Source organism: Bacillus sp. Xin1 (assembly GCF_013314535.1).
In the GTDB taxonomy this organism is placed as follows: domain Bacteria; phylum Bacillota; class Bacilli; order Bacillales; family Bacillaceae_G; genus Bacillus_A.
On sequence record NZ_JABUAE010000003.1, the window covers coordinates 173,015 to 272,730 of the forward strand.

Annotated in this window: 97 protein-coding genes, 9 pseudogenes, 1 riboswitch and 1 other annotated feature (1 of these 108 cut by a window edge); of the genes and pseudogenes, 21 read left to right on the forward strand and 85 right to left on the reverse strand. The window is 34.4% G+C overall.

Annotated features, from left to right (window positions below):
- The 15 genes and pseudogenes from HRG09_RS06135 to HRG09_RS06205 all read right to left on the reverse strand — a co-directional run.
- On the reverse strand, nucleotides 1-392 hold the 5' end (the start) of the coding sequence (locus HRG09_RS06135) for a DUF1835 domain-containing protein (RefSeq protein ID WP_174099882.1). Its footprint begins 616 nt before the window's first position; only the first 392 of its 1,008 coding nucleotides appear in the window; its start codon is at nucleotides 390-392; the stop codon falls past the left edge of the window.
- A gap of 73 nt (nucleotides 393-465) precedes the next feature.
- Nucleotides 466-882 carry a DUF3995 domain-containing protein gene (locus tag HRG09_RS06140; protein ID WP_174099883.1) on the reverse strand — a complete coding sequence of 139 codons (417 nt, stop codon included), beginning with the start codon at nucleotides 880-882 and terminating at the stop codon, nucleotides 466-468.
- Between the two features lie 406 nt (nucleotides 883-1,288).
- Nucleotides 1,289-2,479, reverse strand: a complete 1,191-nt coding sequence (gene trpB, locus HRG09_RS06145; RefSeq protein ID WP_174099884.1) for a tryptophan synthase subunit beta — start codon at nucleotides 2,477-2,479, stop codon at nucleotides 1,289-1,291.
- Between the two features lie 83 nt (nucleotides 2,480-2,562).
- Nucleotides 2,563-2,827, reverse strand: a binding site (T-box leader).
- A gap of 207 nt (nucleotides 2,828-3,034) precedes the next feature.
- Nucleotides 3,035-3,802 carry a DUF3959 family protein gene (locus HRG09_RS06150; protein ID WP_174099885.1) on the reverse strand — a complete coding sequence of 256 codons (768 nt, stop codon included), beginning with the start codon at nucleotides 3,800-3,802 and terminating at the stop codon, nucleotides 3,035-3,037.
- Between the two features lie 374 nt (nucleotides 3,803-4,176).
- Nucleotides 4,177-5,097: a macrolide 2'-phosphotransferase gene (locus HRG09_RS06155; protein ID WP_174099886.1), complete on the reverse strand. Its 921-nt coding sequence runs from the start codon at nucleotides 5,095-5,097 to the stop codon at nucleotides 4,177-4,179.
- A 102-nt stretch (nucleotides 5,098-5,199) separates the two neighbouring features.
- Complete coding sequence (locus tag HRG09_RS06160; protein WP_174099887.1) at nucleotides 5,200-6,738, reverse strand: alpha/beta hydrolase; 1,539 nt, start codon at nucleotides 6,736-6,738, stop codon at nucleotides 5,200-5,202.
- Nucleotides 6,739-7,044: 306 nt separating this feature from the next.
- Complete coding sequence (gene tenA, locus HRG09_RS06165; RefSeq protein WP_174099888.1) at nucleotides 7,045-7,734, reverse strand: thiaminase II; 690 nt, start codon at nucleotides 7,732-7,734, stop codon at nucleotides 7,045-7,047.
- A 178-nt stretch (nucleotides 7,735-7,912) separates the two neighbouring features.
- Nucleotides 7,913-8,019, reverse strand: a riboswitch (TPP riboswitch).
- Between the two features lie 62 nt (nucleotides 8,020-8,081).
- Nucleotides 8,082-9,107 (reverse strand): homoserine dehydrogenase, encoded by a 1,026-nt coding sequence (locus HRG09_RS06170; protein WP_174099889.1) that lies wholly within the window; start codon nucleotides 9,105-9,107, stop codon nucleotides 8,082-8,084.
- A gap of 135 nt (nucleotides 9,108-9,242) precedes the next feature.
- On the reverse strand, nucleotides 9,243-10,484 hold the full coding sequence (locus HRG09_RS06175) for an esterase/lipase family protein (protein ID WP_174099890.1): 1,242 nt from the start codon (nucleotides 10,482-10,484) through the stop codon (nucleotides 9,243-9,245).
- Between the two features lie 249 nt (nucleotides 10,485-10,733).
- The gene (locus HRG09_RS06180) at nucleotides 10,734-11,414 is read right to left on the reverse strand and encodes a lipoprotein BA_5634 family protein (protein WP_174099891.1); all 681 of its coding nucleotides are present in this window, start codon (nucleotides 11,412-11,414) and stop codon (nucleotides 10,734-10,736) included.
- Nucleotides 11,415-11,510: 96 nt separating this feature from the next.
- On the reverse strand, nucleotides 11,511-13,448 hold the full coding sequence (locus tag HRG09_RS06185; protein ID WP_174099892.1) for an ABC transporter permease: 1,938 nt from the start codon (nucleotides 13,446-13,448) through the stop codon (nucleotides 11,511-11,513).
- A complete protein-coding gene (locus HRG09_RS06190; protein ID WP_174099893.1) occupies nucleotides 13,423-14,193 on the reverse strand; it encodes an ABC transporter ATP-binding protein in 771 nt (256 codons plus the stop codon). The genes HRG09_RS06185 and HRG09_RS06190 overlap by 26 nt, the downstream gene beginning before the upstream one ends.
- A gap of 145 nt (nucleotides 14,194-14,338) precedes the next feature.
- Nucleotides 14,339-15,322: a sensor histidine kinase gene (locus tag HRG09_RS06195; protein WP_174099894.1), complete on the reverse strand. Its 984-nt coding sequence runs from the start codon at nucleotides 15,320-15,322 to the stop codon at nucleotides 14,339-14,341.
- Nucleotides 15,319-16,026, reverse strand: a complete 708-nt coding sequence (locus tag HRG09_RS06200) for a response regulator transcription factor (RefSeq protein WP_174099895.1) — start codon at nucleotides 16,024-16,026, stop codon at nucleotides 15,319-15,321. Before HRG09_RS06200 ends, HRG09_RS06195 begins: the two co-directional genes overlap by 4 nt.
- A 97-nt stretch (nucleotides 16,027-16,123) precedes the next feature.
- Nucleotides 16,124-16,366: pseudogene (locus tag HRG09_RS06205) on the reverse strand (lysine--tRNA ligase); the annotation flags it as partial.
- 277 nt (nucleotides 16,367-16,643) lie between these two features.
- Here HRG09_RS06205 and HRG09_RS28760 point away from each other — a divergent pair.
- Nucleotides 16,644-16,826, forward strand: a pseudogene (locus HRG09_RS28760) (SMP-30/gluconolactonase/LRE family protein); the annotation flags it as partial.
- Entirely contained in the window at nucleotides 16,823-17,527 is a 705-nt protein-coding gene (locus HRG09_RS06210; RefSeq protein WP_174099896.1) for a class I SAM-dependent methyltransferase, read from the forward strand. The pseudogene HRG09_RS28760 and the gene HRG09_RS06210, both read left to right, overlap by 4 nt.
- Nucleotides 17,528-17,602: 75 nt before the next feature.
- Here HRG09_RS06210 and HRG09_RS06215 read toward each other — a convergent pair whose 3' ends face one another.
- The gene (locus tag HRG09_RS06215; protein ID WP_174099897.1) at nucleotides 17,603-17,950 is read right to left on the reverse strand and encodes a hypothetical protein; all 348 of its coding nucleotides are present in this window, start codon (nucleotides 17,948-17,950) and stop codon (nucleotides 17,603-17,605) included.
- An 11-nt stretch (nucleotides 17,951-17,961) separates the two neighbouring features.
- Nucleotides 17,962-19,131, reverse strand: a complete 1,170-nt coding sequence (locus tag HRG09_RS06220; protein ID WP_174099898.1) for a ParM/StbA family protein — start codon at nucleotides 19,129-19,131, stop codon at nucleotides 17,962-17,964.
- 243 nt (nucleotides 19,132-19,374) lie between these two features.
- Between HRG09_RS06220 and HRG09_RS06225 the strand changes: the two genes are divergently transcribed.
- Nucleotides 19,375-19,794: a hypothetical protein gene (locus tag HRG09_RS06225; protein WP_174099899.1), complete on the forward strand. Its 420-nt coding sequence runs from the start codon at nucleotides 19,375-19,377 to the stop codon at nucleotides 19,792-19,794.
- Between the two features lie 14 nt (nucleotides 19,795-19,808).
- Here HRG09_RS06225 and HRG09_RS06230 read toward each other — a convergent pair.
- From HRG09_RS06230 to sleB, 5 genes and pseudogenes are all read right to left on the reverse strand, one after another.
- Nucleotides 19,809-20,864, reverse strand: a pseudogene (locus HRG09_RS06230) (aromatic acid exporter family protein).
- A gap of 126 nt (nucleotides 20,865-20,990) precedes the next feature.
- Nucleotides 20,991-21,500 (reverse strand): GNAT family N-acetyltransferase, encoded by a 510-nt coding sequence (locus tag HRG09_RS06235; RefSeq protein WP_174099900.1) that lies wholly within the window; start codon nucleotides 21,498-21,500, stop codon nucleotides 20,991-20,993.
- Between the two features lie 154 nt (nucleotides 21,501-21,654).
- Complete coding sequence (locus tag HRG09_RS06240; RefSeq protein WP_174099901.1) at nucleotides 21,655-22,251, reverse strand: YhcN/YlaJ family sporulation lipoprotein; 597 nt, start codon at nucleotides 22,249-22,251, stop codon at nucleotides 21,655-21,657.
- Between the two features lie 26 nt (nucleotides 22,252-22,277).
- The gene (gene ypeB, locus HRG09_RS06245; protein WP_174099902.1) at nucleotides 22,278-23,618 is read right to left on the reverse strand and encodes a germination protein YpeB; all 1,341 of its coding nucleotides are present in this window, start codon (nucleotides 23,616-23,618) and stop codon (nucleotides 22,278-22,280) included.
- A gap of 15 nt (nucleotides 23,619-23,633) precedes the next feature.
- Nucleotides 23,634-24,389 (reverse strand): spore cortex-lytic enzyme, encoded by a 756-nt coding sequence (gene sleB / locus HRG09_RS06250; RefSeq protein ID WP_174099903.1) that lies wholly within the window; start codon nucleotides 24,387-24,389, stop codon nucleotides 23,634-23,636.
- 144 nt (nucleotides 24,390-24,533) lie between these two features.
- Between sleB and HRG09_RS06255 the strand changes: the two genes are divergently transcribed.
- Entirely contained in the window at nucleotides 24,534-24,866 is a 333-nt protein-coding gene (locus tag HRG09_RS06255; protein ID WP_174099904.1) for a YqzG/YhdC family protein, read from the forward strand.
- A gap of 90 nt (nucleotides 24,867-24,956) precedes the next feature.
- Here HRG09_RS06255 and HRG09_RS06260 read toward each other — a convergent pair.
- The 7 genes and pseudogenes from HRG09_RS06260 to kynU all read right to left on the reverse strand — a co-directional run bounded on the left by HRG09_RS06260 (nucleotide 24,957) and on the right by kynU (nucleotide 33,789).
- A pseudogene (locus HRG09_RS06260) lies at nucleotides 24,957-25,580 on the reverse strand (Pr6Pr family membrane protein).
- A gap of 51 nt (nucleotides 25,581-25,631) precedes the next feature.
- The gene (locus HRG09_RS06265; protein WP_174099905.1) at nucleotides 25,632-26,276 is read right to left on the reverse strand and encodes a hypothetical protein; all 645 of its coding nucleotides are present in this window, start codon (nucleotides 26,274-26,276) and stop codon (nucleotides 25,632-25,634) included.
- 58 nt (nucleotides 26,277-26,334) lie between these two features.
- Nucleotides 26,335-27,243 carry a serine hydrolase domain-containing protein gene (locus tag HRG09_RS06270; RefSeq protein WP_375335751.1) on the reverse strand — a complete coding sequence of 303 codons (909 nt, stop codon included), beginning with the start codon at nucleotides 27,241-27,243 and terminating at the stop codon, nucleotides 26,335-26,337.
- 453 nt (nucleotides 27,244-27,696) lie between these two features.
- Entirely contained in the window at nucleotides 27,697-30,318 is a 2,622-nt protein-coding gene (gene ppsA / locus HRG09_RS06275; protein ID WP_174099906.1) for a phosphoenolpyruvate synthase, read from the reverse strand.
- A 677-nt stretch (nucleotides 30,319-30,995) separates the two neighbouring features.
- Nucleotides 30,996-31,835: a tryptophan 2,3-dioxygenase gene (kynA, locus tag HRG09_RS06280; protein ID WP_174099907.1), complete on the reverse strand. Its 840-nt coding sequence runs from the start codon at nucleotides 31,833-31,835 to the stop codon at nucleotides 30,996-30,998.
- Between the two features lie 34 nt (nucleotides 31,836-31,869).
- The gene (kynB, locus tag HRG09_RS06285) at nucleotides 31,870-32,499 is read right to left on the reverse strand and encodes an arylformamidase (protein WP_174099908.1); all 630 of its coding nucleotides are present in this window, start codon (nucleotides 32,497-32,499) and stop codon (nucleotides 31,870-31,872) included.
- 3 nt (nucleotides 32,500-32,502) lie between these two features.
- Nucleotides 32,503-33,789 carry a kynureninase gene (kynU, locus tag HRG09_RS06290; RefSeq protein ID WP_174099909.1) on the reverse strand — a complete coding sequence of 429 codons (1,287 nt, stop codon included), beginning with the start codon at nucleotides 33,787-33,789 and terminating at the stop codon, nucleotides 32,503-32,505.
- Nucleotides 33,790-33,949: 160 nt separating this feature from the next.
- Between kynU and HRG09_RS06295 the strand changes: the two genes are divergently transcribed.
- Nucleotides 33,950-34,567 (forward strand): TetR/AcrR family transcriptional regulator, encoded by a 618-nt coding sequence (locus HRG09_RS06295; RefSeq protein WP_174099910.1) that lies wholly within the window; start codon nucleotides 33,950-33,952, stop codon nucleotides 34,565-34,567.
- A gap of 43 nt (nucleotides 34,568-34,610) precedes the next feature.
- Here the strand turns inward: HRG09_RS06295 and HRG09_RS06300 are convergent, their stop codons facing one another.
- Both HRG09_RS06300 and HRG09_RS06305 read right to left on the reverse strand, forming a co-directional pair.
- Nucleotides 34,611-35,039: an NUDIX domain-containing protein gene (locus HRG09_RS06300; protein ID WP_174099911.1), complete on the reverse strand. Its 429-nt coding sequence runs from the start codon at nucleotides 35,037-35,039 to the stop codon at nucleotides 34,611-34,613.
- A 36-nt stretch (nucleotides 35,040-35,075) separates the two neighbouring features.
- Nucleotides 35,076-35,318 carry a DUF3977 family protein gene (locus HRG09_RS06305; RefSeq protein ID WP_174099912.1) on the reverse strand — a complete coding sequence of 81 codons (243 nt, stop codon included), beginning with the start codon at nucleotides 35,316-35,318 and terminating at the stop codon, nucleotides 35,076-35,078.
- Nucleotides 35,319-35,507: 189 nt separating this feature from the next.
- On the opposite strand from HRG09_RS06305, the gene HRG09_RS06310 reads away from it, so the two are divergent.
- Nucleotides 35,508-36,068: a hypothetical protein gene (locus HRG09_RS06310; RefSeq protein ID WP_174099913.1), complete on the forward strand. Its 561-nt coding sequence runs from the start codon at nucleotides 35,508-35,510 to the stop codon at nucleotides 36,066-36,068.
- Nucleotides 36,069-36,239: 171 nt separating this feature from the next.
- Here the strand turns inward: HRG09_RS06310 and HRG09_RS06315 are convergent, their stop codons facing one another.
- The 11 genes and pseudogenes from HRG09_RS06315 to HRG09_RS06365 form a co-directional block, all read right to left on the reverse strand.
- The gene (locus HRG09_RS06315; protein ID WP_174099914.1) at nucleotides 36,240-37,184 is read right to left on the reverse strand and encodes a nucleoside hydrolase; all 945 of its coding nucleotides are present in this window, start codon (nucleotides 37,182-37,184) and stop codon (nucleotides 36,240-36,242) included.
- A gap of 647 nt (nucleotides 37,185-37,831) precedes the next feature.
- Nucleotides 37,832-39,677 (reverse strand): annotated as a pseudogene (locus HRG09_RS06320) (sigma-54-dependent Fis family transcriptional regulator).
- Between the two features lie 347 nt (nucleotides 39,678-40,024).
- Complete coding sequence (locus HRG09_RS06325) at nucleotides 40,025-40,573, reverse strand: GNAT family N-acetyltransferase (protein WP_174099915.1); 549 nt, start codon at nucleotides 40,571-40,573, stop codon at nucleotides 40,025-40,027.
- A 244-nt stretch (nucleotides 40,574-40,817) separates the two neighbouring features.
- Complete coding sequence (locus HRG09_RS06330; protein ID WP_174099916.1) at nucleotides 40,818-41,654, reverse strand: alpha/beta fold hydrolase; 837 nt, start codon at nucleotides 41,652-41,654, stop codon at nucleotides 40,818-40,820.
- Nucleotides 41,655-41,995: 341 nt separating this feature from the next.
- Nucleotides 41,996-43,375 (reverse strand): dihydrolipoyl dehydrogenase, encoded by a 1,380-nt coding sequence (gene lpdA / locus HRG09_RS06335; RefSeq protein ID WP_174099917.1) that lies wholly within the window; start codon nucleotides 43,373-43,375, stop codon nucleotides 41,996-41,998.
- A gap of 15 nt (nucleotides 43,376-43,390) precedes the next feature.
- Nucleotides 43,391-44,596 carry a dihydrolipoamide acetyltransferase family protein gene (locus HRG09_RS06340; protein ID WP_174099918.1) on the reverse strand — a complete coding sequence of 402 codons (1,206 nt, stop codon included), beginning with the start codon at nucleotides 44,594-44,596 and terminating at the stop codon, nucleotides 43,391-43,393.
- Nucleotides 44,597-44,623: 27 nt separating this feature from the next.
- The gene (acoB, locus tag HRG09_RS06345) at nucleotides 44,624-45,658 is read right to left on the reverse strand and encodes an acetoin:2,6-dichlorophenolindophenol oxidoreductase subunit beta (protein WP_174099919.1); all 1,035 of its coding nucleotides are present in this window, start codon (nucleotides 45,656-45,658) and stop codon (nucleotides 44,624-44,626) included.
- Between the two features lie 17 nt (nucleotides 45,659-45,675).
- The gene (locus HRG09_RS06350) at nucleotides 45,676-46,674 is read right to left on the reverse strand and encodes a thiamine pyrophosphate-dependent dehydrogenase E1 component subunit alpha (protein WP_174099920.1); all 999 of its coding nucleotides are present in this window, start codon (nucleotides 46,672-46,674) and stop codon (nucleotides 45,676-45,678) included.
- Between the two features lie 408 nt (nucleotides 46,675-47,082).
- On the reverse strand, nucleotides 47,083-47,568 hold the full coding sequence (locus HRG09_RS06355) for a DinB family protein (protein WP_174099921.1): 486 nt from the start codon (nucleotides 47,566-47,568) through the stop codon (nucleotides 47,083-47,085).
- Nucleotides 47,569-47,795: 227 nt separating this feature from the next.
- A pseudogene (locus HRG09_RS06360) lies at nucleotides 47,796-47,963 on the reverse strand (MFS transporter); the annotation flags it as partial.
- Between the two features lie 147 nt (nucleotides 47,964-48,110).
- A pseudogene (locus tag HRG09_RS06365) lies at nucleotides 48,111-48,236 on the reverse strand (MFS transporter); the annotation flags it as partial.
- A gap of 67 nt (nucleotides 48,237-48,303) precedes the next feature.
- Here HRG09_RS06365 and HRG09_RS06370 point away from each other — a divergent pair.
- The gene (locus HRG09_RS06370; protein WP_174099922.1) at nucleotides 48,304-49,149 is read left to right on the forward strand and encodes an oxidoreductase; all 846 of its coding nucleotides are present in this window, start codon (nucleotides 48,304-48,306) and stop codon (nucleotides 49,147-49,149) included.
- A 73-nt stretch (nucleotides 49,150-49,222) separates the two neighbouring features.
- Here HRG09_RS06370 and HRG09_RS06375 read toward each other — a convergent pair whose 3' ends face one another.
- From HRG09_RS06375 to HRG09_RS06405, 7 genes are all read right to left on the reverse strand, one after another.
- Nucleotides 49,223-49,579, reverse strand: coding sequence for a DUF4181 domain-containing protein (locus tag HRG09_RS06375; protein WP_174099923.1), 357 nt, complete (start codon nucleotides 49,577-49,579; stop codon nucleotides 49,223-49,225).
- Between the two features lie 45 nt (nucleotides 49,580-49,624).
- Nucleotides 49,625-49,990: a DUF4181 domain-containing protein gene (locus HRG09_RS06380; protein WP_174099924.1), complete on the reverse strand. Its 366-nt coding sequence runs from the start codon at nucleotides 49,988-49,990 to the stop codon at nucleotides 49,625-49,627.
- Between the two features lie 21 nt (nucleotides 49,991-50,011).
- Nucleotides 50,012-50,458 carry an NUDIX domain-containing protein gene (locus tag HRG09_RS06385; RefSeq protein WP_174099925.1) on the reverse strand — a complete coding sequence of 149 codons (447 nt, stop codon included), beginning with the start codon at nucleotides 50,456-50,458 and terminating at the stop codon, nucleotides 50,012-50,014.
- Between the two features lie 2 nt (nucleotides 50,459-50,460).
- Nucleotides 50,461-51,297 (reverse strand): PP2C family serine/threonine-protein phosphatase, encoded by an 837-nt coding sequence (locus tag HRG09_RS06390; protein ID WP_174099926.1) that lies wholly within the window; start codon nucleotides 51,295-51,297, stop codon nucleotides 50,461-50,463.
- Nucleotides 51,298-51,337: 40 nt separating this feature from the next.
- Nucleotides 51,338-51,760, reverse strand: coding sequence for an HIT family protein (locus tag HRG09_RS06395; RefSeq protein WP_174099927.1), 423 nt, complete (start codon nucleotides 51,758-51,760; stop codon nucleotides 51,338-51,340).
- Between the two features lie 244 nt (nucleotides 51,761-52,004).
- The gene (locus tag HRG09_RS06400; RefSeq protein WP_174099928.1) at nucleotides 52,005-52,844 is read right to left on the reverse strand and encodes an ABC transporter permease; all 840 of its coding nucleotides are present in this window, start codon (nucleotides 52,842-52,844) and stop codon (nucleotides 52,005-52,007) included.
- Nucleotides 52,837-54,042 (reverse strand): quaternary amine ABC transporter ATP-binding protein, encoded by a 1,206-nt coding sequence (locus tag HRG09_RS06405; protein ID WP_174099929.1) that lies wholly within the window; start codon nucleotides 54,040-54,042, stop codon nucleotides 52,837-52,839. The genes HRG09_RS06400 and HRG09_RS06405 overlap by 8 nt, the downstream gene beginning before the upstream one ends.
- A 350-nt stretch (nucleotides 54,043-54,392) precedes the next feature.
- Between HRG09_RS06405 and HRG09_RS06410 the strand changes: the two genes are divergently transcribed.
- The gene (locus HRG09_RS06410; protein WP_174099930.1) at nucleotides 54,393-55,250 is read left to right on the forward strand and encodes a glycine betaine ABC transporter substrate-binding protein; all 858 of its coding nucleotides are present in this window, start codon (nucleotides 54,393-54,395) and stop codon (nucleotides 55,248-55,250) included.
- A 52-nt stretch (nucleotides 55,251-55,302) separates the two neighbouring features.
- On the opposite strand, the gene clpP is transcribed toward HRG09_RS06410, so the two are convergent.
- Nucleotides 55,303-55,884 carry an ATP-dependent Clp endopeptidase proteolytic subunit ClpP gene (gene clpP, locus HRG09_RS06415; RefSeq protein WP_097836015.1) on the reverse strand — a complete coding sequence of 194 codons (582 nt, stop codon included), beginning with the start codon at nucleotides 55,882-55,884 and terminating at the stop codon, nucleotides 55,303-55,305.
- A gap of 21 nt (nucleotides 55,885-55,905) precedes the next feature.
- Nucleotides 55,906-56,604 (reverse strand): RNA polymerase subunit sigma-70, encoded by a 699-nt coding sequence (locus tag HRG09_RS06420; protein WP_174099931.1) that lies wholly within the window; start codon nucleotides 56,602-56,604, stop codon nucleotides 55,906-55,908.
- 147 nt (nucleotides 56,605-56,751) lie between these two features.
- Between HRG09_RS06420 and HRG09_RS06425 the strand changes: the two genes are divergently transcribed.
- Nucleotides 56,752-57,072 (forward strand): 2Fe-2S iron-sulfur cluster-binding protein, encoded by a 321-nt coding sequence (locus HRG09_RS06425; protein WP_174099932.1) that lies wholly within the window; start codon nucleotides 56,752-56,754, stop codon nucleotides 57,070-57,072.
- 16 nt (nucleotides 57,073-57,088) lie between these two features.
- Nucleotides 57,089-57,751 carry a ribose 5-phosphate isomerase A gene (rpiA, locus tag HRG09_RS06430; RefSeq protein WP_174099933.1) on the forward strand — a complete coding sequence of 221 codons (663 nt, stop codon included), beginning with the start codon at nucleotides 57,089-57,091 and terminating at the stop codon, nucleotides 57,749-57,751.
- Nucleotides 57,752-57,985: 234 nt separating this feature from the next.
- On the opposite strand, the gene HRG09_RS06435 is transcribed toward rpiA, so the two are convergent.
- Nucleotides 57,986-58,210, reverse strand: coding sequence for a hemolysin XhlA family protein (locus HRG09_RS06435; RefSeq protein ID WP_174099983.1), 225 nt, complete (start codon nucleotides 58,208-58,210; stop codon nucleotides 57,986-57,988).
- A 233-nt stretch (nucleotides 58,211-58,443) separates the two neighbouring features.
- Between HRG09_RS06435 and HRG09_RS06440 the strand changes: the two genes are divergently transcribed.
- The gene (locus HRG09_RS06440) at nucleotides 58,444-58,896 is read left to right on the forward strand and encodes a GNAT family N-acetyltransferase (RefSeq protein ID WP_174099934.1); all 453 of its coding nucleotides are present in this window, start codon (nucleotides 58,444-58,446) and stop codon (nucleotides 58,894-58,896) included.
- A gap of 69 nt (nucleotides 58,897-58,965) precedes the next feature.
- Here HRG09_RS06440 and HRG09_RS06445 read toward each other — a convergent pair whose 3' ends face one another.
- The 12 genes and pseudogenes from HRG09_RS06445 to HRG09_RS06500 form a co-directional block, all read right to left on the reverse strand.
- Nucleotides 58,966-59,355: a ribosomal maturation YjgA family protein gene (locus tag HRG09_RS06445; RefSeq protein ID WP_174099935.1), complete on the reverse strand. Its 390-nt coding sequence runs from the start codon at nucleotides 59,353-59,355 to the stop codon at nucleotides 58,966-58,968.
- 238 nt (nucleotides 59,356-59,593) lie between these two features.
- Nucleotides 59,594-60,073 (reverse strand): PRK06770 family protein, encoded by a 480-nt coding sequence (locus tag HRG09_RS06450; protein ID WP_174099936.1) that lies wholly within the window; start codon nucleotides 60,071-60,073, stop codon nucleotides 59,594-59,596.
- 151 nt (nucleotides 60,074-60,224) lie between these two features.
- Complete coding sequence (locus HRG09_RS06455) at nucleotides 60,225-60,836, reverse strand: DUF4241 domain-containing protein (RefSeq protein WP_174099937.1); 612 nt, start codon at nucleotides 60,834-60,836, stop codon at nucleotides 60,225-60,227.
- Between the two features lie 80 nt (nucleotides 60,837-60,916).
- Entirely contained in the window at nucleotides 60,917-61,276 is a 360-nt protein-coding gene (locus HRG09_RS06460) for an MmcQ/YjbR family DNA-binding protein (RefSeq protein ID WP_174099938.1), read from the reverse strand.
- 62 nt (nucleotides 61,277-61,338) lie between these two features.
- Complete coding sequence (locus HRG09_RS06465; RefSeq protein WP_174099939.1) at nucleotides 61,339-61,761, reverse strand: GNAT family N-acetyltransferase; 423 nt, start codon at nucleotides 61,759-61,761, stop codon at nucleotides 61,339-61,341.
- A gap of 133 nt (nucleotides 61,762-61,894) precedes the next feature.
- Nucleotides 61,895-62,674 (reverse strand): serine hydrolase, encoded by a 780-nt coding sequence (locus HRG09_RS06470; RefSeq protein WP_174099940.1) that lies wholly within the window; start codon nucleotides 62,672-62,674, stop codon nucleotides 61,895-61,897.
- A gap of 124 nt (nucleotides 62,675-62,798) precedes the next feature.
- Nucleotides 62,799-63,017 (reverse strand): annotated as a pseudogene (locus tag HRG09_RS06475) (DUF952 domain-containing protein); the annotation flags it as partial.
- Nucleotides 63,018-63,097: 80 nt separating this feature from the next.
- Nucleotides 63,098-65,194, reverse strand: a complete 2,097-nt coding sequence (locus HRG09_RS06480) for a HelD family protein (RefSeq protein ID WP_174099942.1) — start codon at nucleotides 65,192-65,194, stop codon at nucleotides 63,098-63,100.
- Nucleotides 65,195-65,367: 173 nt separating this feature from the next.
- Entirely contained in the window at nucleotides 65,368-67,452 is a 2,085-nt protein-coding gene (locus HRG09_RS06485) for a TerD family protein (protein ID WP_174099943.1), read from the reverse strand.
- 279 nt (nucleotides 67,453-67,731) lie between these two features.
- Nucleotides 67,732-68,121: a gamma-glutamylcyclotransferase family protein gene (locus HRG09_RS06490; RefSeq protein WP_174099944.1), complete on the reverse strand. Its 390-nt coding sequence runs from the start codon at nucleotides 68,119-68,121 to the stop codon at nucleotides 67,732-67,734.
- Between the two features lie 22 nt (nucleotides 68,122-68,143).
- On the reverse strand, nucleotides 68,144-70,261 hold the full coding sequence (gene recQ, locus HRG09_RS06495) for a DNA helicase RecQ (protein WP_174099945.1): 2,118 nt from the start codon (nucleotides 70,259-70,261) through the stop codon (nucleotides 68,144-68,146).
- A gap of 49 nt (nucleotides 70,262-70,310) precedes the next feature.
- Nucleotides 70,311-71,225: a LysR family transcriptional regulator gene (locus tag HRG09_RS06500; protein WP_174099946.1), complete on the reverse strand. Its 915-nt coding sequence runs from the start codon at nucleotides 71,223-71,225 to the stop codon at nucleotides 70,311-70,313.
- 133 nt (nucleotides 71,226-71,358) lie between these two features.
- Here HRG09_RS06500 and HRG09_RS06505 point away from each other — a divergent pair, with 133 nt between their 5' ends.
- Complete coding sequence (locus HRG09_RS06505; protein WP_174099947.1) at nucleotides 71,359-72,621, forward strand: APC family permease; 1,263 nt, start codon at nucleotides 71,359-71,361, stop codon at nucleotides 72,619-72,621.
- Between the two features lie 969 nt (nucleotides 72,622-73,590).
- Entirely contained in the window at nucleotides 73,591-73,959 is a 369-nt protein-coding gene (locus HRG09_RS06510; protein ID WP_174099948.1) for a cytoplasmic protein, read from the forward strand.
- 28 nt (nucleotides 73,960-73,987) lie between these two features.
- Here HRG09_RS06510 and HRG09_RS06515 read toward each other — a convergent pair whose 3' ends face one another.
- The 3 genes from HRG09_RS06515 to ppaC form a co-directional block, all read right to left on the reverse strand.
- Nucleotides 73,988-74,389: a hypothetical protein gene (locus tag HRG09_RS06515; RefSeq protein WP_174099949.1), complete on the reverse strand. Its 402-nt coding sequence runs from the start codon at nucleotides 74,387-74,389 to the stop codon at nucleotides 73,988-73,990.
- Nucleotides 74,390-74,412: 23 nt separating this feature from the next.
- The gene (locus tag HRG09_RS06520; RefSeq protein ID WP_174099985.1) at nucleotides 74,413-74,877 is read right to left on the reverse strand and encodes a DUF6884 domain-containing protein; all 465 of its coding nucleotides are present in this window, start codon (nucleotides 74,875-74,877) and stop codon (nucleotides 74,413-74,415) included.
- A gap of 273 nt (nucleotides 74,878-75,150) precedes the next feature.
- Nucleotides 75,151-76,083, reverse strand: a complete 933-nt coding sequence (gene ppaC / locus HRG09_RS06525; RefSeq protein WP_174099950.1) for a manganese-dependent inorganic pyrophosphatase — start codon at nucleotides 76,081-76,083, stop codon at nucleotides 75,151-75,153.
- 182 nt (nucleotides 76,084-76,265) lie between these two features.
- Here ppaC and HRG09_RS06530 point away from each other — a divergent pair, with 182 nt between their 5' ends.
- Complete coding sequence (locus tag HRG09_RS06530) at nucleotides 76,266-77,072, forward strand: alpha/beta fold hydrolase (RefSeq protein WP_174099951.1); 807 nt, start codon at nucleotides 76,266-76,268, stop codon at nucleotides 77,070-77,072.
- Between the two features lie 213 nt (nucleotides 77,073-77,285).
- Here HRG09_RS06530 and HRG09_RS06535 read toward each other — a convergent pair whose 3' ends face one another.
- The 3 genes from HRG09_RS06535 to HRG09_RS06545 form a co-directional block, all read right to left on the reverse strand.
- Entirely contained in the window at nucleotides 77,286-78,776 is a 1,491-nt protein-coding gene (locus tag HRG09_RS06535) for an alanine/glycine:cation symporter family protein (protein ID WP_174099952.1), read from the reverse strand.
- A 282-nt stretch (nucleotides 78,777-79,058) separates the two neighbouring features.
- Nucleotides 79,059-79,367: a YxcD family protein gene (locus HRG09_RS06540; protein WP_174099953.1), complete on the reverse strand. Its 309-nt coding sequence runs from the start codon at nucleotides 79,365-79,367 to the stop codon at nucleotides 79,059-79,061.
- Nucleotides 79,355-79,804: a hypothetical protein gene (locus HRG09_RS06545; protein WP_174099954.1), complete on the reverse strand. Its 450-nt coding sequence runs from the start codon at nucleotides 79,802-79,804 to the stop codon at nucleotides 79,355-79,357. The genes HRG09_RS06540 and HRG09_RS06545 overlap by 13 nt, the downstream gene beginning before the upstream one ends.
- A gap of 260 nt (nucleotides 79,805-80,064) precedes the next feature.
- Between HRG09_RS06545 and HRG09_RS06550 the strand changes: the two genes are divergently transcribed.
- Nucleotides 80,065-80,826 (forward strand): DUF1836 domain-containing protein, encoded by a 762-nt coding sequence (locus HRG09_RS06550; protein ID WP_174099955.1) that lies wholly within the window; start codon nucleotides 80,065-80,067, stop codon nucleotides 80,824-80,826.
- Nucleotides 80,827-80,892: 66 nt separating this feature from the next.
- On the opposite strand, the gene HRG09_RS06555 is transcribed toward HRG09_RS06550, so the two are convergent.
- Nucleotides 80,893-81,579 (reverse strand): DUF421 domain-containing protein, encoded by a 687-nt coding sequence (locus HRG09_RS06555; protein WP_174099956.1) that lies wholly within the window; start codon nucleotides 81,577-81,579, stop codon nucleotides 80,893-80,895.
- A 185-nt stretch (nucleotides 81,580-81,764) separates the two neighbouring features.
- On the opposite strand from HRG09_RS06555, the gene HRG09_RS06560 reads away from it, so the two are divergent.
- Nucleotides 81,765-81,944, forward strand: coding sequence for a hypothetical protein (locus HRG09_RS06560; RefSeq protein ID WP_174099957.1), 180 nt, complete (start codon nucleotides 81,765-81,767; stop codon nucleotides 81,942-81,944).
- 218 nt (nucleotides 81,945-82,162) lie between these two features.
- On the opposite strand, the gene HRG09_RS06565 is transcribed toward HRG09_RS06560, so the two are convergent.
- Nucleotides 82,163-83,317, reverse strand: a complete 1,155-nt coding sequence (locus HRG09_RS06565; protein WP_174099958.1) for an HD domain-containing protein — start codon at nucleotides 83,315-83,317, stop codon at nucleotides 82,163-82,165.
- A gap of 296 nt (nucleotides 83,318-83,613) precedes the next feature.
- Here HRG09_RS06565 and HRG09_RS06570 point away from each other — a divergent pair, with 296 nt between their 5' ends.
- On the forward strand, nucleotides 83,614-83,880 hold the full coding sequence (locus HRG09_RS06570; protein ID WP_174099959.1) for a hypothetical protein: 267 nt from the start codon (nucleotides 83,614-83,616) through the stop codon (nucleotides 83,878-83,880).
- Here HRG09_RS06570 and HRG09_RS06575 read toward each other — a convergent pair.
- From HRG09_RS06575 to HRG09_RS06600, 6 genes are all read right to left on the reverse strand, one after another.
- Nucleotides 83,849-85,471, reverse strand: coding sequence for a peptide ABC transporter substrate-binding protein (locus HRG09_RS06575; protein WP_174099960.1), 1,623 nt, complete (start codon nucleotides 85,469-85,471; stop codon nucleotides 83,849-83,851). The genes HRG09_RS06570 and HRG09_RS06575 overlap by 32 nt on opposite strands.
- 41 nt (nucleotides 85,472-85,512) lie before the next feature.
- Nucleotides 85,513-86,514, reverse strand: coding sequence for a C40 family peptidase (locus HRG09_RS06580; protein ID WP_174099961.1), 1,002 nt, complete (start codon nucleotides 86,512-86,514; stop codon nucleotides 85,513-85,515).
- Nucleotides 86,515-86,584: 70 nt separating this feature from the next.
- Nucleotides 86,585-87,634 carry a dipeptide epimerase gene (locus HRG09_RS06585; protein WP_174099962.1) on the reverse strand — a complete coding sequence of 350 codons (1,050 nt, stop codon included), beginning with the start codon at nucleotides 87,632-87,634 and terminating at the stop codon, nucleotides 86,585-86,587.
- Between the two features lie 69 nt (nucleotides 87,635-87,703).
- Nucleotides 87,704-88,030 carry a DUF3870 domain-containing protein gene (locus HRG09_RS06590; protein ID WP_174099963.1) on the reverse strand — a complete coding sequence of 109 codons (327 nt, stop codon included), beginning with the start codon at nucleotides 88,028-88,030 and terminating at the stop codon, nucleotides 87,704-87,706.
- Between the two features lie 129 nt (nucleotides 88,031-88,159).
- Entirely contained in the window at nucleotides 88,160-88,912 is a 753-nt protein-coding gene (locus HRG09_RS06595) for a serine hydrolase (RefSeq protein ID WP_174099964.1), read from the reverse strand.
- Between the two features lie 376 nt (nucleotides 88,913-89,288).
- A complete protein-coding gene (locus HRG09_RS06600; RefSeq protein ID WP_174099965.1) occupies nucleotides 89,289-89,645 on the reverse strand; it encodes an FtsB family cell division protein in 357 nt (118 codons plus the stop codon).
- Between the two features lie 283 nt (nucleotides 89,646-89,928).
- Between HRG09_RS06600 and HRG09_RS06605 the strand changes: the two genes are divergently transcribed.
- Entirely contained in the window at nucleotides 89,929-90,855 is a 927-nt protein-coding gene (locus tag HRG09_RS06605) for an aldo/keto reductase (RefSeq protein ID WP_174099966.1), read from the forward strand.
- A gap of 89 nt (nucleotides 90,856-90,944) precedes the next feature.
- Here HRG09_RS06605 and HRG09_RS06610 read toward each other — a convergent pair whose 3' ends face one another.
- The 4 genes and pseudogenes from HRG09_RS06610 to HRG09_RS06625 all read right to left on the reverse strand — a co-directional run.
- Entirely contained in the window at nucleotides 90,945-91,418 is a 474-nt protein-coding gene (locus tag HRG09_RS06610) for an ankyrin repeat domain-containing protein (RefSeq protein WP_174099967.1), read from the reverse strand.
- A gap of 448 nt (nucleotides 91,419-91,866) precedes the next feature.
- Nucleotides 91,867-92,097: a hypothetical protein gene (locus HRG09_RS06615; RefSeq protein WP_033676126.1), complete on the reverse strand. Its 231-nt coding sequence runs from the start codon at nucleotides 92,095-92,097 to the stop codon at nucleotides 91,867-91,869.
- A gap of 236 nt (nucleotides 92,098-92,333) precedes the next feature.
- The gene (locus HRG09_RS06620) at nucleotides 92,334-94,133 is read right to left on the reverse strand and encodes a Xaa-Pro dipeptidyl-peptidase (protein ID WP_174099968.1); all 1,800 of its coding nucleotides are present in this window, start codon (nucleotides 94,131-94,133) and stop codon (nucleotides 92,334-92,336) included.
- A gap of 109 nt (nucleotides 94,134-94,242) precedes the next feature.
- Nucleotides 94,243-94,731 (reverse strand): annotated as a pseudogene (locus HRG09_RS06625) (transglycosylase SLT domain-containing protein); the annotation flags it as partial.
- A gap of 586 nt (nucleotides 94,732-95,317) precedes the next feature.
- Between HRG09_RS06625 and HRG09_RS06630 the strand changes: the two are divergent.
- Nucleotides 95,318-95,593 (forward strand): DUF1292 domain-containing protein, encoded by a 276-nt coding sequence (locus tag HRG09_RS06630; RefSeq protein WP_174099969.1) that lies wholly within the window; start codon nucleotides 95,318-95,320, stop codon nucleotides 95,591-95,593.
- 407 nt (nucleotides 95,594-96,000) lie between these two features.
- Nucleotides 96,001-96,375 (forward strand): hypothetical protein, encoded by a 375-nt coding sequence (locus HRG09_RS06635; protein ID WP_174099970.1) that lies wholly within the window; start codon nucleotides 96,001-96,003, stop codon nucleotides 96,373-96,375.
- A gap of 171 nt (nucleotides 96,376-96,546) precedes the next feature.
- Here the strand turns inward: HRG09_RS06635 and HRG09_RS06640 are convergent, their stop codons facing one another.
- Both HRG09_RS06640 and HRG09_RS06645 read right to left on the reverse strand, forming a co-directional pair.
- A complete protein-coding gene (locus tag HRG09_RS06640; RefSeq protein ID WP_174099971.1) occupies nucleotides 96,547-97,944 on the reverse strand; it encodes a sensor histidine kinase in 1,398 nt (465 codons plus the stop codon).
- Nucleotides 97,937-98,584 (reverse strand): response regulator transcription factor, encoded by a 648-nt coding sequence (locus tag HRG09_RS06645; RefSeq protein ID WP_174099972.1) that lies wholly within the window; start codon nucleotides 98,582-98,584, stop codon nucleotides 97,937-97,939. The genes HRG09_RS06640 and HRG09_RS06645 overlap by 8 nt, the downstream gene beginning before the upstream one ends.
- Before the next feature lie 171 nt (nucleotides 98,585-98,755).
- On the opposite strand from HRG09_RS06645, the gene HRG09_RS06650 reads away from it, so the two are divergent.
- Nucleotides 98,756-99,172, forward strand: coding sequence for a hypothetical protein (locus HRG09_RS06650; RefSeq protein WP_174099973.1), 417 nt, complete (start codon nucleotides 98,756-98,758; stop codon nucleotides 99,170-99,172).
- A 50-nt stretch (nucleotides 99,173-99,222) separates the two neighbouring features.
- Here the strand turns inward: HRG09_RS06650 and HRG09_RS06655 are convergent, their stop codons facing one another.
- Nucleotides 99,223-99,669: a GNAT family N-acetyltransferase gene (locus HRG09_RS06655; protein ID WP_174099974.1), complete on the reverse strand. Its 447-nt coding sequence runs from the start codon at nucleotides 99,667-99,669 to the stop codon at nucleotides 99,223-99,225.
- Between the last annotated feature and the right edge of the window lie 47 nt (nucleotides 99,670-99,716).

The following is a 99,716-nucleotide window of genomic DNA, read 5'->3' on the forward strand; positions in this document are numbered from 1 at the left end:
AAATAAAGATCATAAGAGTTTAAATTTCTAGATAGCCATTGCTGACGAGCTACTTGTCCAGCTTCTAACTCTAATTGATGGATTGGCCCAATAGAGAATGCATCTGAGAAAAGAATAACATAGTCTTCTGTTAAACTAGCTTGTTTCAACATGTACTTAATACATCCAGCTGGCGAGTCACCAAATGCAATATGTACATGTTTACTCTCTTTAATATGTAGTTTAGGTTTTTGTGATTCAATGAGTTGTTTTGGGATTTCTGTTAAGATTGTCATTCTATTTTCGCTTGGCTCTGTTTCCATTAAATCAAGTTGAATTAAGATGAGGCGAAGTAATGATTTTGCTTCATCTTCTGGCATATTTTCAATTACTTCACTTAACTTATCTATCATGTATTTCCCTCTATTCATTTCTAAAATAATGTAATTTATAGTGTAACATATAATAAGACTCATGTTATTCGTTTCATCTAATAATTGCTAAGAGAAATGAAAAAGATAAAAAAGCACATAGTGGAATAAATAACATTGTATCCATTTTCGCAAAATACGTATCTTTTTTTCTTTTAAAAATACCAATATAGTTAAACTCACCAATTACTCTTATCGCAAATACAAACATACAAATCCAAGAACCAATTTGAACGATGACACGTGGAATAAAAGAGAAAATAACATTTGCTTGTAATAATAAAAGTAACGCTGCTATACATAGTAATAGCGCAACTAATAAGGTTATACCAGTTCCAGGAGTAAAAGCTTTTTCTCCGGAATCAGTTGGAATCGCTGCCTTTATTCCCCATTTCCCGCCAAATGCCCAATAAACATGCAATAAACTAATACACACTAAGAGACATGCTGATATAGTGATGATAATGAGCAATAGTAACACCTCCGTCAATGTGCTTCTTTTAAAATTAAGAATATTCAACAAAACAATAATTAGCAATCTATTTCTAAATTATTCACAATACCGTCATTTGTAATATTATTTGACTTTCATTTTTGATATTCCGAAACCGTATAAAAACAATTGCATATAAAGGCATTAAGTTTACTTGTAATCAATGGGCCGGATTGCTCTAATTGAAAAAGGATGTGATTCCGGTGAAAAACATAGAGAAAAGCGATTTTCTATTCAACACTGAACGAAAAATCGCTTTCCAATTTTTACATACGTTTTGTGATTTTAAAAACTTGTATTTTTAAGAGCTCTTCCAAATAAGATAGACTTAATATCCTTCACCTTAAATTCCTCCTCATTAACATCCTTCTTATAGAATACGGGATTATTTCTGGTTATTTATTTCAAATACTTGCTGTACGTCTTTATCGCCGCGCCCAGATAAATTAACGATAATACTTTGATCATTTCGTAAGGTTGCTGCTAACTTTATAGCATAAGCCACTGCATGGGAACTTTCCAATGCAGGAATAATACCTTCAACACGAGACAATTTATGAAACGCTTCTAATGCTTCATGATCATTAATTGCTACATATTCTGCACGACCGGTTTCTTTATAATAACTATGTTCTGGTCCAACACCTTGATAGTCCAGTCCTGCGGCAATGGAATGAGCTTCTGCAATTTCTCCATTTTCATCTTTCATCATATAGCACTTAAATCCGTGGATGATACCAGGCTCTCCTGCCGTGAGAGGTGCTGCATGCATCCCTGTTTCAATCCCTTTGCCACCTGGTTCAACACCTACCATTTTTACTTCTTTATCATTATAAAATGGGGCAAATAATCCAATTGCATTACTTCCTCCACCTACACAAGCCACCAAATAGTCAGGTAGACGTTGTTCTTTTTCAATGTGTTGTTCTCTTGCTTCTCTTCCAATTACAGCTTGAAAGTGACGAACAATCGTTGGATATGGATGTGGTCCCAGTGCAGAACCTAATAAATAAAATGTATTTTCATAGTTTAGAGCGTAATCTTCAAGTGCTGCATCTACCGCTTCCTTAAGGATACGTCCTCCTTCTTGAACAGCAATTACCTTCGCTCCTAATAGTTCCATACGGAATACATTTAATTGTTGACGTTCTGTATCCAGCCCTCCCATATAAATCGTACAATCTATTCCGAACATCGCACATGCAGTAGCTGTAGCCACTCCATGCTGCCCCGCTCCCGTTTCTGCAATGATACGTTTTGCTCCCATTCTCTTCGCAAGCAAAATTTGTCCTAACACATTGTTAATTTTATGGGCTCCTGTATGATTAAGATCTTCTCTTTTAAGATAGATTTTTGCACCACCGATTTCTTCACTCAAGCGATTGGCATAATACAATGGATTTGGACGCCCTACATATTCTTTAAGATAGTATTCATATTCATTTATAAACTCTGGGTCATCTTTGTATTGATTAAACGCGCTCTCCAGATGAAGTAAAGCCTCTTGCAGTTGTTCTGGCACAAAACTACCCCCAAATTCTCCAAAATATCCATTTTCCGCTTGTAATAAATTCATGTTAATTCCTCCCTTTCATTTGTTAATGATAGAATAAGAAAAATATCTTTGAACGCAAAAAGCCCTCTACATGCATAAGGCATGTAGAGGGCGATATATACGATTATACCGTGGTGCCACCTCTTTTGATTCTTTGTCACATAGACTAAGAATCCTCTCGTTTTTGGATACGGAAAAATAGATTCGATATCCTCATCCTTGTAACGGCGGCACCCGGTTCGCATACTCCTAATGTTTCAACGTACCTCTCCTAAGTCCATTCGGTATAATCTATCGTACTGGATCGCACCAACCCCAGCTCTCTGCAACGCGTCAATTAAACGTACTCTTCTTAGTCAACGATTTTTATTATTGAAATTTAACTATCATATTACATAGTTAAATTTATTTTGTCAACATCAAATGATAGAAAATTCATTTATTTTAATCAAGTTATTTTTTCATTAATCCCATAATATTTAATAAACTAATTCAACAATAGTAAAAAAACGCAATAACCATTTATCGTACAATAAAAGGGCATTGCGTTTTTAAGTATTCGTCTAGGAATATTCTCTATGCATTATAACGATTTCTTCTTCGTTCCATCCTTGTTTGACCTTGCGTTGTTTCCATTTCGTGATGTTGGTGCTCTGGTTGTATTGTATGATACGTTGGTGTTCTTTCTTCAAGATTTGGTTCATACGTACGTGTTTCTTTTGAATTAGAAGATCTTTTATTGAACTTTGGCAACTTCACTTTCAATCTTGGTAGACTAGGAATGCGAATTTTAAATTTCGGTTTGATTCGTTTCTTTTTTTGTTTGAATAGATTTGTTTTTTCTTGTTTTTCATTGATATTACCACGTTTCAGCATGTTAGCAAGCAATCCACCAAGTATAAATCCGACTACTAATAAGAGTAGATACAGTCGTTCTGAAGTCAATAAGTTCATAATACGTCCGAGAACAGCTAATGATTGGGTTTGCTTAATATCCCATAATAAACCACCCCATAATGCAAGTAACCCTAAAGTAATTGCATAAGTACGAAATCGGAATAATAATGGAATAACCGCAATACATGCAGCAATTTTAGCATTTGCTAGTAACGAACTAGCTGTTGCGTATTGATTCCAAATCGCCAGCAAAAACGTAATAAATATAGTGTAAGAAAGCCAACTACATATTCGTGAATACATTCGTTTCGCATAGTAGCTTCCAAAACTCGTGAAAAACAACAGTCCCCCTAAATACAATGACAATTCAAGAGGAATTTGTTTCATAATACCTGCAATTGGAAATAGGAAGCTGAGTACCATTAAAAGCACATCAAGTTTCTTCATAACTCTCATCCCTTTCAGTTTTCTATCTTTCTTCTATATATCGAAGCAAATTTTGTTGTTTTTAACATATTCCTCACTTCCACCAAATTATAAATAACATTCCTAAAAATCATCTTAATCCTACTAGTACCAAAAAGTAAACAAAAAAACAAAGCTATAATTGACAATAGAGATCTAGATTTGTATAAAGAAATGACAAATCCCGCTATTTGTAAATTAGCGGGATCTTGAAATTATCTTGCTGTATATTTAACGTGCTTTCCCATCTTCAAATGTGTGATGGTCAAGAGCTCAACAACTTGAATATACCTCTTTCTTTGTTAATACGATTATACTTTCCCTTACAACGCAGCTATTTCACACAATGTGATTTACTATTTTTCACCTATCCCTAAAGCTCCACGTGCCATTTCCATATGTGCCTCTTCCTTTGTCTGTAGTGCAAATAATCCAATCATTACCGGATAAGCAGCACCAAGTTCAATAATATGTTCAAACATTCTCTGCCAAACTTTCCCTCCTGCTTTTTCATATTCATTTAATAGTACTTTCAAATTATCCTCTCCAAAGATTGTAAGATAGAGGGTGAAATCAGTAGCGGGATCTGTTACTTTCGCTTCTGTCCAATCTAGCAGGCCTGTTACTTTCGTATTTTCATCAACTAAAATATGTGGTGGATGTAGATCACCATGAACAAATGCAGAATGCTTCGGCCAATACGATTCATCCGCAAGCCATGTTTGCCAACGCTCCCATAGTTCATCTGATACACCAAATTTTGATTTTATTTGATGCATTCTATCTATTAACAATTGCTTTGCTTCAGCAGGTTGAAGAACTTCAATGCCATACTTAGTCGCCTCATTATAATCAATTGAATGCAAAGCAACGAGCGATTCTGCTAAAGATCGAACAAATGTTATAGAAGGTGGATTATTTTGAATATGCCACACATAATTTTGTATTTCTAAATCAATCACTGCTGCAGGGTTACCCTTTACTAATGGATAAGCAATTAATTTTGGTGTGTTGATTTTCCAATTTGGTACTGCAACAGGTACATATTTTTGAACAAGCTCAAGTATTTTCCCTTCTAATGCTCCTCTTTCAATGACGTCTGGTCTTCTTGGTTTCCGGAGAACCCATGAAACGCTCTTCTCATCATTAGCGAATACAACCTGAAAGTCCATTCCTGATTCATTTAATTCAGCGGTGTCTTTATTCAATTGCAAGCCATTTTTTTCAGCGATTTTTAAAATTTCTTCTATACTTTTCTGTTCATTTACACTTGTCATAGATAATCACCCCTTTAAAATTCTTCATATAAGTACAAAAAACACAGGCTAATTCCCCATGTTTTTGTAAACGGAATTAGCTGCTCTCATAAATATACTGTACTATTTAAATTCGGCTCTCCCTTGCACCCAAGTGGCAATATCATTTATAACATACTCAGGAATATTGGCAGGACTATAGTATTCATCCGGTTTACTTAATTCCCCATCTCCTTCTGTAAAGAAGTGATTTAATTTTGGATATAGTCGATAATCAACGTTATTTCGCTCTTTTAATTGTTCTTTCCAAAGAGGAATTTCGATTTTTGATTGAACTTGATAGTCTCTTTCCCCTTGGATAATAAGAAGCGGTTTTTTTTGTTCTTTAGACATTTCAGCTGCTTTCATTTTACGGATAGAATCCCAAAATACTGGTGATCCTAAATGAAAATCTTTTGGAGGATTCTGACTAGAGAAGTTTGGATCATTTAATAATTCAAATTGCGCTTTGTAAAACTTATATTCTTCAGGTTTCATTGCTCCAATAGAAAAAAGATAGTCAAATTGATCTAAAACAACGTCCTGGATTGTACGAGCTGGTCCTCCCATTACAATTGCTCCAGCGATATTTTGATTTTGATCTTTTTCGATCATTTTCGGAACCATCATTCCACCTTGACTATGACCAAGGATATAAATTTGATTCTTGTCTACCATTGATTCATTTTGAAGAAAACGTGTGGCAAGAAGTGCATCGTCAGTTGTCTCTTTATCGACTGTATAAAAAGGGCTTAATTGTGTTTTTAAGCCATGTTCATACGTTCGTTTATTGTAACGAAGAACAGCAATACCTTTCGAGGCAAGACCTTCAGCTAAATCGCGAAAAGGTTTTAAGGCAAACGCAGTTTCATCCCGATCGCTCGCTCCAGATCCTTGAACAAGAACAACCGCTGGGAAAGGACCCTTTCCCTTTGGAACAGACAATGTTCCTGGTAATGGAAACGCACCACTTCCGACTACTACTTCTTTTTCAATGAATGATTCAGGCTTACTATATGATGGACGTTCTGCAACAGGACTAAACGACATGCTAAATTGAAAATCATCTATTTTTCCAGATGGGTCTAACTTTATTAGTAATGGCACAGTAAATTGTTCAAAAACTAATCCAATTTCTACATTTGTATGAACGGAATTCGTCTCTTTTTGCTTTACCTCTCCAATTCCCATAAAAGAACCTGCTTGCAATTGTACTGGGAGTCCCTTCCAATAACTCTCCAACCATTTTTCAGATATTATCTTCTGTAAAGATCGAGAAGTTAAATCAAATGCAGATTTATAATTTTCAGCATGCATATCACGGATAAATGTAAGAGTAGTAGATATAACAGGGTTTTCATCATTAACATTGTCTATTTCTTTTATATTTGTGTTTATTTCCTTTAAAGTTGAAATGAATTGGTGGTTGAACGGATTATTATATGTATTGGGATAAAAACTTGTTTTCAATACGTCCGTATTCCTCCCCTCATACAAACTTGAAGAACTCACGAAATTTTTAGGTGAAATTACTTCCTCCGCATATGAAACAGAAGGAATACTTATCGCACAAATTGCACTAACGAGTAAAAACTTATTCCCTATTCGTTTTCTTGTTTTCATATTTATTGACTCCTTTCAAAATTAAATTCTTTTCATACAACATTCCAAGCATTGTAAGGAAAATAAAAAATATCAAAGAGATTAATAAACTTCTTTACGCCCTTTATGTGATATCATAAACAAACTTCAATAAAAACTACCCTCTTCCTCCTTTTTATTATGTAATTTTTTAATAATATATAAGCATCTAATTAGTGAAGTTGATTTTTCTAAAACTAGAAATATTATTTTCGTACAAAAAAATGACTAAACTAAGTTAGTCATTTTCTATACTCATGTATGCATGATGAAAGACATAGCTTTTCATTATAAACTTACATCTTCTACTTGTTCTTCCACTGACCATTTTTCTAATGTGTAAGCCATCTCCCAAAACGAATATTCATATTGACTACTAATTACAAAATGCTGTTGCATCCGCTTACGATCAGCTTCTGTTACTGTTTCAGTAATGGCATCTAATCTAGCAATTTGCTCCTCTACTAAAGTACGGAACCAGTCAGAACCATACGCTGAAATCCATTCTTGGTAAATTGGTTCTTCAGGTTTACATTCCTTGAGTCGCTCACCAATTTCATAATAAAGCCAATAGCACGGCAAAATCGCTGCGATAACATCCCCGATATGTCCCTCGTATGCAGCGCGATACATATGTGATGTATACGCATAAGCCGTCGGTGCAGGAATGAACGATTCTTTTTCTTCTTCCGTAATTCCTAGTTTTTTCGCAAAATTCTCATGTAGTGATAATTCAGCTTGATATGTATTTTGTGCATGGTGCGCCATGCGAGCCGTCGTTTCTAATTCAATCGCTTTTGCTGCTCCTAACGATTGGACTCTTGCAAAATGACTTAAATAATATGAATCTTGCAGAACGTAATAGCGAAAACTAGCTAAATCTAATGTTCCGTCCCCTAGTTTTGTCACAAATGGATGATTAAAACTTGCTTCCCAAATCGGATTAACTTCTTTACGTAATAACTGTGAAAATGACATTATAGACCCTCCAATAAACGTTTTAATAATAAAAAATGAAACAAGTTTCTTAACGAATCATTCGTTAACTACTAGACTACTGGGATCTACTTCAAATAGGTGCGTAAAATAAAAAAGCTTTCTTTACACACACGTAAAGAAAGCGGACTGGACATCATCAATATTGTAAAAATATCATCTTCTGTCACTTCCACTTCCCTACGCTGGTATTACCCAGATCAGGTCCTAAGGGTTTCAAAGGTATTCTTTAATCTCAGCCTATTAAAGGCCCCCCTAGTGGATAGATATAAACTATTTAACTTTGATACTTATCATAACATAATCCATATAACTGTCAAATATTTTCATCACACATCTTTTCGATACAAATTAATTAAATCTTTCAAAGCTGCCGCTGCTGCTCCTCTCGGGCTCGAAGCTCCCCCGGTGGAAGTAACTTTTCCCATAATATCAGTATGAAAAGTGATTCCTTTTTCCGTTCCATTTACATAAGCCAACGGATGTTCTTTCTCTATTTCACGCGGATATACTTCAAGTTTAAGATTTCCTAAATAATCTTTATATGCCGTCCCAATTAGTTTTAGAGATTTACCTTGTGCTTTTGCCTTCTCTATATCTTGTTTTGTAACACCCTCTATCCCTTTTACACTTACATGATCAAGAGAGTATTCTGACTGAAATAAACTGTTCGCTAACAATAATAGTTTACAGGCACTGTCCATACCACTTACATCTAATGATGGGTTCGTTTCAGCTATCCCTTTACGCTGCGCTTGATGCAATGCTTCCTGGAATGTTACATCTTCTTCATACATCTTTGTAATAATATAATTTGTTGTTCCATTTAAAATACCTTCTATACTTTCAATTTGACATCCCGCTAAACTAAATTGCCCAATATCTAATGTAGGAAGTGCAGCTGCAGTTGCCCCGCTATAACGAATACGTACCTTAGCTTGCGTTGCTTTTTGCTTTATTTCTTTCCATGCGCTAACAAGTGCACCTTTTGAAATAGCGACTACATCCATATGATTTTCAATTGCTGTTTCAATATATCTTCTTCCAGGTTCACCTGTTTGAAGATTAGTTGGTGTTGATTCTATTAATACATGACCAAAAGGCATTTTTTCACTTTTATCAAGTGGATAGTTTTTGAGATATTTCTCCAATGCATCAGAACCTGTACCATAAGTTAATAATTCTTTAATATGTAAACCTTGGGCGCTAAAGAGATTGACTGCACTTCCAATAACTCCAGTAAGGACAAGTTCGATGCCGTACATCTCATTTACATATAAAGCTTTCTCAAATACTAATCTTACAAACTCTTTTCCAACAGTTCCATATCCAGATATTACTATGTTAACTCTCATATTATCACCTCAAACTATTATACTATTTTGATATTAACCCCATTATACTCCGAAAATATGATGTGATTCACGAAAGAAAACTCCCTTAAATAAACTTGAGGGAGTTTTTATATCTCAATATAATTATGAATCCTGTTATTTCGGTAAGTTTGATAACTTGGCAGCAATCTCTCGATAAAAAGCATTAATATCAGAAAAACCTAAGGAATCCGAGACGCTTAACCCAACCATATCAAGGTGATCCCAGTTTTGTTTTGTCTCAATATGATTCCATTTTCCAAGCTCTGCTGTGCCATTATTATTTATAATCGTATCAGTTGATGGTCCTACCATCGAATTTGTATTTACTACACCATCATTTTGCCACCAGGATGAATCAATAAATGTACGATTCTGTTCGTATCTTGCATATGACCCTAAGAAAATTGCATTTCCCATCAGTGCCTTATTCATGGTGATGTGCGGTAAATGAATTCCCGTTATAGGTGCTACTTGTGTTGCATGTCCACTGTAAGAAAAATAATATACATCTGGTTGCGCTTTTACCCAATCATTCAAGTCCTTTGCTCCATCTGTACTTAAATCCCATTGGCTTATATCTTTTGTATCCTTTAAAATCGGATTATTTAATACACGGTTTGAATATTGATAAAATGATTCTCCCGCTTTCTTTTTAATTCCCCATTGATCCAGCTTAAAATCATATAATGCTAGATTATTATTTTCTCCAATCCCAGCAGTTGCGATGAGTACTTGCTTTACAGCAGGTAAGAGTAAACTTCCATCTGCAAGGGTTGTCCCGTTGTGAGGGGTTGCCAATGTCGTTACACTATGAACGTATGATTTTCCCCCCTGAAACAACGGAGACATTGTCACATCTGCATGCTGTTTTACATACTCGCGCTCCTCTTGATTTCCCTCTTTCAATAATTGAACGAGCGTACGTATCGTTTGACCACCCATACTATGTCCTACTAAATGAACCTTATTTGTCTCACTCCAATTTTGAACAAACCCTGTATATGTTCTCCCATATCGATCATGTCCATGTTTCTCGGCATGAGCGGCTCCGTAATCAACTGTTCCACCATTAACTTGAGCATATAACTCACAAGCGCGATCCCAGTTGCTTGATAACGGTCCAACAGCGGCAGTATGAACATTGTATCCATCTCTCTTTAAATTTTCTTGAATATCGTGAACACCACCCCAATACTTTACACCCAATAATTCATCTCTTCCCCAACCTGTAAAACCATGTACAAGAATAATTGGATTGTTGTTTTTCTTTCCTTCCTCTGCATGTGTTGGCACCGGAAGTACTACACTAGAAGCGATAAAACATACGATCAATAATCCCCAAAGTAATCTTTTCATTTTACATCCCCTTTTCTTTTTCTCTACACCCCTAATAAAACGCTTTCAATTCTACCTCCTTTTTATGTAATAGAAAAAAGATCCACAAAGATATACCAGTGCAGAACGCAAAGGTTATGTAGTGTGGATCTCCAATTCTCTGTCACATTTATTAACTTAAAAATAATTTAAACTATATTATCTGAATTGTCTGTCTATTATGAAATATTTCATAGTTGATAAAGTTTTGTTGACAATTCCCTGTCCCTTTTAACCTTCATCCTCAAAAGTAACAAATTTGACCGATATTAATTTATGAAAATCTTTGACTTGCCTTTTCATCTTTAAATATTCAGTTTTTAATGTATTGTCCGTCGACATTTTAGGCTTTTCGTAACCCAATAATTTTTTGAAGTGAATAATCTGTAACTTTGTTTCATCCGCTTTTATCTTTCTATATACCTCCTTTTTTGCAACAATAAGGTACCATTGAGACTTATAATCACGAGAATTTCCAATCCAAGCATCGCTGTCAAATGAAACAGGAATTTCTTTACTGTTTAAATCGATACTTGTAATATGTTTTTCCTCTTCATGTGTAAATAATAGCGAAGCTTCTTTTGGGATTTCCGGTAATTCTTTTATAGAAGTATAACCGTAGCGATTATTCATATCATTCTTCCGCAAAATTCGATCCTTTATCATAGCTTGCGCTGTTGATTCATCTATAATAAGCACTTTATTTTCACCAAAAACGCCCGTTTTCACTTCAAATACTTCTTTTTCTTCTATATTTTCTTTGTAACGTTCAAAAATAGGTAAACTAAATTGTTCGTCTCCAATCATTATCATCCCGTTCGCAGGCCGTTTATTTTCTTCAGAGGAAGAACAGGCACTTAGGCTTATGACAATCAGGACAATTAATATAAAAAAAGATATTGTTTTTCTCATTATGACTCCTTTCATTGTCTAAATTAATTTTCAAGTATACTCATTATGGTTATTTTCCATTTACCTGTGATACAATCAAAACTTAATAGTCATATTTTAATGATCCATAGTCCTATAAAGTTTTTGTAAGTAACGCCAACGAGTCATAAAGAAATACAAGATTTGTATACATACAAATGAAATTAAGATGATAATTGAACTATTTAAAATAGAAAAATCCACTAATTGTTGCAGTGCGGTATATGCGACTGCAGTATGAATTACCGCAACAACAATTGGTAAAAAGAACATGATTAACAACTGTCTTGTTACAACACCTTTTAGTTCTCGCTTACTTAATCCCATTTTTGAGATCATTTTATATTGTTGTTGATCCCGGTCTAAATCTGTATATAAACGGAAATAAATAAAGCTCGCTGCAAATGTAAAAAAGACAATTCCTACTAAAACACTCGCCATAAGTAACAATCCGTTTGTTTGTTTCGCTTGTAACCACTGCAATGTTAAAGTTTCAAAATAAAAACTACGCTCTCCACTTTCTCTACCCAGTATGTTATTTAATTGATGTGAAATTTCCTTTGTTCTCATCCAATCATCTACAACAAAGCCGTAAATACGCTCTTTAGAGAACGTGATATCCTCACGAGCAATGAATGGAACTTTATCATATACTTGGTTTTGTACTGCAATTAAAGTATTTCCTACTTCATGTGGTAGAACTAAGTTCTTAACAGCTTTCTTTACATGAAATGTTTTCATCCAATCCCCATGAATCACTTCAATTTCCTTTTTAAATTGATTATTTTCAAACTCTTGTTTTTGTGCTATCCACCCTGGAACTAGCAAAATTTCATCTTCTTTATCAAGCGTTTCTTTTTGGTAGCCAAGAGACTTCGCAAGATCATTATATTCACTTAATTTCATAACAGAAACATCGCTTTCTGTATATTTAGTAGAGGCAGAACCCAGTCGATAAACAATATTTGCCTCATTAAGATATTTCTTAATTAAAGCAAGGTGCTCATTTTCCATCTTATTTTCTTCAAAACTCATATAGGTAAACGTATACGGATTGGTCATTCTTGACAGTTCTTTATTTCCAAGTGCAGCAGTAGTTCCAATTGCAGTGAACGCGACTGCCGAAATGATAGATACTATAAAAAACATCATTGCATTATCTTTCATTCGATATATTAACTCTGAAAACGTTAGTATATTTGTTTTCTTTAAAAATAAAGATTCCCGCTTTTTGGCAGCTTGCAATAGGAAAACACTGCATTGCGTATACAGAAAATATGTACCAATTATAACCAATAACACACCTAATCCTAATAACGGAAAAGAGATGATTCTTCTAAAGTTAATATACAGTACGATTCCATATCCAGAACTGATACTAACAAATGATAGAAGCGATAAAATAATAGAAGCTTTCGGTTCAGGCTTTGGTTTTTCTTCTGCTTGAATAAGTTCCACAAGTTCAGTTACTTTAATCATTTTAAAAGTAACAAGTGATACAATTAAAAATAAGATAAGGAATGTAACAATAGTTAGTAGAATCGCTTGAATTGGAATATAAAAAGGTAGTCCCTTGTTAATCATTAAAATACTTGCACTAATAAGTAGTACCAATTTGGAAAATATAAGGCCAATCATAATGCCTATAAAGATTGAACCAAATCCAATTAACATATTTTCAATGAGCACTAACTTTTTCAACTGTCTTATAGACATTCCTTGCATCATTAAAATGCCAAACTCTTTTTTACGTGTTTTTAAAAATGAGCTTACTGAATATAAGATAAAGAAAAATGAAAACACAAAAATCAAGCTTTGTGAGATCCTAAATCCAATTGTACCAAGTTCACTTATCGTTTCACTTGTCGATTTTAACTCACCAGTTAAATCAGGATGAAATAATAAAAGCGCATACGTAAAGAAAATCATAATAGAAAATGTACTGCTTAAAAAATGAGCAGCGTACGTCCGTTTATTACGGAAAACATTATTAAATGCGAATTGACGAAAAGTCATGTCTTTTCCCTCCTAACAACGAGAGAACATCCATAATTTTTTGATAAAAAGCTTGTCTACTTTCACCACAATAAATTTCATTATACAATTCACCGTCTTTAATAAAGATAACGCGACTACAATAACTTGCTGCATATGGATCATGAGTAACAAGCATCATGGTTGCACGTTCTTTCTTATTCAGTTCTTCTAACATACTCATCACATCATTCGAAGACTTAGAATCTAAATTCCCCGTAGGTTCATCCGCTAATAACAATTGTGGTTTATGAATGATTGCACGAGCAATTGCGGTTCGCTGTGCTTGACCACCTGAAATTTCATATGTTCTTTTATGCAAAATATCCAGAATGCCTAACTTTTCTGCAACTTCTTCTACCCGCTTATTCATTTCCTTTACAGCCACTCCATCTAACGTCATTGGCAACACAATATTTTCTTTTACGGTAAGTGTACTGAGAAGATTAAAAGACTGAAAAACAAATCCTAGCTGTTGTCGACGGAATAATGCTAGTTTTTCAGATGACAGCTGAAAAGGATTCATCCCATTTATTAAAATGTTTCCTGATGTTGGTGAATCAATCGTAGATACCATATTTAACAATGTTGTTTTCCCACTACCAGACGGACCCATAATACCAACAAACTCACCTTCTTGAATAGATAAATCAATATCAGCAAGAGCTTTATAAGGAACTTTCCCCTTATATACTTTACTAATTCCTTTCGCCTGCAATATTTCCATACCACATTCTCCCTTCATTTATTCTGCTTAGTTTAAAGTGTAAAGGAGTTATCTTACATCTCATATTGATTCGTCTTTCATTTACCTTACAACTTTGTAAGATTTCTAAAAAAAGCTGATGAAAAAGTCTATTTCATCAGCTTTTTTATGAAGTGTAAAAAATAATTCTTACAGTTGTACCTTTTCCAACTTCAGAATGTATTTCTACTTGATGACCTAACTGTTTCGCGATTTCGTATACGAGGTATAATCCCATCCCAGTAGATTCTTTGAAATCTCTACCATTTCCTCCTGTAAAGAAAGGTTGAAACACACGTGGCATATCTTGTTTTGGTATGCCTACTCCAAAATCTCTTACTTCTAAGGTGACAGTCTTATCTACACTATATGCTTTTATTATAATTTTTTCTCTACTACCGGCTGAATACTTAATTGCATTAGATAAAATTTGACCAACTAAAAATCGAAGCCACTTCGCGTCACTTTCTACAACAATGTCTTTTTCTATTTTGACTTCTGGATATACAAAATTCCGAATAAAAAAGCGCTTATGTTCATGTATTGCTTCGTTTACTAAATTATATAATTGCACTCTTTCTACGTAGAAATCTTGTGTGAAAGTTTCTAGACGCGCAACATATAAAGCCATTTCTAACCCTTTTTTTAGTTTATCTGCTTCTTCGTTAATACTCACAAATCGAGGGTCAACTTCATCTTGTGTCATTAATTCAATAACAGATAAAGGTGTTTTCATTTGATGAATCCATTGATTCATAAAAGTTAAATGTTCCTCATTTTTACGTTCCTGCACTTGTAATTGATTCTGATAATGACGATATTGTACTTCTAATAACTCATGCAATGCAGTTGACAAAGGGGAGAAGTCAGATTTTTGTACAGATTCATCTAATGATTGCATCGGATTTGCTAACCTTTCATAAAAAGACTTATGAGTAAAATAGCGATATAATAAATAAGCAAGTAAAAAACATACTCCTAAAAACATTGCATAAAGCGCGGTGGTTACATGGCGATAGCCATCAAACCAATACACAAGAAAAATAGCGATGAGCTGGAAAGCTGTAAAACATAGAAGCGGAATATGTTCTCGTAGAAACAGTTTTATCATTTTCTCCCACCATTTTCCCATGTAATATGTAAACGATAACCAACACTCCGAATTGTTTCAATCGCCTCTCGAATTCCTAATGCTTGGAGTTTTTTACGAACACGCGTTGTGTTGACGCTTAACGTATTATCATCAATGTAAGATTCACTATCCCAAAGCTTATTTAATAATACTTCCCTACTTACAACACGCGGATAATTTTTCATTAGCATCTCTAACAAAATTGCTTCATTTCTTGTTACATCAACTTCTTGACTGCGCAATTGTAATACTAAGCGCTCTGGAAACAAAGTAAGTCCTTGCTGCTCAATCATTCGCTCTTCTATTTTTGGTGCATAATCTCCATATGCACGTCTTAGTTGACTACGAATTTTCGCCATTACAACTTCATAATGAAACGGCTTTGGTATATAATCATCCCCGCCATTTTCTAAAGCCATGACTTGATCCATCGTACCTTCACGAGCTGAAATAAATAAAATGGGACATGTAGAAACAGCGCGAATTTGCCTACACCAATAATAGCCATCAAAACTTGGTAAATTAATATCTAATAACACCAAGTCTGGTTTTGCTTGTAAAAAAATATCTAATACGCGTTGAAAATCGCCGATAACAATTCCTCGATACCCATATTTTTCGATGTAAGAAGATAATAATTCTGCGATTTTAGGATCATCTTCCACAATCATAATTTTAACCATTTTTCCATTCCTTTCTTAATAATCTCTATGTAAGCATATACTATCATATTTTTCATTACTTATTTTCAAAAAAATCCGCTTAACCATTCCTGACGAAAAAGGATGGATCAATATTTTTAGGAACTTTTCTAAAGCGGTCATAATCATCCCATGAAAATATAAATCTTGTCTTTTTTCCTAAATCTTGAAGTGCTCTTACAACAAAGTAAGTAGTTATAATTTCTCGAAAGTTTCCTATATGAACAGATCCAGAAGGACTAATTCCAGATGCACATACAAACATTTCTTTATTTGGGTGTTTTCGAATCAATTCCTGCGCTATTTGATATGCCCAATGCATATAATTCACCTCGGTATAAATTTTTTGTTAATCAATTTCTTTTTAAATACAATAAAAAAAACTCTCACCCCCAAGATTATTCATCTTGAGGACGAGAGTTGTTCACTTCGTGGTACCACCTCAGTTTATTAATATGTCACCATATTAATCTCTTCAGGTACGGCAAAATTTGCTTATACCCTATCTCTATAACGGGAGAACCCGTCGCATCATCCCTAAACAAGTTAGTTCCATGCGCAGCTCCAAGTCTTTTTTCATTAAGATTCTTACCCCTCCTTCTTCCTGTACATTTGGAGGACCAGATTTAACAGAATTATATATAACTACTGCCAGAACAAGAATGAATCAGGATCAATTAGAAGCTTATCCAAATGCTGGTGGCGTATTTCGAATAAAAACACAGATTAAAGGCTGCCCAACGTATCCGTTTAATTATAAGAAATCGAAGGTGAAAAAGTGAATCAAATAGCGCACATTAGACAAGAAGAAAAAAAGTATCATGACCTTTGTTATGAGCAATATAAATTGTTCGAGGCTGGCTCTTGGCTTCACAAACCAGTAAAAACAGTCATGGATATGATGAGTTATTTTGAAGGAAAAAAGCAAGTGAAAGTACTCGATCTTGGTTCTGGTGTCGGAAGAAATAGTATTCCAATCGCACAAAAGATACTCGATAATGGCGGGAAAGTTACATGTGTCGATTTACTGGACTCTGCATTAACAAAGTTAATAGAAAATAGTAAAGAACACCGTGTACTTGACGTAATCGAAATAATAAAAACAGAAATTGAAAATTATGATATCGATCCTGAAAGTTATGATTACATTGTTGCGGTGTCTAGCTTAGAACATGTTCAGACAAAAGAAGCCTTTGAAAAAGTACTCTTATCAATGAAACATGGGACAAAACATAATGGCGTCAATTGTCTCATTGTAAATACTAATCTTCAAGAAATCGATTTAGCAACGAATGAAGAACTAGACGCATTAATAGAAATAAATCTTTCTACTGACATCATGCTAAATACACTTAAAAATATGTATGAGGGATGGAAAGAAATCCATATAAGAGTTAAAAATTTAACATATAACATCATGCGTAACAATAAATCAATTCAGCTAAAAACAAATGCGGTAACTTTTGTTGTTCAAAACGTGTAACCTGCAAAATCACAAAAAGGCCTTCCACTTAATCCATATGTACAGTGAAAGGCCTTAAATATTCTTTCATATGTGTTAAAAAAAAGGACAATCTATTTCATCAGTAAATGCCCAAGGTTTATTTTCTACACGTTCAGTAGACTCTTTCTTTCTCGTCGTTACATTTTTGGTTACATTTTTAAAAGGATTTACTTCAATTTTAAACATAGAAGTAGGTTCAATGTAAACGGAAAAAACATGGCTGCTTGGTAACGTTTTTGATACATCAATATCCCCTACTTGTTTAAATAGTTGCTGCACACCGTATAAAAAAAAGTTTGTTACATCAGATTGCTTATTAATCCAAGTAATCATTTCAGGAGATACAGATTTATTTAAATATATTTTTACCCGATCACCACATTTATACTTCTTACGCCGCATACTCACACCAACTAACTAATTGTTAGATTCGTAAACCCTAATTCTTTTTGTTTATACTCTCGATACCGTGGTGAACATGTGTAAACTAATAATCCGCGTGCATTTGTAAATAAAGGGTTTTCTACAAAAATTACATTTTTCAAGCGGCCTTTTTGTTTTAAAATAAGTTCTAAGCTATTTTTGATGATAACCGCTCCACCCCCATAAATAAATACATATGGATCATCTTTCATATCATCAATTTTATTAATAATGTCCGTTGCAACTCGTGCAGCCAATCCTAAAAATGCTTGTTGTGACTCTTCTACTAGCATTTCATGCCTTGGATGTTTCTCATTTAAATATATTTGATTAAACTCTGTAATGCTATCTATTGTTTTTGTTGGATGCTTTCGATTCCATCTTGTAATAATCTGCAATAAAGTTTCTTTCACTCCATAGGATAACCCTTTACTTAATTGAGGTCTAAAATTCACTCCAAATGAAACTACTTCTTCAGTTGTGCCAGCACCTATATCAAAAGATAATAATGTTTTGTCGACAAAATCAATCTCAGTTGTTTTATTTTTTTCACCTTCTACTGTATGCTTTAAGACATTACCATCTTCATCATATACGATTCCCCAAGTTCCAGATGCTCCTTCAGGCAAACATTTACAGTACTCAATGGAGACATTTATCGTTACATCTCTTCCATTTGGATAATGAAAAATAACTTTATGATTTCCCATATAACGTTTCGCATTTTCTGCCGCTACTTCTTGCGTAATAATTTGCATTGGAAGAGCAACTGATAAATCGTAGCGAATATTAATATGATCTAATTTTGGACTATGACGCATAGCACCAATTGCTAAACCTGATAAAATCGTTAGAACCATTAAGTCATCTGTAGATTTATCAGACTTCTTCTCTACTTCTGTCCCTTTTAACTGATCATTGATAACCTTTTGCCCAACAACGTAACGTACATTATTTAACATGAGAGATGGTGAATTTATCGTTACATCAATATGATTTTCCACTTCAGTTATCGGTACATCTTCTTCATCCAATAAACCTGTCGTCTCCCCAATATATAGTGAATATATACTTGGAATGTAAATCGGATTTTGGCCTTTTACCATTAATTTTAAACCATTATTTCCAGCGTCTGCACCCGCTTTTAAAAGTATGGACATATTTACCCCCCAATTTAATCTGACATCCCTTCCCAATATATGCGATTCATCACTTTGACATTCAAACCAAATAAAAATCTTTTCATTTTTGTTTTTTTATATTTGTCCCTAAAATGAGAAATCCATTGTAAAGTTTTATAGGATTATCTATTTATGTAAAATATGTTTGACATTAATCTCTACCATTTTTATACTATTAATTGTAAAGAGTTTTTTACAATTAATAGTATAGGAGGAACTATATTGAATCAGAAGAAGTTTATTTTTCTAATTTCTCTACTATCATTACTCGCCATACTCATATATGGGACGTATAAATATGTAACTGACGGAACGATGTTAGGGAGTACCATTTTTTTTGGTTCTTTAGCATTTAGTTATTTACTCAATCACATCACTTGGGGAGATCCAAACGGTGTGTCAGAAGAAAGTCAAGATGAAATGGGACAACACATTACATATAAAAGTTTCAAAATTGGGTATTTTGTATTAGTTGTTATTATGTTTATTTTATTAATTTGGTCAGAAGGATTTTCTGCCTTATACTCACTTGACAATGTTCAAAACCTTCCTTTGTTTATTGCACTTTGTTCTTCATTCATTGTCATTCCACTTGTAGAGTTCATTGTTTCAAAACGATATGTATCAAGAAATATATCATAAGAGAAGGCATTCCTTTACTTAGGAACGCCTTCTCTTTCTTTTTCATATTTTCTACAAACTCGTTCTAATTCTTCTAACATGTCATGAATCGATAATATTTCAAATAGGATAATAGCTTCACTTGAAAAATGATGATGATAATCATGTGGTTTACGCTCCGCTAAATCGTTTTTATGATTCTAAAATTATTGAGCTAGTTCATCGACAAGTCGGTAATGCTTAAAATCAATTTCATAACAATTATTCCGCAATATTGATATCATTACACTTTGTAGCGTTTCTTTTTCTTTTTGAGACCATCTACATTCTTTTGTATGTGTACTTGTTAAGTTATTAAGGTGATAAATAATTTGGTGTAAGATGTGAAGTTGTTTTTGAATAGATAAATAAAAATCTACGCATTTCTTTTTTTGTGTGACGATGATATTTCCAATCCTTTTGTTCATAATGAACAAATTGAACAGCCTTTTGTAAAAGTTGCGTCAACTTCTTGAGTTTTCTTGCTGTTTCTTTTTCAATGCCTCTTCCCTGATTAACTTGCTTCGACCATTCCTTCATAATATCAGCTGTTTTCATAAACAATTCATTTTTGCAGTTTATGATTGTTTTCGTATAATGCCGAGGTAAAATGAGAAAGTTCACTAGTGTGGATACGATAATTCCTGTTGAAGTCGTAGCTAATCGAACAAGAAAAGCTGAAAAATAGTGATCCGCAGTAACTGGAATCATTGCTACAGCTGTTAAAGTTGCAACTAACATACCGACATGCAATTTTAATTTTTGACACGTTACAATTGTAAACATCGCTGCCAATGCATATGAAATGGCTTGGTGGCCAAATAAAAAAGTAAATGTCATCGCATATGCCGAACCGATTGTTGAAGCTGGAAAGCGAATCAACCCTTTCTTTATCGAGTCTGTTGTGGTCGGTTCAATTGTTACGATTGCTGTAATAACAGCAAAAATTGTAGGGATATTGAGAAAATCACAAACTAAAACTGTAAGAAAGACCGCAATCCCAGTTTTTATGACTCTTCCCCAATTAAATTCCATTTTCCTACATGATACATTCACAAATTCCTTCATTTCTGTTTCATTTTTACATCTTTACAAAATAATATTCCATCTATATCGTAACAAATAAAAAAGCTTACTGCATAAAATATTTTTGAAGTAAGCTTTTTTACTATAATTATTTACTTTTCTAGTGGTAGATATAAAATCAGTTGCCTTCCAATTGGCCCCATTCTTCTTTGGCCTCTATCTTCAAAACCTACTTTTAAATACAACTTTTGAGCAGGAATATTCCGTTCGTTTACAGCTAGTACAATTTCATTTTTATCTGGAAAATAAGATGAGACAAAGTCATGTAATAATGTTAATCCTTTTTTTGCATATCCTTTCCCTTGTTCTGCATAATTGATAGAAAAGGCCGCTAAAAGTAAAGCATTCGGATTATCTGTGTATTCAGCTACCCGCACTCCTGATTGCAATGCAAAAATTCCTACTGGTATATGATTCGCTAAAATGACAACAATATTTCGAGTCATATCTTTTTTAGCTTTTTCAAGCAAATCACTCGGGTTTGCTGTAAACTGGATTTGTTCACTAGGTAAAGTAAATGCTTCTATGATTTTTTTATATTTTTCATCATATGGAATTAGCTGAATCTCTTCTGTTTGTAAATTCACTTTCATTTCCCCCATCTCTTTTCGATTATTTCCAAGTGATTGGATAGAACTTTAGGAATTATCAAATTTCAATCCTATTATTATCATTAAAACATATACTCACCTTTAAATAAACTGAATATTGATAGATAAGAAAACATCTCGTACCATATAGCACGAGATGTTTTTCTTATCTGTTAAGATGATTATTCGATTGATCATTTTGTTCTTTTCTTAATTCATTCTCTTCACCTTTTGGTAATTGTTTATCATTCTCTTTAATCGGATTTGTTTCTTTATTTTCTATCATGTCATTTGGTACTTGCGGCATAACACGTCCTACAATGGCAGCAAGCTCATCAAGAATTCCTTCTCCTGCTTTCCCGTGTCTAATTTGATTACCCATTTGTTTTAATCGTTCATACGTATCAACATCGGCTACAACTACTGCATTTGCACCATTTGGATCATGTTTTAGACTTTCAGCAACAGCATACTTGATTGATTCTACTCGGGAGCGATCCAATTTTGCTTTTACATCTATCCCAACGACTGCGTATTTTCCTACAACTACCGCTGTCGCATCTCTCACGCCTGGTATACTAGCAGCTAAAGATGCTAAATGATCAGCTACCTTTTCATTTGGCCTGTTTTGATCTGTTCTATAATTAACGTTTCTCATAGAAATATTTTTTTGCTCTGGTTTTTCTTGAGCATTATCTTGCTTTCCAACGCTACACCCAGTAATAGCAAAACAAATCATAAACATGTATATAAGAAGTTTCATTATTCTCACCACTTTATCATTGATGTTTAATCATAAACCTTTTCTACAGCCTGCATCTTTTGCACTTTTTCTTCTGTTCCGTCATTTGCATTAATAAAAATTTGGTACGTATCTTTTCCTAATGTACCAACAAATTCATAACACAGTACTTCCTTATGCACATCATTTACAACAAGCGCCTTACGTTCTTCCATTACTTTTACATCTGGATTGATTTTCTTTCTTGCATCAGCAACTGTTAATTTTACGACCGGAATAGTCCGTTTTTGATGCGATGCTAAATAGTCCTTTGCGGAAAAACCAACAATTGATCCATCATCTAAAGCGATTTTCATTTGAATTGCTTCTGGGTAAATGCGCACATTATTTTCATTAACAACGTACGTAAACACACCAATATTATCGTATTGTGAACTATCATAAAGCTCCATATCGGTGAACTTATGGTCCTTTAAGAAAGTTAATCCTTTATTTCCTGCGTCATTCAAACTAATTTTTTGTTCCTTAATCTCACGGTTATTCATTACCCAAATTGGATATCCACCTTTTTCGGTAATATCCATATAAAATTCATTTTTTGTTGCAGGATCTTGAATTTTCACACTGTAAAAAGATTCTTTTGCACCTTTTCCACTTTTCTCAACTTCTACTTTTTCATTTCCTTTTAAATTTAAAAACGTTTTTGCGATTTTTGCCGCTTCATCTTTTGAAATAGCTTTACCCGTCGCTTCAAATCCGCCTTTTTTAGCTTTTTGCATACTTGTAAAAGTCGGCCCAAAATTATTTGACGAATAGGATGCGACGTTCTTTTCAACCGTTTTGAGCCCATCAATAATTGTGTTATCTGCTGGATCTTTATTTGATGCAAGCGCAAGTTCTACATCCATCCAACGCAAATTATTTTTTAAAACAAGATGTTGCACTTTCCGAAGCTCGTCTTGAATATCCCTTGCATTTGAATATAAATTTTGCAATGCTTTGTATTCTTGATCATTTAAAGGCTCTTTCTCTAAATCACGAATTGCAGTGCGATAACTAAAATCGCCAATATTCGCTAGAAATTCCTCCGTTTTATTAAACGGCATTAATGTTAAAGGAAGTTGTCCTACATCAGAACGAGCTTCCGATGTTAAACGCCATACATCCGCTAATGCCGGTGATAAAGATGTGCGCGAATTCATTGCGAGTGTCGTTCCAATTTTATCGTGCAGTAAATCAACCTCATATGCTAAATCATGAAATGCACGCTGATAACTGTTTTCAGCTCGAATCAATACCGCATTTTTTTCTTGATGTTCTTTATACCCCCAATATCCTGTTCCAACTACACCGATTGTTAATAATACAATTATGATACCTCTTAACATGTCTTCACCTCCGCTCTATTTACAGAAAATATGTTTGCCGATTTTTTTAATTTGTGGTCGAGTCCAAATCCATTTACTCGTTGCCGTATCTGGATTGAAATAATACAGTGCATTTCCGGTAGGATCCCAGCCATTAATCGCATCTAATACAGCTTTTTTCGCCGTTTCATTTGGCGTTAAGTAAATTTGTCCATCAGCAACTGCAGTAAATGCACGTGGTTCAAAAATCACCCCTGAAACTGTATTCGGGAATGATGCACTTGTCACGCGATTCAAAATAACTGCCGCAACTGCTACTTGACCTAAATATGGTTCACCACGTGATTCGCCATAAACTGCATTCGCCATTAATTGAATATCATTTTGCGAGTAACCATTTGGTACATTTGTACCTTTATTCTGGGCTGGTTTTTTACCTTGTCCACCCGTCTGTCCTTTATTGGCAGTCGATTTCTCATACTTTGTCGCTTTTACAAGCATCTGTTTCGTCTTAGCACCCGCTAAGCCATCTACAGGTAAACCAAACTTTTGTTGAAAGTTTCTTAGTGCCCAATATGTACCCCAGCCAAATACACCATCCACTTTCCCTTTATAAAACCCGTTATATTTCAAGCGAGACTGTAATTCAATAACATCCTCTCCAGAGGCACCTCTCTGAATCACTTGATTAGAAAAAGCTTGGACATTTCTCATTTGCCCACTACTAACAATGACAGATATACCGATTAATACAAACAAAATCAGTATTTTAAAAATAACTGTATGACGCATATGTTCCCTCCTTATTTGCAGTAATGATTTCATGGTTATGTTTTGTAAATAAAATACTTTTATGTAAAGAAGACAAAAAAATCCAAACTTATATGATATAGGCTGCATGTACACAATAAGAAAAACGAATAAAAGGAGGTCATTATGAAGCGTATTTTTGCATGTTTCATCTTAGGAATTGTATTTCTTACAGCATATTGCAATACATATACTCATCCATCTGTCGTTTATGCGCAACCACCATATGCAAAATGGGGGAAACTTGCTGTAGAAAAAACGAAAGAAAAGTATCCAAAAGCGCAAATTATTGATTACCTTCATATTGGAAGAAAACCAAAGACAGTTAATATAACAACTGAAAAGTTTAAATTATGGCTGCGTGAAGATGGAAAAGAGTATGGGGTTTTTGTTGATGTAGAGTTTGATACGAAGACGGAGAAGTTTTTGAAGATTACCTTTCAAAAATCAAATCGATAATTTTCTCGTTATAATTAAAATAACCATCCTTACTAGACTTACCTTCTAGAAAGGATGGTTATAAGATTACTTATTGCATCTTCACTACTTTTATTTTTTCAATTTTAATGATCGATTCCCTAACATTTTTACAAGTACACAAATAACTCCAATCGCCAAGGCTATACCTACACTATATACAAAAACTCCATCATATCCATTAATCCTAGGATCTAAAAATGGATATGGATACCAATCAATAAAAGATCCACATATTAAACTATAAATAACATATAATAACGGAAATAATAGCCAGCTTACTGCATGTTTCTATTTGATTTCTTTCGTTGGAGGATTTAGAACCCGATCTAAAATCATCGCAATTGGCATGATATAATGCAGGACCGTATTCACCCATGGTATTGGTGTTTGAAGCGATTCCTCGAGTCCTCTCAGTAATAAAAAATAGATTAACCCTGTTGTAAATATGTATACTGTTGCTGCTCCTCGAAGTACTCCAAATTGTTCAGAACGTCCAAATGCCGCTGTCGCAAAACAACTTAAAGCAAGAATGATTGCGACCAAAATATTACTTTCAATGGTAAAGAAGCTAAAAAAGTTAATTGGATTAAATGGTTGAATCTGTGCCCTTGTAACAAACTGTGTAAGGATTGCACTAAACGCTAAAATGCTTAAAAAGAACCTACATCCAACTATCATCTTCTCGCTTTTCATGCCTTCTCCTTTCTTTGTCATATATGATTCATTTTTATATCATGAAAATTATCAAATCCTTCTAAGATTCTGCATCGTACAAGAAACGATAAAAATCGAAGCATTGTAGTGGCTTCTCTTCCTCCTCACTTGGATATATGGCAGCTCTAATTTACTCCATTTTTCCGTATCATCTAGGCATGTTATATAAGTCGTATAGCCTTCTCCATCAGAAGTAAATGAATGGTAGCGTGCTTCCCCTTGTGATAGTGCAAGATCAACTGCATCTCGTAATGGTTGTAATGATTCTCTATTTGCAATCATTACAGCATCATCATGCCACATTTGCTGACTATATAAATGCTGTGTTTGATTAAAAACTTCAACACGATTTTGCAAAGCTACCCGAAATGCTTGAACTGCGTCTTCGTGAGAAAAGGCATCAACCTTTACATCCATTTCATAGACTTGAGCGGGATTACCTAACATTTCTAAATACAACGCTATATATGGTGTTACATTCACGAATAAAATTTGCTTTTCTATAAAGTAATATGTATGGATTTCTTCCTCATTCTTCTTATAACAAACATACTGAACATCATTTCCGCACTGTTTTTGTTCTATCTGTTTGAAACCGAATTGCTTTTTGTTCCCATTCTTTTTAAAACAAATCGTTTTTGAATCTAAAGCGATAAAAAAATATGGTGGATTCATTTCATACATTCTCCTTTTTATTACCATTTAACTTTACATACACATAAAAAACAAGAGTTTATGAAAACTCTTGTACATACTCTATAAATAATTTTAATGGTACTAATCCGCGCTTAGGCATCTGACTGCTTATAACAGCAACAAGTTCTAGTTGTGGTACGATGATAATATATTGCCCACCATATCCCATAGCGAAATATATACAATACGGTATGTAAAATCTTTCGTGATCTACTACCCACCAATGATATCCATATGCTCCGACATGCTCATATGTCATAAAATGAACTTTTCTGGATTCTTCAATCCATCTTGATGAAACGATTCTCTCTCCATTCCAATATCCATTTTGTAAACATAACAGCCCGATTTTTAACAAATCTTCCGCTTTCATTTTCATACCAAATCCACCTACATAAATACCTTGTGGATCTTGTTGCCATTCATACTCAGTAATTTGCAACGGATGAAATAAATGTTCTCTTGCGAATTGCTCTGTTGTCTTTCCAGTTGTTACTTGTAATATATAACTTAACAAATGTGATGAGCCTGAATTATAATTCATTTTTGTACCCATCTCTTCTATTAAAGGCTTTTGTAAAATATACTTCACCCAATCCTCGGATTCCACAAAATCATTTGGAAATACCACTCCATCCCCAAACTCTTTCCACTCTTCACCAGTTGTCATCGTCAACAAGTGGTACAAAGTTAATTCTTTCTTTTCTTTCGGTACATTCGGAATCCATTTTTCTATGGGCGTATGTATATCATTTATATACTCGTTGTCGATCGCTATACCAATTAACATCGATACAATGCTTTTCGTAATAGAGTTCACTTTGTATAAATTTTGAGCGCACTCTGGTGTTTTATAATACTTAGTCGTTAATTCTCCATGCTGATACACAAGGAATGCGTTCACTTTCTTTTTCATAAACGTATGTTCTAACTTGTAAAAATCCAATATGTATTCCTCCAACTGTATACTGGTCTTGTCTGTTTTTACTATTCTACTCAAATCCAATAAATATTTCTATTACTATACACTTTCTACAAAGGAAGACCTAAAACATCATTCGAAAAACGAATCGTTTCTGATGATAGGTACTGCTTTTCAGAACAATAAGGGGTAGCGTCAGGAAAATGCAGATTTACAACGTTAAAGAAATTATATTATTAAAAAGCAACCTATAGTTTAAGTGATAGCATTCACAAATTTATATAAAAAGTCGATCTCCACATTTGGAAAGTCGACCATATTGATGTATTGAGTGAAGTTGGATCGGTAACTATCATTTTTAAGTATGCACCACCGATAAAGTTGGCTTCAACTTTTGTCCAAATGGAAAGATTGTAAGACACCGCTCTAGTATCCACTGAAGCGGTGCTACTAATTAAACCTTAACGAACTCATTAGTTACAATATCTCGATATATCCTTCTGTTCCATGCACACGAATTCGTTGTCCGTCTCTTATTAGTTTGGTGGCATTTTCCACACCAACAACTGCTGGTAAGCCATATTCACGTGCGATAACTGCTCCATGGGTCATCAGTCCACCAACTTCGGTAATGAGACCTTTTATGGATACAAATAATGGTGTCCAGCCAGGGTCAGTAAAGGAGGTGACTAATATATCTCCATCCTCTACATCAGCATCTTCCATGTTTAAAATGACTCGTGCTCGCCCCTCTATAACTCCGGAAGAAACAGGCAGACCTACAATCGCTTCGGCTGGGAGATTTTCTCGTTTGTACTCACCCGCAATGATTTCACCATCAGACGTGATAACACGTGGAGGAGTTAGTTTTTCATATAATTTGTATTCGTCTTTTCGTTTGCTGATGATCTGGTAATCCAATTTGTTTGTACGGACGACTTCGTGAAGTTCTTCAAAAGTGAGATAGTATATATCTTCTTTTTCATGAATAACGCTAGTTTGTACGAGTTGTTCGGCTTCTTTCAGTAAAGCCTGCTTATAAACGAAGTAGCGATTAATCATGCCGTATTTTGGATATTCACGATAACCGATGAAATTCCGGATTAGGCTGATCATTTGTTTTGTCTCTTTGACTTTTCGTTTACCATCCCGTAATTGCTTCAATCGATCTAATAACTCTTGTTCTTTTTTCAAAGCTTCTTGTCGCCCTTTCTCAAATTTCCGATTGCCAGAATCAGGATCAAAGTCTTTGATGTTATTGAGAATCATGGGAATAAGTGTAGTTGGTTTTTCACTCCAACGAGTTTGAGTAATATCAATTTCTCCGGCACATCGCATTCCATATTTGTTGAGATAAATATAGATAGCGTCTCGAGTTTTTTGTCCGCCTTCAAACTTAACCAATTCATTCAAAAAGTTATCATCTTTTACATGTTGTAAATAATCAATTACTTCTGGATAAGGTCGAATCACGTCTGCTACATCCAATAGCGCCAGACCCATTTCCGAAGTAATATTGTTTGGTACAGATTGAGAAAGCGTGTCTGCTACATTTTTTTCACCTAACCACTTCTCCATTTTTTTATTGATCCATGATGAGGCATCCATAGCGGCCATTATTACACCCAAACTCTGTGAGTCAAATAATATTTTCTTTAATTGCTGGATATCTTCTAGCATAAAATCAAATACATCCGATCCTGATTTCGTTTGGATGTTTTGTTTTAGCTCTTCTATCGATGTTTCACTACTCTTAATCAAATCAGTAACGATTGTCGGATCGTTTTCGATTTGTGTGAGAAAACCCTCAGATTTATCATTTTTATCATTATTGCTTTGACTGGAATTTTGTATTTTTTCATCATCTGGTAACGATTTTATAAAATCTCCTCGCTCTATTATGGTCATAAGTGCATCTTTGATGAGCGGATCGGATTGTCCCAAGGTATCTATTATCGTTTTTCTGCTGACAGGCGAAGCCAGATTATGTGTGATATCAACAAATAACCTTCCACCAGCTTGAAACCTGGGTCCAAAAGATGTTAACTGGAATAAAGACATTCCCAACGGTTTCATGGGGGCGGTCATCATTTGTTGGTGACCGACAGATACATAGACGTGATTTTCTTGATCATTTGCTTCAGGGATGGGGTATAAAGTAGTGATTGGCCGACTCTGGACAATATAAAATGTATCATCAACCAAACACCATTCGATATCTTGTGGGCAACCAAAATAAGCTTCTATCTGTCTTCCGATACGTGCTAGTTGTAATATTTGTTGTTCAGTGAGTGTTTGAGTCTTTTGCAGATTTGGATCGATTTGCTGCGCTTTTGTTCCGCCTTCTTTTAATGCATAGATAGCCAATTTTTTGGTTGCTATCATCTTATCGACGATTTCCTCTTCCTGTACTTTATAACAATCGGCAGATACCAAACCAGAGACCAGTGCTTCTCCAAGTCCATAGCTGGCATCGATTGATAGTAGCTTTCGATTAGAAGTAATCGGATCAGCAGTAAATAAAATTCCTGAAGCCTGTGGGAAAACCATTCTTTGGACGATAACTGATAAATAAACTTGACTGTGGTCAAATCCGTTTTGTATTCGGTAGATTACCGCACGATCTGTAAATAGGGAAGCCCAACATTTGCTGATATGATACAAGATTGCTTCTTTTCCGATGATATTTAAATAAGTGTCTTGTTGACCAGCAAAAGAGGCATGTGGCAGATCCTCAGCAGTAGCACTAGAACGCACTGCGCAAGCATGTTCATCTCCAAATTGGGAGAGATAGTGAATAACTGCTCCCGCAACATCGGAAGGAATTTTTATTTCCATAATGATGTGTCTAATCTTCCTGCTGACTTCACCAATTTGATCGCGATCCTCTATTTTTAGCATTGTGAGTTGCTCCAACAAAGCTTGAAATGTTTCGTTTTGTTCGATGGCTTTTTGATATCCTATTGTTGTAATACAAAATCCTTCTGGTACTTGCATTCCTTGAATTTTTGATAATTCTCCTAAATTTACCCCTTTTCCGCCCACGAGCAAAAGCTGAGTTTTTTCTATCTCCTGAAAACCGAGAACCAAAGAACTCATTCTACATCTCTCCTAACCAGTAATGTTCTATTGATTTTAGCAGTAGTAAATGAGAATAAAAAGTCTATATTAACCATTTTTTAAATGTTATAATTAAATTAGGAAGAGTTCAAAAAATAGCTAAACCTTATCATACAGTAGTAAACTGATGCCTCAGTTCATCCACTCGAAAGTAGCTCATATGCCTTTTAGCCCACAATGAATATAGTTAAAATCAACTTTTTTCCATTTAACCTGTTTATTTCCCAAAAACATCTTATATTAATATGAGATATCAAGTTTTTAATAAACTAACCTGCCCGTAGGTATAAGTACAGTTCTTCACAATCTCCATTTTCCGTAAAAAGAATGGTTCCACAATCCGGATCTTATATACAGTATCCATTTCAAAAATAGGACCGTCTCAGAATCCTTGATTATGAGAATTTAGGTTCTTATTCAAGACAAAACAACTTAGCTACAGCCTTACGTGAGATGTGACGAATGGAAAAGATAATTTTTACCATCACTTTGAAAATATAGCGACCATACACTCTTTGTTTTCCACCTCGCCTTACAATTCGTACAAAAAGTCACAAAACTCCCGCTATGTTTTCGTAATATTCAATTTTATTGTATGTAATGAAAATGCAAAAAGTACACCACACTTCAATAGGTGGTGTACTACTATCGCTATTTTATAATTTTGTTCGTACATTCCAAAGCTCTGGGAAAAATCGTTGATCCAGAACACGTTTTAAATAAGAAACACCAGACGATCCGCCAGTTCCCATCTTATGGCCGATAATACGCTCTACTGTTTTCATATGACGGAAGCGCCATTGCTGAAGCCAATCTTCAATATCAATTAACTTTTCAGCAAGTTGATATAAATCCCAATATTTCTTTACATCAGCATATACTTCTAACCAAGCTGCTTCAACTGTCGCATCTTCTTCATAAGGTTGTGTAATATCACGATTTAATACCTCTTTGTTAATTGGGAACCCTTCCTTTACAAGCGCTTGAATCGCGACATCGTATAGGCTTGGCGCATGAAGTGCTTTATGCAAGCGAGCATGTAACTCTGGATCTTTTTCATAAATTTTTAATGCGTGCGGTGTTTTATAACCAAGCGCGTATTCAATCATACGATATTGATACGATTGAAACCCTGATGCTTGACCAAGTGAATCACGAAACTCAATGTATTCTGATGGTGTGAGCGTCGCAAGAATATCCCAAGATTGAATAATTTGCGATTGAATTTTTGAAACGCGTGCAAGCATTTTAAAGGCTGGTGCTAATCTTTCATTTTGAATCGATTTGATAGCTGCACTAAGCTCATGTAAAATTAACTTCATCCAAAGTTCACTTGCTTGATGAATGATAATAAATAACATCTCATCATGATGGTCGGAAAGCCTTTTTTGACTTCCTAGTAGACTATCTAATTGTAAGTACTCTCCATATGTCATATTCTCTTTAAAATCTGTGTGGATTCCTTTTTCCATAATTACTTTTTCGTTTTCTTTCATAAGCTGAACACCCCTTCTATGCATTATGACTATTCTATAGTGGTCTTATTACCGCACGAACTGGACTACCATCGGCATCTGTCAATGCAAGCGGCAAGGCAATCAGTTCATAATCTCCGTCTTGTACATGATCTAATACAACGTTTTCTAAAATATGAATACCGTGCTTAAATAGTTGATGATGCGCTGCTAATTCTTTATCATCGAGCGGATCTACAGAAGGTACATCTACTCCAATTAATTGAATGCCTTTTTCCGAAAGAAATGGCGCAATATCAGCACGCAAATATGGGATTGTTTCAGGAAATTCTTGTGCATTTCCATGTGAAGCAGTCCGAAGTAATAGCCTCTCTACACCATCTAACTTAAATTTTTCTAATTCTTTTGCACCAATGCTTTCCATACCTGATACATCTATTATTCGAGCTTTACCAACATAGACGTTAACATCCAAATCTAGTACTTTTTTTCCGTTATTATCAAAATGAAATGGCGCATCAATATGCGTACCTGTATGAATACTCATCGTTAATTTTCCAACATTAACAGATCCACTTTGCTCTTTTGACCATGATACTTCATAGGAAAAAGGTGTATCCCCGGGCCACGTCGCAATCTCATTATTTAATGGTTGTGAAATATCAATCCAGTCAGATCCTTTCATCGCTTAAGCCACAACCTCTCGCTTGTTTTCAAACTTTTTATATTCTTCCTCTTTCATAATCTTCTTCAAAATTTGTACAGACTTCCACACTTCTGCGTACGTATTATATAAAGCAACTGGCGCAAGGCGAACTCCATTTGGTGCCCGGAAATCGGGAATCACTCCATTTGCTTTTAAAGCTTTACATATACGTGCAGCTTCTGGATGTTCTAAATATATATGCCCCCCGCGTTTCTCATCTTCTAATGGATTTCCAATTGTAAAACCCATACCCTTCAATTCATGATTGATTAAATTTAGCATATAGCGGGTAATGTGTAATGATTTTTTTCGTAATCTTTCAATACCAGCTTCTTTGAAAATCTCAAGTGAACCGATTAGTGGCGCTGTACTTAACACGTGAGGCGTACCAATTTGATATGCTCCAGCGTGTTCAGCTGCTGTTAATGTATGTTCCATATCAAATTGCTTATCCTTTCTCGAGCTAAACCAACCAGAAAGTCCTGGAAGACGATCAAAATGTTTCTTGTTTACATATAACCCTGCAACACCACCAGGGCCTGCATTTAAATATTTATAATTACACCATACCGCGAAATCAACATCCCAATCTTTAAAATCATGCGGGATTGAACCGATGGAATGGCATAAATCAAAACCAATATGGATACCGCGTTTATGCGCTTCAGTACTTAATCGCTTCATATCAAGAATTTGCCCGCTTCGATATAACACAGCTGGTAATAAAATTAACGCAATATCATCAGTCATTGCATCAATAATATCTTCCTCTTGAAGTGTTCTACCATCTCGGCTCTTTACTCGTACAAGATGTTCATCTGGGTCTAGCCCTTTTAAACGGATTTGACTTTGTAATGCATAAATATCTGACGGAAACGTTAATTCATCCGCAAGAATTTTTGTACGAATTCCTTTCGGCTCATAAAACGTCGCAATGACTTGATGAATATTCGTTGTCGTGGAACCGGTTACAATTACCTCTTCTGGTAAAGCACCAACAAGTGGAGCCGTTAATTCACCTAATCGTTCTGAAAGAAAGAACCAAGGATACTCTCCCTCTGTCCACCCATCAATTCCATACTCTTTCCAAGACTCTAACATAGTGAGTAAAGATTTTTCTGCTCTCTTTGAAAGTAACCCTAGTGAATTTCCATCTAAATATATTGTATCTGCTTTCTTATAAAATTCACTTTGAAATTCAGCAAGTTCATCGTATTTATCACATTCCACCGCATAATCATAAGATGGTTCAAATGGCTCTTGATACATTCTTTCACCTTCTCTTAATTTTCTTTTTATTCTAACTAATTGAAATATATCATCATTATTGACATGACGTCAATGATAATATGTCAGTTGACTTTTCACACTCAATTCTACTAGAATAAAATTATATTTTCAGATATTTCAGTATAAAGAGGTGAGACATTTGGAAAAGAAACTTCATTCGACAAGACAACAACGTTCAATTGAAACGAGAGAGAAATTATTGAAATCTGCTCAAATCGTTTTTTTACAACATGGATTTCAAAAAACAACAATTTCTCAAATTATTAAACACGCTGAAACTGGTTATGGTACAGCGTATGTTTACTTTAAAAATAAAGACGATCTCCTTATTGTCCTTATGGAAGATGTGATGAATCGTTTTTACAAAATCGCAGAACGCTCCTTTCTTCCTAAAACAAAAAAAGAAGCCCGCAATATGGTCCAAAATCAAGTGCGAGCTTTTTTACAACTAGCCAAGGAAGAAAAAAATATGTTACAAGTTATGGGAGAAGCAATAGGTGCATCAATAGAAGTGCGCAACAAATGGACTGAAATTCGCGAGCGCTTTGTAAGTCATATTATGCAGGATATTACCTATTCTCAAGAAAATGGACTAGCGCGAAATGAATTAAACAAGGAATTTGTAGCGCGTGGTTGGTTCTCTATGAATGAGATGTTTTTATGGGAAATCGTTCGAAGTGAGATGGAACTAAATGTAGAAGAAATTGTTTATACATTAACAGAGATGTATACAGCGGGGTTATATCAAAACAGATAGCACACTTTCCCTTACATAAAGAAAGTGTGCTACTCTACCATTCTTATAAAAAGAGTTCTTCCGGATATGGCAATGCTAGTTTAGGTCTTTTGTACGCTGAAAAATATTGTAGCTTTAAAGACTCTCCATCTATCGCTGTCAATTCTCCTTCACATTCAAATACAACAACGATATATTCCACTTGATCTCCATTAGAGTATGTATGGCGAAAGTCTTCTCCTCCATATACGCCTTTTATCCCTTTTATTTGTACTCGTAAACCTGTTTCCTCCCACACTTCGCGAACAACTGCTTCTTCTGGTGTTTCTCCAGGTTCAATTGCTCCTGCAGGAAGACTCCAAAATTTTCCGCCGGGATATTGGAATAAGATCTCTCCTAACTCATTTTTTATGACCGCCGCTACACTTGGCATGAAAATAAGGTCAGATCCTAATTTTTCACGGATTTGTTTGTAGAATGTCGAAATTGGCATATACTATTCTCCTTACAGTTTTTCTGCATGATTATATTACTGCACTTTACTTACAATCCCCAAAATAAACTTATACGCATTTCGATTTTTTCTCATCTTTTTAAACCCTTCTTTTGAATCAAAAATAAAACAAGTTTTTCTCAACCAAACTCGTAAATAAAAGGACTCAAAAAAAATAGGTTTTACAATTCCTTTTTGTTCATATTCAGTCCCATCTTCCCTTTCTATTTCAGTTCGAATCAACCAACTATTTCCGATACCGACTTCAATATACTTCACTTATTACTCCCCTTCTGTATTACTTCTAGGAAATTTTATTATTAACATTCTACTATTTCCCTGGTAAGCGCATATTTTGACAGATTCCCCTTTGTTTCTCCTTTACTGATATTAGCTAAAGGGAATAATATTATAACGCCGAATAACTTAAAAACAAGTAAACATTCTCTTTAGGAAGGTATGTATGTTATGAATAACTTATTTACTACTCTATTAAGTGAAATGATTTTTATTGAAAGACAAAATACATTTCAAAGTCCAGATGTTGTTTTCTATCATCCTGGCCATTACATAGAATTAAATGAACAAATTATTATACTATTTCATAAGGAAGGCTTTAAGAAGCTCATGATTCCAAGTATATATAATAGATTTTTAGATGAAAATGAGTTTATCTTTCATAAAGAAATTTTAGTGAAATCAGGTATTCCTGAAGAACTAATCATTCCAATCATAGGAGAAGCTACTACAGCAAACGATGTTATCGAAAATGCAATGCTTCACCTGCGTAACACAACCGTACATAAAAATATTTTATTAGCAGGTAAAACATTTTTTATGAAGAGATTTTTGCTGATAGCAACAGCGTTTGCTACTGATGATATGGTGATAGATGTTTTTCCGCTACAAGATCATAGAAATTTTACAAAAGATACATGGTATTTAACGGATGCCGGTAAAAAAAGGGTGTTGAATGAATATCATATGATTTCCCGATTCCTCCACGAGGTCTTCCCAACAAAATGCTGAAAACATATGTTGTTTTTCAGAAAACAAACTAAATTCACCCAATATATATTTCCATAAAATGTGGTGGTACTTTATGTCCATCAAGCTAAAGAGAAAGTGTATCCATAAAACGAAAAAAGCGGTGATTAAAGTATCGAATATGAAAAAAATAACCAATTATAAGATTTTTCACTAAAATAGTTCGCCAGTCATTACAGTCATAAACTCCTTAAAAAATTGTTCGTAATCCAGATGTATTGCTATTCTATGTTTTGGACGATTACCGAATGTTTCGGGTTCCAAAGTAACTCTAAAATCTCCTATACTTTGTCCTCGCACAGTATCAAGTACATTGACAATTACAGACGATTGATAATATGTAAAAATATCATCACGGTTAAGCGCAATCAAAGTCAGCGCATCATGAACCGGGCTACCTTGTATCCCAGGAACTTTTTTTTGATAAAATTGATAATAGTAATAGTCTAGAAGAGGTTTTAAAAACTTAGTTTTTCCTTTAGAGTGAATATAATTGACCATTTCTGGTGTTACAATAGCTGGTTGTGTAACATTCAAAGGATAAATTGATAAATTTTTTGCGTATCTCATTACAATATTAGCCGCGACAGGATCACCATAAAAATTAGCTTCTGCAATTGGAGTAACGTTTCCTGGATATAGAAAAGCTCCCCCCATAATATAATAAGAATGGACATTTTCCATCGCATCTCCATAAAGGAGAAATAAGGTTGCAAGAGAAGTTAATCTTCCAGTATTCACGACAATAAGTTCATTTTTGTACTGTTTAATAAGTTTGAGAACTTCAAAGAAATTCTCAAATATTTGAAGTTCTAGTCCTGGTTGAATAGGTCCTATCCCAAATGTGCCGTGAACTTCTGGATAAAAAGTTTCAACTTCTGCAGTCATGGAATGTTCTGCCCCACCAAAAACCTCTATAGATTCTTTCCCTACACTTTTAAGTAAAAAACGAACATTTCTAATCACTTCTGTTTTGGGTACATTCCCATAGTCCGCAACAATTCCTATAACATCAATTGTATCTGTTAAATGTGCATACGTAAGAGCTATCGTATCATCAATTCCAAAATCTCCAAAAAACAATACTTTTTTCCCCATGCAATGTTTCTCCTTAATTTTATTACTTTCTTAAACAGAGCATAATTAAGTATCATGATATATGATTGTTCCTAGGCGTTTTCGTAGTAATGTGTACGAATGAATTAATTTAGTTAGCATACACTTTCGTTAAAAATGAACAATTTCCTTTTGTATTAACTGAAATAGTATATAATTATTGATTTTAACGTATTTTTTGATACCCCTTAATGTACAATTGTCTTATGTAATTTCACGTGGTTTATCCATTGTGTAAAGCCATTTTCATAAAGGAGGTTGACTATCGAAATTTTCATGTAATGGTAAAAATTTTAACCCTCTGGCAATTCTTTGTCCCGTTCTCCATCCTGATAGCAATCTTATACATGTAGTTCCAAGGCCACAAGGGATACTAGGACCATCTGAACCAGCCCACAATCTGCATTTAGGACTGGAGAACGAGTTGTTCAACCATACATGTCTTTTGATAGTGTCCAAGTTACATATCTATCCCCAATAAGTGTCTCTAGAATTTTGTTTTTAAATACAGGAGATAAAGTTACCGTAAGTCATCACCTTCTATCGGTTACTATTTCCCCGGTAAGCGCATATTCCGACAGAACGTGCACATACATATAAAAGAAGCAGATTGCTAGAAACTGCTTCTTTTACAACTGAAATCGCTGCATTCGTTTATAAAATGTACTACGCGGCACATCTAATAGTTTTGCTGCAAGTGATACATTCCCCTTTGTTTTTTGAAGTGCTTCAATCATTCCGTCTCGCTGTATTTTTTCACGGAAGGTTAATGTATGCTCTTTATCAAGCTTTTTTTGTTCTCTTAATTCAAGACCCTTCTGATTTACACTCATTGTTTCTAACAAGAAAGAAATTTGCTTTTCACATATTTCCCGCCCTTGCGAAAGAATATATATGCGCTCTAACACATTTAATAATTCACGAATATTCCCTGGCCATTCATGTTGTAGAAACTGATTGCATATGCTAGTTGAGAATTGAACATCCCAGTCTTTCTTTTTACAAAAATCTTGAATAAAATAAGGAATATCCTCTTTTCTTTCACATAAAGAAGGTACATAAATTGGATATACATGTAACCGGTAATATAAGTCTTGACGAAAAATCCCTTCTTCTACTAGCTGCAGTAAATTACGGTGCGTTGCCGTAATGACACGAATATCTACTGGCACTTCTTTCGTACTTCCAATCGGTGTTACTTTACGCTCTTGTAAAACCCGTAATAGAGCTACTTGCATTTCCGGAGGAACTTCTCCTATTTCATCAAGAAAAATCGTTCCACCATTCGCTTGTTCAAATTTCCCTTTATATCCTTGGCGGCGTGCACCTGTAAAGGCTCCTTCTACATAACCAAACAATTCACTCTCCATCAATTCTTTTGGTAATGCTCCGCAGTTAACTGCTACAAACGGTCCATTTTTTCTCTCACTATTCTCATGGATCGCCCTTGCAACGTACTCTTTCCCAACTCCAGTTTCCCCGCAAACGTAAACACTTGCATCCGCCTGCGAAACGAGTTTAATTTCTTCTAACGTACGCTGGAACGAATCGCTTATTCCAACAATCCCTGGGAAATGTACTGTCTTCTGCATTTGTACAGCGTGATTTACTTTTTGAGATTGATTTTTTGATAGATATATACATTTCCCTATTATTATATACAGGTACCTCCATCCTGCTTCGAAATCCGTACTGTAATAAATCATTTACTTTCATCCGTGACCAATTAGAAACTTATTCTCGAACCGGTTTACTCGCAGAAATGACAACTTGTCGATGATTACAAATAATCAATGGGTCATCACTATCAATTACATCTAAAAAACGATGAATTAATTCTAATTCGTGCCGATGTACACGAATACTACATTCACGCTCAATTGCGTGTGCAATAGATGTTACCATACCTAGCATATATGGATGTGAAAACTCAATAGGACATGAAAAATCAAGAACGCCAATTAACTTACCATCATCATTATGAATGGGTGCAGCAGCACAACTCCAGCTATGAGACGCAACAGAATAGTGTTCTGTACCGCTTATCATAATTGCTTCTTCTATCGCAAGCGTTGTACCAATTGCATTCGTCCCAACAGCCGCTTCGGTCCATTTCACACCTTCGATAAAATTAATATGATTTGCCTGTTTTAATGTCTTTTTATTTCCTGTTATGGAAAGTACATATCCATCAGGATCGATTAAGAGTGCCATCATCTGTAAATCATGAATTGTTTTTTGCATATTTTGCAAATGCGGTAAAGCAATATCAAGAAAAATTTCGCTTCTTTGTTTTTGTTCATCAAACGTATCTGAGGTTAAAATATTCTGACCTTTATTCATATGCGGATTGACATTCGCTTGTTTACAGCGATGCCACGATTCTGAAATTCTTTTATTTATTCTAGTAGAATCAAGAACACCTTCATCAACAAACTTTTTCCAAGTATGTAAGTAAAACGGTGAGGCTAACATTCTATCATCTCCCTTTTTATTATTTTGGAGATTCATTTTTAGGAGTTCATGCGAGGAAATATAATTTTATTATAAAACTCCATAAAAACGTTTTCAATAAAATGAGGAAGATGACACGAACATGTTAACAATTCGAATATTTTAATACGCACTTTTATATTTTCTATATAGTACTACATTTTGCGCAATAGAACTCACTGCAATAAACACCCATAGCCATTTTATTGGATGATTGTTCTGAAAAAATATAGTACTTGCTATAATGAACAAAATAGTAGAAACGATACTTATATAAAATTTCATTCTAAATTGCAAGGTCCTCTCTCCTTTATATATAAATTTATAAACTATTCCCCGTTAAATCGCCCCATAAGGATCGTATTATAATATCCGCCATCAGCAAGCCTTTTATCATTTTTTAATACCCCTTCAACTTCAAATCCTAACTTTTTATACAGTTTAATAGCTTGCTCATTTATTTCCAACACATTCAAAGTAATCTTTTTAATTCCATTGGTGTCAGCCCAAGAAATAGACTTTTGTAAAAGATTTTTACCAATCCCGTGTCCCCAAAACTCTTTTAATACACATACTCCAAACTCTATTTTATGAGAGAATCTCTTTAAATACACTCCTTCGCATCTTGAAAACCCGACGATTTGATCATTCACTACAGCAACTAAAAATAAGTTCCTCGGACTTTCAGTATCCTTTTTTATAATTTCTTTAAACCCTGGTATATCTATGAATGCCTCTCCTTTTTCTCTATCCATATTTTCGGTCTCGCCATCAATCTGTAATCGTAAATTAGACAAATCTTTTGCATCTTTTTCAAGTGCGGATCTAACAGTATAATTGACCCCATTTACATAAAATTCTTGTTTGTTAATTATCATGGTATACTCCTTTGATATGAAGTTGATTTAAATATTACAATGGATAAAAATCTTTATAACTCAATATAATTCTAACCCAATAACCTATCCTAATTTATTTCCATAGGATATTTTCCACATGGTAAATATCGGTAATATTAGTCTACCATAGATTACTTGACAATCTATAATACAGGCCGTTTTTTACACATGCTTCTCCCCGAAATAACCTTATAAAGGTGATCCTTTTAATTCAACGAATCTTCTATTGCTTTTCATACAAATTATCAAGACTGCTATTCTCTATTCGTTTCATCCATTCCCTGACTAAACTCTCAAATAACTCAGGTTGTTCAATTTGTAAGTTGTGACCAGCCATATCTAAAACAGCAAATGTTGCTCGTGGATACTCTTCTATAACCTCTAATAAATCTTGATATCCTACAATTATATCTTGTCTCCCAGCGAGTAAAAGAACTGGTTTGTCGTATTTTTGTCCATCTGTATTGCATGATAACGTATAATTACTTTGAAGTGTTTCTACAAACTTTGTATTAGCTGTTGTAAGCCCTGGTTTGATTTCTTCTTTATACCGATTATATGTATATTCATTTGCTATCACTGCTAGCTCACAAAATTCCTTTCTTTCATCCGATGAAAGTTTATTTAAAAATTCATCATCACTTATAATCCTATTATGCTTTGGAACTGTTCTAGCTTTATGAACCGCAATTATAACAGGGCATATGAGCAATAAACCATCTACTCGCTGAGACATTTTTGAAAGTATTGCTCTAGATAAATATCCGCCATATGATTCTCCCACGAGAAGGAAATTTTCATCGGGAATAATTTTTTCAATAACTAAAATCAAGACATCCAATAAAACATCAGAACTGTTTATCCAATTAGGTGCAGTCGATTTTCCCATACCTGGTAAATCAATATAAATGCGCTTATAACCTGCATGTCTATGAAACACTGATTCCATACATCCCATCATCAACCTATGATCGACAGAACATCCGTGGAATAGAATTACAGGTTTTCCCTCACCAATTATTTCATAATATATTTGTGCATCTTTAATGTGGCATATCATTAGAAATCCTCCTTATAAAAAACTTTCGATTTCATTTCTTCATTCAACTTAGACCGTGCTTTAAAGGCTGATTTACAGCCAATAAAGTTTAACATAATAAGTTAAGCACTTTTTCTAGAGGTAATCTATTAAAAAAAGAACTTTGTATCCAATTAACAGAATATACGTTCTTATTATATAGCACTTAAGCAATAACTGACAACTTTGATTTTTCAGTTTTCATTGTCTTTACTTACAAATAAAGGGTCTATATCATAGCATTGCCTAATTATTTTGCAATTTGGTCATATAACAAAAAGAACAAGTTTTATATAAAACTTGTTCTTTTCCAAGCATAGTATTTACACATGCACAGCATGCCCTATCGCCCGTAACACAGCTTCATGAATTGCCTCTGATAACGTTGGATGCGCTGCGATAAAATCTCTCATGATATCAGCTGTTACTTCCGTATGAAGCATGACAGTTCCTTGTCCAATTAGTTCCGTTGCACGAGCCCCCACAATCGAAATCCCAACAATCTCTTGATACTTCGGCTCAACAATTACTTTCACTTTTCCAATTTGTTCTCCTAGAATAAGCGCTTTTCCGTTTGCGTTAAATGGAAATTCGTCAACGAGAATATCTCCATATTGATTACGTGCATCTTTTTCAGTTAAACCAACACTTGCGATTTCCGGTGCTGTATAGATGCATCGCGGTACTGCGTGATAATTCACTTTCGCTTCTTCACCACACGTATGTAGTGCAGCTGTAGCTCCTTCATGGAAAGCGACATGAGCAAGCTGGATTCCACCAATAATATCACCTGCTGCGTAAATATGTGAAACGTTCGTTTGCATGTGTTCATTTACAGGAATGCCTTTACTCGAAAATTCTATGCCCGCTGTTTCAAGTCCCAATTCATTCACACGTGGTTTTCTACCAACTGAAACAAGAACATACTCTGGATTTAGTTCATGAGAGCCCTCCTTATTTTCAAACAATGCTTGTTTCTTATGATTATTCAAACCTTTCAAGCTTGTTTCAGTAAAAATTTGAACACCATCACCCTCTAGTTTTTCTCTTAAAATACTTGCGATATCTTCATCTTCACCAGGCAAAATTTGCGATGCCATTTCAACAATTGTTACTTTTGTCCCAAGCCTACTATAAATACTAGCAAACTCACACCCGATAACACCCCCACCAACAATCAGTAATGATGTTGGTATATATTCCAGGGACATTGCATGACTACTATTTAAGATCCATTCCCCATCGAACGGTGCAAAGGGCGATTCAGTAGGCTCTGATCCAGATGCGATAATAAATTGATTCGCATCTACAGTTTCTTCTTTGCTACCCTGTATAATTTGTAAACGATGATCCGTTTGAAAGCGAGCTTTTCCTTTTATCACTTTAATTTTATTTTTCTTCATTAAATATTGAATACCTTGTACAAGCTGTGTAACGATTTTCTGTTTCCGATTTTGCATTTGTTGCCAATCAATTAAAATATCATCTTGAGGAAGCCTTACTCCAAATTCCTTTGCATGTTTCACTATATCGTGTACTTCTGCGCTTTCTAACAACGATTTTGTCGGCATACACCCTACGTTTAAACATGTACCACCAAGCACATCTTCTTCAATGAGAACAACTTCTTTCCCATTTTGAGCAGCAGTAATTGCTGCTACATATCCAGCTGGGCCCCCGCCAATTACAGCTAATTTACTCATTCTCTCACCTTCTTTTTATAAAAGAATTGTTATTGGCTCTTCTAAATATTGTTTAATCGTACGCAGAAATGCAGCGGCTGGTGCACCATCTAATACACGATGATCAAATGTTAAGCTTAAAGGTAGAATACTGCCTTTTTGTAATTTTTCTCCTCTATATACAGGAACATGTTCAATCGCTCCTACACCAAGAATTCCAGTTTCTGGCATGTTTAATACCGGTGTGAAATATTCGATTCCATACACACCTAAATTACTAATTGTAAATGTTGTACCTTGCATATCATCACTACTTAGACTACCTTCTCTTGCTTTTGCTGCAACCGTCTTAATTTCTTTAGACAATTGCACAAGCGATAAATTATTCGCAAAGCGGATTGCTGGTACAACTAGGCCATTTTCTAATGCAACTGCCATACCTAAATGAACATGTTCAAATTGATGGATTGTGTCATCGATATACGCACTATTCATTCCTTTGTGCTCCTCTAATGCTAAAACAACAGCTCGAGAAACAAAGTCTGTAATTGTTAATTTATTTTCATATCGTTTTTGAACAACTTCTGTCATTTGCTTATGTAGGACGATTAAATCTGTCACATCCACTTTCATTGTTAATGTTAATTGCGCACTGTTTTGTAAACTTGTATGCATGCGACTTGCGATCGTTTTACGCATACCAGTAACAGGAATTTGTTTACTTTGTTCTTGCTCAGCTACTTTTGGAATTGCAGTCTTTTCTTCTACCACTTTTAGAACATCGACCTTCGTAATTCTTCCTCCAGGTCCTGTTCCTACTAGCTTCGTAATATCAAGATTTTCAGCACTTGCAATTTTTTTAGCTACTGGAGAAATTTTAATTCTTTGTTTTGTTCCTTCTTTCGCATATGGTTCTGGATGCTGTACATTTTGGGTAGGCGGTTCTATTTTAGGTGCTGGATCTTCTAAAGCAGAATTCTCTTCATGCTGTGGCACTGCTTCGTTCGGTTTACCAATATAGCAAATAACAGTACCAGGAGGAACGCATTGATCCTCTCCTACCGCTATATCTAAAACAGTCCCATCCGCTGGGGCTTCAATTTCCATTTCGATTTTTTCGGAGTTAATACTTGCAATCGATTCGCCTTTCGTAACATTATCGCCTGTTTTTATATTCCAAGCTGTTACAATCCCTTCTTTCATTGCCATTCCTAATTTCGGCATTACAACTTCTACAGCCATTGTTCTCTCTCCCTTCTCATTGTTTCGTTATACATTTAATAAAGAACGGTCTCCAATCATTTCAGATACTGTTTCAATTACTTTTTCAGGTGTCGGTAAGTATAATTTTTCAAGTGGCGGTGAGAACGGAACCGGTGTATGTGGTGCTGTAATTCGTTTAATTGGTGCATCTAACAAATCAAAACCTTTATCTGCAACAATTGCCGCGATATCCGTTGCAATGCTACATCTTGGGTTCGCTTCATCAATCACAATTAAGCGATTTGTTTTTTCAACAGATGCTAAAATTGTCTCTTCATCAAGTGGTGATAAACAGCGCGGGTCAATTACTTCTACCTCAAGCCCTTTTTTCGTTAACTTCTCTGCGGCCTCTAATGCCGTATGGACTTGTTTTCCAATTGCTACAATTGTCACATCGGATCCTTTTCGCTTAATATCCGCTTTCCCTAATGGGATTGTATAGTATTCTTCCGGAACTTCACCTTTCATGTTGTACAGCGTTTTATCTTCAAAGAAGATAACGGGATCATCATCTTCAATGGCTGCTAGTAATAAACCTTTTGCATCATATGGCGTTGACGGAACGACAACTTTAATGCCAGGAATGCTTGTAAATAACGCGTATAAACTTTGAGAATGCTGCGCTGCTGCACTAAATCCAGCGCCGTGCATCGTCCGAATTGTAACAGGCACTTTCGCTTTTCCGCCAAACATATAACGGAATTTTGCTCCTTGGTTTAACACTTGATCTAAACAGCTTCCAATAAAATCATTAAACATTAACTCAGCAATTGGACGTAATCCTGTGACAGCAGCAGCCATCGCAGCCCCCATATAACCAGCTTCAGAAATTGGCGTATCTAAAATACGCTCGAGGCCAAATTCTTGAACTAGTCCTTTTGTAACCCCAAGGACACCGCCCCATGCTTCGTCATCTTGTAAGTGATCTACTTGCGCACCGCCCGCAACATCTTCCCCCATTAAAATAACATTTTCATCACGGCGCATCGCTAATTTCATCGCTTCATTAATTGCAGTTGACATACTCTCAGTTCTAGTCATTATTCTTCACTCTCCTCTTATTTATAAGAAACATACACATCCGTTAATAATTCTTCATCAGTTGGATATGGACTCTTCTCACTAAATTCAATTGCTTTTTGTACTGCTTCATCGACTGCCTTTTCCATATTTACAAGCTCAGTTTCTGTTAATAATCCTTCATGAATTAAATGTTTACGGAAATTGACAATCGCATCTTTCTCGTTTAAATGTTCTTCTTTTTCTTCCGCTGTTTTATATGTTTGTGCTTCCCCTTCGAAGTGACCGTAATTTCGATATGTCATACATTCAATTAAAGTTGGTCCTTCTCCATTACGCGCACGTTCAACCGCTTCTTCCGCTGCTTTATATACAGCTAGAAGGTCTTTTCCATCAATGCGAACACCAGGAATATTATAAGCCTTCGCACGATCCGCAATTGATTTACAACTAGACGCATATTCAAACGGTGTAGCTTCACCGTAACCATTATTTTCAGCAACAAAGATAACTGGCAGTTTCCAAATCGCAGCTAAATTCACACCTTCATGAAACGTTCCTTCATTGTTTGCTCCATCTCCAAAGAAACAAACACTTACATCCTTTGTCCCTTTATACTTTGCTGTTAATGCAGAACCGCATGCAAGTGGAAATCCACCTCCTACAATACTGTTTGCACCAAGCATTCCTTTATCTAAATCGGCAATGTGCATAGAGCCGCCTTTTCCTTTACATAATCCAGTTGCTTTTCCGAAAAGTTCAGCCATCATACCATCTAAATCGCAACCTTTTGCAATACAATGCCCATGGCCTCTATGTGTACTTGTAATACTATCACTATCTGTTAAATGGGTACACACACCAACTGCTACCGCTTCTTCCCCAGCATATAAATGAACGAAACCTGGTAATACACCTTGCGCGAACAATTCATGCACCTTATCTTCAAATTTACGAATCTCTAACATTTTTTCGTACATCCAACGAACTTGTTCTTTTGTCATTTCATTCCCTTTACTTTCAGTTGTTTTTAACATGTTTCAGCCCTCCTATTTTCTTGTTCACCTTTTAAACTGCAAGTATCGTGCCAAATTTAAAACGTTAGAATGCTAGGCTTTTTCTCTTTTTAAAAGAGAAAAAAGTGGACATAATGAGACAATTGTCTCGTTATGTCCACTTTTGTTCACAGTGTTAGAAAACAATAAAAATAAACGAATTTAAAACGCCACTTACCGCCCGTTAATACGGGATAAAAACAGCCCCCTTCAATACCGAAGAGAGCTGTTTTTATCTTTTATATAGTAAACTTTATTTTTTTAATTAACAATTTTAATTACCACACAACAATTATTATTGTCGCAACGTATTCTTATGATTGAGTATTGTATTTTTCGGATCCCGAATCAACTTTCTGTACAAAAGCAAACTATTAATCTGTAAAATTCTCACTTACTTCTTCGGTACCAACTCTTTTGCAGCTTCCGAATATAAATAATTTGACCAATATGATGTGCGTTATGAGTTGTTACATTTGCCAGTACTTCCCACCACTTTGCAGACATAGGAAGTCCATCTACATCACTTTCAACTTTTTCTTCAGTTAATAGATTTTGCCATTGCAACAGTACCTCTAGTAGCTGCTCTCTCAAATTATCAAATGTTTGATCATCCGGAACTATAAAGCTTTTACTATTATCCTCGATGGAAGGAACGGCATTAACATGAGATTTATTATATCTAGTTTGCCATGTTGTATTCCAATAAAATAGATGCTGTACAATTTCAGCAATACTATTACACCCTTCATTAGGTTTCCAAAACGCTTCTTCCTCAGACAAATTCTTAACTGATTCTGAGAACGGAAGGTACCAACTAGGGTCATTGGCGTTGGCTAACAACTGATCAGATAAAACATCCTTGGCATGAAACAACTTCCCACACTCCTTCATACACTGCTTTAGATTTATTCCGATGAAAACCTAATACCCACTTCAAACATCCTAAATCTTTATATATACCGAACAAGACATATATAATATTCATTTCATTTTTCTATTTCGTTACTAGACTAATACAACCCTCTTTTTTAATTCAAATTGAGAATTACCCGTTATTACTGGCATTCGTAAATTTATTATCACACAACACATAATATTTACTATTTCACAGATACCGAATCGATACGACCTTCTATTTTCAAACGCAACCCAATAATACATAAACTAATTAAGAAACCGAGAGCACCTAACCCATATGCCGCCGCAAAGCTCACCTTTTCAATAATCCAACCTGCAATCCCTGGCCCAACCATTTGTCCTATCGCATAAAGTGAAACTTTAATCAGTGGGGTTTTCTTCATCCCCACTGATTATTAGTTGAACCAATCGGGCTTTTACGGACAGTTCATCTCCCACCTAGCTTCTTTGCTTTCGCTGAATTTTGAGGTGGGAGTGTTACTGTCCGTTAATGCGGGATAAAATACAGATATAAAACCAATCGCCATCGAATCATATTTTGGCGATACTTGCTTAGAGGCCGTAACTTGAATTAACAATAAAATCCCCCATAAACTCAATCCCAAAATGATTGCCGATATAATGTAAGAGAATAATAGATTTTCTACACGTAAATCGTTATGATGTAAGAAAAAAGAAAGTGAGCGGAAAATGAATAAAATCGCGATTATTACAGGTGCCTCCAGTGGATTTGGCCTTTTAACCACCCTTGAACTTGCGAAGAAAGACTATCTTGTCATCGCTACAATACGTAATCTTCATAAACAAACAGAATTATTATCTCAAGCGACTGCATTACACTTACAAAAAAATATCAAAATCCATCAACTAGATGTAACAGATCAAAAATCTATACATACATTTCAATCATTTTTAAAAGAATTAAAACGAATTGACCTTCTCGTCAATAACGCAGGGTATGCGAGCGGTGGATTTATAGAGGAAATTCCGGTAGAAGAATATCGCAGACAATTTGAGACAAATGTATTTGGAGCAATCTCCATAACTCAACTTGTATTACCTTATATGCGAAAACAACAAAGTGGAAAGATTATTAATGTAAGTAGTATTAGTGGCCAAGTTGGGTTTCCTGGTTTATCCCCCTATGTTTCTTCAAAATACGCATTAGAAGGTTGGAGCGAATCTCTCCGCTTAGAAGTAAAACCATTTGGGATAGATGTTTCTTTGATCGAGCCAGGTTCCTATAGCACAAACATATGGGAAGTTGGTAAAGAACTTGCTGAAAATTATGTAGAAACATCCTCTCCCTATAAAGAATATATGGATAAAATACAGAATCATATTAATAGTGGCAGCGATACATTTGGCAATCCTCTAGATGTTGCAAGAAAAATTGTAACGATTGCTGAAGCAAAACACACAACACTTCGATATCCAATTGGAAAAGGCGTAAAATTGATGATGGTTGTGAAAAAAATTCTTCCGTGGAGAGTGTGGGAGTTTCATGTACTTAGAAGTTTTAAGAAAATGAAATGATACATAATAAACAAGAGCAGTTACAAGTTTGATGTATTCAAATAAAAAGAAACTGCTCTTGTTTTTATTTCATTTAAAACAAATATATTACAGCACTGAATGAAATCATTATACATATAACCCCCAAAAAAGAAATTACATATTCCTTTGATTCTTTATCATATTTCCATTCCATAAATGTTCGAAAAACATGTAATGCGATGAAAAATATAAAAAATAAGTAACCTATATTCTTATAATCAAAATTCATTATCAAAATGAAGCTCGTGATTAAGTAAATCATAAAAATGCTAATTTCTCCCCATTTTTGAATGTTATTTACTGGCTTATATATAAAGCTATGTTTCCTAGGTATATGTAATTTTTTTCTTAACAATTTTTCAAATAAAAAAAGTGCAACAATGATGACGATTGCAAGTTTCCAAAACACGAAATCACCTCACCTCTTGATCACATTCAGCACCGTATAAATATATTAGGATAAAAAATACAGAACAAAAATGCATATGAGATAAAACAAAATAAACAAGAAAGAAATTACATATTCTTTTGATTCCCGGTTATACTTCCATTCTATCCATGTCCCAAAGCTATAAAATATAACACAAAAGATAAATAATAGATAAGTTAGAATGAGATTATTTGAAGAAAAAGAACAAATCAATATCATAACTAAAAAGGAAAAGAGAATTAACCTTTCTCCCCATTTATGAAGTTTATTAATATGTCGTGCTTTCCATCCCGTTTGCCTTGGTATCTTTAGTTGCCCTCTTATCTTTTTCTCTGAAAACCAAAATAATATGACAAGTAGAATTAATGCAATCACTTTCTCGAGAGACATCTACTCTCTCCTTCCCTTTGATTAGAGATATGTCCTTTTTGTAAGTAAATGCGATACATTATCGTATTTTGATGCTATTAAAGAAACAATTCCCTCGGGATACGTCGGTTTACCTTTCAACTCTCGTATATTTTTCCATGTAAGAATAATATTTTCATGCTCTTTATGAACTAACACTTCATTGATCTCCGTTACCAGCTTACACCAATGAAATAACGTATATTGATGATAGGAATTCCCATCAACTTGAAATATATGTTCATTTACAATCGCTAATGCTTCCACTTGAACTTGTAGATCATATTCCTCCAATAACTCCCGATTAATTGCTTCGCTTGCTGTTCCACCAAATTCAATAGATCCACCAGGAAAACGGTAAAATGTTTCTTGTTTATCACACTGAACGAGAACTCTAGAATAACCCTCATTTATGATAAGAGCTTCCGCTCGTAGTACAGGTCTTTTCATTTCTAGTCTCTTTCTAACTTTTTCTCTGGTTGATCACTCGGATAAGTAGCATACGTACAGTTTTCAAAGTCCCAGCTAATCATCGTTGCACTATCTCGTCCAAACTGATGATGTACATGTTTTAAAACATTTTGAACACATGTCGTTAATTCCAGGTTATTTTCATACATATCTTCGTATAAATGATGCGAATTTTCATAACGACGTTCTCCGCATTCTAGTACACCATCCGTTACCATGACAATTCTATTTTTCCCTTTACGTAATTCTCGAACACCAGATGAATAACAAGGAACTGGTAAAGAAAATGTATTGATCTGCCCAATCCATTCATAAAAATGACGTTGATTTAGTGCATGTTGTCCTAGTTTATGTAGCTCTTCATGCAATACGTAAACGAGACAATCCCCGATAGAAAACCACCAAATATAATTTTCTTTTCGTACACAAATCAAACAAGCTGTTTCACCTTTTACTTGCTCGCACGCCTGTTTGAACGAATCCGATTGAAAAAGTGTAAGGATATGATTTTCAACAGAACGAAATGCTGTTTCGATAGGCTCTTCTAATAAAATTTTTATATTTTCATATTCATTTTTTATTGTATGTACTACTAAAGCGACACTTTCTGCACTATTGTGTCCATCTAATATCATCGCAAATTCCCAGTCTCCATTTGACCAAACAAAAGCGCCGTCTTCATTCTTCTTTGCGCCTGCACTCGTATTTCCACCATATCTACCAAGCACTATCTCACCATGTTGCTGAACTGAAGTTTCCCCTAAATACATTTCGTCGCTACCAACCCATGAATATTGTCTGTTATTTGTTATATGCATACTCGTTCACCATATATGTTCGTATTCTTTCACATAGTTTTTATATTTTTTCTGCTTGTCCATGAGGTGCACCTTTCCAACTTGCTATCTTTGTCGGAGACCAAAATTCCTGCGGTGTATTTGGGTAACGAGGAATGAGGTGCATATGCATATGGTTTGCACCATTACCAGAAACGATAGCATATATATGTTCTGCACCCTCACGTTCTTTTAATGCTCGACTGACCCTACTTGTAACTAATCCAAAAATCTTCGCTTCCTCTTCTGTTAATTCAGCTAATCCTGGTATATGCCGTTTTATATCAATCATTACATACCCAAGATATGTTTCCTCTTCCCCCCAATGAACATGCCCTACATATACGAGTTCATCTTCATAGATCGCCCCGCCTGGCACCTTAATTTCTCCTTTATGTTTCTGACATATAAAACAGTGTTTTTCAAAGTGACTTTGTGTAGACATGTATATTCCTCTATTCCTTAAATTTACCATAATAATACCATAAAACACCGTATATTTCAGATTATTCAGAAGAAAATCATTTTATATTCCTATAATAAAATCGATGGAACAACAGCAAAATCAAGTGTGTGCACCAGCTGGAGGTTCGGTAATTGTGTGTATGTAACCCTGTTTCATTCTATACTTTCATTCAAATAAAAAACACGCATCGTAACCTCGCTTACAATGCGTGTTTCATTTCTTTTTACACTCTTTTTTTCTTATGAAATCCTTGTGTAATCCGATCTAATACAATCGCAATGACTACAATAGCTAGTCCAGCTTCAAATCCCATTCCAATATTTACTTGGGTTACAGAACGATATACATCTACCCCAAGTCCTGGTGCTCCTACAAGTGAAGCTGTAACAACCATTGATAAGGACAGCATGATGCTTTGGTTTACACCAGCCATAATAGTTCCCGTTGCGAGAGGTAACTGAACTTTAAATAACTTTTGCGATGTAGTTGAACCAAATGCATTTGCAGCTTCAATTAAATCTTCTGGCACTTGCCTAATACCAAGGTCAGTAAATCGAATTGTCGGTGGCATCGCAAAAATAACAGATGCAATAATGCCTGGAACAACGCCCACTCCAAAGAATGTAATTGCTGGGATAAGGTACACAAAGGCTGGCATTGTTTGCATAAAGTCTAACGTTGGTTTTAAAATTTTTGAAAATCGTTCATTTTGCGATGCTAAAATGCCGATTGGAATCCCAACAATAATGGAAATAATGACTGATGTAAGAACAAGTGCTAATGTTTGCATCGTTTGTCCCCAATAGTTAATGTTTAAAATAAATAATAAGCCGATTAACGTAAAAACCACTAAAGATATTTTACGTGTTGTATACCAAACGAGAAAACATACGATTATGATCATTAAAAGTGCTGGAATCACTGATAAAAGATTCGTAAGTAAATCAACAAAACCGCCAATGACATACGAAAATCCTCGAAACAGTCCTTCAAAGTTTGCATATAAACTCTCTACAAACGCATCGACCCATTCACCTAACGGAATACGAGGAATACTATTCATTTTTATTCACCTCTTCCTCAATATTTCCTGCGAGTGCTTGAATGACGCTTTCACGTTTGATAATCCCTCTTAGCCTATTTTTCTCATCAATAACTGGTAATGGAAACTTCATCTCTGCCATTTTTGCATATGTTTCTTCTAGCAATGTATCTAAATAAACATGAGAAATATCTTTTATTAACAAATCAGCAATTGGCCATTGCTTGTGTACCGCTTTGCTCGCATCATCTGCCGTTAAAATACCTAAAAATTCATGCTTTTTATTGACTACATATACAGTGGACACACCCGCATTTCTCATAATTTGCAGCGCTACACGTGGTCCACGATCAATTAATAATGTTTCTGGTCTTTTCAGAATCGATTCGGCAGTAATGACTTTTCCTAGGTTCACATCCGCAACGAATTTCTCTACGAACTCATTCGCAGGGCTCATCATAATTTCTTCAGGCGTTCCGATTTGTACAATTTCTCCATCTTTCATTAACGCAATACGATCGCCAATTCGGAGCGCTTCATCTAAATCATGCGTAATAAAAATGATTGTTTTTTCCATTTTATCTTGGAGCTCTAACAATTCATCTTGCATTTCTTTTCGAATCAGTGGATCTAATGCGCTAAATGACTCGTCCATGAGAAGAACATCTGGGTCATTCGTAAGAGCCCTTGCAATCCCAACACGTTGCTGCATTCCTCCACTTAACTGTCCCGGAAAGCTATCTTTATGATGATCTAATCCCACTAACTTAAGTGATTCCAGTGCCTTTTCTTCTCTTTCCTCTACTGGAACTCCTTGTATCTCTAAACCATAGGCAACATTTTGTATAACTGTACGATGCGGAAACAACGCAAACTTTTGAAAGACCATGCTCAGTTTTGTTCTTCTAACTCTCCTAAGCGCTTCTTTCCCCATCGTTGCAATGTCTTCTCCATCTATATAAATATGACCCGCAGTTGGTTTAATTAGCTGGTTTAACATTCGTACAAGTGTTGATTTTCCGCTTCCGGACAATCCCATAATTACAAAGATTTCCCCCGTGTTTACTTCAAAAGTGGCTTTTTTCACACCAACATTCATTCCTGTTTCTTTCAATATTTCCGATTTACTTTTTCCTTCTTTTAGTAGTGCAACTGCTCTTTGCGGGTTTTTTCCAAAAACCTTCGTTACATTTTCAACACGAACTTTTGCATTTCCCATACAACGACTCCTTTTCTGCCTATCTATTCACATAGTGTAACGATTTTAAACAGAAATATTACATAGAAATGACATAAAGTGAAACTTTAATCAGTGGGAGCGTCATCCCCACTAATTATTAGCCCTCACGAATCGAACTTTTACGAGCAATTGATTTCCTACTTAACTTTGTTGTTTTGGATAAATTTTAAGGCGAGAATATCACCGCCCATTTATATAGGATTATTAAGCTTTTTTTAAAATTCTTGTTTCCGTTCATAATAAGAAGGTTCACTTATAGATTTATTCATAAAAGCAATGCTATACAAAATGAAACAAAACAATTTTTATTTATGAAACGGGAGGATTCAATGAAACGGAAAATATGGCTTATAAGCATTTTGTTATTTATCAGCATGATTATTACCTCTTGTAATGCTACGAATGCAAATATGAAAGGGAAAATTAAACTTGGTGTAACAAGTTGGAAAGAAAATATTGCGGCAGCAAATATGTGGAAAGTTTTATTAGAACAAAAAGGCTATAAAGTTGAACTCATGTATTTAGAAAAAGCAGCCATTTGGACTGGTGTCGCCCGCGGTGATGTTGATGCAAACTTAGAAGTATGGCTTCCGGTTACCGATAAACTCTTAAATGATCGGTATAAAAATGACATTGTCTTAAAATCAAAATGGTATGAAGGAACTGGGCTTGGTTTAGTCGTCCCTTCTTATATGAAAGACATTAACAGCATCGAGGATTTAAATGCTCATAAGGATGAATTTGATAATAAGATTGTCGGTATTGAACCTGGTAGTAGCCTTATGAATTTAACGGATAAAGCAATGAAAGAATATGATATAAAGCTAAAACTTGTCCAATCCTCAGAAGCAGCAATGATGAGTGAGCTAAAAAAGGCATATACACAAAAGAAACCAATCGCTGTAACGCTTTGGAATCCACACTGGGGATTTTCAGAATTTGATTTAAAATATTTAAAAGACCCTAAGAAAGTATATGGTGAAAAAGACGACATTTATTACTCTGTACGAAAAGGATTTGAAAAAGATTATCCGGAAATTGTGAAATACTTCGATAAATGGAAAATGAATGATGAGCAACTTGGTACTTTAATGGTTATGTTAAATAAAATAAAGGATCCTGAAGAAGCTGCACGAAACTGGATTAAAAAGAATCAAGCATTAGTGGATACATGGACAAAAGATTAATTTATTATACAAAAACAGGCCAGAGATCCCAATGTTCTCTGGCCTGTTTTTGTTATTTTTTTTCAATTACAGCATCAACAATACCATATATTTTCGCTTCTTCCGCTGTCATAAAGTAGTCTCTTTCTGTATCAAGAGCTACCTTTTCAATCGGCTGACCTGTTCGATCCGATATGATTTTGTTAATATCGTGTTTTAATTTTAATATTCGTTTTGCGGTTATTTCAATCTCTGTCGCTTGCCCTTTCACTCCGCCAAGCGGCTGATGAATCATAATTTCACTATTTGGAAGCGCAAACCTTTTTCCTTTTGCTCCAGCAAGCAACAATAATGCTCCAAATGACGCTGCAAATCCCATACAAAGTGTTTGAACATCTGGTTTAATCAAATTCATCGTATCCAATATCGCAAATCCTGCTGTAGTGGAACCACCTGGGCTATTAATATAAAGAAAAATATCCTTCTCCGCATCTTCTGCTTCTAAAAATAATAACTGTGCCACTACACTACTTGCTACTTGATCGTTAATTTCTGATCCAATCATAACAATACGATCTTTTAACAACCTTGAATATATATCATAGGAGCGCTCTCCTAATTTTGTTTGTTCTACAACATACGGAATTGCATTCATCATAATCCCTCCATCTACTTTTTAAGCTGCGCACAGCATATAACCGTAAGAAGAAGGTGTTTTCGTATTGAATAGTAGTACTGGCTGCTTCGATGATAGATGTGTAAAGTCGATTGTTGGAAGAAGTTTTGTCAACAATTCGGGTCTTTGTTCACGAATAGCTGTTACAACTACTTCAACATCATCCTCCTGCCCTCCTAATTCAATCACCTCTTCTTCACTTACCGTTTTCAATCTATTTCTACTTCGAAACAACGAAGCCTTTACTGCACCTTCTGATATTGAACATATCTCCGCAATATCGGATAAACTATATTGAAAAACATCTTTTAATAAGAAGATGACGGATTGCTGTACATTTAATAAAGACAAAACTTTCTCCGCCATCTCATGCACATCAGCAATTTTTTCATGTGGTTCTTCAAATGTAATCTCCTGCTCTAATTTCTTCTTAACTGATTTTGCTTTCATTTGATCTAGCCATTGATTTCGAGCAATTTTATATAGAAGCGTAATACAAACCTCTTTATGTTCTGCACCTACATATTTTTGGAGTACTTTACAAACCGTTTCTTGGGCAAGATCTTCTCCGTCCCATTTGCTTTTTGTTAAAAACGTACAGTACCTTTTTAACTCCGCATAATTTTCAATGATAAAGTTTATATTTGAATGATTCATATCGATATGATTTTTTAACATTCGAGTTACTTTTGTGCACAAAATAACCACTCCTTTTCAGCGCTTACTTTATAAACGATTTTACCGATAAAAAAGTTACGGGTCTGATAAAAAATTTTACAACGTTTACGATTACGAAAATGGGGTCATAAATATGTTATGTAGAATTTTACATGAGGAGGCAATAATATGCCAAAATTAACCGTTATTGGTAGTGGCACGTTTGATGTAAAAGAAGGAACAAAATTAGTACTAGCACTTGAAGATAATGGTGTCAATATTCTTCATCGTTGCGGAGGGAAAGCACGTTGTACCACTTGCCGCGTTGAAATTATAGATGGAGATTTTCAGGAACCAACACATGTTGAAAAAAATGCGATTACAGAAAAAGGTATTGAAGATCATTTGCGATTGTCATGTCAAATGTACGTACATACAGACCTTACTGTTCGTCCCATATTAACAGTTGAAAATTCCGGATTAGACGCTGGACCACGACCTGCGGAATAACTTTGGGAGAATGATAATGAACTTAAAACGTTTAGCTGGTGAATACGCTGTTGATTTTATAAAAGATGGAATGAATATCGGCCTTGGCACTGGTTCCACTGTATACTGGACAATCCAAAAATTAGGACAGCTAGTCAGTGAAGGTTTAACGATTCAAGCTGTACCTACTTCAATAGAAACGAAGAATTTAGCGGAGCAACTTTCTATTCCTTTAATCTCTTTAAGTGAAATAGATTCTCTTGATCTTACGATTGATGGTGCTGATGAGATTAACCCGGATTTACAGTTAATTAAAGGGGGCGGTGGTGCTCTTCTTCGTGAAAAAATAGTTGCTGTGTCTTCTCAAAAACTAATCATAATTGCTGATGAATCAAAACTTGTAACAGATTTAGGTCTATTTCCTCTTCCTATTGAAATCGTACCGTTCGCTTGGGAACAAACTTCAAAACGAATTCAATCATTAGGTTGCCAGACGATTTTGCGTATCCAAAACAATCAACCATTTATAACAGACAATGGCAATATGATCTTAGATTGTGTTTTTCCAAACCAAATAACCAAACCGATTGAAGCTCATCAGCAATTAAAAATGATAACTGGTGTAATTGAAACTGGTTTATTTATTAATATGGTAGATACAGCGATTATTGCTACGGAAAACGGTATAAAAGAATTATAATGAAAAGGCTGGCTGTATAATTATAGTCAGCCTTTTCATTATAATTCTATTTGTTAAAACTGCTATATTGTCATATATACCTTTTCACAGAAAATCACTATATGTTTTCTCTAATTCAAGTAACCAGGGTTTCACATTCTAAAAACCAGAAAAATTAACACTAATTTCATCTAAAATAGACCATTCATCTCCCACTTTCACTTCTAAACGAAGTGAAAGTGAGAGTAGTTCAAATTATAATGTTACCTTTATTATTAAACCCAATACCCCTGTTAAAACTGCACCTATAATAATTCTCAAACTCCAAGTTGTATTCATTTTAATTTTTTCTAATTGTTTATTAATTGTCGCTATATCTTTTTTATTTATAAGTACACGCATTTCTATAAGTCGAATATCTTTTGTAAGTTCTTTAATTGTTACTTTTAAATCATCAATTTCTTCATGCAAATCTTGAATCTCTTCATCTGAACTTTTCATGTCATCACATCCTTTAAGTGAAACATCTATCTCTATATAATATGAGACAAGTTTTTCGATGTGAATGTGTATACCAATACATTTCTTAGTACATATAAAATAAAATAATAATACACCCTAGTATATAAAAGTGTATATCATTTATACTCTTATATAAATGATATAAAAACAGTATCATAATTTTCCGAACCTACCAAAAAGGACTGAATAAGTTGCAATCAAAACAAATAAAAGAAATAACTGATTTAGAAATTGCCTTTCACATTCGAAAAGAGGTATTTGTTAAAGAACAAGGTGTTCCTCTAGAAGATGAATTTGATACATTTGATACACTAAGCGATGTATGTCATCATATTTTAGTTTATTTTAACGAAATGCCTGTAGGAACTGGGCGTATTAGATTCGTTGATAACATTGGTAAACTAGAAAGAATCTGTATATTACAACCCTTCCGAAAATACGGTTTAGGTAAAATCATTATTCAAACATTAGAAGAGATTACTAGAGAAAAAGAGATCTCTAAGGTGAAACTGCATGGGCAAACACATGCAGAGGGATTTTACAATAAACTTGGTTATCAAACTTCATCGGATGTATTTATGGAAGATGGTATTCCACATATTCTTATGACGAAAGATTTATCTGTTAATAAAGTTATAAAATAATAAATTAAAATCCCTTTTCACACTTTTGAAAAGGGATTTTAAAATTTTGTTATTATACTACTGTCACACTTATAATCTATTTTGAAAAACGAATTCATAAAGCATACCAACACCAACTCCAATTGTATAAGCCAATAAATCACTCCACAAAAATCCATACCCTAATACAAGTCCCCCTAAAGTCGTTGCACGAATATTATCTATCCATTCAGAATGATATAATTGACTCATTTCAATCCCATAGCAAAATAGCAAACTCAATAAAGCAACTTTTTTGGTCCCCATTTTATGAAAAAGGAAGCCAAATCCAATAAAAATCATAAGAGCCCAGAGTGCATCTCCTAAGTAATCATTCAATAGATCTGGTAAAGCGTATGTAAATTTTCTTGATGCCAATCCTAAGATGATTACTGTTATAGTTAATACCGCATACAGTAGTCTATTTCGTTTATAATCCATTCTTAAATCCTCTCTTATCGCAACAAACTAAAAAAACATCTCTTGTGCAAGTTGTTGAAGAATATATGCATATAGATTTCGCTGTAGTTCTTCAACGAACAAATGAAATTCATCTACAATCAATAGATTCATACAACAACGCTATTCTTTCTGTGTATTTCTACATAAGAATAACGCTTTCTATGAATTATGGTATAAAGTCATCTTAGATTGATAGTAATGTGACGCTACACCTTTATTATTTTTCAGACTTCGCTTGTTCTAGAATGTATTCTTCTTCTTGCTCCGGTGTAGCTAATTCGTATGCTTTACCATTGCTAGTATTTTCCCATTCCCATAATAAATTATGCTCCTTAACCGCTTGAGAGAAATCACCTTCATACCAACGGGTCAAAATCTTGAGGTACTGTTCTTTATGTTGTAAGGTTCCACTATTACTTTCATCAACCATTCTTCGCACTTCTTCGATGTTTTCTGGAGTCATTTTGATAAATCCTTGCTTTTCCTGAGATAATACTTTTTGATGAGTCATTTTGTGCATTGTATTAATTATATGACGATCAGAATTGAGGTCAAATGTTATCTTTTCCCCTTTAACGCTCTCAGTCTGCCTTTCTTCACTGTCTGAACCTACATACGTACCCACTCTGTAACCAATAAAAATACCAGTAACTATAGTAATAACTAAGATTGATATGATTTTACTCCACTTTTTCAAATCTCTTCTCCCCTAAAAAAGAACTATATACCTATATTTATATTACGAGATTTATATAACGTATCATTTGCAATTATGTTTTTTACTAGGTACATTTAAATCCCTCTGAGAAATCTAATTTATCTCATGAAAAACAGCAATTCTTTCATTCTCAATCCTCGTTATATAACACATTAAAATCAGTAACAATTGAAACAATATTACCCTTCTCATCAATCCCCCAATAAGAAGGATAAAAACCGTCACCATAACCGGAACGGAACATAATCACATTACTTCCTGTTTCCTCACAAACTACACAGTTTCCCCATTCATCATCATGTTCTGTTAGAATATCGTCTATCAAATCATCATACAAGCTTATAAATTCGTCTCCTAATTCTTGTTGTAGCCTATCTTCTATTTCTTCTAATTTATCAATTGCTTCAACATCTGCAAAACATCCTAATCCTGTATCGACTGGGTAACCAAAAATATATCCTTCCTCTAGTTCACTTACATTCTGCCCTAGTTTTGTTGCCATCTTCCACTCAGTCACCTTTGATTCAGCTAATTTCAATTCAGCGCCCGCAATTAAGCCGTCGTTCCACCAAGCCACAACTGGATATGTACCGGGCTGAATTGTATGTTCGAAGTGATTTTTATGAAAAATAAGAGGATCACAAGCAATGATTTTCCCGGAAGTAACTTTTAAGTGCTCTAATACTTCAGAACGTAAAACCTCACTATTCGGTTTGGATAATTCATGTAGTAGTTTTGACATAATATTTCTCTTCCTTTCATTTTCTTATTCGTAGAATTTACTTAATAAAGTGTAAGGCAATCGAATGGATAAGACACCGTTTATTCCTCTCCCAAAATCTCTTTCTGCATCTTTTTCGAAAGAGACTGCAGAACTAAATCATAAGACCAATCTATCATTTTATTAATTTCCTCTTGTCCTAAGCCCTTATTTATATAAACTGTATTCCAATGCTTTTTATTCATATGATAACCAGGAATAATTGAATCCGGATATTCTTCTCGAATTCGCAATGCGACATTGGGATCACATTTCAATGTGATCGCTGCTTTTTCCCCTTTTTCATGATTTACAATCGCAAATATTTTATTATAAATTTTCATACATGTTGCATTCCATCCATCTGGAGAATCTTCCGTTACTTTTCTTTTTGAAAGGCAGTATGTACGTGTTGCTTTCAATGTTTTCTTCACCTCTTACATTTATTGATGCTCCGATTACAAAGTTACATAATATAATTATGTTATATCTCTAAACGTTTCTCTAAAAAATGCTGGCTATACCCTTTAGGATGATCCTCTACTACCCCAAACTCTCTATACCCCTGCTTCTTATAAAATTCAGGTGCTTGAAAACTAAATGAGTCAAGCAGTATTAATCTACATCCTTTTTCTTTTGCCATTTCTTCGATTTTATTTAATAATTGACTACCATACCCCTCATGGCGTACTGACTCATCCACCCATAAAAAATCAATATGAAGATGATAAAAATACATCGTTCCTGTTATGCCTCCAAATATTTTTCCAGCATCGTCTTTTACTAGAAAGCTTACATGCTCTAATGGGCTTTTCACTTCATTTGGTAGTACAGACATATTGTATTGAATTACTTTATTTTTTATATACTCACTTTCGTTTGGCGTGTACTGTTCGGTAATTTCCATATAATCATACGTCCTTTCCTAATTAATGAAATAAGGACTAAAAGTCTCTTTTACTTAAGAAACTTTTAGTCCACACTATTTAATTATCTTTATTTTTTCTAGCCGAAATGCTAACAATAAAAAATCCTTTTTCTCATATATCAATATATTCTATTTCTCTTCTAACAAACTCTTTATACAGATATCTTAAAACCTCCATTATTTTAGAATCAACTTCTTGATTCTCGTAACGATTTGGTAAATCCATTCCGCCAATCACATAAAGCAATGGATTTTCATGAAATGTTCCTAGTATACCGATATTTATAAAAGCAGTAGGTAATCCACCTGTCATATGTGCCAAACGGTAACCTGGTATTCCCTCATAGTTCCCTTGTTGTCTCACCATTCCATTTATAATTGGTTCCCATAATACCGGATTCGATTCATATCCTTGGAATATACGAATTAAAAGTTTAAGAACTTGTTTTAAGTTCCCAACGTTTTTCACATCCCTGGGGTCTTTCGTAATATTAATCTTTGAAAAAGAACTTTGAATTCTTTTATTTACTTCTTCCCATCCCCCGCAAAAGCCCACAACAGATTGTGCAATAAAATTGTCATGACATGCAATCATTACTTCCACAGCATTTCTGAGTGTTAACACTGTTCTTCCCTGCAAATGTGGATATATTTCTTTACTATCCTCTTTATAACTAAATGCTATATTGTCGATTTCATCACTCCAGCGAACCTGCTTTTCTTCAATCATTTTAGCTACAGCAAATCCAATTGCAATTTTTGCTGCCGACGCTAATGGAACCACTATATCATCATTATATAAAGCAACAATATTTTGACTTTCTGCTGAATAAACAACGATACCTACCTGACCTGATTTTATCTCCTTTATTTTCTTGATTACTTCCTCCATTTGTACGCCTCTTCTCGATTTCGTTTTATCCCTTTCAGTATTTCGATAATACGAATCAAAAATCCTTTTATGAGGTTAACAAATGTATTCTATTATTTTTGTTCTAACTCTACCGGTAAAACATAGACGCCAATTCATATTTTATATCCGCAGCAACCAATGACGGATCAATGAAAAGTAATACCAACTCCTTTTCCGCACGAAAATGCTTTTCTGCAACTTCAAGCGATTGTTCTAAAAAAGAACAATGAATAAACCCTTCTTTTGTAAGTGAGTCTTCAATTATTTCTCTTTTTATTTTTGCTACTTCCCATGCATTTTTTCTCATTATCTTTGTAATCATATTCGATCTCCTTCTTCCCTATTATTAAAAAAACAAGAGGATTTTCTCGCTTATTACTTGAAAATCCTCTTAAACAGCTTCTATTTACTTTCATAAAACTCTTCTTGTATTCCTTGAATTAACGGTGATGCTTCTCCAGAATAGAAAATCCGTAATTCATGAAGTGCTCTCGTACATCCAACATATAATAATTTAGCATCATGCTTTGTTCCTTTATAATGCATAGCATCTACATCTATAAGTAATACAGCATCGAATTCTAAACCTTTTGCCAAATAGACAGGTACAACTGAAATACCACCTTCATATTTACTTTGGTTCGCTTCGATAACATTAACAGTGATTCCTGCAGCTGTTAACTTCTCATATATATCACGGCACTCATCATCTGTTCTACCTATTACAGCAATCGTCTTCACATTTTCACGTTGCATTTTTTGTAGTGTTTTTACACTCTCCGCAAATTGATCGTCTGTAGAAATAACCTTTACTTTCTCACCACTACGAAAAACAGGAGTTGCAAGCCCTACCGGAATGTCCGCGTTTTTAATGACTTCATTTGCAAACTCAATAATTTCTTTTGTAGAACGATAACTTCTCGTCAATTCATAGTAACCTGTTTCTTGAAACACTTCTTTAAAGTCATTCCAGTCTTCAATTCCTTGATAATCATATATCGCTTGCGATAAATCTCCTAAAATCGTAAACGAGTTACCCATTGTAATCTCTTTTAGAATACAAATTTGGAAGGGTGAAAAATCTTGCGCTTCATCTATTACAACATGGTGGAATTTTTGCCCGATTTCAATACCTGCCAATCGATAGTGAATATGAATAAGAGGCGCTAAATCTTCTACATACACTTCTTTTTTACGGCAATTTTTTTCTGTTTCTTGAACAAGTTCTTCAGGCAAAAGTTCTAATATTTCTTTTTGCTTCATCATCAAACTATAAAATGCTAACGGGCTCATTTTAGGCCAAAATTTCATATAGGCATTTAGTCTCTTTGTAGCTTCTTTTTTTAATTCCTTTTTCTTGTTCGTTCCTTCAAACTTCTTGAGTTCGATCTCAATCCAGCGCTTTATCCGACCAACTAATCGTTCTCTACGCTTCGCTAATGGATAGTGCTTATATTCAACTTGCATCCATTTTTTGATCTCTTCTACTGTAATAATAGCTTGATCCCATGCCTCAAAATCTTTTTCTGGCACTAAATTCTCTTCAAAGTGAATTATACTTTTTTCAATAAATCCCTTGAATTTCATCGTTCCTTTTAATTTACCAAGCATAACCTTTTTATCATCGCGATTTATTGAAAAAGCTTCTTTCAATTTTTCTTCCGTATCTTTTAACTTCACTGCATCATCTAATGTGCGCAGTGCCCAATCTTGAAATGTTGTTTGTTTAATATTTCCGACGCCAAGTTCAGGAAGTACACTAGAGATATAATCTAAAAACAAACTGTTGGGAGCAAATACAATCATTCGTTCCGCCTCAAGCTGCTCACGATATTCATAAATTAAAAAAGCAAGGCGATGTAAAGCGATTGTTGTTTTCCCGCTCCCTGCAACTCCTTGAATCAAAAGTGGTAAATTCTTCTCTGCACGAATAATATCATTTTGTTCCGATTGTATCGTTGAAACGATATCTTTTAATTTGTTATCTTTATTTTCACCTAATCGATATAGAAGAAAATCATCTGCAAGAGATACATCTTCACTTCCTTTTACATATGTATCAACAACACGTTCTAGTTCTCTTTTACGAATGGCAATGTTTCTTTTTAAATACACATCGCCTTCCACTAATCCATCTGGTGAATGATAAAAAGCCAGTTCTTCACCACCAGTAAATGAATAAAACATACTCGCAACAGGTGCACGCCAGTCAATAACAATTGGTTTCATCGTTTCTTCATCCGACACCCCTACTTTACCAATGTAAATTGGCATTGGCTCGTCTTGTCCATCTTCCTGAAAATCTAACCGTCCAAAGTATGGATCTTGCACACCAACACGTAAGTTTCTTCGACTTGACTCCCTCATACTTTCAAGGATTTGCTCTTTAAAATCCTCTCCATAATAAACTGGAACCTTTTCTAGTTTATCTAACTGCTCATCCATTGTAGATAAAGTTTCTTTCATCCGCTGTAATTCTTCTTCAAATATGTTGCTCATTATGATGACTCCCTCCTGTCCGTTCGAAATTTTCAGTCGAAATATAATTGTATAAAAAATACATTTACAAAGTCAATAGTTTAATTAAGAATTTTCTAAAATATAAAAGAGGCAAAGAGTGAATCCTTTGCCTCTTTTATAAAAATGATGTTAATCTGAATAAAACATTATTTTCATTTCATATATTCAGACATAATTATATCATGTTGCAACATTGTTTCGGTCTCTACGGAAAACACTGTATCAGCATCTTCTTTCTTATCTACAAGAATACCACGAGCCTTTCCATGTAGAATGAATAAGTCATATAAATGTGGTTTCATTAAAGATGTTAAAGCTTTCCCCATTAGTACAATTCCTTTCTCATTACCATCCACATTGTTCGCATACATCGGGTACTGTTTTAACTCGATATCAGCCCATATCATTTTATTTTCCTTTAAGTCAAAGATAATTGGTATTGAAATTGTCGAGTTACTTGTTAAATCTAAGCGATCTATCACACTTCGTGGGTCAAATATTTCTCCTGACTGCGGTTTGCTTCGCAACATCCAGCCTGCAAAGCAAACTGGCAATTCTGCAAATAAATGTCCTGTAAAAGAAAAAACGTTCATTACAACATATCTTCCGCCACAATCTCGAATCGATTGTATATCTAAGTCTATGAATTCACATGCTCCTTTTGGCGCAGATGTAATATCCCCACTATGAGCACCTTGAAATAAATTTGATTTAAGAGCCGTGTAATCAATATGCGTCATATAGTTCCAATCATCTCCGTATAAAACAGCTGATAAGTCAATATCTACTCGACCCGTTTTCTTTCCATCTACTATCCCTTCGCTCCAATATAAAAAGAAACGAAGTGTATGACCATTTGCTATTGGTTCAACACTACCTCGCACGAGTGTCCGCAAACTTTTACTCGCAGAACGTTGAGAAAACGGAACCAAATATTGTTTTAAATTTGGATCCACATATACTCTTCCTAAAGAAGGAAGTGATTGAAAATGTGTACACAATGCCTCTTCAGTAATTTCCACTACCCGTCCGCATACATTCTCACTAAGTAGAGGAAGTGTATTTTCTCTTGCAAATACGTTTGCTATATTTCCTTTTGGAAAAAAGACACGCATCGGCTTTTGGTCAACACGATTTTGAAAATGTGAGTGTATTTGCAGTAGAACAGGCGTGCTGATTCGAGTGGCTATTGCACTATATTGTGATAAAATTTCTTTTATATCACCTCGGCGCAAAAATTGATCTAACCGTCTTCCGAATTCACCAGGACGTGAAGCTAAAACTTGAGCAGCTTTTGTAATATCCCCTTCGTTTAATAATGCTTCTACTTCACTTCGGTACGTGTGAATTCGCATATCATTCACGACAACATGAAATGCCGCACAAGCTTTTGGATATCGTTTTTTATATTGAAAAGGGTGTAGTTCTTTTGCTACACGCTTCCACATTTCTCTATGACGAACCATATCTTCACGCGAATCTCCACATTTCTCTATGCAAGATAAAAATAGACGACGTAATTTCCTTGGTATTCTTTGAAACTTTGTTGGAGTTGCTAAACTTACATCACCTTCACTGTATGCAACAATAAGCCGCAGCACATCTGTACATGTTTGTATGTAAGGAGCAATTAGATTAAACGATACATCACGATACTTTACAAGCGTACTTAATACCACAGCTTTATTTTCATGGTAAGGAATTTCACTTGGTAATAATTCATAGTAATATTCATAGTTTTTTAATACTTCACTTATATCTTCTTTATAATCTTGGGATAAATTACTATTGGCAGCTATACGTTCTTTTATCGTGCTTAAAAAGCCTGAAAATGTTCCAAGTGACAATACTCGCAATTCATGTTTTTCTGCAAAAGGCGGTCGCTCTATCTTTATTGTGTCTGGTCTTATTCCAAACCAATAATGCAAAATCGCATTTATATAAAGCTGACTCTCCTCCTCATCCATCACCTCTTCTGGAAAATTCGGATAAAAAGGTTTATATGTGACATGACTACCTACTCTCTCTTCTAATAGAGATAATAGATCTTGGTACCACGGCAGAAACTCCTCTATTGCTAGTAATTCTATTGCCTGCAACAGCTCAGATGAAAAAGTAAAACCTAGGCTATGAATATTCTTCAGTGCACTAGCAAGTATTGGTGCAGGAAGTGACCCGTTCCCTTCCGGAAGCATTACTTTTGATTGTTTCAAATACATTTTGTTCCATCGTTTCAATTTTTATCATCCTCTATATGTAAAAATAAAAAAATCAGGGACTAACTCTTTTGCCACTATTTGCAAAAAGCCGTTCCTGATTTTCAAAGTTAGTATGTAAAATAAAATGCACAAGAAAGCCACACCCCTAATTTCCAAAGAGTGAGTAGAAGGAAGGAGCGTGATGGCCTGTGCAAATATAGTATACAAGATGCAAATTATTTTGCCAAGTAAAGATGCTTTCTGATTATTAGCTTTACGGAGGATTACTATGATTGAATCCTCCCTCTAACACTTTCGCTACATTTCTATTTCATGTTTATACTTTACCCAATCGCCAGAAGTGATTGGTTTCTGTAACATTTTTTTATTCTGTGCCGTATATACATATGCATGTATTTCTTTATTCTCAAAATAAATTGTTTGTGTAATTCTGTCATACAAATCCGTCTCTGTATTCCCTGTATATTCTTCGAGTTCATCTAATTTCTTTAAAATTTCATCATCTACTTCATACATTTCTCCATATACTTTATCCTCTTTTGTACAAATCATTGCCGGATAACATTCATTTGTATCAAAGAGTTTTCCATAAGTCCATGCTTCTTCAGCTATACTTGTTGCCCCATGTAAATAATGCGCATTTTCCTGTTGTTTTCTTAATGTACCGTAAACAAAAACATAGTACATTTCCCTACCCCCTTCGTACTCTTTATTTTCTCATTTGTAAATAAGCACGAATCATAAAGTAACTCACTTCATCAGGAAGTTGTTCTTTAATAGATTTCAATCCACCTTCTGCATGTTGTACTGCCGATTCAATAAGAGATTCATATTCTGCTGGAACAAAACTTGGCCAGTCTACTTCCATACCTTCCTCATAACAGCGAATTAAATGGTTTTCCACAGTTTGACGTGATAAACCTCGTTCTTTTGCAATCGTACTTAACTCCGTTCCTTGTTTATACATTTCATACGTTTCTATGTGAGAATTTGCTGATGCTTTCCCAGATTTTTTTCGTTCCGTAACAACTTCTGTCTTAACCGTTTCAGCGTAATCAGGGTTTTGTTCAATAAAATGAATGATTGCCTGTAAAAAGTGAGAACCGTACTTCGCAAGTTTATGTTCCCCAATCCCTTTTACTTGTAAAAGTTCCGCATCGCTTTGTGGCATTTTCGTACACATATCTTTTAAAGTTTGATCAGAAAAAATAACAAACGGTGGTACGCCTTCTCCTTGTGCGATTTCTTTCCGCACTTCACGAAGTATTTCAAACAGTGGATGATCTTGTACAATTTGTCTTGTTTCCACTCTTTCTTTACGTAACACATTTTCATTTCCAAGTAATACTTCTTTCCCTTTTGCGGTTACTTTTAAGGTTGGATACGTCCCGTGTTCCACCGCAATTAACTCTTCTGAAATTAAAAACTCTATAAACTCACTTACCTCTTTTACACTACGATTGGATAAAAGGCCGTAAGTTGGTAACGTATGAAAATTAAATTCAATCACTTTTTTATTTTTTGATCCGGTCAACACTTGCGCAATCATTTGTTTTCCAAATCGTTGGTTTGTTCGAATCATACAAGATAATACCATTTGTGATTCTCGCGTAACGTCAACGCTCTCACGTTCATCAATACAATTCCCGCAGCGACCACAATCTTCTTTCGGTTCTTCTCCAAAATACTCTAGAATAAATGATTGTAAACATTGTTCTGTATGACAGTAATCTGTCATATGTTGTAGTTTTTCCAGTTCATTTGAGAAACGTGATTCCCCGGTAGACTGATCAATTAAAAAACGCTGCACTTGTACATCCTGAGAAGAATATAACAAAATACACTCACTATCTAACCCATCACGGCCAGCACGTCCTGCCTCTTGATAATAACTTTCCATATTTTTTGGAAGTTGATAATGAATCACGTACCGTATATTTGACTTATCGATTCCCATACCAAATGCAGATGTCGCTACCATAACACTTACTTCATCACGTAGAAAACGTTCTTGCTGTTCATTGCGATCATGATCATTCATTCCTGCATGATAGCGTGCAACTGAAACTCCTGCTTTATATAAATCTTCATACAATTGATCCACAACTTTTCTTGTCGCTGCATAAATAATTCCAGATTCCTTTTTATTTTGACGAATATAATCTGCTAAATAGGCATTTCGGTCCTGCCCTTTAATCACTGAAAATGATAAGTTTTCCCGTTCAAACGTTGTCATAATTGTATTATCTTGATTAATTTCAAGCGCACGACAAATATCTTCACGCACTTGAGGTGTTGCAGTCGCTGTTAACGCAAGTACAAGTGGTTTTTCTGGAAGGTAGTCTAATATGCGATGTATATGTAAATAACTTGGGCGAAAATCATGTCCCCACTGCGAAATACAGTGTGCTTCATCAATTGCGATCATCGGTATTTTCATATCAATTAATTGATCCACAAATTCCATTGAATCAAGACGCTCTGGCGCCACATATAAGAGCTTATAATGACCTTGTTTCGCCCATTGAATTCGTTGATTGGCTTCTGTAATTGAAATAGAACTATTAATATATGTAGCTGAAATCCCATTTTGTACTAACGTATCTACTTGGTCTTTCATAAGTGAAATAAGCGGCGATATAACTAATGTCGTTCCCTCAAATACTAATGCCGGAATTTGATAACAAATTGATTTACCACCGCCTGTTGGCATAATACAAACGGTATCTTTTCCATCCAATACATTTTTAATTGTCTCATCTTGCCCTCTGCGGAATGACGAGTAACCAAAATAGGACGCTAAAAGTTCTTGTGCTTTTGTAAACAAAAAAAATTCACCTGCTTTTCTTAGTCTTTCATCTACTAGTATTATATCATTACTTAGAAGTCATTGTACTCTCTACTTCTCTCCATACCTTCGCATGCTTACGTATAACCGTTACAAACTCATGCAGGGCTGGAGAAAACCATTTGTTTTTATGATACGCAAGTTGTGTTGCAAACTTTGTTTCATTTGAAATAACAGCGTTTAATCTCTTATCTTTCCACTCTTGCTGGACCGTAATAATTGGTAATAAAGAAATCCCTAATCCACACATTACACATTGTTTTATTGCCTCAATGCTCCAAAATTCAAATGTACTTTCATGTTGGATGCCTTGTTTTTGTAAATAATGTTCAAAAAATGCTCGGTAACTACAATCACGTTCTGTATACAAAAAAGTTTCCTCTTGAGAAAATTGGACATTTTGCGAATCTGTTTGTCTCACAGTGTAATCTTTCGGAAAAACAAACACCATTTGCTCCATAACAAGTTGCTCGATATATAAATCCTCTTCATGGCGCTCGGTGTCTAAGAGGAAAGCAATATCTATATTTCCACTCTTTAAATCATTTCGCAATTCCCTACACGTTGAAGCTTTTAATGTGATTTTTACTTTTGGATACTTCTTTTTATATTCATGAAGAATAGAAGGCAATCGATAAATTGTTAATGATTCTGGAGCACCAATTACAATTTTTCCAGTAATCTCATTATCTGCGCTTGGAATTTGTTTTGCTTTCTCAGACAAAGCAATCATTTCATTTGCATAAGGCAGTAAATGCTTTCCTACATCTGTTAACACCATTTTCTTCCCTAAACGATTGAATAAAGGCTGTCCCATTTCTTGTTCAATCGATTGAATATGCCCTGTTACAGTAGATTGTGCATATCCTAAATAGTCAGCTGCCCGTGTATATCCTCCTAACTCAACAATTGTTTTAAAAGTTTTCAAATGCCGAATCTCCACTTCAATCTCCCCACTTTAACATCATGATTTCCGATTATTAACTTCATATATATCTATTTTACTGATAGATATACTCCCATTACAATAAAACCAACACAATATTTTAACTTTTCAAAAGGAGATGTGTGTAAATATGAGAAAGAAGAAATTAGGGCCAGTACTTCTCAGTGGTTTAATTATTGGTCCCATTTTAGGATCAGGAATTATTTTACTCCCCCCACTTATTTACAAAACAACAGGAGATTATGCCATTATTGCTTGGTTACTTATTATGGGAGTTGGATTTCTTTTTGCTTCCTTGTTTGGTAAGTTAAGCATTCACTTCCCTAGTGAATCTGGAGTTGCACATGCAGTTGATCAAGCTTTTGGACCTTCCATGAAACAATTAACTTCTATTTTCTTTATCATAGCGGCTTGTCTAGGACCTACGGCTGTTCTTATGACAGCCAGTCAATATATAGCAGCTTTGTTTTCAAACTTTAAACTTCCGTTAGAGGGAATTGGTTTTCTTTTAATGAGCCTTTGTGTATTAATTTTATTATTAGATATATCATCTATTGGAAAAATATCATTTGTATTTTCAACAGCTGCAACCGTTCTTTTACTAAGCGGTGGAATGAGTTCTATTCCTCATTTCCGATCAGAACAACTATTTCAAACACCTTTTTCTTTTGGAGATTTTGGATATAGTATTTTATTGCTCTTTTGGGCTTTAGTAGGTTGGGAGATTATCGGGAATTACAGTATGGATGTCAAAAATCGAAAGAAAACAATTCCACAAGCAATTGCGATAAGTACAATTACTGTAACGATTGTTTGTCTTGTCGTAGCAGGCGCCACACAATGGATTGAAATTCCTAGTTCAAATCAAGAAGACTTACGAATAACATCCATATTAGCTACTTTATTTGGGGATTTTGCCGCTTCTCTTATTGCCTTTATTACTACTGTACTTTGCATGAGTACATATTTATTAGTTGTTGGCGGTGTCTCACGTCTTATCGCTTCTGAGGCGAAATATATAAAGAAATTATCTAAACTTTCATATCGTACGAAATCGAATGTACCCAGCTTTTCTTTACTTTTATTAATCAGCATTCATACCGTTGTCTTTATCTGCCTGTATAACAATGTCATTACAGTGGAAAAAATCGTAGCTATTGCAAATGCTTTCTTTATCTGTAATGCCATTTGTGGAATCTTTGCAGCATATAAATTATTAACAGGTCTATTTAACAAAGTTCTTTCCTTAAGTTTAATTGTCTGTTTCCTTATCATTCTCTCTTTCTCTTCCATCTGGATTTTAATAAGTATCGGAATACTAGTTGCTTTCTATTGGGTACAGTACTTCAAAAACAGATCAAATACTTATGAAAAGGAAATTTCAATAAGATAATGAAAGAAATCATTAAAACGATTCATCACACAAATTACACATTCATTTCCATAATATATCCGCATCAAATGAATGGAGGTTTATTTATGAAACGTAACAATAATCTAATTCGTTTTCGTTCTTCAAATAAACAACCCGAAGTTCCTAATTGCGATGATTGGAAATATGAATCTCTTTATAAGTATCGACCTTTATTTTCATACAAAAAGCTTTTTAGCATCTTTTTCAAAGTAAAAAAGCGTTAATATCTTCCATACAAAGTTTCTCAATATATAACTTATGGACTTCATTCATCACAATTGATAACATCTAATTAATCTGTTGGATTAGATCCCCTTCTTACGACCTGCTTTTTACTTGCAGGTCTTTTTTTATTCTATTATCCAATACATAAGTAGTACAAAACACCATAATAAAGAAATTTGATACAAAGCAAACAAATTCACATCACAGTTTTATTTTTTTCTCAATACACAAAATCAATTTCAATTGTTATGATTAAAGTACTCCAGATGGGTTATTCTCATCAACATTATCTAGTTAAAGGGACCTGCCGCGGGAAGTAGGTCTCTTTGACTTTGTTTGAAAGGGTTCTTATATACTTCGAACTAGGCCCCCATTCATTTGGACACATTTACCAGGTTTCTTTCCAAGAAATTCATGTTAAGATTATTTTGTCGATTCCGATATTCTCGACTATACCCTTACGAAGCCCTGTAACTTCCCTTACAGGGCTTCATTTCTTTTATATTCACTTTAAACATCTACTTCAACTAAATTTTCTAAAATGTACTTAAGAATATTCCCCTAAAAATCCTACATAAATCCAACTCTATAACGTTTTGTCCCACTAGTAATCCTTTAGTCATATTTACAGTAATCTTTTACCAGTCACCTTCTCTCTTTACATTTAACATGTATCAAGATATTTTATTAATATCTTTGTTTACATTTGTAGGAGGAAACGTATTGATTAATGCACTAGGTCTCGCTTTTATTCTTTCTAATAAGCCTGAAAAGAAGAAAAAAGTTTATCTTAATGATAGATTTGCACTAATAGACATTATTGAATCTAAAGATGTATATGATTATGAGGGGAATACATTAGTAGAACTAACATGTAAATACAGTATTTATTTGGATGAAAAATACTACTGCAAATCCCTTGATGACTACACCGGACAAGTATTTCCTTTCCTAAGTGAAAAAATTGGAAAAGGTCTTGTTAGAAATTTAAATTATCATTTTTCATATGTTGATGTATATGATAAAAAACCGCCCGTTAAAGAGATTAGAAGTCGTATGGAGGAAGTTATTCATTATAAAGCGAAACTGTAATTAGCGAGGGACTTCAATAGTCCCCCTGTTATTCATAAATATATGAATCATCCTCATCTCGATACGATAATTCTGCTAAAAATTCTTCTAGCGAATCACTGTGTAAAAGCGGCTCCCATGCGCCAGTGCCATGCTCGGCTGTATACACTGGGAATTTTTCATCTTTCACATCCACAAAAAAGGGATCGGCCATTAATTCTTCGTATCCAATAACAAACCAACTATCTTTCCAATCCCCTTCTTCATTTCCTATAAGAGATTCATTGTCTATTCCTCCTACACGGTAGCCGAGTTGCCCTTCTTCAAACTGCTCTCTTAAAAATATATAAACGGGTTGCATTTCGTCTGTGATATCTAAAATTCCCACTTTGTTTGTTTCTAATCGCTCAAGCATACATAATAATGTATCAATTTCATTTTTATAGGGCATATAGTAATCTCCTTATCTATTTTTTATAAGTCTATATTTTTAATTTCTGTATCCGTTTCAACTGCTACCTTCAACCTCTGCAACATATATCCAATTCCCGTGCAACCTTCTAATGGATAAGAAATCATCTCTTCTGGATATAACTTCGTCACGACTTTCTTATGCTTCTTTCCTGCCAGCAAAACAATTTCATCAAATTTTAGTAGTCCTTTATCCACCATCTGCTTTTTTAGTTCGTCTATATGAATAATTTCATCGCTTTTTGAATCAAAAGCAAGATCATAGTTTTCTTGTACAATATCAGTCGGTCGTAAAAAACCATGTTTTGCAGATAAAATAACCCAATGTGTAAAAAATTGAGACGCATACGCCTGACATGCTTTACCGAATGGACTAATGTATACATCTTTCGCCTCAGTCGGTCCTTTCTCGGAGTACTTATCCCAAATTTTCTTTTTTCCACATGGAATAATACATAGTCTTTTCATCGTAACGTTCTTACCTCTTCTCCCTTTCGGTCTCCTATAATCTATTTCATATTTTTTATTATTAATTTCAGTATGTGATACAATAAAATCATAGCAGTTTTCATTCATAGATAAAAACATTAGGTTTTCCTTTTCTCCCCACACCATTTCTATTATCCCTAAATGAAAATATGAAAATAACAGATCTAAATATCTGAAATTGTATGCTTCCTAAATACAAAAAGAACAAGCAGACTATATAGTCTGCTTGTTCTTTTACATCCAAAGTTACTCTTATAGAGCTTGGAACGTTTCTGTTAATACAGGAACGATTTGTTTTTTACGAGATACAACACCTTTTAATGTTGCAGTGTTGTTTTCTAGTGATACATTGTAAGCTTTCTCAACAGCTTGTACTGATTTACCGATCGCAAGACCAACAGAATCGTTAGTTAAGATATCAGTTACAACGAATAAGAATAGGTCTAAACCTTTTTCTTCTACTACTGCAGAGATTACTTTTTCTAATTCCGCTTGGTGTACAAGAACGTCGTTTGTATCAACAGCGTTTACTTGTGCGATTTCAACTTTCGCATCGCCCATTTGGAATTCTTTTGCGTCAAGGGAGATTAATTGCTCCATTGTTTTACCACTTAAATCTGCACCAGCTTTTAACATTTCTAAGCCATAGCTTTCTGCATCAACGCCAGCGATTTCTGCTAATTCACGAGCTGCAGCTACGTCTTGTTCTGTGCAAGTTGGAGATTTAAATAATAAAGAATCTGAGATAATTGCAGATAACATTAAACCTGCAACTTCTTTACGAATTGCAACGCCGTTTTCTTTGTACATTTTGTTTAAGATTGTAGCTGTACAACCAACTGGCTCACAACGGTAGTATAAAGGATCGCTTGTCTCAAAGTTAGCAATACGGTGATGGTCGATAACTTCTAACACACGAACAGATTCGATATCGTTAGCACTTTGTTGACGTTCGTTATGATCAACTAAAATAACGTTTTCCACTTCGTTTGCTACTGTCTCAACAAAACGCGGTCCTTCTACTTTAAAATGATCTAACGCAAATTGAGTTTCACCGCTGATTTCACCTAAACGTACAGGCTCAGCATTCATTCCTAATTCTTTTTTCAGCTCTGCATAAGCAATTGCAGAACAAATTGCATCTGTGTCTGGGTTTTTATGCCCGAAAACTAGTACTTTTTCCATGATTTCCACCTCTTCATGAAAAGGATATCTTAAAGAAGCAAATATGACAATATTTTAAACACATTTTTTATAAATAAAATTAAGTTTCGATTCTATTTACACAAAAAACATCTCACTTCTCCTATATAAGAGGAAAAAAGTTTGAAATATGGAATAAAATCATGAAAAGGAGGTTTTCCATTATGCCTATTATAAAACTTGAAAATGGTGTGGATCTACATTACGAAGATCAAGGAAAAGGTACGCCCATTCTTTTTATTCACGGAGTTTGGATGAGTAGCCGGTTTTTTCATAAACAAATCCCTTATTTTAGTGAAAAGTATCGTGCAATTTCAATTGATTTACGAAGTCACGGGCGCTCTCCTCATATTGAAACTGGGCATACGATTGCAAACTATGCCCAAGATGTACATGATTTTATAGAAAGTTTATCTTTAAAAGATGTTATCTTAGTCGGTTGGTCAATGGGGGCATTTGTTATATGGGAATATATAAAGCAATTCGGAGAGGGAAATATTAAAGCTTCTGTTATTGTAGATGAACTTGCATCGGATTTTAAATGGCCTGATTTTCCCATCGGTGCCTTTGATTTCCCAACACTTATACATTTCATGAGAGAAGTGCAAACAAATCAAACTGAATTTCTAAAGGGATTTATTCCTCTCATGTTTAAAAACCCCCTTTCTACAGAAGATGCAACTTGGATGCTTGAAGAAGTTACAAAAGTTCCAGCATCTATTGCGAGTGCGATTTTATTTGATCAATCTGTTGTGGATTACCGTGAAGACTTAAAGACAATCACCAAGCCAACTTTACTTTGCTTCGGCAGAGAAGAAAAATTAATTCCAGTGGCTGCGGGAGAACATTTGCATGAACATATTCATAATTCAAAGCTTGTTATTTTCGAAAACAGCTGTCATTGTCCATTTCTAGAAGAACCTGATGATTTCAATAATGTGTTACATGCTTTTATTGAATCACTTTCATAGTTGAAATTTCATCTCAATCGTCCAATCACCATCTATTTGTATAGTAAATACATGTACACCATTTTCTTTCACAGCTAATTTTTTGTTATATCGGCATTACCTATTCCAGTGAATATCAGTGGATTTATAAAAAATCCAACACAAAGAGAACAAAGGTAAACATACCTTTGTTCTCTAATTGTAAGTCCTTTTGAATAGAAAGAATTTTCAGAATTAGAACTTTACACTTTGATCAATCGTGACTTTTTCCTTAGCACGATTTCTTTCTATTTCTTTACACTTCTCTTCCCAAAATTCAATGCCTTCAAATCCTGCTTTTCTAGGATCAAACACCGGATCTTTCCCTTCTTTTTTCTGACTTTCATAATCCTTCAACACTTTTAAAGCCGGTTTTGTTAAAAGTAAAATTGCGAGAAGGTTAAGCCAAGCCATACTTCCTATCCCTAAATCACCAAGGTTCCATAAAAAAGAAGCAGATTCGACACTTCCGATATAAACCATAATTAAAAAAACAACCTTTAGTACTGCCTTTAACCAATGCAACTTCATTTTATGATCAAGATAAACGAGTGTAGTTTCTGCAATATAGTAGTAGGCTAATAGCGTTGTAAACGCAAAGAAAAAAATAGCTATCGATATAAACAATGGGCCAAAACCTGGTAATGTAGTTTCAACAGCTTGCTGTGTATAGATAGGACCAGCTTCAACATTCCCCATATTTTGAACAATTGGAGCTTTCCCTTCTGGTATGACATTATACATCCCAGTAATCAAGATCATAAGTGCTGTTGCAGTACAAACTACAATCGTATCAATATAAACAGAAAACGCTTGTACTAACCCTTGTTTAGCTGGATGCGATACTTCAGCTGCTGCAGAGCTATACGTCGCTTCTCCAACACCTGCGACATTGGAAAACACAGCTCTTTTTACTCCCCAAGCAATCGCGGCACCTACAATTCCTCCAAAAGCTTGATCCATCCCGAGTGCACTAGAGAAAATAAGGGCAAACATACTAGGAATTTCAGTAATATTTGCAAATAATACAATACACGTTACGATTACATATCCGATTGCCATAAAAGGTACAAGCGCTTGTGAAACGCCGGCAATTCTTTTAACACCACCAAAAATAATAGCTGCAAGTAATACTACCAATAAAATACCTGTAATATTTTTACCTACACTTGAAGAGTTTTCAAATGCAACCGCAATACTACTTGATTGAATTCCCGGTAATAAAATGCCATATGAAAGAGTAACAACAATCGCAACAAGTATAGCGAACCATTTTAACTTTAGACCTTTTTCAATAAAGTAAGGTGTCCCGCCTCGGTACTCATTTCCCACTTTACTTTTGTATAATTGAGAAAGGGTCGATTCGACAAAAGCGCTCGCTCCTCCTAATAAAGCCATTACCCACATCCAAAAAACAGCTCCTGGCCCTCCAAAGGCAATCGCTGTTGCAACACCGGCAATGTTTCCGATTCCGACACGCCCTGATAAAGCTAAACAAAAAGCTTGAAATGATGATATTCCTGTCTCTGAAGTCTTCCCTTCAAACAATAACTTGATCATTTCTTTAAAATACCTAATTTGCAAAAAACGAGTAACAATCGAAAAAAATACCCCTGCTCCTAACGCGAAAATGACTAGCCCAATACTCCAAACTTGTCCAACTAACCACTCTACTAGTTTCTCCATCCAATCCCCCCTAAATAGTTTCACCACTTCATCATGCAATTCACATACCAACCTATAATAAATCTGTGAATACTTAATTCGGGATAAAGATCATGCATTTATCTGAACAGAATATTTTTACACATCCGTGTAAAAATATTTTTGAAGTGTTATTGCTTTTTTACATAAATATTTAAGCGTTACTTCCTTCATGGTTCAAAAAATCACTATATGAAGTAATTGAAGTGAGTATGCGCATGCTAAAAAGGAGCTGCCGAGATTACTCTCAACAACTCCCTTTTACTATTCATCTGAGTTATTTAAATTCGCTAATGCGATAATACCTTCTTCGTCATCTAACTCAAGCTGTAATCTTACCGCAAATGGATTGACATTGTATTCCCTATCAAGCCATAAGCGAAGTGCTTCAATTAAGTTTGCTTGAATTAAAATTTGTTTGCGACCATTTACTTCTACTTCGGCAGAAAAACCATAGTCATCATCATACATCAGTTCAGCTAATACCTCTTCTGGACCAACTTGACGCTTTTCTGCAATGTATACGCATAATGCATTTATCAGCTCTTGTTCTGAAATTTTTATCGTCTCCATGTTGCTTCTTCCGCCTGTTTCTTACGTTGGTTTTTAAAATATTTAAACGCTCGGATCGCTAACATTACGATACCAGCCATTACTAACATGTTTACCATAAACGCTAATACAGAACCAAGTGCTCCCATGTTTGCAAATAAACTTCCCATTAGTAATCCACCAAGACCACCGAGCAATAAACCTTTCATAAAGCTTCCTTTATTACTCTTTGGTGCTGTGTTTGATGCTTTTGTTTTTGTATCAGGGTTTGTTTTCTGTGCATTCACATTAGAATCTTTCTTATTTAAATCCACTTTTGAATTTTGCCCCGAACTTGGTGTAAATGATTTTTTACCAGATTTATAACTTTTCGCTGCTGCATGATCTACAAATACAAAACTACTAGCTCCTAAAACAACCATGAATGCAGTCATTACTGTAACGAGTTTTTTCAACATATTATATCCATTCTCCTTTTACTATAGATATATGTGAAATCTATCTTTCTCTCAAATAAGAATGATAGATTTGTTTTAAACTTAAATAAAAAGTTCTTATGAACCTATTATATGAACTTTTACTAAAATAAGCAAGCATTATTTAACTTTATTAACGATTTAAATAAACAGGAAAAATAAAGAAAAACGGAATTGACTTTACAAGTAACAAAACATATTATAAGGTCATAAGAACTTTTTTAAATTTTGGAGGTGAAAAGATGGAAACATTTCATCTCACACGAAAAGAAATGGCGACGCTCCTTCTTGCTCTTAGAGGATGGAACACAAAAAAACCTCTCGTTATTTTACAAGAAGCTTGGGCAAAGTCACATAAAAAAGATATTGAGTGTGGCCAAAGTGTTACAGCATTTATTACAACCGCTCTTTCACCTATTTTTGAAAAACTGATTAAAATTGAAGATACAGACATTGGTTTTTCTTTAAATGAGATTGTTGCGCTCGGTAATCAAATTGAAAATACCAGTTTTTCTGTAACAGCTATGCAAAACTGGGTAAAACGAGATATAAAAGAAATGATTGGTTCACCACAAAAAGGAAAAAAATACTCAATTGAACAAGCAGCACTACTATTCATTGTAGAAGATTTAAAAACTGCACTGGACTTTGAATCTATACGTAAGTTATTAAGACTAATTGTAAATGACCCAGCCGATCGTAGTGATGATTTAATCAACCCCGTTCATTTATACGTCGCTTACTCCTCTTTATTTGAAGAGTTAAATCAAGGTGGTTGTTTATTAAACGCAACTGATACCATTCATACAATTGAAAATACTGTAAAAGAAAAAGCGGATAAAATCGCAAGCAAGCTTGATCAAATCAATAATGAACAGCGAGAAGCCATTCGCAATGCGATTATTATCGCAACGCTCTCTGTACATACAGCATATGTACAAATGTTAGCAAAGCGCTATGTATCCGCAACATTATTTTTACAAAACTTAGATGTGAAACCATAAAAAAAGAGTAGCATACAATGCTCCTCTTTTTTATTATACGAAGATATAATCAGCAATCTCAAACCACTATATTTTACAATCAAAAGTTTGAACGAATAATCCGTCTCCCTCTAACCACTCTGCAATAAATACATGTTTATATTCAGTAATCCCCTGTTTTTTTAGTTCGAATTTTATCCATTGTTCATCTCTTCCAATATCATTTAGTTCATCCTGCAATACTTCTCCATCTCTAATAATCGTTACAGGGACATGAACGGACGTTCTTGGAAGATTAAAGTCTTCTTGTGTTGTCTTTTGATAAGCTGACTTTTTCAATATACTAAGTGAACCATTTGCTTCTAAATAACAATATGCAACCTCACGCATTGAAAACGTTTCGGATTGTCGTAATAAACTTTGAAGCTGATTTAAGTTCATACGACTTTTTTTAAGCTGATCGCGATTTACTATCCCATTTCGAATCAACACCGCCGGTTTCCCTTCAAAAAATCTGCGCATTTTTAAAAACTTTTGCCCTAAAATTTCAACCCCAAACAATAAAGCTCCCCATAAACACATGGAATAGATAACATATTGCACTCCGACCTTATCATCATATAGCGCATTTCCTAGTAACTCGCCTAAAACAATTGCCGCAATAAATGTAAATGGTGTAGCTTGATTTATTATTTTTTTACCAAGTACTTTTATAAGGATAAATAAAAAAAAGAATCCAATTACTAATTCAAGTGTTAAATAAGACAGCTTCATCATTAATATCTCCTAACAATTGATGTTAGTACAATTTTCTCCCATTCTTTAAATTTTATTGATTTTACCAAAACAAATACGATATCTCTAAATACGATGGAAAAAAAAGTAATCCTAAATTCTACATAGTATCCTCTTTCCAAGTAAATATTAATGGCAGTTTGATAAAAAGGAGGAAACATTCCATGAAAAAGAAAAAATATTTATTCGCTCTAATGGCTACAGTTTTATCGACAGGATTATTATTTGGTTGTAATAACGGTGTGGATGAACAAGAACCAGACCCAACAGAAGAACCTTCTGAACAAAAACAGCAAGATGAAAGACAAAATGAAAATGAAAATAATACTAACAACAATCAATAATTGATTATCGTAATACCAAGGCTACAGATAAATTTTTTATACATTAAACATAGAATTATCAATATACACCATCTTCTAATCTGAGGATGACATAGGTTAGAGAAATGTATTTGAATTTATCCATAATCGCCATTGCTAGTAAAAAGATTATATCGATTTTTTAAAATCACTTTTCCATTTCTCTATGCGATCATAAAAAAATAGGAGCAATTTTGCCTCTATTTTTTTATGATTAACCCAGATTTCTCCAAGAAATAAGTATGTTCCTTTAACGGCAGGCTAGCTATTTCTCTAATATAATTTGAGCTGTGCATAATATCATATAGGCCATCATCTTTTTTTACAAAAATACCACCTGTATAGGAGCTATAATTTTTCTTTTCAGTGATAACGCCTAATACTGAAACATTTTCCCTATTTATTTTAGCGTTAAGGTTCTTCCCTTCCATCCATTGTAAACTGCTGGATGAGGAGAGATAGAGATGCGCTAAAGCCGCTGCCTCTGTGCCTTTGTTCATTGAGAGTTTTTTTATCTCATTACAAATGGTCTTGTCATTTAACACTAAGAAATCTGTTACAAGTCGTTCTTCTTCCCTCTTATTAAAGAATACTTTTAATTCAGAAGTAACAAATGGAATCTTTTCTTCTTGCATCATCCGGAAAATCTCTTGTAATAACAAATCTTTCCCAACAACAAATGGATGTCCAAATCCTGTATCGTATAGATTTTTCTTCACTTTCACTAAATGCTCAATATACGGAATTCCTTCTTCTTCCATAACTAATCGATCATCCACAAAGCGCAGCGTCAATATAAGGTTATCAATTGAGATTGGTTCCAGCTGCAATGATGAATAATATAAATCCCGGTTCCAATAATCTAGTTGATCAATGCCAAGCCATGAATACATTATTTCTTCAATAAATTGAAATTCCCCTTCTCCTTTTAGCACCTTCACAACATCTTCTAACAAGTTTGGAATTCTGTTTAAGATGCCACGAATTTGTTCATCTTCTTCAATAATCTTTATTGTCCACTCACCATGATCTTCTCCAGAAATTTTTTGAAAACAGTGTGAAAAAGGTCCATGTCCAATATCGTGTAACAGTGCAGCAACAGTTGCCACCTTTGTATCGTGCTCAGAAATTCTAATATCTCCAATAGAAGTAAGATGGCTTATTACCTTATTCATTAATTCATATACGCCTAAAGAATGTCCGAATCTTGTATGTACAGCACTAGGATGTAGGAAATAAGTATTTCCTTGTTGTTTAATTGACGATAATCTCCGAAAAGCATTTGTATTTATTAAATCTGAAATTTCTGTATCTTGAATATGGATTGCTTTATAAATAGGGTCTGTAAATTTCATATAAACCTCCCAAAGATAAAGTGAAACTTTAATCAATGGGGTGGTTCTTCATCCCCACTGATTATTGGTTGAACGAATCGGGCTTTTACTGCCCGCAAATAGCAGGATAAATTCAATTATATATTACATGAATTTTCCGTCATTTAAACAAGGGGGCATTCTATGTAAATCACACTATTTAAACATTACTTATAGATTGAAAGATAATAAAATAGACATCTCTAAGAAATAAGCAACAGGATAAGCAACATTTAGCGCTCCGCATCGTACATTACATTAAAAGGAGTGATACACATATGCCCTGGCAACAAAAAGTACAATATTTAATTGGTCGACCCGTTGGTGTTTCTCTCGTAAACGGTCAAGGGACATCTGGAGTTTTATGCGGTGTACACGGTGGACATATTTATTTGTATGAGTACTTATATCAAGCACAATTCGCAATGAAACATTATGATTTTAGGCAAATCCAAGATATACACCCCTTCCCAAATTGCCCGCCTCAAAATCCCCTGTTTTTCGTATTCCCTTTTATTTTTTCACATCCGCCCACTTCAAGCTAGTCGCAGGTCCGAATTGATGTACATATAAATCTTTTACGTGTGGTTTTTGTAAATAAGATAATCCGCGCTGAAACACCGGTGCAATTACCGCATCATCCAGAAGCATTTTTTCTGCATCTTGCATTGCTTTCCAACGTGCTTTTTCATCATTTCCTAACTCCGTCTTTATCTTCTTAATTAATGCATCATATTCTGGATTTGCATAGCCTGTGTTATTGACACCACTTTCCGAAATAAAGACTTCTAAATACGTCATTGGATCTGGATAATCAGGTAACCAACGTGATAATGACATTTCATATTCTTTCTTTTTCTCTAATGCTAGTTTTTGAGAATGTGGCTGTAGTTTTACATTCACCGTTAGTCCTGGTAAATTCTTTTCTAATTGCTCTTTAATATATTCTCCTACTTTTTTAAAGTTTTCTAAATCATAGTTAAGCATTTCTAACGTAACTTCATTCGTTCCTGTTTCTTGCTTTGCTTTTTCCCAATATTCCTTTGCTTGTTTTACATTCGTTTTATTAAATTCTGTCGTTGTTTCCCTAAAATCTTTTTTATCTGGCCCTTTCAAAAAGCCATTTGGAACGTAATAGTTGGCAGGTACTGATCCATCATTTAAAAATGAAGTCGCTAATCCTTTTTTATCAAAAACCATACTTAGCGCAAGGCGAGCATTTTTATTTTTTAAAATCGGCACGTTTTCATTAAAACGGAAGAAATACATGACAGGATCTGTATATTGCTTCAACTCTCTATCATTTTTATATTTATCAACAAATTCTGTTGAAATAACAGCACGATCGATTTTATCTGTTTGATATAGATTTACTACCGTCGAAATTTCTTTAACAATCTGGTAGTTTATTTCATCTAATTTCACTTCTTTTTTATCCCAATATTGATTATTTTTCTTCATCGTAAAACTTGCTTCGTGCTTCCATTCTGATAATGTAAATGGACCATTATATATGGTTGTAGTTGCTTCTAAACCATATTTATCGCCTTGCCCCTTTGCATACTTTGGATTAATTGGATAAAAAGATGGTAAACAAAGCAGTTTTGTAAAGTATGGCACAGGATGCTCTAACTCTACAGTAAAAGTTTGTTCATCTTTCGCTTTTACTCCTAATTCGTCCAGCCCCATCTGCTTCTTGTTTATTTTTTCCGCATTTTTCACGTCATACATAATATATGCATATTCAGACCCTGTTTCTGGATTAATAAGTTGTCTCCAAGCAAATTCAAAATCGTGAGCTGTTACAGGATCACCGTTAGACCATTTCGCATCACGCAAATGAAATGTATATGTTTTCCCATCTTTACTCACCTCATACTTTTCCGCAATCCCAGGAATGACCTCATCATTTTTTGAAAGTCTAAATAATCCCTCCATTACATTATTTAATACGTTAAATGAAACAGCGTCTGTTACTTTTAAGGAATTCAATGATGGAATTTCCCCTGTCTCTGTTAACTGCAATATTTTCTTCTCTTCTTTTGGTTTTGTAGTCGTTTTTTCTTTTCCACAACCAGCTAAAAACGAAGAAAGTAGTAACGTACTAACTAATGAAAAACGAACAATCTTGTTCATTCAAAAACCTCCTTATATTATTGTTCTATTACTCTCTCTTATTAAGGTAAATAACGGCGCGCACCTGCATATTCTTCAATGTATCCAGGTGTGTTCACAGGAATAATTTCAACCGTCTTCGCTGCGTTTGGAGAGTGGATCATTTTCCCATCGCCAATATACATACCTACGTGATGGACACTTCCTTTACCTTGGTTGTAAGCAAAGAATAGTAAGTCACCTTTTTGTAAGTGTTCTTTTTCAACAGCAACCCCCGCTTTTGATTGTGGACCGGAGTCACGTGGAATTGTAATACCATGAGATTTGTAAATTGTATGTGTAAAACCAGAACAGTCAAAGCCGAAACCACTTGTTCCAGCCCATATATATGGCAATCCTAAAAACAATTCCCCAGTATTCACTAAATCATCGCCTGTTGGAAGGGGAATATCATTTTGCGATTTATATAATTTTCCGTCATTTTTCCGTAACCATGCTTTTTGTCCGTTTGGTAACAATACTCGATACGATATATGATCTTCACTTATTAATGGTAAACGTGTGTTATAACTAACCTCTAAAGATTTATATTTATCAGATGGATTAATGTATAAAATAGCTGTCGGCTTTGTAATAAGAACAAATGGTTGTTCCTTTTTCTCTGCAAACTCTTGATTATAAGTTAGTTGTTTTATTGGGACCCATCCTGGATAACCATCCTCATTTCTTGGCGTTGGCTGACCATGAACTACTACTTTTGCCCACTCACCTTGCCGATCAATGATTGTTACTTCCTGCCCTAACAAAGCTTGTGTTTCTAATTTATTAGTACTTGTTAGCCAAAGTTTTTCATCGAGAGTCATCGACTTCGTCCATTTCCATAAATCAACAGGATTCGTCGCACTTGGCTCATCAATTGAACGAAGCAAATTGGGCCCAGTCCATAACGTTGCAGCTGCTACATCGACATATGCTTCATTACTTTTTACTTCTTCAGCATTTACAACAGAAAAAGATGAAAATACTAACAAACTACTAAAAAGCCCAGTAATGAGTTTCCTCATAAACACATCCCCTTTATTCATATTTTTCCTGCTCAAACAGGTTATAGCTTGTAAGACAACAACTAAAGCTTTATTTTATATTCACTGCATGATGCAGGTTTACCTTTGGTCCGTTATATGTGATTCCGCCTGGCTCTTCCATTAACCATAAAGGAGCATCAAGATCGAAGTAATGAATGTTCGGATGAGCTGCAGCTACATGTGCAATTGCTGCCACCGAAAGAGATGGTTCCATCATGCTACCAACCATACATTTCACGCCAGCAGCCCCAGCAATATCAGCAATCTTCCACGCTTCTCGTATCCCGCCGCATTTCATTAATTTAATATTTAATAGATCAGCGTACTGTCCTTGAACAAGTTTTAAAGCATCCTGTGCCGAAAAAACACTTTCATCAGCCATAATTGGTGTTTGCACATGATCTTTTACATATTTCATTCCTTCCCAATCTTTCGCGTGAACAGGTTGCTCTACGAATTCTATATTTAAATTTCTATTTTCCATTTCTCGAATAATCGATACAGCTTCTTTTGGACTCCATCCTTGATTTGCATCTAGTCGTAAAGTTACATCCTTCGGCACAACATTTCTAATCGCTTCAATGCGTTCTAAATCCAATTCTGCTGATTTACCAACTTTAATTTTTAATGTGTTAAATCCTTTTTCTACATGACTTTTTGCTTCTTTCGCCATTAATATAGGTTCATCAACACTTACTGTAATATCCGTTTGAATCTCTTTCTGTCCACCTAGTAACGCATATAGTGGGATATTATGAAACTGGCAATATATATCATATAAAGCCATATCAACTGCTGCCTTTGCGCTCGTATTTCCTACACAGCTCATTTGAATCTGTAACAACAATGTTTGAAATTGCTGCAATTCTTTCCCAATTAATACAGAACGGATCGGCCCTAAAATAGCTTCTTCCATTCCACTCGCAAAATCTCCTGTAATAACTGGTGTCGCAGTTCCAGCGCCTTTTCCTATAATCCCTTCATCTGTATGAATAAAAACATCGATACTTTCAATTTCGGTTACAGTGCGCAACGCTGTTTTAAACGGTGTATGGAGTTTGATATAACGGCGTTTTACTATTAGATCTATGATTTTCATTTCATTCATCCCTTTCTGTCCAATAAAAAAATCCAGCCATAAGAAACGAATCTTATGGCTGGATTTTGCCTATGAATGTGTAGACAAAGCAGCAATTTGATTATATTTTTTTTGTGCATCTTTTAAAGCTACAAGCAATGCTTTTTGAGATGATCCGAAATACCGAGTTCTAATCTCTTCTACTAATTGTGGCTCATTTATATTTCTATGTAAAAATAAATGTTTTACAAACTGACTCGTTAATGAAATGGTTGCTGAACAATCCGCATCCACAATCTTTCCTGTATCTTTTTCAACAACAAATGCAACGAAATAACTCTTAAATTTTTCTGTAATCGGATTGTTTTGAGGTGCTTTTGCGTCCCCTACGATATAAATCGTATTAGAAGCGTACACATAAATCTTCCTTTCTTATACGAGGATAACGGTTTTCTTAACAGTCGAATAAGCTGATGACTCATCGTTAATCAAGAAATGTATCCGCTTACTGAATATTATATATAATTAACAGAATTTTAACAATATTTATTTTAGTAAATATTGTACAATTAGACTTCCAATCTCTGAAAATATATAATTTGTATGATTTACACATTCAACATTTGAACTTAGGACAGCTACATATACCGTCTTGTTATTTATGTTCAGCCTTGCAGCATCATGTGTAACAGTTCGCAGTTCTCCCGTTTTGTTCGCTGTTAAAAGTCCTTTCAGCTCCTCTAACTTCCCACATAATTTATAAGTAAATTGTTGATTTTGAAGCGGGTTATAAAATTGTTCTTCATTCTCATAACGCTTTAGTAGAGACACAATATCTTCAGCTGTTGTAAAATTATCCTTTCCCGGTTCTTTAGGTGGTTGCATCATATATCGTTGTAGTTTCGTTCCATTTAACTGCAGTGAATCAATATGTTCTTGAATACGATTCATTTTCAACTTATTTATAAGCCAATTTGTCGCAGTGTTATCAGAAACTGTAATCATCAATGTAATAAGATCTTGTATCGTTACATTTGGTGTATGTAATGAAGCAACAATACCGCTTCCGCCAGTCTTTTCAAGAGATGAAACAGGAATTACTTCATATGGATTTAAAATTCCATCCTTCATCGTTTCTATCGTACACGAAAGAATAGGTAACTTAATAAGACTAGCTGATGGATGTACCAAATGTTCATTGTACCGATACATCATTTCTCCTTGTATCATGACACTTACATTTCCATTTATACTTTTAATTCTTTTTTCTGTTTCATATATAAAATCTGCTTTTTTCATATTCACCTCTCCTTTTGAAAATTATAGCATCAATAAAGTGAAGCTTTAATCAGTGGGGGTTTTCCTCATCCCCCACTGATTATTAGTTGAACCAATCGGGCCGTTACGGGCAGTTTATCTCCCACCTAACTTCTTTGCTCCCGCCGAATTTTGAGGTGGGAGTATTACTGCCCGTTAGTGCGGGATAACTATTCGCAGTTATTGATCCCTTTAAAAAGCACTTGACTCAGTGGCATTTTTCTTCTCCTAACCAACTACTTTGTAAAAAAAGGCGTGTTTCCTAAAAAGAATTAATAAAAAACTGCACCCCAACTGTAGACAGTGTCTAACAATTCGGGTGCAGTGCAGTTCACATTATTTACTGCTTTTTACATTCTTACTTAGGTAGTACAAATATAGTTTCATTCGGCTTAGAGAATTGATACTCCTTTCTTGCATACTTTAAAATTTCTTCTTCATTATCTGTCAAATTATTAACTTCGCTTTTTAAATAACGTGAATCTTTTTCTAAAGAAATTAATTGCTTTTGCTGATTTTTAATTGTATCTCGCTTTTCTACAATTATTTCTTGTTGCTTATTAAGAATATATTGGACATAAAAAGTGGCGGAAAAAATAAAAATAAAAACGAGAATAAACCGGCGTAATTTTTTCTTATTTATAACTCGATATTCATTAGACTGTATTTGCTGTTGTGGCGTATTAGGAACATTTACTTTCTTGAGTCTCCTCATTTTTCAAATCCCCCTAACTCATTTTATTTCACTACCACAGGCATATTTTCTTACTTTCCTAAATTCTCTTCTCGTAAAATAAGCTCCTCCATAAAAAAATCTCATAAATTAACCAATTAGAGATAGCTTTCGACGACATCTCTATATTTCAGATGAAAATTTTATTTTTTGTGCTATAAATTAGTGTTTTATGTTTTTAAGCTAAGCAAAAAGATCTCACAAACACATTCGCTTTTTCACTGAATAATTTATTAGGGATTCCTTTTATTAAGGAGGTAAACAAATGAAATACCGTGCATTAGGAAAAACCGGTTTAACTGTTTCTGAAATTGGATTTGGAGCATGGGCAATTGGCGGTGATGAATGGGGTCCTGTAAATGACAAACATTCTATCTCTGCCATGAAAAAAGCAGTTGAATACGGAGTGAATTTTATTGATACCGCTGATGTATATGGTTTAGGGCATAGCGAAAAATTAGTGGCACAAGCAATAAAAGAACATCGAAATGATATCGTTCTTTCCACAAAGGGAGGATTAATTGGTCATCACTATGATCCTAATGGAGAACCTGTCTACGATACAGCAGAAAGGGTAATTGCATTATTTGAAACGAGTTTACTCCGCCTTCAAACAGATTACATTGATGTTTATTTTTGTCATATTTGGTGGGATAAAAAAGAAGAAACCGAAGCCTTCCTTCGCGCATTTGAAATTTTAAAACGAAATGGAAAAGTAAGAGCAGTTGGTGTTTCTACGCATGACTTACAATATATTAAAAACTTTAATAAAGACGGGAAAATTGATGTTGTACAACTTGACTACAGCATACTAAACCGAGAACCTGAAAATGATATTTTACCTTACTTACAAGAGAAAAACTTAGGAGCCGTTATTCGGGGGCCATTAAAAATGGGGATATTGACTGGAAAGTTTACAGAACAAACCACATTTCCTGATGGTGATTTACGACAAGATTGGCCAAAAGAAACATGGTTTCAAGATGATTTACGAAAGGTTGAGAAATTGAGATCACTTTCAAACTCTAAACGAACTTTAGGGCAACTGGCCCTTCGTTATGTACTATCGCATCCTGCTGTATCTGTTGCTATTCCCGGAGCAAAAACAGCTAATCAAGCAGCCGAAAATGCAGCTGCTTCTATACGCCCTCTTCTATTAGAAGAAGAATTGGCATATATACAAGGCTTCTAAAAAAAGATTGGTAGCAATGCAATGCTACCAATCTTTTTTGTTACTCTATTATTCTCATATTATATATGTATTTTCTATTTCGATTTTCTTTATACAAGGTGTAATAGATGCTGATGCCCTTTCTCTAATGCGATATCATATGCTGTTTTACCATCATCTTTCTTAATACTTTTATCCGCTCCATTTTCAATAAGTAATGCTACTATTTTTTCATCGCCTAATAAAGCTGCTTCATGGAGCCCTGTCCAACCACCGCTTTGTATAGCATTAACATCTGCCCCTTGCTCGATTAAAAATGTAGCTAGTTCAATTTTTTTGTTTGCAATCGCTGCTTGAAGAGGTGTATTTTCATTTTGATTCTTCGCTTTCACATGTAAATGAGCACCCTTTTTCAGAAGGAAATTTGCAATTTCTCTATAACCAAAATAAGCTGCTAAATGAAGAGGTGTCCAGCCATCCTCACTATAAGAATGCACAAGATCTTGATCCTCATTTATTAATCCCATTACCTTCTCCTCTTCTCCATTTATTACTGCATTTGTAATTGCTACAATTGAATCCATTGTTACCCCCCTTTTACATAGACTCATTTTATTTTCTGGCTATAAGATAATTCTATTAAACATGGAAAATTCCTTTTTAATCTATTTCAATTTACATAATAATATTATAAGTATTTCTTCATTTTCATTAATTATATAAAAAAATTTATAGTAAAAAACAGCCCATTCCAAAAATGGACTGCTTTGGATTTAAATAAAACATATTTTTATATTAAATGTACTTTTTATTTCTTCACAAATACAAAAATGTATACTACCCAAATTGATCGCCCTTCATTTTTTAAATTAAAATACTTCTTTATAAATTAAAACACAATGATTAGTTTTAATAAAAAATGATAGTTAGACAACCTCTATTCTTATTTTTTCAAATGAAATTTAAAAATCATTTTTATATTTCATTTGAAAAATGATTAAATTTTATATTCTTTTATAGATAAAATAACACCTACATTAACCTATAGCAGTTTTGCTTCCTTCCCTTTCCCGTCTCTTTTAATACGTATGATTTTACTACGAGTTCTGTTAATGAATCCGTTAATGTTTTATATGATAAATTAGATAGTGCTAGTAGATCATTTGTATATAAAATTCTATGTTTTTCTAATAGTAATAATACTAATCGTTCAGATGGCTTTAATGTTTCATCACTTTCTAGTATAAAATCTACATCTTTCATAGGTATCTCCTTATTTTTAAAATTACAATTATCCATTATTAATACGAAAATATTATATAATAAATCTGTTGTTATTTCAAAATAGCATATTACCTATACTACTAGGGATAGGGATATAAGATATCCTTTTAGTAAAAAATAATCTCTCTCCTTTATAACATCCTTTTGGAAATTTTATGTTAAAATGCATTTCCTTTTTTCAGCACAAAAAAGCCTCCGAATGTGGAGGCTGCTTTCTATTTTACAATTGGTAATGTTAATTCACTTAATTTCACCGTAAGTTTCGTCCCTGCTTTTGGACGAATCGTATAGTCATAGTCACTTGCAATTAATACGATTCCGATTTGATGGCCGGCTTGGAATACATAATCATCCGGCTGCATGTCCCATGTAAATGTGTAATCTTTCCCTGGTATAATTGGCGTTGACTTTTCTTTTCCATTCAAGTTTTGCGGATCCATCCATCCTCTAGTCACAATTTCTGGTTTCGCACCGCCATAATCAACAAGTAATGCGGTTAAATTTGAAACTGGACGATCAATACTTCCCTTAAATGAAATTTTTGGTGTACCACTTATTCTCATTTCTTTTTCAAGCTTAGGCATTACATACACTAACCGATTTGGTGATTCTAATTCTGGATTTGCTATCAATTGATTCGACTTTATTTTTGCATCATCTAACAATGAAGATACTTGTTGTGTTGCACCCATTCGAAGTGGTAAATCTACTGCTTTATTACTTAAAAGCATACGTATTTTAGACGGAGCTGACGCAGGATCTGGCCAATTTTTTAATTTTTGCCACGTTTTATTTTCTCGTTGTACATCTACCATCGGTTCGTTCATAATTCCATTTTCAATTCCATATAACCAATAATCAAACCATTTATTTTGTGTTTGCTGCCAGTTATTACTTGATGTTCCACTATGTCCCCCTTGATGTAACCACATTTTGCGAGGAATATTATTTTCTCCAAGAGCATCCCACCACTGTGAAAACTGTTTTGTCTTTACGTTCCAGTCATTTAGTCCATGTACAACAAATACACTTGCTTTTACATTTTTTGCGTCTTTCACGTAGTTACGCTTGTCCCAGAAATCATTGTAATCTCCCGTTTTCCGGTCTTGTCCATCCGTAAGTTCTTTTACAATTTTCTGACAAGATTCAGGATTTTTTCTCGTTAATACTGCTTCAGCCATATTATCTGTATCTTCACCTTGATAACCACCTGGTGCAACAACTGCTCCGTTTGCCCGGTAATAATCATACCAACTACTAATTGCCGCAATTGGAATAATTGTTTTTAATCCTTCAACTCCTGTTGTGGCAACCGCATTTGGTAATGTCCCATTATAAGAAACACCTGTCATACCGACATTTCCTGTAGACCAATCCGCCTGTATTTCCTTACCATCTTCTGTGAATGCTTTTGCTCTTCCATTTACCCAATCAATAACAGATTTTGTACCAAGAATTTCTTGTTCGTCACCAGTTGTTGGGCAACCATCTGATTTTCCAGTTCCGATGCTTTCTCCTAAAATAACGGCATATCCACGAGGAACATAGTAATTTCCATATGAACCGAGATTAGCTGGTCCTGCATAAGGTTTGCCTCCAGCAGGATGTAATTCTTCATCTACATTATAAACTGGTACATCCTTTATCCCTGAACGGTAAGGACTCATTTCATAAATAACAGGAACTTTCACACCCGGTTCTGTTTTCGGTCGCATTACCTTTATCGATACACGATCCTTTTTCCCATCTCGGTCACTATCAATCTCAGTTTCTACAAATAAATTTTCTACAATCGCCTCATCAATTGAATAAATAGGCTTCGTCATTCCATTTTCCAACTCTATCTTTGTCGACTGAGCTAATGTTTCTGGCACTTTACCATTTAACGGTATCGAAGAAAATGTTATCGAACTTTCTTCGCTCTTTTCTGCATGTACTGTAATACTAGAGATACTTGATGTAAGTGTTAAAGAAAACATTGCTGAGAGTGCGACTGCTAGCTTCTTTTTCTTCAAATTTCTTCCCCCTTTATATTTTTCTATCACTTCTTTCACTATACAACAAAATAACAGAAAATTCAGTTTTCAAATAGGTGAAAACTTGAGAAATTTGTAATATTTTCCCCCTCTTATATACATCATAAGATTTTTCTAATCCAACGTTGTATTTCGTATTGTTATCTGTCCAATCTTCTCCTAAATTCCCAGGCCACCCTGATGTATTAGCCACATATTTTAAAAGCGCTAACTCTGTTAATCCTTTGTTTACTCCTCTCTTATAAGCACTCACCATATGCGAGATTGCTATTGTTGCATTCGTTTTCGTATCCAGTAAATCCTCTTCTGATAGTTGCTCAGGTGCTAATCCACCCCGATGTAACTGAAATAATCCAAAAGATGTTCCTTCATCTCCAACAGCTGTTCGATTAAATTTTGTTTCATGATCGGCAATTGCAAGTGGAATCCATTCCGGTATACCATACTGCTTTGAGACTTCACTAATTACTAATTTATTATTTTCAATTTCTTTTTGTTTTTCATACTTCATATAAGCTGCATAACATAAAAGAGTCAACGTGCAAATTACTACTATATATTTTAATAATTGTTTCATATATTCATCCCCTATATTGTATATGTTTAATCCTGTATACCCCTACTATAAAATGTTCATGTGACAACTATTTGACAGAATGAAATTAAAAAATAAAAGACCGATTTTTGTTAACATACTATTATTCAAAGAGGATACTATATTCCATATAGGAGCATAAGTCCAAACGACGATGAACTGGTAAATATACTGGCAGTACTCATACACAGTTAAGATAATAGTTTATATATTTTTCTGTTAAGTGAAATTTGATTTTCTGCTACTTATGTGTACCGACACATGTCCATCAAGCTAATATTTTGAAATGTCCCCAAAGCGAAAAATTTATTGTTTTACAGTTATTTATGAGAGTTCAACTCATGTTTTTCGTTTTTTGGGGCAATCCATTTCTAAAGTTGATGGATATGTGACGAGAACTTAAAATGTATTTATTCATATTCACAGATGACGTCCTTTTAGTTGGATTCTTACGCTGAAGAAGCAAGACATTGTTGTTCTTTGCGCATTAATTTGATTTTTTATGGAAAGATATACTAGTAAGTATACGATTTGAACGTTCTATTTTTTAGAGTATAACAGGAGGAGAATGAATATGTCGGAAATTGAAGTAGGCGAAATTTTTACCCTTAGCGATGAGAGTAATGAGGAGCAGGAAGTTGAAGTACTCGGAAAGATGAATGTCGAAGGAGCAGAATACATTGCTGTTGGCTTTGTAGAAGACATTCAGACGGAAACAGAGGAAGACATTGATATCTTCTTTTTAAAAGTAGAAGAAGATGGTGAATTCTCATACATTGAGAGTGACGAGGAATTTGAAAAAGTATCTGCCGCGTTTGAGAAAATTATGGACGAGCAAGAATAATATTGGTTGGACACAAGAGGGGGATGCATATCTGCCCTCTGTTTTTGTATATAGGGGATACCGCTCCATTGCCATCAAACCTAGTACCGTGAAGTATCCCCAAAACGAATTTAGTTATTTATTAGAACCAAAATCATTTTTTTGTTTTTGGGAACAACCCTTTCTTCAGATGATGGGCATGTGGCGATGCCTCATATAAAGTAATTTTTATAAAGTGAAACTTTAATCAGTGGGGGTTTTCTTCATCCCCACTGATTATTAGCCCTCACCAATCGGGCTTTTACGGGCAGTTTATCTCCTACCTAACTTCTTTGCTCCCGCCGAATTTTGAGGTGGGAGTATTACTGCGGGATAAAATAGGATAAACTATACTATCAAATTATATAAAAGAAAACTGAAGTGCTTTTATGAAAAAGATATGCTGGATATTATGTTTTTGTTGCTTCATAACATTTTTGAATGCTAAAATTCCTGTAAGTTACGCTAAAGAAGGACAGGTATTCACATATACAGTAAATCAACAAGAATTATTAAAATTTTTAAATTCAAGTCCAAATGAATATAATAATGCAATGAAGCAAGGAATAACTCTAGCGGAGTTTGCATCTAAAAAAGGCATAGATGAGGCAAAGTTAATCCATTATTTTGCAATAGAACAAAAAAAACAATTAGATATTGCACTAAATAATGGGGAAATAGATCCTCAGATGTATCAAGATCTCTTACCTGATATCCATCATAGTATTTATAGAACTATTCATTATAATCCTAATTCTAAATAGACGTTTCCTTCTTGAAAATCAGCTAAAAAAGGATAAAGGATAGAAGAAATTAGTAAGATTGAATAAGTACGCACTTATTCAACTAAACCGTCCTTTCATACAATAAGAAAAAACAAAAAGCTCTCACAAATGAGTCATATCTAATTTGTGAGAACTTTTTATTTTTAGCATTTAGGTCTTGCTAACACAAAGTAAACTCTTTTCTATATACATATAAAATTGTATTTCATTTTTTATAATGAAGACACCGTACTCAAAATCATGTCGTTCTAAAATACTCTTTACAATGGCTAATCCTAATCCAGTCCCTGATACTTCTTTACTACGTGAAGCTTCTAATACATAAAATGGTTCCCAAATTTTTTCGATATCTGTACTTACTTCAGGATCAATTCCATTTTGAATACTAAAATATACACAATCATTTCTTTCTTCCAATACAATCTTGATACTTTGATTTTCTGTATATTTGATTGCATTTGAAATTAAATTATGAAATACCATTTTCATTTTATCCAAATCTGCATAAATACTAGCCTCTCTCGCGTGACAATCCATTTGTAAATGTATACCTTTGGCTTGGAATTCAATTTCATGTTTATCAATTACACTTTGAATAAGTGATACTACCTGAAATTCTTCTTTCTGCAGTAAGTCTCTTTCAATTTTAGAAAAACGAAGCAGTTCCTCTATTAAATTTGACATTTGATCCGTTTGTTTAATAATTGTATCTAAATATGATCCATCATCTAGTCCATCTTGAATCCCCATTGAATATGCCTTAACTAATGCAATTGGTGTTTTTAGTTCATGAGTAATATCTCCCATAAACTGCTTCAAATGTTCATTTCTATCTGTTAAATCTTGATGAGCTTCATGTAACTTATTACTCATAATATTAATGCTACTAGCTAATTCACCAATTTCATCGTTTGTTTTTACCTGCGATTGCTTAAACTTAAGGTTAGAAATATCTTCTGCGACATCGCTTAATTCTTTTAATGGAGTTGTAATTGTTTTGGATAGTACCCAGACTAGTACAACGACAAGTAATATTGAAAATCCTAAAATATATAAATAAAATGTGTTAAGCACCTCTATCAATTCGTTTGAATGTGCAATCGAAACTCCTACTAAAATTAACATATCATTTTTAGCGATATATTTTGCAAAAAAGCTCGCTTTTAGCTTCTCTTGATCATATAATTTATTCGATTGCCCAGAACGCTTTACTTTCATTACCTCTTCTTTTGTAATCCAAAGTTTGTTCAATGTCACCCTCTTATGGGCAAGCTGCGAACGTAATGCGTCATTCATTTCATCTTCTGTTCCTTTTATAGAAGTGTAAACAATTGTTACATTGTTTTCATTCTCAATTCGATTCATCACATCTACTAATATTTCATCAGATGCAGATTGTATTTGAGTCGTAATTTTATTTATGCATTCTCTTGTCTTGTATATATTATATTTCGGCAAAAAATAATTTATTAATAATAACGAAATTGTAAAAATAAGAATAATCGTTAAGGAAATACTTAGAAACAGTTTTTTACCAAGCTTATTCACGTGTGTCCTCCAAACTATACCCTAAACCACGGTGCGTTTTAATAACATCCTCACCAATTTTTTTTCGCAATCGTCTAACATGTGTATCAACTGTCCGTTCATCTCCGAAATAATCAAATCCCCATACAATATCTAAAAGCTTTTTTCGTGTTAAAATTGTTCCTTTATGATTTAAAAAACATTTGATTAATTCTAACTCTGTTTTTGTAATTTCTAATTCTTTATCATTTCTATATACTTTATTTTTTAGTAAATCAATTTTTAAATTTTGAACTTGTATGACTTCATCTTGATTTAAAAGTTTTTTAGCACGTGTAAGTAAAATCCCTGGATGAAATGGCTTTTTCACATATTCATCCGCCCCGCTTTGCAAGGCCGCAAGTTCATCTTCATTTTCACTTTTAGCAGTAAGCATCAATACTTTCATGCTCGAGTTCTTTTTGATTTCCTGACATACAGTAATTCCATTCCTTTTTGGCATCATCCAGTCTAAAATAGCTAAATCAATTTTTTCTTCATAAAATATTTCAAGAGCTTCTTCTCCATCCTTTGCTAGGAGAACTTGGAATCCTTCTTTCTCGAAATAAGCTTGTAAAATTTTCAGCATATCTTGCTCATCATCTGCGATTAATACTCTCACTCGTGCCTTCCTCCATTAACGATCTATATATCATAAATTGTAATCATTTCCATAACAAAGTAAAATACATTTCCTATTTTACTTTGTTATGGTACAACATTTTTGTTACATGAATGTGACAAAAAAATATTTGTAGGATTTGAGGGAATAATAAATATGAGGTGTTGTTCCATGTTTAAAAAAATAGGATTCATTTTTCTGTTTTCATTTTTATTATCAGCAAATGTTTTCGCAGAAACAAATAAACAAATTGAAGTTTTTGACTGTCAAAAAGAGATGGTTGTGCAAAAACAATCCCTAGACATAGAAATTCAAAAAGAGGCAATACAACTTGCAAAATCCATTACTGGAGCATTTAAAAACCTAAACGTTGTCCCTAAAACTGGCCATATGATAAAAATCCCTTTATCTAAACCGGTTACCATTACAAATCAATGGATTCATACAACGATAGATGAAGTTCTTGTACTCCTTCCGCTTAACGAAAAACCTTATATCATGATTTATGATGATGAAAATAATCCGCATTTTTATTATGTACAAGGTCATCCTGAACATTTATTGAAGCATTTAAAAGTAAAATTATAATTATTTATAAAAAAGATTCCATAAGATTGTGCCGTATGGAATCTTTTTCTTTATAATCTTAAATAATGAGTCGATCCTTGATATCCTTCACTTTTCATAAATCCATTTGAAATATAAAATTGACTACCTTGTTTTGTGTCTGTATACAGAACAACAATTTGAAAATGCTCTTTTGCATCAGATAAGATTTTCTTTAATAATAAATTTCCTATTCCTTTCCTTCGATATGCTTTTGAAATATAAAACCTTCTTAAGCGTCCAATTGTTTCAGTTTTCGTATACAGATCTTGATTTATTCCACCAATTCCGATAAGAACTTCACCCTGAAAAACGCCATACAAGCACTCCCCCTTCTTATTAAATGTATTTGTTTTATTTCTGTATTCATTCACTAACTTTATAAGAAAGTTAAATCCTTCTTTTTTACTTTCTTCCATAAGATGAGTGATACCAACTTGTGATAGGCTTTCAATTTGTCTCACTTGAAAATTCCACATCTCCACCACCTACCAATAATATGTAATACTTCAAAAAGGACTTTCCA

Excerpts from the sequence above, each read along its gene's own strand:
- HRG09_RS06395 (WP_174099927.1), bottom strand. The coding sequence starts at position 51,760 with ATGTCTACACAAAGTCACTTTGAAAAACACTGTTTTATATGTCAGAAA.
- HRG09_RS06385 (WP_174099925.1), bottom strand. The coding sequence starts at position 50,458 with ATGAAAAGACCTGTACTACGAGCGGAAGCTCTTATCATAAATGAGGGT.
- trpB (WP_174099884.1), bottom strand. The coding sequence starts at position 2,479 with ATGAATTTATTACAAGCGGAAAATGGATATTTTGGAGAATTTGGGGGT.
- HRG09_RS06340 (WP_174099918.1), bottom strand. The coding sequence starts at position 44,596 with ATGGCTGTAGAAGTTGTAATGCCGAAATTAGGAATGGCAATGAAAGAA.
- HRG09_RS06545 (WP_174099954.1), bottom strand. The coding sequence starts at position 79,804 with ATGTTGAAAAAACTCGTTACAGTAATGACTGCATTCATGGTTGTTTTA.
- HRG09_RS06490 (WP_174099944.1), bottom strand. The coding sequence starts at position 68,121 with ATGTACTATGTTTTTGTTTACGGTACATTAAGAAAACAACAGGAAAAT.
- HRG09_RS06505 (WP_174099947.1), top strand. The coding sequence starts at position 71,359 with ATGAGAAAGAAGAAATTAGGGCCAGTACTTCTCAGTGGTTTAATTATT.
- HRG09_RS06585 (WP_174099962.1), bottom strand. The coding sequence starts at position 87,634 with ATGAAAATCATAGATCTAATAGTAAAACGCCGTTATATCAAACTCCAT.
- HRG09_RS06220 (WP_174099898.1), bottom strand. The coding sequence starts at position 19,131 with ATGTCCATACTTTTAAAAGCGGGTGCAGACGCTGGAAATAATGGTTTA.
- HRG09_RS06410 (WP_174099930.1), top strand. The coding sequence starts at position 54,393 with ATGAAACGGAAAATATGGCTTATAAGCATTTTGTTATTTATCAGCATG.
- HRG09_RS06570 (WP_174099959.1), top strand. The coding sequence starts at position 83,614 with ATGCCCTGGCAACAAAAAGTACAATATTTAATTGGTCGACCCGTTGGT.
- HRG09_RS06650 (WP_174099973.1), top strand. The coding sequence starts at position 98,756 with ATGTTTAAAAAAATAGGATTCATTTTTCTGTTTTCATTTTTATTATCA.
- HRG09_RS06575 (WP_174099960.1), bottom strand. The coding sequence starts at position 85,471 with ATGAACAAGATTGTTCGTTTTTCATTAGTTAGTACGTTACTACTTTCT.
- HRG09_RS06380 (WP_174099924.1), bottom strand. The coding sequence starts at position 49,990 with ATGTCTCTCGAGAAAGTGATTGCATTAATTCTACTTGTCATATTATTT.
- HRG09_RS06425 (WP_174099932.1), top strand. The coding sequence starts at position 56,752 with ATGCCAAAATTAACCGTTATTGGTAGTGGCACGTTTGATGTAAAAGAA.
- HRG09_RS06325 (WP_174099915.1), bottom strand. The coding sequence starts at position 40,573 with ATGATAATTAACAAACAAGAATTTTATGTAAATGGGGTCAATTATACT.
- HRG09_RS06550 (WP_174099955.1), top strand. The coding sequence starts at position 80,065 with ATGGAAACATTTCATCTCACACGAAAAGAAATGGCGACGCTCCTTCTT.
- HRG09_RS06200 (WP_174099895.1), bottom strand. The coding sequence starts at position 16,026 with ATGGTTAAAATTATGATTGTGGAAGATGATCCTAAAATCGCAGAATTA.
- HRG09_RS06470 (WP_174099940.1), bottom strand. The coding sequence starts at position 62,674 with ATGGAGGAAGTAATCAAGAAAATAAAGGAGATAAAATCAGGTCAGGTA.
- HRG09_RS06600 (WP_174099965.1), bottom strand. The coding sequence starts at position 89,645 with ATGAGGAGACTCAAGAAAGTAAATGTTCCTAATACGCCACAACAGCAA.
- HRG09_RS06180 (WP_174099891.1), bottom strand. The coding sequence starts at position 11,414 with ATGAGAAAAACAATATCTTTTTTTATATTAATTGTCCTGATTGTCATA.
- HRG09_RS06310 (WP_174099913.1), top strand. The coding sequence starts at position 35,508 with ATGAATAACTTATTTACTACTCTATTAAGTGAAATGATTTTTATTGAA.
- HRG09_RS06190 (WP_174099893.1), bottom strand. The coding sequence starts at position 14,193 with ATGGAAATATTGCAGGCGAAAGGAATTAGTAAAGTATATAAGGGGAAA.
- HRG09_RS06580 (WP_174099961.1), bottom strand. The coding sequence starts at position 86,514 with ATGAGGAAACTCATTACTGGGCTTTTTAGTAGTTTGTTAGTATTTTCA.
- clpP (WP_097836015.1), bottom strand. The coding sequence starts at position 55,884 with ATGAATGCAATTCCGTATGTTGTAGAACAAACAAAATTAGGAGAGCGC.
- ypeB (WP_174099902.1), bottom strand. The coding sequence starts at position 23,618 with ATGTTAAGAGGTATCATAATTGTATTATTAACAATCGGTGTAGTTGGA.
- kynA (WP_174099907.1), bottom strand. The coding sequence starts at position 31,835 with ATGAAAGAAAACGAAAAAGTAATTATGGAAAAAGGAATCCACACAGAT.
- HRG09_RS06215 (WP_174099897.1), bottom strand. The coding sequence starts at position 17,950 with ATGCGGCGTAAGAAGTATAAATGTGGTGATCGGGTAAAAATATATTTA.
- HRG09_RS06655 (WP_174099974.1), bottom strand. The coding sequence starts at position 99,669 with ATGTGGAATTTTCAAGTGAGACAAATTGAAAGCCTATCACAAGTTGGT.
- HRG09_RS06605 (WP_174099966.1), top strand. The coding sequence starts at position 89,929 with ATGAAATACCGTGCATTAGGAAAAACCGGTTTAACTGTTTCTGAAATT.
- HRG09_RS06195 (WP_174099894.1), bottom strand. The coding sequence starts at position 15,322 with ATGATAAAACTGTTTCTACGAGAACATATTCCGCTTCTATGTTTTACA.
- HRG09_RS06370 (WP_174099922.1), top strand. The coding sequence starts at position 48,304 with ATGAATAAAATCGCGATTATTACAGGTGCCTCCAGTGGATTTGGCCTT.
- HRG09_RS06155 (WP_174099886.1), bottom strand. The coding sequence starts at position 5,097 with ATGACAAGTGTAAATGAACAGAAAAGTATAGAAGAAATTTTAAAAATC.
- HRG09_RS06535 (WP_174099952.1), bottom strand. The coding sequence starts at position 78,776 with ATGGAGAAACTAGTAGAGTGGTTAGTTGGACAAGTTTGGAGTATTGGG.
- HRG09_RS06610 (WP_174099967.1), bottom strand. The coding sequence starts at position 91,418 with ATGGATTCAATTGTAGCAATTACAAATGCAGTAATAAATGGAGAAGAG.
- HRG09_RS06635 (WP_174099970.1), top strand. The coding sequence starts at position 96,001 with ATGAAAAAGATATGCTGGATATTATGTTTTTGTTGCTTCATAACATTT.
- HRG09_RS06465 (WP_174099939.1), bottom strand. The coding sequence starts at position 61,761 with ATGGAAATTACCGAACAGTACACGCCAAACGAAAGTGAGTATATAAAA.
- ppsA (WP_174099906.1), bottom strand. The coding sequence starts at position 30,318 with ATGAGTTCTTTGGTTCTCGGTTTTCAGGAGATAGAAAAAACTCAGCTT.
- HRG09_RS06315 (WP_174099914.1), bottom strand. The coding sequence starts at position 37,184 with ATGGGGAAAAAAGTATTGTTTTTTGGAGATTTTGGAATTGATGATACG.
- lpdA (WP_174099917.1), bottom strand. The coding sequence starts at position 43,375 with ATGAGTAAATTAGCTGTAATTGGCGGGGGCCCAGCTGGATATGTAGCA.
- HRG09_RS06240 (WP_174099901.1), bottom strand. The coding sequence starts at position 22,251 with ATGAAACTTCTTATATACATGTTTATGATTTGTTTTGCTATTACTGGG.
- ppaC (WP_174099950.1), bottom strand. The coding sequence starts at position 76,083 with ATGGAAAAAGTACTAGTTTTCGGGCATAAAAACCCAGACACAGATGCA.
- acoB (WP_174099919.1), bottom strand. The coding sequence starts at position 45,658 with ATGACTAGAACTGAGAGTATGTCAACTGCAATTAATGAAGCGATGAAA.
- HRG09_RS06185 (WP_174099892.1), bottom strand. The coding sequence starts at position 13,448 with ATGACTTTTCGTCAATTCGCATTTAATAATGTTTTCCGTAATAAACGG.
- HRG09_RS06405 (WP_174099929.1), bottom strand. The coding sequence starts at position 54,042 with ATGGGAAATGCAAAAGTTCGTGTTGAAAATGTAACGAAGGTTTTTGGA.
- HRG09_RS06555 (WP_174099956.1), bottom strand. The coding sequence starts at position 81,579 with ATGAAGCTGTCTTATTTAACACTTGAATTAGTAATTGGATTCTTTTTT.
- HRG09_RS06400 (WP_174099928.1), bottom strand. The coding sequence starts at position 52,844 with ATGAATAGTATTCCTCGTATTCCGTTAGGTGAATGGGTCGATGCGTTT.
- kynB (WP_174099908.1), bottom strand. The coding sequence starts at position 32,499 with ATGAAAGGATCTGACTGGATTGATATTTCACAACCATTAAATAATGAG.
- HRG09_RS06150 (WP_174099885.1), bottom strand. The coding sequence starts at position 3,802 with ATGAAGAAACTTGATGTGCTTTTAATGGTACTCAGCTTCCTATTTCCA.
- HRG09_RS06175 (WP_174099890.1), bottom strand. The coding sequence starts at position 10,484 with ATGAAAAGATTACTTTGGGGATTATTGATCGTATGTTTTATCGCTTCT.
- HRG09_RS06615 (WP_033676126.1), bottom strand. The coding sequence starts at position 92,097 with ATGAAAGATGTAGATTTTATACTAGAAAGTGATGAAACATTAAAGCCA.
- HRG09_RS06565 (WP_174099958.1), bottom strand. The coding sequence starts at position 83,317 with ATGAAATTTACAGACCCTATTTATAAAGCAATCCATATTCAAGATACA.
- HRG09_RS06170 (WP_174099889.1), bottom strand. The coding sequence starts at position 9,107 with ATGAGAGTTAACATAGTAATATCTGGATATGGAACTGTTGGAAAAGAG.
- HRG09_RS06520 (WP_174099985.1), bottom strand. The coding sequence starts at position 74,877 with ATGAAAAGACTATGTATTATTCCATGTGGAAAAAAGAAAATTTGGGAT.
- HRG09_RS06265 (WP_174099905.1), bottom strand. The coding sequence starts at position 26,276 with ATGAATCCACCATATTTTTTTATCGCTTTAGATTCAAAAACGATTTGT.
- HRG09_RS06480 (WP_174099942.1), bottom strand. The coding sequence starts at position 65,194 with ATGAGCAACATATTTGAAGAAGAATTACAGCGGATGAAAGAAACTTTA.
- HRG09_RS06515 (WP_174099949.1), bottom strand. The coding sequence starts at position 74,389 with ATGCCCTATAAAAATGAAATTGATACATTATTATGTATGCTTGAGCGA.
- rpiA (WP_174099933.1), top strand. The coding sequence starts at position 57,089 with ATGAACTTAAAACGTTTAGCTGGTGAATACGCTGTTGATTTTATAAAA.
- HRG09_RS06595 (WP_174099964.1), bottom strand. The coding sequence starts at position 88,912 with ATGAAAAAAGCAGATTTTATATATGAAACAGAAAAAAGAATTAAAAGT.
- HRG09_RS06630 (WP_174099969.1), top strand. The coding sequence starts at position 95,318 with ATGAATATGTCGGAAATTGAAGTAGGCGAAATTTTTACCCTTAGCGAT.
- HRG09_RS06540 (WP_174099953.1), bottom strand. The coding sequence starts at position 79,367 with ATGGAGACGATAAAAATTTCAGAACAAGAGCTGATAAATGCATTATGC.
- HRG09_RS06160 (WP_174099887.1), bottom strand. The coding sequence starts at position 6,738 with ATGAAAACAAGAAAACGAATAGGGAATAAGTTTTTACTCGTTAGTGCA.
- HRG09_RS06560 (WP_174099957.1), top strand. The coding sequence starts at position 81,765 with ATGAAAAAGAAAAAATATTTATTCGCTCTAATGGCTACAGTTTTATCG.
- HRG09_RS06530 (WP_174099951.1), top strand. The coding sequence starts at position 76,266 with ATGCCTATTATAAAACTTGAAAATGGTGTGGATCTACATTACGAAGAT.
- HRG09_RS06445 (WP_174099935.1), bottom strand. The coding sequence starts at position 59,355 with ATGGATTATAAACGAAATAGACTACTGTATGCGGTATTAACTATAACA.
- sleB (WP_174099903.1), bottom strand. The coding sequence starts at position 24,389 with ATGCGTCATACAGTTATTTTTAAAATACTGATTTTGTTTGTATTAATC.
- HRG09_RS06455 (WP_174099937.1), bottom strand. The coding sequence starts at position 60,836 with ATGTCAAAACTACTACATGAATTATCCAAACCGAATAGTGAGGTTTTA.
- HRG09_RS06300 (WP_174099911.1), bottom strand. The coding sequence starts at position 35,039 with ATGCCAATTTCGACATTCTACAAACAAATCCGTGAAAAATTAGGATCT.
- HRG09_RS06390 (WP_174099926.1), bottom strand. The coding sequence starts at position 51,297 with ATGCATATAACAAATAACAGACAATATTCATGGGTTGGTAGCGACGAA.
- HRG09_RS06255 (WP_174099904.1), top strand. The coding sequence starts at position 24,534 with ATGAAGCGTATTTTTGCATGTTTCATCTTAGGAATTGTATTTCTTACA.
- tenA (WP_174099888.1), bottom strand. The coding sequence starts at position 7,734 with ATGTCATTTTCACAGTTATTACGTAAAGAAGTTAATCCGATTTGGGAA.
- kynU (WP_174099909.1), bottom strand. The coding sequence starts at position 33,789 with ATGTATCAAGAGCCATTTGAACCATCTTATGATTATGCGGTGGAATGT.
- HRG09_RS06235 (WP_174099900.1), bottom strand. The coding sequence starts at position 21,500 with ATGGGGGAAATGAAAGTGAATTTACAAACAGAAGAGATTCAGCTAATT.
- HRG09_RS06350 (WP_174099920.1), bottom strand. The coding sequence starts at position 46,674 with ATGTTAAAAACAACTGAAAGTAAAGGGAATGAAATGACAAAAGAACAA.
- HRG09_RS06330 (WP_174099916.1), bottom strand. The coding sequence starts at position 41,654 with ATGATATGCCACATTAAAGATGCACAAATATATTATGAAATAATTGGT.